Annotated in this window: 110 protein-coding genes and 1 pseudogene (2 of these 111 only partly in view); 39 read left to right on the plus strand and 72 right to left on the minus strand. The window is 67.9% G+C overall.

Annotation, left to right across the window (positions count from 1 at the left end):
• A protein-coding gene (locus ACYVN4_RS09405) for a LysR family transcriptional regulator (RefSeq protein ID WP_460719317.1) crosses the window boundary here: on the minus strand, positions 1-447 show its 5' portion. Its footprint begins 408 nt before the window's first position; the window shows 447 of its 855 coding nt (coding positions 1-447); it begins with the start codon at positions 445-447; the stop codon falls past the left edge of the window.
• A gap of 111 nt (positions 448-558) precedes the next feature.
• Here ACYVN4_RS09405 and ACYVN4_RS09410 point away from each other — a divergent pair, with 111 nt between their 5' ends.
• Positions 559-1,275, plus strand: coding sequence for an SDR family oxidoreductase (locus tag ACYVN4_RS09410; protein WP_460719319.1), 717 nt, complete (start codon positions 559-561; stop codon positions 1,273-1,275).
• Here the strand turns inward: ACYVN4_RS09410 and kstD are convergent.
• The 10 genes from kstD to uvrC form a co-directional block, all read right to left on the minus strand.
• Complete coding sequence (kstD, locus tag ACYVN4_RS09415; RefSeq protein ID WP_460719321.1) at positions 1,272-2,948, minus strand: 3-oxosteroid 1-dehydrogenase; 1,677 nt, start codon at positions 2,946-2,948, stop codon at positions 1,272-1,274. The genes ACYVN4_RS09410 and kstD overlap by 4 nt on opposite strands.
• Before the next feature lie 51 nt (positions 2,949-2,999).
• Complete coding sequence (locus ACYVN4_RS09420) at positions 3,000-3,593, minus strand: TetR/AcrR family transcriptional regulator (protein WP_460719323.1); 594 nt, start codon at positions 3,591-3,593, stop codon at positions 3,000-3,002.
• Positions 3,594-3,729: 136 nt separating this feature from the next.
• On the minus strand, positions 3,730-4,152 hold the full coding sequence (locus tag ACYVN4_RS09425; RefSeq protein WP_460719325.1) for a nitroreductase family deazaflavin-dependent oxidoreductase: 423 nt from the start codon (positions 4,150-4,152) through the stop codon (positions 3,730-3,732).
• Between the two features lie 71 nt (positions 4,153-4,223).
• The gene (gene tpiA, locus ACYVN4_RS09430; protein WP_460719327.1) at positions 4,224-5,009 is read right to left on the minus strand and encodes a triose-phosphate isomerase; all 786 of its coding nucleotides are present in this window, start codon (positions 5,007-5,009) and stop codon (positions 4,224-4,226) included.
• A 3-nt stretch (positions 5,010-5,012) separates the two neighbouring features.
• Positions 5,013-6,224, minus strand: a complete 1,212-nt coding sequence (locus tag ACYVN4_RS09435) for a phosphoglycerate kinase (RefSeq protein WP_460719329.1) — start codon at positions 6,222-6,224, stop codon at positions 5,013-5,015.
• Between the two features lie 6 nt (positions 6,225-6,230).
• Complete coding sequence (gene gap, locus ACYVN4_RS09440; RefSeq protein ID WP_379363400.1) at positions 6,231-7,247, minus strand: type I glyceraldehyde-3-phosphate dehydrogenase; 1,017 nt, start codon at positions 7,245-7,247, stop codon at positions 6,231-6,233.
• A 212-nt stretch (positions 7,248-7,459) separates the two neighbouring features.
• Positions 7,460-8,443, minus strand: coding sequence for a DNA-binding protein WhiA (gene whiA, locus ACYVN4_RS09445; RefSeq protein ID WP_120736392.1), 984 nt, complete (start codon positions 8,441-8,443; stop codon positions 7,460-7,462).
• Positions 8,434-9,492, minus strand: a complete 1,059-nt coding sequence (locus ACYVN4_RS09450) for a gluconeogenesis factor YvcK family protein (protein WP_452399622.1) — start codon at positions 9,490-9,492, stop codon at positions 8,434-8,436. The genes whiA and ACYVN4_RS09450 overlap by 10 nt, the downstream gene beginning before the upstream one ends.
• Positions 9,489-10,469, minus strand: coding sequence for an RNase adapter RapZ (gene rapZ, locus ACYVN4_RS09455; protein ID WP_460719332.1), 981 nt, complete (start codon positions 10,467-10,469; stop codon positions 9,489-9,491). The genes ACYVN4_RS09450 and rapZ overlap by 4 nt, the downstream gene beginning before the upstream one ends.
• Positions 10,470-10,713: 244 nt before the next feature.
• Positions 10,714-12,714, minus strand: a complete 2,001-nt coding sequence (gene uvrC / locus ACYVN4_RS09460) for an excinuclease ABC subunit UvrC (RefSeq protein ID WP_460719334.1) — start codon at positions 12,712-12,714, stop codon at positions 10,714-10,716.
• A 110-nt stretch (positions 12,715-12,824) separates the two neighbouring features.
• Here uvrC and ACYVN4_RS09465 point away from each other — a divergent pair, with 110 nt between their 5' ends.
• Both ACYVN4_RS09465 and ACYVN4_RS09470 read left to right on the plus strand, forming a co-directional pair.
• Complete coding sequence (locus tag ACYVN4_RS09465) at positions 12,825-12,986, plus strand: hypothetical protein (protein WP_460719336.1); 162 nt, start codon at positions 12,825-12,827, stop codon at positions 12,984-12,986.
• A 121-nt stretch (positions 12,987-13,107) separates the two neighbouring features.
• Entirely contained in the window at positions 13,108-13,458 is a 351-nt protein-coding gene (locus tag ACYVN4_RS09470) for a hypothetical protein (protein ID WP_460719338.1), read from the plus strand.
• 16 nt (positions 13,459-13,474) lie between these two features.
• Here the strand turns inward: ACYVN4_RS09470 and ACYVN4_RS09475 are convergent, their stop codons facing one another.
• Positions 13,475-14,686, minus strand: coding sequence for a winged helix-turn-helix domain-containing protein (locus ACYVN4_RS09475; RefSeq protein WP_460720538.1), 1,212 nt, complete (start codon positions 14,684-14,686; stop codon positions 13,475-13,477).
• A 146-nt stretch (positions 14,687-14,832) separates the two neighbouring features.
• Between ACYVN4_RS09475 and ACYVN4_RS09480 the strand changes: the two genes are divergently transcribed.
• Positions 14,833-16,494: an FAD-binding dehydrogenase gene (locus tag ACYVN4_RS09480; protein ID WP_460719340.1), complete on the plus strand. Its 1,662-nt coding sequence runs from the start codon at positions 14,833-14,835 to the stop codon at positions 16,492-16,494.
• A 60-nt stretch (positions 16,495-16,554) separates the two neighbouring features.
• Here ACYVN4_RS09480 and ACYVN4_RS09485 read toward each other — a convergent pair whose 3' ends face one another.
• Entirely contained in the window at positions 16,555-17,049 is a 495-nt protein-coding gene (locus ACYVN4_RS09485) for a hypothetical protein (protein ID WP_460719342.1), read from the minus strand.
• Between the two features lie 240 nt (positions 17,050-17,289).
• On the minus strand, positions 17,290-18,759 hold the full coding sequence (locus ACYVN4_RS09490; RefSeq protein WP_460719344.1) for an amino acid permease: 1,470 nt from the start codon (positions 18,757-18,759) through the stop codon (positions 17,290-17,292).
• A 263-nt stretch (positions 18,760-19,022) separates the two neighbouring features.
• Here ACYVN4_RS09490 and ACYVN4_RS09495 point away from each other — a divergent pair, with 263 nt between their 5' ends.
• Positions 19,023-20,978 (plus strand): gamma-glutamyltransferase family protein, encoded by a 1,956-nt coding sequence (locus ACYVN4_RS09495; RefSeq protein ID WP_460719346.1) that lies wholly within the window; start codon positions 19,023-19,025, stop codon positions 20,976-20,978.
• Here ACYVN4_RS09495 and ACYVN4_RS09500 read toward each other — a convergent pair.
• The gene (locus ACYVN4_RS09500; RefSeq protein WP_460719348.1) at positions 20,975-21,853 is read right to left on the minus strand and encodes an alpha/beta fold hydrolase; all 879 of its coding nucleotides are present in this window, start codon (positions 21,851-21,853) and stop codon (positions 20,975-20,977) included. The genes ACYVN4_RS09495 and ACYVN4_RS09500 overlap by 4 nt on opposite strands.
• A gap of 115 nt (positions 21,854-21,968) precedes the next feature.
• On the opposite strand from ACYVN4_RS09500, the gene ACYVN4_RS09505 reads away from it, so the two are divergent.
• Both ACYVN4_RS09505 and ACYVN4_RS09510 read left to right on the plus strand, forming a co-directional pair.
• Positions 21,969-22,628, plus strand: a complete 660-nt coding sequence (locus ACYVN4_RS09505) for a winged helix-turn-helix transcriptional regulator (protein ID WP_460719350.1) — start codon at positions 21,969-21,971, stop codon at positions 22,626-22,628.
• A 148-nt stretch (positions 22,629-22,776) separates the two neighbouring features.
• Positions 22,777-23,472 (plus strand): hypothetical protein, encoded by a 696-nt coding sequence (locus ACYVN4_RS09510; protein ID WP_460719352.1) that lies wholly within the window; start codon positions 22,777-22,779, stop codon positions 23,470-23,472.
• Here ACYVN4_RS09510 and ACYVN4_RS09515 read toward each other — a convergent pair.
• From ACYVN4_RS09515 to ACYVN4_RS09530, 4 genes are all read right to left on the minus strand, one after another.
• A complete protein-coding gene (locus ACYVN4_RS09515) occupies positions 23,469-23,930 on the minus strand; it encodes a PH domain-containing protein (protein ID WP_460719354.1) in 462 nt (153 codons plus the stop codon). The two genes, ACYVN4_RS09510 and ACYVN4_RS09515, sit on opposite strands and share 4 nt — an antisense overlap.
• Positions 23,931-23,932: 2 nt before the next feature.
• Entirely contained in the window at positions 23,933-24,412 is a 480-nt protein-coding gene (gene ribH / locus ACYVN4_RS09520) for a 6,7-dimethyl-8-ribityllumazine synthase (RefSeq protein ID WP_460719356.1), read from the minus strand.
• A 55-nt stretch (positions 24,413-24,467) separates the two neighbouring features.
• Positions 24,468-25,712, minus strand: a complete 1,245-nt coding sequence (locus ACYVN4_RS09525; protein WP_460719358.1) for a bifunctional 3,4-dihydroxy-2-butanone-4-phosphate synthase/GTP cyclohydrolase II — start codon at positions 25,710-25,712, stop codon at positions 24,468-24,470.
• A gap of 89 nt (positions 25,713-25,801) precedes the next feature.
• Complete coding sequence (locus ACYVN4_RS09530; protein ID WP_460719360.1) at positions 25,802-26,428, minus strand: riboflavin synthase; 627 nt, start codon at positions 26,426-26,428, stop codon at positions 25,802-25,804.
• Between the two features lie 527 nt (positions 26,429-26,955).
• On the opposite strand from ACYVN4_RS09530, the gene ACYVN4_RS09535 reads away from it, so the two are divergent.
• Complete coding sequence (locus tag ACYVN4_RS09535; protein ID WP_460719362.1) at positions 26,956-27,402, plus strand: hypothetical protein; 447 nt, start codon at positions 26,956-26,958, stop codon at positions 27,400-27,402.
• Positions 27,403-27,424: 22 nt separating this feature from the next.
• On the opposite strand, the gene rpe is transcribed toward ACYVN4_RS09535, so the two are convergent.
• Positions 27,425-28,087, minus strand: coding sequence for a ribulose-phosphate 3-epimerase (gene rpe / locus ACYVN4_RS09540; protein WP_460720540.1), 663 nt, complete (start codon positions 28,085-28,087; stop codon positions 27,425-27,427).
• Between the two features lie 106 nt (positions 28,088-28,193).
• Here rpe and ACYVN4_RS09545 point away from each other — a divergent pair, with 106 nt between their 5' ends.
• The 3 genes from ACYVN4_RS09545 to ACYVN4_RS09555 are packed head-to-tail and all read left to right on the plus strand — an operon-like array spanning position 28,194 to position 31,699.
• Positions 28,194-28,616, plus strand: a complete 423-nt coding sequence (locus tag ACYVN4_RS09545; RefSeq protein WP_460719364.1) for an anti-sigma factor — start codon at positions 28,194-28,196, stop codon at positions 28,614-28,616.
• A complete protein-coding gene (locus tag ACYVN4_RS09550; RefSeq protein ID WP_460719366.1) occupies positions 28,616-29,587 on the plus strand; it encodes an RNA polymerase sigma factor SigF in 972 nt (323 codons plus the stop codon). The genes ACYVN4_RS09545 and ACYVN4_RS09550 overlap by 1 nt, the downstream gene beginning before the upstream one ends.
• A gap of 57 nt (positions 29,588-29,644) precedes the next feature.
• Positions 29,645-31,699 carry an NAD(+) synthase gene (locus ACYVN4_RS09555; RefSeq protein WP_460719368.1) on the plus strand — a complete coding sequence of 685 codons (2,055 nt, stop codon included), beginning with the start codon at positions 29,645-29,647 and terminating at the stop codon, positions 31,697-31,699.
• On the opposite strand, the gene ACYVN4_RS09560 is transcribed toward ACYVN4_RS09555, so the two are convergent.
• The 8 genes from ACYVN4_RS09560 to ACYVN4_RS09595 form a co-directional block, all read right to left on the minus strand.
• Positions 31,700-32,092 carry a hypothetical protein gene (locus ACYVN4_RS09560; protein WP_460719370.1) on the minus strand — a complete coding sequence of 131 codons (393 nt, stop codon included), beginning with the start codon at positions 32,090-32,092 and terminating at the stop codon, positions 31,700-31,702.
• A gap of 205 nt (positions 32,093-32,297) precedes the next feature.
• Positions 32,298-33,908, minus strand: coding sequence for an RsmB/NOP family class I SAM-dependent RNA methyltransferase (locus ACYVN4_RS09565; RefSeq protein ID WP_460719372.1), 1,611 nt, complete (start codon positions 33,906-33,908; stop codon positions 32,298-32,300).
• Entirely contained in the window at positions 33,905-34,150 is a 246-nt protein-coding gene (locus ACYVN4_RS09570; protein ID WP_460719374.1) for a hypothetical protein, read from the minus strand. Before ACYVN4_RS09570 ends, ACYVN4_RS09565 begins: the two co-directional genes overlap by 4 nt.
• 189 nt (positions 34,151-34,339) lie before the next feature.
• Complete coding sequence (fmt, locus tag ACYVN4_RS09575; protein WP_460719376.1) at positions 34,340-35,263, minus strand: methionyl-tRNA formyltransferase; 924 nt, start codon at positions 35,261-35,263, stop codon at positions 34,340-34,342.
• A 1-nt stretch (position 35,264) separates the two neighbouring features.
• A complete protein-coding gene (def, locus tag ACYVN4_RS09580; protein ID WP_460719378.1) occupies positions 35,265-35,822 on the minus strand; it encodes a peptide deformylase in 558 nt (185 codons plus the stop codon).
• A 346-nt stretch (positions 35,823-36,168) separates the two neighbouring features.
• Positions 36,169-37,191, minus strand: coding sequence for a lipase family alpha/beta hydrolase (locus tag ACYVN4_RS09585; RefSeq protein ID WP_460719380.1), 1,023 nt, complete (start codon positions 37,189-37,191; stop codon positions 36,169-36,171).
• Between the two features lie 93 nt (positions 37,192-37,284).
• Entirely contained in the window at positions 37,285-37,929 is a 645-nt protein-coding gene (locus tag ACYVN4_RS09590) for a PadR family transcriptional regulator (RefSeq protein ID WP_460720542.1), read from the minus strand.
• Between the two features lie 196 nt (positions 37,930-38,125).
• Positions 38,126-38,815 (minus strand): HAD family hydrolase, encoded by a 690-nt coding sequence (locus tag ACYVN4_RS09595; protein ID WP_460719382.1) that lies wholly within the window; start codon positions 38,813-38,815, stop codon positions 38,126-38,128.
• A gap of 89 nt (positions 38,816-38,904) precedes the next feature.
• Here ACYVN4_RS09595 and ACYVN4_RS09600 point away from each other — a divergent pair, with 89 nt between their 5' ends.
• On the plus strand, positions 38,905-39,702 hold the full coding sequence (locus ACYVN4_RS09600; RefSeq protein WP_460719384.1) for an ABC transporter ATP-binding protein: 798 nt from the start codon (positions 38,905-38,907) through the stop codon (positions 39,700-39,702).
• Between the two features lie 126 nt (positions 39,703-39,828).
• On the opposite strand, the gene ACYVN4_RS09605 is transcribed toward ACYVN4_RS09600, so the two are convergent.
• Positions 39,829-40,422, minus strand: a complete 594-nt coding sequence (locus tag ACYVN4_RS09605) for a TetR/AcrR family transcriptional regulator (RefSeq protein WP_460719387.1) — start codon at positions 40,420-40,422, stop codon at positions 39,829-39,831.
• A 78-nt stretch (positions 40,423-40,500) separates the two neighbouring features.
• On the opposite strand from ACYVN4_RS09605, the gene ACYVN4_RS09610 reads away from it, so the two are divergent.
• From ACYVN4_RS09610 to ACYVN4_RS09620, 3 genes are all read left to right on the plus strand, one after another.
• Positions 40,501-41,346 carry an NAD(P)H-binding protein gene (locus ACYVN4_RS09610; protein WP_460719389.1) on the plus strand — a complete coding sequence of 282 codons (846 nt, stop codon included), beginning with the start codon at positions 40,501-40,503 and terminating at the stop codon, positions 41,344-41,346.
• A gap of 81 nt (positions 41,347-41,427) precedes the next feature.
• On the plus strand, positions 41,428-41,817 hold the full coding sequence (locus ACYVN4_RS09615) for a hypothetical protein (RefSeq protein ID WP_460719391.1): 390 nt from the start codon (positions 41,428-41,430) through the stop codon (positions 41,815-41,817).
• Positions 41,818-41,827: 10 nt separating this feature from the next.
• Complete coding sequence (locus ACYVN4_RS09620) at positions 41,828-42,265, plus strand: MarR family winged helix-turn-helix transcriptional regulator (protein ID WP_460719393.1); 438 nt, start codon at positions 41,828-41,830, stop codon at positions 42,263-42,265.
• Between the two features lie 67 nt (positions 42,266-42,332).
• Here the strand turns inward: ACYVN4_RS09620 and ACYVN4_RS09625 are convergent, their stop codons facing one another.
• The 20 genes from ACYVN4_RS09625 to ACYVN4_RS09720 form a co-directional block, all read right to left on the minus strand.
• Positions 42,333-44,486 (minus strand): primosomal protein N', encoded by a 2,154-nt coding sequence (locus tag ACYVN4_RS09625; RefSeq protein ID WP_460720543.1) that lies wholly within the window; start codon positions 44,484-44,486, stop codon positions 42,333-42,335.
• Positions 44,487-44,573: 87 nt separating this feature from the next.
• A complete protein-coding gene (gene metK, locus ACYVN4_RS09630) occupies positions 44,574-45,788 on the minus strand; it encodes a methionine adenosyltransferase (protein WP_379361655.1) in 1,215 nt (404 codons plus the stop codon).
• A 214-nt stretch (positions 45,789-46,002) separates the two neighbouring features.
• Positions 46,003-47,223, minus strand: coding sequence for a bifunctional phosphopantothenoylcysteine decarboxylase/phosphopantothenate--cysteine ligase CoaBC (gene coaBC / locus ACYVN4_RS09635; protein ID WP_460719395.1), 1,221 nt, complete (start codon positions 47,221-47,223; stop codon positions 46,003-46,005).
• Between the two features lie 7 nt (positions 47,224-47,230).
• Positions 47,231-47,509, minus strand: a complete 279-nt coding sequence (gene rpoZ / locus ACYVN4_RS09640; protein ID WP_033086942.1) for a DNA-directed RNA polymerase subunit omega — start codon at positions 47,507-47,509, stop codon at positions 47,231-47,233.
• A 107-nt stretch (positions 47,510-47,616) separates the two neighbouring features.
• A complete protein-coding gene (gene gmk, locus ACYVN4_RS09645; RefSeq protein WP_460719398.1) occupies positions 47,617-48,201 on the minus strand; it encodes a guanylate kinase in 585 nt (194 codons plus the stop codon).
• A gap of 7 nt (positions 48,202-48,208) precedes the next feature.
• A complete protein-coding gene (gene mihF / locus ACYVN4_RS09650; RefSeq protein WP_213556273.1) occupies positions 48,209-48,532 on the minus strand; it encodes an integration host factor, actinobacterial type in 324 nt (107 codons plus the stop codon).
• A 588-nt stretch (positions 48,533-49,120) separates the two neighbouring features.
• Positions 49,121-49,549, minus strand: coding sequence for a VOC family protein (locus tag ACYVN4_RS09655; RefSeq protein ID WP_460719400.1), 429 nt, complete (start codon positions 49,547-49,549; stop codon positions 49,121-49,123).
• 83 nt (positions 49,550-49,632) lie between these two features.
• The gene (locus ACYVN4_RS09660; protein ID WP_460719402.1) at positions 49,633-50,262 is read right to left on the minus strand and encodes a LysE family translocator; all 630 of its coding nucleotides are present in this window, start codon (positions 50,260-50,262) and stop codon (positions 49,633-49,635) included.
• A 45-nt stretch (positions 50,263-50,307) separates the two neighbouring features.
• The gene (locus tag ACYVN4_RS09665; RefSeq protein ID WP_460719404.1) at positions 50,308-51,156 is read right to left on the minus strand and encodes a patatin-like phospholipase family protein; all 849 of its coding nucleotides are present in this window, start codon (positions 51,154-51,156) and stop codon (positions 50,308-50,310) included.
• 49 nt (positions 51,157-51,205) lie between these two features.
• A complete protein-coding gene (locus ACYVN4_RS09670) occupies positions 51,206-52,051 on the minus strand; it encodes a patatin-like phospholipase family protein (RefSeq protein ID WP_460719406.1) in 846 nt (281 codons plus the stop codon).
• 28 nt (positions 52,052-52,079) lie between these two features.
• The gene (locus tag ACYVN4_RS09675) at positions 52,080-52,622 is read right to left on the minus strand and encodes a nuclear transport factor 2 family protein (RefSeq protein WP_460719408.1); all 543 of its coding nucleotides are present in this window, start codon (positions 52,620-52,622) and stop codon (positions 52,080-52,082) included.
• Positions 52,623-52,793: 171 nt separating this feature from the next.
• Positions 52,794-53,618: an orotidine-5'-phosphate decarboxylase gene (pyrF, locus tag ACYVN4_RS09680; RefSeq protein WP_460720545.1), complete on the minus strand. Its 825-nt coding sequence runs from the start codon at positions 53,616-53,618 to the stop codon at positions 52,794-52,796.
• A gap of 20 nt (positions 53,619-53,638) precedes the next feature.
• Positions 53,639-56,944, minus strand: coding sequence for a carbamoyl-phosphate synthase large subunit (carB, locus tag ACYVN4_RS09685; RefSeq protein ID WP_460719410.1), 3,306 nt, complete (start codon positions 56,942-56,944; stop codon positions 53,639-53,641).
• Positions 56,944-58,062, minus strand: a complete 1,119-nt coding sequence (gene carA, locus ACYVN4_RS09690) for a glutamine-hydrolyzing carbamoyl-phosphate synthase small subunit (RefSeq protein ID WP_379361673.1) — start codon at positions 58,060-58,062, stop codon at positions 56,944-56,946. Before carA ends, carB begins: the two co-directional genes overlap by 1 nt.
• On the minus strand, positions 58,059-58,556 hold the full coding sequence (locus ACYVN4_RS09695; RefSeq protein WP_460719413.1) for a PH-like domain-containing protein: 498 nt from the start codon (positions 58,554-58,556) through the stop codon (positions 58,059-58,061). The genes carA and ACYVN4_RS09695 overlap by 4 nt, the downstream gene beginning before the upstream one ends.
• Before the next feature lie 29 nt (positions 58,557-58,585).
• Positions 58,586-59,878, minus strand: coding sequence for a dihydroorotase (locus tag ACYVN4_RS09700; protein ID WP_460719415.1), 1,293 nt, complete (start codon positions 59,876-59,878; stop codon positions 58,586-58,588).
• Positions 59,875-60,840, minus strand: a complete 966-nt coding sequence (locus ACYVN4_RS09705; protein ID WP_460719417.1) for an aspartate carbamoyltransferase catalytic subunit — start codon at positions 60,838-60,840, stop codon at positions 59,875-59,877. Before ACYVN4_RS09705 ends, ACYVN4_RS09700 begins: the two co-directional genes overlap by 4 nt.
• Complete coding sequence (gene pyrR / locus ACYVN4_RS09710; RefSeq protein ID WP_460719419.1) at positions 60,837-61,475, minus strand: bifunctional pyr operon transcriptional regulator/uracil phosphoribosyltransferase PyrR; 639 nt, start codon at positions 61,473-61,475, stop codon at positions 60,837-60,839. The genes ACYVN4_RS09705 and pyrR overlap by 4 nt, the downstream gene beginning before the upstream one ends.
• Before the next feature lie 235 nt (positions 61,476-61,710).
• Positions 61,711-62,121, minus strand: a complete 411-nt coding sequence (locus ACYVN4_RS09715; protein WP_460719421.1) for a nuclear transport factor 2 family protein — start codon at positions 62,119-62,121, stop codon at positions 61,711-61,713.
• Between the two features lie 89 nt (positions 62,122-62,210).
• Positions 62,211-63,419: an ROK family transcriptional regulator gene (locus ACYVN4_RS09720; RefSeq protein ID WP_460719423.1), complete on the minus strand. Its 1,209-nt coding sequence runs from the start codon at positions 63,417-63,419 to the stop codon at positions 62,211-62,213.
• A 104-nt stretch (positions 63,420-63,523) separates the two neighbouring features.
• On the opposite strand from ACYVN4_RS09720, the gene ACYVN4_RS09725 reads away from it, so the two are divergent.
• The 5 genes from ACYVN4_RS09725 to ACYVN4_RS09745 all read left to right on the plus strand — a co-directional run bounded on the left by ACYVN4_RS09725 (position 63,524) and on the right by ACYVN4_RS09745 (position 68,919).
• A complete protein-coding gene (locus ACYVN4_RS09725; RefSeq protein WP_460719425.1) occupies positions 63,524-64,975 on the plus strand; it encodes an APC family permease in 1,452 nt (483 codons plus the stop codon).
• Between the two features lie 82 nt (positions 64,976-65,057).
• Positions 65,058-65,504, plus strand: coding sequence for a MarR family winged helix-turn-helix transcriptional regulator (locus ACYVN4_RS09730; protein WP_460719427.1), 447 nt, complete (start codon positions 65,058-65,060; stop codon positions 65,502-65,504).
• Positions 65,501-66,889, plus strand: a complete 1,389-nt coding sequence (locus tag ACYVN4_RS09735; RefSeq protein ID WP_460719429.1) for an MFS transporter — start codon at positions 65,501-65,503, stop codon at positions 66,887-66,889. Before ACYVN4_RS09730 ends, ACYVN4_RS09735 begins: the two co-directional genes overlap by 4 nt.
• A 56-nt stretch (positions 66,890-66,945) precedes the next feature.
• The gene (locus tag ACYVN4_RS09740; protein WP_460719431.1) at positions 66,946-68,007 is read left to right on the plus strand and encodes a mechanosensitive ion channel family protein; all 1,062 of its coding nucleotides are present in this window, start codon (positions 66,946-66,948) and stop codon (positions 68,005-68,007) included.
• A 24-nt stretch (positions 68,008-68,031) separates the two neighbouring features.
• The gene (locus ACYVN4_RS09745) at positions 68,032-68,919 is read left to right on the plus strand and encodes an alpha/beta fold hydrolase (RefSeq protein ID WP_460719434.1); all 888 of its coding nucleotides are present in this window, start codon (positions 68,032-68,034) and stop codon (positions 68,917-68,919) included.
• Positions 68,920-68,925: 6 nt separating this feature from the next.
• Here ACYVN4_RS09745 and ACYVN4_RS09750 read toward each other — a convergent pair whose 3' ends face one another.
• Positions 68,926-69,525 carry a TetR/AcrR family transcriptional regulator gene (locus tag ACYVN4_RS09750; protein WP_460719436.1) on the minus strand — a complete coding sequence of 200 codons (600 nt, stop codon included), beginning with the start codon at positions 69,523-69,525 and terminating at the stop codon, positions 68,926-68,928.
• A 91-nt stretch (positions 69,526-69,616) separates the two neighbouring features.
• Here ACYVN4_RS09750 and ACYVN4_RS09755 point away from each other — a divergent pair, with 91 nt between their 5' ends.
• The 3 genes from ACYVN4_RS09755 to ACYVN4_RS09765 all read left to right on the plus strand — a co-directional run bounded on the left by ACYVN4_RS09755 (position 69,617) and on the right by ACYVN4_RS09765 (position 72,158).
• On the plus strand, positions 69,617-70,531 hold the full coding sequence (locus ACYVN4_RS09755) for an alpha/beta fold hydrolase (RefSeq protein ID WP_460719438.1): 915 nt from the start codon (positions 69,617-69,619) through the stop codon (positions 70,529-70,531).
• Positions 70,532-70,570: 39 nt separating this feature from the next.
• A complete protein-coding gene (locus tag ACYVN4_RS09760) occupies positions 70,571-71,455 on the plus strand; it encodes an alpha/beta fold hydrolase (protein ID WP_460719440.1) in 885 nt (294 codons plus the stop codon).
• Between the two features lie 76 nt (positions 71,456-71,531).
• Complete coding sequence (locus ACYVN4_RS09765) at positions 71,532-72,158, plus strand: alpha-ketoglutarate-dependent dioxygenase AlkB (RefSeq protein WP_460719442.1); 627 nt, start codon at positions 71,532-71,534, stop codon at positions 72,156-72,158.
• 107 nt (positions 72,159-72,265) lie between these two features.
• On the opposite strand, the gene ACYVN4_RS09770 is transcribed toward ACYVN4_RS09765, so the two are convergent.
• Together ACYVN4_RS09770 and ACYVN4_RS09775 are read right to left on the minus strand one after the other, a co-directional pair.
• Positions 72,266-73,498, minus strand: coding sequence for an FAD-dependent oxidoreductase (locus ACYVN4_RS09770; protein ID WP_460719444.1), 1,233 nt, complete (start codon positions 73,496-73,498; stop codon positions 72,266-72,268).
• 86 nt (positions 73,499-73,584) lie between these two features.
• Positions 73,585-74,148 (minus strand): DUF4334 domain-containing protein, encoded by a 564-nt coding sequence (locus ACYVN4_RS09775; RefSeq protein ID WP_460720547.1) that lies wholly within the window; start codon positions 74,146-74,148, stop codon positions 73,585-73,587.
• 218 nt (positions 74,149-74,366) lie between these two features.
• Here ACYVN4_RS09775 and ACYVN4_RS09780 point away from each other — a divergent pair, with 218 nt between their 5' ends.
• From ACYVN4_RS09780 to ACYVN4_RS09795, 4 genes are read left to right on the plus strand one after another with little or no spacing between them, the layout of a single operon-like run.
• Positions 74,367-75,386 (plus strand): protein kinase family protein, encoded by a 1,020-nt coding sequence (locus tag ACYVN4_RS09780; protein ID WP_460719446.1) that lies wholly within the window; start codon positions 74,367-74,369, stop codon positions 75,384-75,386.
• Between the two features lie 5 nt (positions 75,387-75,391).
• Positions 75,392-76,372 (plus strand): hypothetical protein, encoded by a 981-nt coding sequence (locus tag ACYVN4_RS09785; RefSeq protein ID WP_460719448.1) that lies wholly within the window; start codon positions 75,392-75,394, stop codon positions 76,370-76,372.
• 28 nt (positions 76,373-76,400) lie between these two features.
• Complete coding sequence (locus ACYVN4_RS09790) at positions 76,401-77,654, plus strand: adenylosuccinate synthetase (protein ID WP_460719450.1); 1,254 nt, start codon at positions 76,401-76,403, stop codon at positions 77,652-77,654.
• Between the two features lie 10 nt (positions 77,655-77,664).
• Positions 77,665-78,285: an NUDIX hydrolase gene (locus ACYVN4_RS09795; protein WP_460719452.1), complete on the plus strand. Its 621-nt coding sequence runs from the start codon at positions 77,665-77,667 to the stop codon at positions 78,283-78,285.
• Positions 78,286-78,292: 7 nt separating this feature from the next.
• Here ACYVN4_RS09795 and ACYVN4_RS09800 read toward each other — a convergent pair whose 3' ends face one another.
• Both ACYVN4_RS09800 and ACYVN4_RS09805 read right to left on the minus strand, forming a co-directional pair.
• Entirely contained in the window at positions 78,293-79,987 is a 1,695-nt protein-coding gene (locus tag ACYVN4_RS09800; RefSeq protein WP_460719454.1) for a hypothetical protein, read from the minus strand.
• Positions 79,988-80,040: 53 nt separating this feature from the next.
• Positions 80,041-80,613, minus strand: coding sequence for a TetR/AcrR family transcriptional regulator (locus ACYVN4_RS09805; protein WP_460719456.1), 573 nt, complete (start codon positions 80,611-80,613; stop codon positions 80,041-80,043).
• Between the two features lie 100 nt (positions 80,614-80,713).
• On the opposite strand from ACYVN4_RS09805, the gene ACYVN4_RS09810 reads away from it, so the two are divergent.
• Positions 80,714-81,673 (plus strand): quinone oxidoreductase family protein, encoded by a 960-nt coding sequence (locus tag ACYVN4_RS09810; RefSeq protein ID WP_460719458.1) that lies wholly within the window; start codon positions 80,714-80,716, stop codon positions 81,671-81,673.
• A 10-nt stretch (positions 81,674-81,683) separates the two neighbouring features.
• Here the strand turns inward: ACYVN4_RS09810 and ACYVN4_RS09815 are convergent, their stop codons facing one another.
• The 4 genes from ACYVN4_RS09815 to ACYVN4_RS09830 are packed head-to-tail and all read right to left on the minus strand — an operon-like array spanning position 81,684 to position 84,246.
• Positions 81,684-81,941 (minus strand): YciI family protein, encoded by a 258-nt coding sequence (locus tag ACYVN4_RS09815; RefSeq protein WP_460719460.1) that lies wholly within the window; start codon positions 81,939-81,941, stop codon positions 81,684-81,686.
• Positions 81,942-81,978: 37 nt separating this feature from the next.
• A complete protein-coding gene (nusB, locus tag ACYVN4_RS09820; protein ID WP_379361733.1) occupies positions 81,979-82,485 on the minus strand; it encodes a transcription antitermination factor NusB in 507 nt (168 codons plus the stop codon).
• Positions 82,486-82,505: 20 nt separating this feature from the next.
• Positions 82,506-83,069, minus strand: coding sequence for an elongation factor P (gene efp / locus ACYVN4_RS09825; protein ID WP_460719461.1), 564 nt, complete (start codon positions 83,067-83,069; stop codon positions 82,506-82,508).
• Between the two features lie 37 nt (positions 83,070-83,106).
• Positions 83,107-84,246 (minus strand): M24 family metallopeptidase, encoded by a 1,140-nt coding sequence (locus ACYVN4_RS09830; protein WP_460719463.1) that lies wholly within the window; start codon positions 84,244-84,246, stop codon positions 83,107-83,109.
• A 149-nt stretch (positions 84,247-84,395) separates the two neighbouring features.
• Between ACYVN4_RS09830 and ACYVN4_RS09835 the strand changes: the two genes are divergently transcribed.
• The 4 genes and pseudogenes from ACYVN4_RS09835 to aroB all read left to right on the plus strand — a co-directional run bounded on the left by ACYVN4_RS09835 (position 84,396) and on the right by aroB (position 88,678).
• Entirely contained in the window at positions 84,396-84,935 is a 540-nt protein-coding gene (locus ACYVN4_RS09835) for a prepilin peptidase (protein ID WP_460719465.1), read from the plus strand.
• A gap of 62 nt (positions 84,936-84,997) precedes the next feature.
• Positions 84,998-86,203: a chorismate synthase gene (aroC, locus tag ACYVN4_RS09840; protein WP_460719468.1), complete on the plus strand. Its 1,206-nt coding sequence runs from the start codon at positions 84,998-85,000 to the stop codon at positions 86,201-86,203.
• Between the two features lie 125 nt (positions 86,204-86,328).
• Positions 86,329-86,820, plus strand: a pseudogene (locus ACYVN4_RS09845) (shikimate kinase); the annotation flags it as partial.
• Positions 86,821-87,559: 739 nt separating this feature from the next.
• Positions 87,560-88,678, plus strand: a complete 1,119-nt coding sequence (gene aroB, locus ACYVN4_RS09850; RefSeq protein ID WP_460719470.1) for a 3-dehydroquinate synthase — start codon at positions 87,560-87,562, stop codon at positions 88,676-88,678.
• On the opposite strand, the gene ACYVN4_RS09855 is transcribed toward aroB, so the two are convergent.
• Together ACYVN4_RS09855 and ACYVN4_RS09860 are read right to left on the minus strand one after the other, a co-directional pair.
• A complete protein-coding gene (locus ACYVN4_RS09855; RefSeq protein ID WP_460719472.1) occupies positions 88,679-90,304 on the minus strand; it encodes a multicopper oxidase family protein in 1,626 nt (541 codons plus the stop codon). It lies immediately after the preceding gene.
• Positions 90,262-90,654, minus strand: coding sequence for a hypothetical protein (locus ACYVN4_RS09860; RefSeq protein ID WP_460719474.1), 393 nt, complete (start codon positions 90,652-90,654; stop codon positions 90,262-90,264). Before ACYVN4_RS09860 ends, ACYVN4_RS09855 begins: the two co-directional genes overlap by 43 nt.
• 74 nt (positions 90,655-90,728) lie before the next feature.
• Between ACYVN4_RS09860 and ACYVN4_RS09865 the strand changes: the two genes are divergently transcribed.
• Positions 90,729-91,238, plus strand: coding sequence for a MarR family winged helix-turn-helix transcriptional regulator (locus tag ACYVN4_RS09865; protein ID WP_460719476.1), 510 nt, complete (start codon positions 90,729-90,731; stop codon positions 91,236-91,238).
• Between the two features lie 68 nt (positions 91,239-91,306).
• Here ACYVN4_RS09865 and ACYVN4_RS09870 read toward each other — a convergent pair whose 3' ends face one another.
• On the minus strand, positions 91,307-91,777 hold the full coding sequence (locus ACYVN4_RS09870; protein ID WP_460719478.1) for a B-4DMT family transporter: 471 nt from the start codon (positions 91,775-91,777) through the stop codon (positions 91,307-91,309).
• Positions 91,778-91,900: 123 nt separating this feature from the next.
• Between ACYVN4_RS09870 and ACYVN4_RS09875 the strand changes: the two genes are divergently transcribed.
• Together ACYVN4_RS09875 and ACYVN4_RS09880 are read left to right on the plus strand one after the other, a co-directional pair.
• Positions 91,901-92,518 (plus strand): helix-turn-helix transcriptional regulator, encoded by a 618-nt coding sequence (locus tag ACYVN4_RS09875; RefSeq protein ID WP_460719480.1) that lies wholly within the window; start codon positions 91,901-91,903, stop codon positions 92,516-92,518.
• A gap of 13 nt (positions 92,519-92,531) precedes the next feature.
• Positions 92,532-92,993, plus strand: a complete 462-nt coding sequence (locus ACYVN4_RS09880; protein ID WP_460719482.1) for a DUF3291 domain-containing protein — start codon at positions 92,532-92,534, stop codon at positions 92,991-92,993.
• On the opposite strand, the gene ACYVN4_RS09885 is transcribed toward ACYVN4_RS09880, so the two are convergent.
• The 4 genes from ACYVN4_RS09885 to alaS form a co-directional block, all read right to left on the minus strand.
• Positions 92,982-93,806, minus strand: a complete 825-nt coding sequence (locus ACYVN4_RS09885) for a shikimate dehydrogenase (protein ID WP_460719484.1) — start codon at positions 93,804-93,806, stop codon at positions 92,982-92,984. The two genes, ACYVN4_RS09880 and ACYVN4_RS09885, sit on opposite strands and share 12 nt — an antisense overlap.
• Complete coding sequence (gene mltG / locus ACYVN4_RS09890; protein ID WP_460719486.1) at positions 93,781-95,271, minus strand: endolytic transglycosylase MltG; 1,491 nt, start codon at positions 95,269-95,271, stop codon at positions 93,781-93,783. The genes ACYVN4_RS09885 and mltG overlap by 26 nt, the downstream gene beginning before the upstream one ends.
• Positions 95,268-95,789, minus strand: a complete 522-nt coding sequence (gene ruvX, locus ACYVN4_RS09895; protein WP_379361761.1) for a Holliday junction resolvase RuvX — start codon at positions 95,787-95,789, stop codon at positions 95,268-95,270. Before ruvX ends, mltG begins: the two co-directional genes overlap by 4 nt.
• A gap of 131 nt (positions 95,790-95,920) precedes the next feature.
• Entirely contained in the window at positions 95,921-98,587 is a 2,667-nt protein-coding gene (alaS, locus tag ACYVN4_RS09900) for an alanine--tRNA ligase (RefSeq protein WP_460719489.1), read from the minus strand.
• A gap of 71 nt (positions 98,588-98,658) precedes the next feature.
• Between alaS and ACYVN4_RS09905 the strand changes: the two genes are divergently transcribed.
• Positions 98,659-99,318, plus strand: a complete 660-nt coding sequence (locus tag ACYVN4_RS09905) for a CatB-related O-acetyltransferase (protein WP_460719491.1) — start codon at positions 98,659-98,661, stop codon at positions 99,316-99,318.
• 102 nt (positions 99,319-99,420) lie between these two features.
• Here ACYVN4_RS09905 and ACYVN4_RS09910 read toward each other — a convergent pair whose 3' ends face one another.
• Both ACYVN4_RS09910 and ACYVN4_RS09915 read right to left on the minus strand, forming a co-directional pair.
• Positions 99,421-100,779 carry a replication-associated recombination protein A gene (locus ACYVN4_RS09910; protein WP_460719493.1) on the minus strand — a complete coding sequence of 453 codons (1,359 nt, stop codon included), beginning with the start codon at positions 100,777-100,779 and terminating at the stop codon, positions 99,421-99,423.
• Between the two features lie 114 nt (positions 100,780-100,893).
• Positions 100,894-102,063, minus strand: coding sequence for a phosphotransferase family protein (locus ACYVN4_RS09915; protein ID WP_460719495.1), 1,170 nt, complete (start codon positions 102,061-102,063; stop codon positions 100,894-100,896).
• Positions 102,064-102,258: 195 nt separating this feature from the next.
• On the opposite strand from ACYVN4_RS09915, the gene ACYVN4_RS09920 reads away from it, so the two are divergent.
• Positions 102,259-103,320, plus strand: coding sequence for a DUF2189 domain-containing protein (locus ACYVN4_RS09920; RefSeq protein WP_460719500.1), 1,062 nt, complete (start codon positions 102,259-102,261; stop codon positions 103,318-103,320).
• An 84-nt stretch (positions 103,321-103,404) separates the two neighbouring features.
• Here the strand turns inward: ACYVN4_RS09920 and aspS are convergent, their stop codons facing one another.
• Complete coding sequence (aspS, locus tag ACYVN4_RS09925; RefSeq protein ID WP_460719502.1) at positions 103,405-105,198, minus strand: aspartate--tRNA ligase; 1,794 nt, start codon at positions 105,196-105,198, stop codon at positions 103,405-103,407.
• 119 nt (positions 105,199-105,317) lie between these two features.
• Here aspS and ypfJ point away from each other — a divergent pair, with 119 nt between their 5' ends.
• Positions 105,318-106,241 carry a KPN_02809 family neutral zinc metallopeptidase gene (gene ypfJ / locus ACYVN4_RS09930; RefSeq protein ID WP_460719504.1) on the plus strand — a complete coding sequence of 308 codons (924 nt, stop codon included), beginning with the start codon at positions 105,318-105,320 and terminating at the stop codon, positions 106,239-106,241.
• Between the two features lie 162 nt (positions 106,242-106,403).
• A complete protein-coding gene (locus ACYVN4_RS09935; RefSeq protein ID WP_460719506.1) occupies positions 106,404-106,940 on the plus strand; it encodes a hypothetical protein in 537 nt (178 codons plus the stop codon).
• Between the two features lie 10 nt (positions 106,941-106,950).
• On the opposite strand, the gene ACYVN4_RS09940 is transcribed toward ACYVN4_RS09935, so the two are convergent.
• The 4 genes from ACYVN4_RS09940 to ACYVN4_RS09955 form a co-directional block, all read right to left on the minus strand.
• Positions 106,951-108,030, minus strand: a complete 1,080-nt coding sequence (locus ACYVN4_RS09940; protein WP_460719508.1) for a 2-oxoacid:ferredoxin oxidoreductase subunit beta — start codon at positions 108,028-108,030, stop codon at positions 106,951-106,953.
• A complete protein-coding gene (locus ACYVN4_RS09945) occupies positions 108,030-110,021 on the minus strand; it encodes a 2-oxoacid:acceptor oxidoreductase subunit alpha (RefSeq protein WP_460719510.1) in 1,992 nt (663 codons plus the stop codon). The genes ACYVN4_RS09940 and ACYVN4_RS09945 overlap by 1 nt, the downstream gene beginning before the upstream one ends.
• Before the next feature lie 106 nt (positions 110,022-110,127).
• Positions 110,128-111,141 (minus strand): Rv2578c family radical SAM protein, encoded by a 1,014-nt coding sequence (locus ACYVN4_RS09950; RefSeq protein WP_460719512.1) that lies wholly within the window; start codon positions 111,139-111,141, stop codon positions 110,128-110,130.
• A 31-nt stretch (positions 111,142-111,172) separates the two neighbouring features.
• On the minus strand, positions 111,173-112,149 hold the 3' portion of the coding sequence (locus tag ACYVN4_RS09955) for an NAD-dependent epimerase/dehydratase family protein (protein WP_460719514.1). It continues 10 nt past the right edge of the window; 977 of the gene's 987 nt are visible here — the last part of the coding sequence; the start codon falls outside the window, past its right edge; its stop codon occupies positions 111,173-111,175.

Here is a 112,149-nt window from a genome sequence, read left to right on the forward strand (position 1 = left end):
GATCGGCAGCCGCACGACACTCACGTCCACGCGACCGTCGTGCACCACCTCGACCTGGTCATACCAGCTGGTGCGCACCAACTCCACGGTCAGGCCGGGATGCCGGTCGGTGAGCGCACGCACGGCCGCGGTCACGATGAGGCCCGGCATGAAACCAACGGTGAACATGTCGACACCCGTCGAGGCCCGAATCACCCTGCGCCGCAAGCCTTCCGCGGCGGCCAGCAGCGGCTTGGCATCGATTAGCAGCTGCTCCCCCGCCGCCGTCAACGCGGTCCCGCGCCGATCCCGCGCGAACAGTTGGGCACCCAGTTCCTCTTCGAGGGCGCGAATCTGCCGCGACAGCACCGGTTGCGCGATGTACAGCTGCTCGGCCGCGCGACCGAAGTGCAGGTGTTCGGCCACCGCCACGAAATAGCGCAGCTTGCGCAGATCCACATCGCTCATGATGCCCTCAGGGTATTACAGGCGGCGCGATAGGTCTTGGACGGGAGACGCCCGCAAACCCGAAGGTAGAGAGGCAAACGCAGACAGCAATTCCCCGAAAGGAACACCCGAATGTCTCTCGACGGACAGCGCATCGTCATCCTCGGCGGCACCTCCGGCATCGGCCACGCCGTCGCCGCCGCGACCGCGAACCAGGGCGCGAAGGTCACCGTCGTCTCGAGTCGGCAGGCCAATGTGGATCGGGCCGTGGCCGATCTGCCCGCCGGCGTCACCGGCGTGGTCGCGGACCTGAACGACACCAACCGGATTCGCTCGATGTTCGACGAACTCGGGGCCATCGACCACCTCGTCTACACCGCGGGCGAGCCACTGCTGCTCTCCCCCGTCGCCGACGTGGACATCGACGCGGCCCGGAAGTTCTTCGAACTGCGCTACTTCAGCGTGCTGGCGGCCGTGCAGGCGGCGGCCCCCCACCTGCGTGCGAACGGATCCATCACGCTGACCACCGGCACCGCCGGTCCGCGACCGGTGCCCGGCTCCTCGGTCACCTCGAGCGTGTGCGGCGCGGTGGAGGCGCTGACCCGGGCACTGGCGGTGGAACTTGCACCGATCCGGGTCAACGCCGTCATGCCCGGCGTGGTGCGCTCGCCGCTGTGGAACTTCCCGGAGGACCTGCGCGAGCAGTTCTACGCCGACACTGCCGCAGCCACTCCCCTGCACCGCATCGCCGAGGTCGACGACATCGCCGCCGCCTTCGTCTTCTTCCTCACCCAGCCGCACGCCACCGGCACCATCCTCCCGCTCGACGGTGGCGGCGTGCTCGCCTAGCGGGCGGCGTGCCGGGCGGCCAGGTAACCGAAGACGATCGCGGGGCCGATCGTCGCGCCGGGACCGGCGTAGGTGTGGCCCATGACGGGGGCGGCGGAATTGCCTGCGGCGTACAGGCCCTCGATCACCGAGCCGTCGGTGCGCAGGACGCGGGCGTCGACGTCGGTGGTCAGACCGCCCTTGGTACCCAGGTCGCCGGGGACCATTTTCGCGGCGTAGAACGGACCCGTCTCGAGTGCACCGAGGTTCGGGTTCGGGTGGTTGCGAGGGTCGCCGTAGTAGTTGTCGTAGGCGCTGTCGCCGCGGCTGAAGTCGGGATCCTTGCCGTCGTGGGCGAATTCGTTGAACCGGGTCACGGTCGCAGTGAGTTTCTCGACTGGGAGGCCGAGCTTCTCGGCAAGTTCGGGGAGCGAGTCTGCTTTGGTCAGCGCGCCGGATTCGAACCACCGGCCCGGTAGCGCCTGGCGTGGTGCGATGCCCGCGAACTGGTAGCGGTTGCGGTAGCGCTGGTCGAAAATCAGCCAGGCGGGCAGGTTTTCGCCGGGGCCCGCGCCCTGGCCGTGCACACCGCCGTACATGCTGTGGACGGCCTCGACGTAGGGCAGGCATTCGTTCATGAAGCGTTCGCCACGATCGTTGACCACCATGCTGCCGGGCAGGTTGCGTTCGGCCAGGCAGAACCAGGATGTGCGGGGTAGCGGGATCGACGGGCCCCACCAGGCGTCGTCCATGAATTCGACCGCGCCACCGGCGGTTCGACCCGCGCGGATGCCGTCACCGGTGTTGGCTCGCGCGCCGACGGTCCATGCGGTGCCGATGGGCTCGCGCTGGTACTGCTTGCGCATCACCTCGTTGTGCTCGAATCCGCCCGCGGCGATCACCACGCCGCGCCGGGCGGCGATCACCTGCTCGCGACCGTCCCGTTGCACCACGACACCCGTCACCCGGCCGTCCTCGGTGCACAGCTCGACCAGCGGAGTCTCCAGCCACAGTGGCACATTCGCCGATTGCAGACCCGCCCGCAGCATGGCGCTGAGCGCTTGACCACGGACGAGCACCCGCCGCCGCAGCACCGTCGCCGCCAGCCACCGCCCGGCGATCCCCAGCGCGGCGAGCGGGCCGCGCACCGTACGCAATCCCAGGTTCAGGTGCCGGAATTCGGCCTGGGTGATCACCACGTTCCTGGGCGCTCTGACGTAATCCGGTTCCAGCGCGGCCAATTCGGCGCCCAGCCCGTTGGCGTTGTAGGGCACGGGTTCGATCGACCGACCGTGCGCACGCCCGCCGGGTGCTTCCGGATAGTAATCGGAATAGCCCGGCACCCACCGCATCCGAAGCGGAGAGTGCTCGGCCAGGAAGTCGAAGACCTCCGGGCCTCGATCGAGATAGGTGTCGATCAGCGCCGAATCCACGCCCGGCCCGATGATGCCCTTCAGATACGTCCGCGCCGCCTCGAGATCATCCGTGGGCGCTTCCCGCCGCAGCACCGAGTTGCCCGGAATCCACACGCCGCCACCGGATCTGGCGGTGGAACCGCCCCAGTGCTGCGCCTTCTCGACGATGACCGCCGACAGTCCGTGGTGAGCGGCCGTCAACGCCGCGGCCATCCCTGCCGCCCCCGACCCGACGACGATCAGATCGAACGTCCCGGCAGTTTCCCTGTCGTCCCGCATGTTTCCTCAATCTCCAGCATTCTGTTGTATCGCCCTGTGCCCGAGTGCCTTTCAGCCCTCGTGCCGCCAGCGTTCGCCGACCACGGCGTCGAGGGCACCCTCCACGCACACCGCCAGCGACATTTCCGGATGCTCGGAATTCCGAAGCCATTGCAGGTAGCCGAATTCCGCCGCCGCGAGCATCAGATGCACGAGCAGTCCGGGCGTACTGTCCGCCCCCGGGTCCCGCCCCATCCGCTCTCCGATCAGCTCGACCAACCGTGCCCGATGCTCGCCACTGATCAGCGCCACCCGCTCCAGCAGATGCGGAGCCGTCGCGAACGCGGCCCGCCACTGTTCGAGCTCGGACGCCGCCAGCGTGGTGGAGCGAGCCAGAATCGCCTGCGCCAGAGCCACATCCGCCGGTTGATCGGCATCCTGCTCCTCGAGCAACGGCGCGATTCCCGCCCCACCTCCGCGCACCGGATCCAGCAGCAGATCTTCCTTGCTGCGCACGTGCCGGAAGTAGGTACTCGCCGAAACCCCGGCCGCCGCGGCGATCTGCTCGGTGGTCACCTCGGCGAAGCCCTTCTCGGCGAACAACACGTAGGCCGCCCGCTGGATCTCGTCCCGGACCTGCCGACGTTGCCGCTCCCGCAATGACATTCGTCCTCCTTCATCCACTGCCAGTGTCTACCGATATGACAGTTACTGTCAAGAAGCGAGGGAATGTCACGATCAAGGGCATGAAAAAGGCGGTCGCGGCCGGAAATCCTCCGGCCACGACCGCCCGTGAGTTGCGCTAGGACCGGCGCAAAGCCAGCACCGGGATGGTCCTGATGCCCGCGGTCTTCTCCGCGTAGCCCGCGAAACCCGGGAACCGGGTGGCCTGGGTGTCGTAGATGCGGTCCCGGTCCGAGCCGGTGACCTCGGAGATGTCGACCGGGAAGGTTTCGGTGCCGACCTCGACGTCGGTCTTTCCGGCGTCGGTGAGGTTGTAGTACCAGGCGGGGTTGTTCGGTGCGCCCGCCGCCGAGGCGAAGATGTAGAGCAGGTTCGGGTCCTTCTCATCGGCCTGATACATCAGGGGCGTCACGCCCTGTTTGCCCGACTTACGGCCGCGGTGGTGGACCAGGATCATGGGAGCTCCCTCGAAAGGTCCGCCGACGCGGCCCTCGTTGGCGCGGAACTCGTTGATGATGTTGGTGTTCCAGTCGTCGCTCATGATCGCCATTCTGCCGAAAAGGGCCGGGCATCCGATGGATGCCCGGCCCTAATTCTTGGCAACGGAGACCGTTACGGCAGCGGACCGCCCGCGGCGATCGCCGAGAGGGTCGCGAACTCGTCGCCCTTGAGCGACGCGCCGCCGACCAGAGCACCGTCGATGTCGGTCTGACCGACCAGCTCGCCGACGTTCTTCGCATTGACCGAACCGCCGTAGAGGACGCGGACACCCGCGGCCACTTCGGGATTCGCCAGCTCCGCGAGTTCCTTGCGGATCGCGCCGCAGACTTCCTGCGCGTCGGCCGGGGTGGCGACCTTGCCGGTGCCGATGGCCCAGACCGGCTCGTAAGCGATGACGACCTTGGAGATCTCCTCGGCGGTCAGGCCCTTGAGCGAGCCGCGCAGCTGCTCGAGGTTGTAGGCCACGTGGGTCTGGGTCTCGCGCACGCCCAGGCCCTCACCGATGCAGACGATCGGCGTGATGCCGTACTTGAGCGCCTGCTTGGTCTTGGCCAGCACGGTCGCGTCGTCCTCGAGATGGTACTGACGCCGCTCGGAGTGGCCGACCACGACGAACGAGCAGCCCAGCTTCGCGAGCATGGAACCGCTGATCTCGCCGGTGTAGGCGCCCTCGTCGTGGGTGGACACGTCCTGCGCACCGTAGGTGAGCAGCAGCCGGTCACCCTCGACCAGCGTCTGCACGCTGCGCAGGTCCACGAACGGCGGGATCACCGTGACGTCGACCTTGTCGAAGTACTTCTCCGGCAACGCGAAGGCGATCTTCTGCACCAGCGAGATGGCCTCGAGGTGGTTGAGATTCATCTTCCAGTTGCCCGCGATCAAAGGCTTACGTGCCATGGTTCAGTCCTCCAGAACCGAAAGGCCCGGAAGTTCCTTGCCCTCCAGGTATTCCAGCGACGCACCGCCGCCGGTGGAGATGTGCGAGAAACCGTCGTCGGGCAGGCCGAGAGTGCGCACGGCCGCGGCCGAGTCACCGCCGCCGACGACCGTGAACGCGCCCTTACCGGTGGCCGTGGCGATCGCCTCGGCGACACCGCGGGTACCGGCCGAGAACGCCTCGAACTCGAACACGCCCATGGGGCCGTTCCAGAACACCGTCTTGGCCTCGGTCAGCAGCGCCGCGAACCGCTTGGTCGACTCCGGACCGATGTCCAGACCCATCCAACCGTCGGGAATCTCGTTGGCCGCCACCGTCTTCGACTCCGCGTCCGCGGCGAACTTGTCCGCGACGATGAAGTCGACCGGCAGGTGGATGACGTCCGCGTACTTGTCCAGCAGGTCCTGGCAGGTCGCGACCATCTCCTCCTGCAGCAGCGAGGTGCCCACCGAAAGGCCCTGTGCGGCAAGGAAGGTGAAGCACATGCCGCCGCCGATGACCAGCGTGTCGACCTTCGGCGCGAGCGCCTCGATGACCGCCAGCTTGTCGGAGACCTTCGAACCGCCCAGCACGACCGCGTACGGCCGCTCGGTGTCGGTGGTGAGCTTGCGCAGCACCTCGGTCTCGGCCGCGACCAGGTTGCCCGCGTAATGCGGCAGCAGCTTGGCCACGTCGTAGACCGACGCCTGCTTGCGGTGCACCACACCGAAGCCGTCGGACACGAAAGCGCCGTCGTCGCCGACGAGTTCGACCAGGGCCTTGGCGAGCTTGGTCCGCTCGGCCTCGTCCTTGCTGGTCTCGCGCGGATCGAAGCGCACGTTCTCGAGCAGCATCACGTCGCCGTCGGTGAGGCCCTCCGAGCGCGAGAGCGCATCGTAGCCCACCACGTCACCGGCCAGCTGGACATTGCGGCCCAGCTCCTCGGCCAGTCGCGCGGCGACGGGAGCCAGCGAGAACTTCGCGTCCGGCTCACCCTTGGGGCGACCCAGATGCGCGGTCACGACGACCTTGGCGCCGGCCTCGGCCAGCGCCTTGATGGTCGGCGCGGACGCGATGATGCGGCCCGGGTCGGTGATGACGCCGTTGTCGAGGGGCACGTTGAGGTCGGAGCGCACGAGTACGCCCCGGCCCTCGACACCCTCGTTCAGCAGATCCTGGAGTGTCTTGATCGTCATCGGCGCTTAGAGGGACTTGCCGACGAGGCCGATGAGGTCGGCGAGGCGGTTGGAGTAGCCCCACTCGTTGTCGTACCAGGAGGCGACCTTGACCTGGTTGTCGATGACCTGGGTCAGCGGCGCGTCGTAGATCGAGGAGTGCGGGTCGGTCACGATGTCGGAGGAGACGATCGGGTCGACGTTGTACTTCAGGATGCCCTTCATCGGGCCCTCGGCGGCGGCCTTCATGGCGGCGTTGACCTCGTCGACGGACGCGGCCTTGCGCAGGTCCACGGTCAGGTCGGTGAGCGAACCCGTCGGGACCGGCACGCGCAGCGCGTAACCGTTGAGCTTGCCGAGCAGCTCGGGCAGCACCAGGCCGATGGCCTTGGCGGCACCGGTGCCGGTGGGCACGATGTTCAGCGCGGCGGCGCGGGCGCGACGCAGATCCTTATGCGGCGCGTCCTGCAGGTTCTGATCCTGGGTGTAGGCGTGGACCGTGGTCATCAGACCACGCTCGATGCCGAAGGAGTCGTTGAGCACCTTGGCAATCGGGCCCAGGCAGTTGGTGGTGCACGAGGCGTTGGAGATGATGTTCTGCGAGCCGTCGTACTTGTCGTCGTTGACGCCCATCACGATGGTGATGTCCTCATCGGAGGCGGGCGCGGAGATGATGACCTTCTTGGCGCCGGCGGCCAGGTGGCCCTTCGCCTTGGCGGCGGCGGTGAAGATACCGGTGGACTCGACGACCACGTCGACACCCAGGTCGCCCCACGGCAGGGCCGACGGGCCTTCCTTGATCTCGAGCGCGCGGATGCGCTGATCGCCGACGACGATGTACTCGCCGTCCAGGGAGACGTCCTGCGGCAGACGGCCGAGGATCGAGTCGTACTTCAGCAGGGTGGCAAGGGTCTTGTTGTCGGTCAGGTCGTTGACCGCCACGATCTCGATGTCTGTGGTGCCGAGGGCCTTCTGCGCCTCGACGGCGCGGAAGAAGTTGCGCCCGATGCGGCCGAAGCCGTTGATCCCTACCCGGACAGTCACGTTTTCGCTCCTCAGCTTTGCGGATCGTTTCCGTTGCGCGTCTAACCCTAGACCTGTAACGGAAACATCACGGACACACCCCCGCCACGGTGAACTACGAAACGTTCACTTTCGTCACACACGACGGAAGCGCCGCAACCACAACGGTTGCGACGCTTCCGAACGGAATAACTCGACGGTTGTGAGCGAGTTTACTCACCCACGAGCGTGATTCACGCCTCTTCGAGCAGCTCTGCGGTGACGGCACTTTCGGTGTCGGGCACGCCGAGTTCCTTGGCACGGCGGTCCGCCATCGACAGCAGCCGCCGAATCCGGCCCGCCACAGCGTCTTTGGTCATCGGCGGATCGGCCAGCTGGCCGAGCTCCTCCAGTGACGCCTGCCGGTGCAGCACGCGCAGCTTGCCCGCGGCCGCCAAGTGGTCGGGTACATCGTCGGACAGTATTTCCAGGGCGCGCTCCACGCGGGCCGCGGCGGCCACGGCCGCGCGGGCCGACCGACGCAGGTTCGCGTCGTCGAAGTTGGCCAGCCGGTTGGCCGTCGCCCGGACCTCGCGGCGCATGCGCCGCTCCTCCCAGGTGAGCCGGGTGTCCTGCGCACCCATGCGGGTGAGCAGCGCCCCGATGGCCTCACCGTCGCGTACCACCACGCGATCGGTGCCGCGCACTTCGCGCGCCTTCGCCGAGATGCCCATGCGCCGGGCGGCACCCACGAGGGCCAGTGCGGCCTCGGGTCCCGGGCAGCTCACCTCGAGCGCGGAGGAACGACCGGGTTCGGTGAGCGAGCCGTGCGCGAGAAACGCTCCGCGCCAAGCGGCTTCGGCATCACCGATGCTGCCGCCGACCACCTGCGCGGGCAGACCCCGCACCGGCCGACCACGCACATCGAGTAAGCCGGTCTGGCGCGCCAGTGCCTCGCCCTCCTTGGAAACCCGCACCACATACCGGGAGGTTTTCCGGAGTCCGCCCGCGCCTAGGACATGCACGTCCGAGCCATAGCCGTACAGCTCGAAGATTTCCCGGCGCAGCCGGCGCGCGATGGAACCCATGTCCACCTCGGCCTCGACGATCACGCGACCGCCGACGATGTGCAATCCACCGGCGAACCGCAGTAGCGCGGACAGTTCCGCCTTGCGCGAACTCACCTGTGATACAGAGAGTCGGCTCAGCTCGTCCTTCACTTCCGCTGTCATCGCCACGAGACGCGCTCCTTTCCACCCAACCCGGACCGCACGCGTTGGCCCATATGCCGTCCTTCGATTCGAAGCCCTGCCAATTCCGGCCGAGGTTGCCGGATCACCTGATCCAGTGCGGCGGCAAGCTTTCCGGGGTGGTGCCGGTCCGTCCCCGCCTCGGCGACATCAGCGAAGGTTACTCGCGCACGCAGCTGTTCGGCAGCTCTTGCCAGATGTTCGCGTTCCCTACCCTCGGGTACGGAACCCGAGTCCACCAAAACATGGTCGACTGTGAAATCCGGTGCGTGCTGGGACAATACATGCAGGTGCCGCTCCGCGGAGAATCCGGCCGTTTCGCCCGGTTCGGCAGCGAGGTTGAGCACCAGCACTTTCCGCGCCCGCGTATGCAACAGCGCTTCGTGCAATTCGGGCACGAGCACATGCGGGATGACACTCGTGAACCAGCTACCTGGGCCCAGCACCACCACATCGGCGTGCTCGATGGCCGAGGTCGCCTCGGGACAGGCGGGCGGATCCGACGGGATCAGCCGCACCCGGCGCACCTTGCCCGGCGTGGTCGCCACCGCAACCTGACCGCGAATGCAGCGGCTCACGCGTGGATCACCTTCCAGGCCGGACACATCCGCCTCGATGGTGAGCGCGATGGGCGACATGGGTAGCACCCGCCCGGTGATCCGCAGAATCTTTCCGGCCTCGTCCAGAGCGGCGACCGGGTCGCCCAACTCCTCGGTGAGACCGGCCAGAATCAGATTGCCGACCGAATGCCCGGCCAGTGCACCGGTGCCGCCGAAGCGATGTTGCAAGGTTCGCGCCCAGATGCCGTCGGCCTCTTCGGCCAAGGCCGCCAAGGCCATTCGCAGATCGCCGGGGGGCAGCATGCCGAGCTCGGAACGTAGCCGCCCCGAGGAGCCGCCGTCATCGGCGACGGTCACCACCGCGGTGATCTTGCGCGTGAGCCGCCGGATGGCGGTCAGCGTCGAGTACAGGCCGTGGCCGCCACCGAGCGCCACGATGGCCGGATTGGTGGTCCGGCCGGAATCGCTCTCACTCATTCCCGCCCCAGATCCCGATGAACCACGCGCACCACGTCACCCGACTCGTTGTCGGCCAGGGCGTCTCCCAGCGCCTCCGAAATCGCCACACTGCGGTGCTTACCGCCGGTGCAGCCCACTGCCACGGTCATGTATCGCTTCCCCTCTTGCCGGTAGCCCTCGGTGGTCAGGTCGACGAGATGCCGCGCGGTGCCCAGATAGTCCTGGGCACCCGGACGCGACAACACATACTCACTGACCGGGGCGTCCTGTCCGGTCTTTTCGCGGAGTTCCGGAATCCAGTGCGGATTCGGCAGGAATCGCAGATCGAACACCATGTCGGCGTCGAGCGGGACCCCGTATTTGAAACCGAACGATTGAACGGTCAGCTGCAGCACGGTGGCGGCGTCGCCGCCGTAGACCTCCTCGAGCTTGCGGTGCAGCTGGTGGATCGACAGCTCGGTGGTATCGATGACCACGTCGGCTGCCGTCTTCACCGGGGATAGTCGCCGCCGTTCGGCGGCGATGCCGGCGGTCAGGGTGCCGTCGGCGCTGTCGCTCTGCAGTGGATGCCGCCGCCGCGCGAAACCGAAGCGTCGGATCAGCACATCGTCGGAGGCTTCCAGGAACAGGATGCGGGTGCGCACACCTGCGTTCCGTAGCTGTTCGCCCACCGCCGCGAGGTTTCCGGTGAAGAAGCGGTTGCGCACGTCCATGACGAGCGCGAGTTTGCGGATGGGCGGTTCGGCGCTGCCGCCGAGTTCGACCATGCGCCCGATCAATTCGGGCGGGAGGTTGTCGGCCACGTAGTAGCCGAGGTCCTCGAGCACCTTGGCGGCGGTGCCGCGACCCGCACCGGACAGGCCGGTCACGATCACGACCTCCACCGGTGTCGAATCGGATGCCGACCGTCCGCGCCGGGCCGTCGGCTGGGTCTCACCTGTCTGGGATGTCTTGCTGTTTTCGGCCGTATTGGTACTGGCTTCGACGCGCGTCATGTCCTACCGGTTCGTGTCTGAGGTTCCCTCGATCATCCTGCACCGATGGCCCGAAACGCGGCAGGCGCACGAAGGGAGCGAGACCTAGCTGTGATTTCTGCTCCCGACCAGCACACGCGGCGTGTCGCAAATTTCCCGATCGGCGTGTCGCACTCTACCCGGTGCGTCACCATTCGACGCGCCACGGCGCGCGGACAGCGCGCCACACCGCATTCGACCTTGGATCGGCTTCCGCAAACGATCTCTATTGGGCCTGTAGCGCGGCCAGGACCGCCTTCGCGGTGGCCACGCCGATGCCCGGGACCTCGGTGATCTGCTCCACCGTAGCCTGCTTGAGCTTGGCGACCGATCCGAAGTGCTGAACCAGTGCGGTCTTTCGGGTCGCGCCCAGACCGGGCACCGAATCCAGCACCGATGCGGTCATCCGACGCGAGCGTTTGGACCGGTGGAAGGTGATGGCGAAGCGGTGCGCCTCGTCGCGAACCCGCTGCAGAAGATAGAGGGCCTCGCTGGTGCGCGGCATGATCACCGGGTCCGGCTCGTTGGGCACCCACACCTCCTCCAGGCGTTTGGCCAGGCCGATGACCGCGACATCGGTGATGCCCAGTTCGTCGAGCACCTCGGCGGCGGCGTTCACCTGGGGTGCGCCGCCGTCGACCACATAGAGGTTGGGCGGGTAGGCGAAGCGGCGCGGCCTGCCGGTCTTCGGGTCGATGCCCGGAGGCAGGTCGGAATCGGTTGCCTCGGAATCGGATTGGAGTTCCGCGGCCTCGGCGGCATCCAGATCGCGGCGGAGTTTCCCGAAGCGCCGCCGGGTCACCTCCGCGATGCTGGCGACATCGTCGGAGCGGCCGTCGCCGGCGGCCTCCTTGATGCCGTAGTGCCGATACTCGGATTTGCGGGCCAGCCCGTCCTCGAAGACGACCAGCGAGGCGACCACATCGGTGCCCTGAACGTGCGAAATGTCCACACATTCGATTCGCAGCGGGGCGCTGTCGAGATCCAGGGCGTCCTGTAGTTCCTGCAGCGCGGCCGAGCGCGCGGTCAGGTCCCCGGCCCGCTTGAGCTTGTGCTGAGCGAGGGCTTCCTGGGCATTGCGCTGCACGGTCTCGGCCAGGGCCTTCTTGTCCCCGCGCTGCGGCACCCGCAACTGCACGGCCGAACCGCGCAGGCCCGAGAGCCAATCCTGTACCTGCTCATGGTCATCGGGCAGGGCCGGGACGAGCACCTCGCGCGGGACCACGGCACCGGGCTGGGACTCGCCGCTCTGCGCGGCGACCGCGGTCTGCTCGCCGTAGAACTGGGTGAGGAACTGCTCGACCAGCACCGGGAGCTCGCCACCGGACCCCACGGCGTCGATGGCGTCACCGGACTTGTCGACCACCCAGCCGCGCTGACCGCGCACCCGACCGTCGCGAACGTGGAAGATCTGCACCGCCGCCTCGAGTTCGTCGAGGGCGAAGTCGATGACATCGGCGTCGGTGCCGGTACCCAGCACCACCGCCTGCTTCTCCAGCGCGCGCTTGAGCGCCTGCACGTCGTCGCGCAGCCGGGCGGCGTTCTCGAAGTCGAGTTCGTCGGCGGCCTCGTGCATGCGCCGCTCGAGCTGCTTGACCAGGCGGTCGGTCTTGCCCGCGAGGAAGTCGCAGAAGTCGTCCACGATGTCCCGGTGCTCGGCCGCGCTCACCCGGCCGATGCAGGGCGCGGAGCACTTGTCGATGTAGCCGAGCAGGCAGGGACGCCCGATCTGACTGTGCCGCTTGAAGACTCCCGCCGAACAGGTTCGCACCGGGAACACGCGCAGCAGCAGATCCAGAGTCTCGCGAATGGCCCAGGCGTGCGCGTAAGGACCGAAGTAGCGCACGCCCTTCTTGCGCGCGCCCCGGTAGACGAACACCCGCGGGTACTCCTCGTCGAGGCTGACCGCCAGCACCGGGTACGACTTGTCGTCGCGGTAGCGCACATTGAAGCGCGGATCGAATTCCTTGATCCAGTTGTATTCCAGCTGCAGCGCTTCCACCTCGGTGGACACCACGGTCCACTCGACGCCGGCCGCCGTGGTCACCATCTGCCGGGTGCGCGGATGCAGCCCGGCGACGTCCGCGAAGTACGAGTTCAGGCGGCTGCGCAGGCTTTTCGCCTTGCCGACATAGATGACCTGCCCGAACTTGTCCCGGAACTTGTAGACGCCGGGTTCGACGGGAATGGTGCCCGGAGCGGGCCGGTAGGTCGCGGGATCTGCCACCCGTCCAGGGTAGTCAGTACCCCCGACAGGCGATGCGGGGCGCCGCCCGGCCATCCGTAGCCCGCGCGGCGACGAAGTATCCCCAAGATCAGTTCAGAGAGGGGAACGTCATGACCGGTCTGCGCACGCGCCGCCGCTCACTCGCCATCGCCGGGGCCCTGTGCCTGGCCGCCGCCGCGCTGGTGGCGGTCTCCATGCCCGCAGACTCGGCGCGCGGGCCGATCTTCCTGCACCGGGACTACTTCCGGCCCGGCGCGAGCGTGCTGCTCTGACGGTGACGCCGCGCCACGCCGGGCATCGATCTTCGCGAGTTTCGACGGTCCGGCCGCACTCGCGGTCAGTATGGTCCGAACTGTTTCGATTGATCTGTCCGTATACGAGGGAGCTTGTTCGATGACTGATCATCACCATCTCCACCCGCGTCGCCGTTCGCTCGCGTTCGGCTCCGCACTCGGCATCGGCGCGGCAGGCCTGATTTCGCTGGCGGGGGCCCCGGCCGCGCACGCCGACAATGTCTGCCGTATCGACCGGACGCTCGACACCGCCACCTTCACCTGCCCCGAGAACGCCTGGTACGCCGCGGTGGTGGAGTGCGTGGGCACCCGCCAGGTCGGCAACGGCTACCAGTCCCCCACCTACATCGTGGGTGATTCGCCGCGGCCGCTGATGCCGATGACCATCGAATGCAACGGCGACGGCAAGAAGGGCATCGTGCTCAACGCCTGGACCGACGGGCCGTTCTGACCCGTCAGATCCGAAACTAGGCGATCTCGCGACGCAATTGCGCTGCGAGGTCGCCTTTTTCGCCGACCTCGACGGTATCCAGCTCGAGCCAGTCGGCCATTTCCCGCAGCGCCACGGCCAGCGCACCCGCCACCCGCTTGTGCTCGTGACCGGGTTCGGCGAAAGCCCCCGGCACCAATAGCCGCCCACTGGCGCGATCGGCCCGCAGATCGACGCGTCCCACCAACTCCCCGTCGAGCAGGAACGGGAAGACGTAATACCCGTGCACGCGTTTGTGTTCCGGCGTGTAGATCTCGATGCGGTAGTGGAAGTCGAAGAGCCGCTCGGTGCGGTCGCGGAAGAAGATCAGCGGATCGAACGGGCACAGCAGCGCGCTGCCGCTGACCCGGCGGGGCGTGCGCGCCTCGGCATGCAGATACGCGGGCTTGTCCCAGCCCTCGACCGTGACCTGTTCCAGCTCACCCGAATCCAGCAGATCCGCGATGGCCGGTTCGGTCTGGATTCGCTTGAGCCGGTAGTAGTCACGCAGATCGGTCTCGGTGCCGATCCCGTGCGCGATGGCGGCCCGCCGGACCAGTTCCAAGACCGCTTCGGGCTCGGTCGGCTCGTGGGCCAGGACCGAGGCCGGGATGACATTCCCGGTGAGGTCGTAATAGCGCTGGAAGCCAACGCGTTTGGGCACCGTCAGCTCGCCCGCGGAGAACAGCGCCTCGCACACGATCTTCGTGTCGCTGTGGTTCCAGCCCCAATTGTCCTTGCTACGAGGCCGATCGAGCTCGAGATGCCGTTCGATCTCCCCCGCGGTACTCGGCCCGAACTCCTTGACCACGCCGAGCACGTCCTCGGCCAGCATCGGATTGCGCTCGAAGACCTCCCGCATGCCGCGCCACCGACCGAGCCGATAGTCGACCATCCGCCACCGCATCAGCGACCAATCCTCGACCGGGATCAGTGCCGCCTCGTGCGCCCAGTACTCGACCAATCGGCGCGGCCGACGAGCCGTATCGGCCCACGCGGCCTCATCGAGGAACTCCCGGTCATAGGCCCCGATCCGGCTGAACACCGGCGCGTAGTGCGCCCGCACCACCGCGGACACCGAATCGAGTTGGAGTAACCGCGTGCTGTCGAGCACCTTCATGACGGTCCGCCGGGTGGGCGTCCCGCTGGGACGCGCGGTCGCGAAACCCTGCGCCGCGAGAGCGGTGCGGCGCGCCGCGGCGAGTGACATCGATCCGGGCAGGGAAGTCGGCACACTCGAACCATGCCACGTGCCACCGACAACCACGCTCGATACAGCGGTGTATCGAGTGCCTGTACAGCTGCAACCTCGTTGGATACATTGGTGTATCGAACTTCTACGGCAAGGAATCAGGCATGATCGAGAACCCGGATGTCATCGTCGTCGGCGCCGGTCTGGCCGGTCTCGTCGCCACCTATGAGCTGGTCAAGGCGGGTCGGCGGGTGCTCGTGCTGGATCAGGAGAACCGCGCCAACCTCGGCGGGCAGGCGTTCTGGTCGCTGGGCGGGCTGTTCTTCGTCGACAGCCCGGAACAGCGGCGGCTCGGGGTGAAGGACAGCCTCGAACTCGCCATGCAGGACTGGTTCGGGTCGGCCGGTTTCGACCGCGAGGACGAGGATCACTGGGCTCGGCAGTGGGCCCGCGCCTACGTGGAATTCGCGGCCGGCGAGAAGCGGCAGTACCTCTACGACCTCGGGCTGCGGGTGACGCCGGTGGTCGGGTGGGCCGAGCGCGGCGGCGTGCACGCCGACGGGCACGGCAATTCGGTGCCGCGCTTCCACCTCACCTGGGGTACCGGCCCCGAGGTGGTGCGGGTGTTCCTCGAGCCGGTGTTGGAGGCGGAGAAGCGCGGGCAGGTCGGCTTCGCGTTCCGCCATCGCGTCGACGAACTGGTGGTCGAGGACGGCACGGTGACCGGGGTGCGCGGCAGCGTGCTCGAACCCTCGAACGAGGACCGTGGCGTCGCGTCGTCACGAAACATCGAGAGCGAGTTCGAACTTCACGCCGCGGCGGTCATCGTGTCGTCGGGCGGTATCGGCCACAATCATGAACTCATCCGCCGCAACTGGCCCACCGATCGACTGGGCCCCTGCCCCGAGCACATGATCTCCGGTGTCCCCGCGCACGTCGACGGGCGCATGCTCGGCATCACCGAGGCCGCGGGCGGGCGCATCGTGAACCGGGATCGCATGTGGCACTACACCGAAGGCATCCACAACTGGGATTCCATCTGGCCCGATCACGCCATTCGCATCATTCCCGGGCCGTCGTCGCTGTGGTTCGACGCCAACGGAAAGCGCATGACCGCACCGGCTTTCCCGGGTTTCGACACCAATGCCACGATGAAGCAGATTCTTTCGACCGGCTACGACTACTCGTGGTTCATCCTCGATCAGACGATCATCGAGAAGGAGTTCGCGCTCTCGGGCTCCGAGCAGAATCCCGATATCACCGGCAAGGACCTGAAATTGGCGCTCAAGAGCCGGGTGGCCAAGGGCGCGCCGGGGCCGGTGGAGGCGTTCAAGCAGCACGGCGTCGACTTCGTGGTCGCCGACACTCTGGCCGAGCTGATCGCCGGGATGAACAAGATCGCGCGCGGCCCGCACCTGGATCTCGCGGATATCGAACGCCAGATCGTGGCCCGGGACCGGGATGTCGCCAACAAGTTCAGCAAGGACGCGCAACTGATGGCGATCAACAATGCGCGGCGCTTCCTGGGCGACAAGGTCCGGGTGGCGAGCCCGCACCGGATCCTGGATCCCGCGCACGGCCCGCTCATCGGTGTACGCCTGAACATCCTGACCCGCAAGACCCTGGGCGGCCTGCAGACCAACCTGGACTCGCAGGTCATCCGCCCGGACGGCACCCCGTTCCCGGGCCTGTACGCCGCAGGTGAGGTCGCCGGCTTCGGTGGCGGCGGCGTCCACGGCTACAACGCCCTGGAGGGCACCTTCCTGGGCGGCTGCATCTTCTCGGGCCGCAATGCCGGCCGCGCACTGGGCCGCAGCCTGAAGTAGCGAAAACTGACGTAGCGAAAGTGATTGCCGCCCACCGGCTCACGGTGGGCGGCTTTCGTATCAGGCCGCCGCGAACCAGCTGTAGCAGTCCTTGCGCAGCAGCAGCGCGAGCACGACGCCGGACACCATCACGCCGAACAGCACGGTGAACGGTCCTACGCCCGTGGGCATTTCGGCCGATACCAGCGTGAAGATGCCCAGAAACACCTGCAGGCTGGCCAATCCGAGCGCGCCGATCCAGATCCAGCGCGAGCGCAGGCCGAAAAGCAGTGCGAGACCGCCGATCACCCAGGCCGCGAAGAAGTGGCCGATGCTGCCGATCACGCAGGACACGCCGCCCATAGTGGAGATCAGGCTGTGCAGCACCGCCAATCCCATGGCGCCCAGGGCGACATACCGCGCTTCACGCACCTTGACGGGCAACGAGAGCCCCGAACCCGCCCGGGTCCCCCGGACCCCCGCGAGCATCCGCTCGAAAATCGTGGCAGGAACGCCATTCTCCGCGACCGCCGGTGTCATAACCACCTCGTCGGCAACTGCCGATTGCGAACTCACAGCACTCCTCATCGAGTAACCCCTGGTCGCGCGCCCCCTGCGAACGCGCTGAACCTGACGCTAACCAAATGTTTCGATGCCGGACAATCTCGTTCACGAAGTTATGACCATGGCCACAGCCGATAGCGAAGGGCCCTACACAGTGATCTCGAACACATAACGGCCGCACGCGAATTCGCGTGCGGCCGTGGAAATCCCAGGTCCGGAGCAGATTTCCCAGTGTACCCCGGAAGCCGGAAACTACTTGTCGTCCATGGGGATCGGCGGAATCACCGGGAATTCACCGGTGTAACCCTCGCGCATCTTGGCGATGGCCAGCACCCGCGGGCTGGCGACCTTCCAGCCGACGGCCAGGGCGGGCACGATGATCAGCAGGCTCGCCACCGTCCACGTACCGACCGGCCGGTCGAATGCCATGAGTACCAGCACCAATCCCAGGAACAGCAGGGTCGCGATGCCGGTGTAGGGCGCGCCGATCATGCGGAACGCGGGCCGCTCGGCCCGGCCGTTCTTCCACCAGTAGTACAGCTTCAACTGGCAGGCCACGATCGTCGCCCAGGACGCCAGAATGCCCAGCGAGGCCACATTCAGCACGATCTCGAACGCCTTGGACGGCACCAGGTAATTCAGCCAGATACCGCACAGCGCAATGGCACTGGTGAGCAGAATGCCGCCGTAGGGCACACCGGCCTTCGACATCCGCGAGGTGAATTTCGGGGCGCTGCCGTTCATCGACATCGACCGCAGAATGCGACCGGTCGAATACAGTCCGGCATTCAAACTCGACAAGGCGGCGGTCAACACCACGAAGTTCATGATCGAGCCCATGTGCGCGACACCGAGTTTGCCGAAGAAGGTGACGAACGGGCTCTCCCCCGCCTTGTAATCGGTGTAGGGCAGCAGCAGCGCCAGCAGGATCACCGAGCCGCAGTAGAACAAGGCGATTCGCATGATCACCGAGTTGATGGCGCGCGGCATGATCTTCGCCGGATTCTCCGTCTCGCCCGCCGCGATGCCGACCATTTCGACTGCGGCGTAGGCGAACACGACACCCGAGGTGACGGTGACCAGCGGCAGCACGCCGGTCGGGAACCAGCCGCCCGCGTCGGAGACCATGCCGAAACCGGTGGTCTGCCCGTCTACCTTGAAGCGCCCGGCGAAGAAGACGGTGCCGACGACCAGGAAGGTGACCAGGGCCAGCACCTTGATCATGGCGGCCCAGAATTCCATCTCGCCGAACCACTTCACCGAGGCGAGGTTGATGCCGAGCACGATCACCAGTGCACCCAGCGCCAGAATCCACTGCGCGACCGGCTGGAAGGGCCCCCAGTAGTGCAGGTAGGTGGCGACCGCGGTGGTGTCGACGATGCCGGTCATGGACCAGTTCAGGAAGTACATCCACCCGGCCACGAATGCGGCCTTCTCGCCGAAGAATTCGCGGGCGTAGGAGACGAACGAGCCCGAGGACGGGCGGTGCAGCACCAGTTCACCCAGTGCGCGCAGGATGAAGAAGACGAAGATGCCACAGATCAGATACACCAGGAACAGCGACGGACCGGCGCTGGCCAGTCGTCCACCCGCTCCGAGGAACAGGCCGGTGCCGATGGCACCACCAATGGCGATCATCTGCAACTGGCGAGGTTTCAGCGCTTTGTGATAGCCGCTGTCCTCGGCGTTGAGGCTGGTGGCAGTTGTCCGGATCTCGGTCATTCGCCGGGTTAACCCTCCGCAATCGTGAAGTGAGGCACGCCGAGGGTACCCCGTCGTTTGCTGTAGGCCACATCGGCGCTCCGAGGGGGTTAAGTTTCCGCGAATTCTGCCGGTCGAGCGACCAATTGGTCCGGTTTATGCGGTTAGCCGCAAAACCGCTGCGAATCTCAGGGTGACCTGCGACGACGGCCGATCCGGACAACCCACCCATGTCGGCCCGTCAAACCCCTGCCCCGGCGCGCACGCGGCGCTAGAGTCCGGTCATGAGGCGCTTGCGACGAACCGGGAGCGGCGCTGCCGCCCTGCTCCTGCTGCTCGGATTGGTCACCGCCTGTTCGTCGTCGACGAACCAGACCGCATCATGCACGGTGTCCCCCAACGGAACTCCCGTCACCTCGGGCGTGCCCGCCGGACCCAGCAGCACCAATCTTTCCCTGAACCCCGAGGTGGCCACCGGTTTTCGCACCGGCATGAAACCGGTGCGCACCGCCGATTTCGCGGTCTCGACCGCCAATCCCGTTGCGACGGAGGCGGCCTGCAAGGTGCTGCGCGACGGCGGCACCGCCGCGGACGCGCTCATCGTGGCGCAGACCGTGCTGAATCTGGTGGAGCCCCAGGCCACCGGCATCGGCGGCGGCGCGTTCCTGATGTACTACGACAACACCGCCAAGACCCTCGACGCCTACGACGGCCGCGAGACCGCACCGGCGGCGGCCACCGAGGACTATCTGCGTTACATCAGCGCCGCCGATCACACTGTGCCGCAACCCAATGCGCGCGCCAGCGGCCGTTCCATCGGCACGCCCGGCGTGCTGCGGCTGCTGGAGCTGGCCCACACCGAGCACGGCAAGCAGCCATGGAAGGATCTGTTCACCCCGGCGATCAATCTCGCCGACGGCGGCTTCAAGATCTCGCCCCGGATGGCGAGTCAGATCTTCGACTCCAAGGCCGACCTGGCCCGCGACGACGCTGCTAAGGCGTATTTCCTGAAGCCCGACGGCAGCGCGAAGCCCTCCGGCACCACGCTCACCAATCCGGCCTTCGCCAAGACGCTCGGGGCCATCGCCACCGACGGCGCGAACGCCTTCTACACCGGCGCGATCGCCGCCGACATCGTCGACACCACCGCCACCACCTCCGGCGGGCGCACCCCGGGCCTGCTCGCGCTCACGGATCTGCAGTCCTACCAGGCCAAGAAGCGCACCGCGGTGTGCTCGCCGTATCGCGATCACGAGATCTGCGGCATGCCCAACCCGTCCTCGGGCGGCATCACGGTGGAGTCGGCGCTGGGCATTCTGTCCAATTTCGATCTGGCGTCGATGAAGCCGACCGACCTGTCCGGTGACAGCGATGTCGCCCGCGACGGCGGCAAGCCCACCGCCGCGGCCGTGCACCTGATCGCCGAGGCCGAGCGGCTGGCCTACGCCGACCGCGACAAATACATCGCCGACTCGGATTTCGTTCCGCTGCCGGGCAATTCACCGCAGAAGCTGCTGGACCCGAACTACCTGAAGCAGCGTGCCGCGCTCATCGACCCGACCAAGAGCCTGGGCACCGCCAAACCCGGTGACTTCGGCCCGGTTCCGCTCAGCGCGGGCCCGCAGCAGCCCGAGCACGGCACCAGCCATATCTCCATCGTCGACAAGTACGGCAATGCCGCGTCCATGACCACCACGGTCGAATCCGCCTTCGGCTCCTTCCATTTCGTCGACGGCTTCATCCTCAACAACCAGCTCACCGACTTCTCGGCCGAACCCGTCGACAAGGACGGCGTCCCCATCGCCAACCGCCTCGACCCGGGCAAGCGCCCGCGTAGCTCCATGGCCCCGACCCTGGTCTTCGACCGCAACCCCGACGGCACCCGCGGCCAGCTACACCTGGTCACCGGCTCCCCCGGTGGCGCGGTCATCATCCAGTTCGTGGTGAAAACTCTGGTCGGCCTGCTGGATTGGGGCATGGACCCGCAGCAGGCGGTCTCGATGATCGACTTCGGTGCGGCCAACGCGCCTACCACCTATGTCGGCGGCGAACACCCCGTGGTGAACGCCACCGACAACGGCGACCACGACCCCCTCGTCCAGCAATTGCGTCAGGACGGCGACCAGGTCTCCGTCGCTCCGCAGTCCAGCGGCCTCTCGGCGCTGCTCCGCGACGGCAACGGCTGGATCGGCGGCGCGGATCCGCGCCGCGAGGGCGCGGTGCTGGGCGGTCCCCGCTAGCTCGGGTTCGGCACCGCGGCGGCGCTCGACTCGAGAGCCGCCGCCGTGTCGTGCAGGAATTCGACGATCCGCGCGGCGAGCGCGTGCGGCTGATCCTCCTGGATGAGCATCTGCGCGTCGTCGATGAGATGCAGAGTGGCATGGGGGATGTCGGTGGCCAGCCGCTGCGCGAAGGCCACCGGAATCATCCGGTCCCGACTGCCCCAGACGATGAGCACGGGGATGGTCAGGGTGTGCAGGAGGCGGGCCGCGTCGAGAGTTCGCTGTGGGCTCGCATCCCGCAGAAAGCGGCGTGCGTCGGCGCGGATGGCGGCGCTGGTCCGACTCGGCGTCAGGTAGCCGTCCATCACGTCGCGGGGAATCGGCCGCTCAGTGATCCGGCCGAAGGTGAACGGCAGCCGATGCAGCGCGCGCACGCGCATGGCCTCGGTGAGCATCCGGGTCGAACCCGGCAGCGCCGCGAACAAGGGGGCCCAGCGCAGGATCGGGGGCGGGAAGTACTCGTAGCAGTCGACTCCCGCGAGGACGGCCCGCGCGACCCGCTCGGGTCGGCGCACCAGCAGCACCTGGGTGATCGCGCCGCCGGAGTCGTTGGCGACCAGGGTCACCTCCCGCAGGTCGAGGCGTTCGAGGAATTCCTCGAGAATCGAGGCCACCCCCGCAACGGTCAGATCCGCGTCGGGCATGGGCAGGGTATGACCGCCGACCGGTAGATCCGGTGCGAGACAACGGTATCCGGCGGCGGCGACGGTCGGGATGACGTGCCGCCAGGTGTTCGAGTTGAGCAGGAATCCGTGCACGAACACGACGACCGGGCCGGTGCCGGTGTCGCGGTAGCGCAGGGTGCCGTGGCTGAGTTCGATGGTCTGACTCATGGCGTTCTCCGATGTTCGGTGACCACTTCACTGTTACATAAGATTTTGAAGTGGACAAGGAAGATTCAGAAGTTGAGAGAGACAATCATGGAGTGACGCGGGTAGGCTGGGCATCGTGACGCGACGTTCATACGACCAGTTCTGCGGCCTGGCAGGCGCTCTCGATCTCGTGGGCGAGCGCTGGACACTGCTGGTCGTCCGGGAATTGATGACCGGACCGAAGCGCTACTCGGACCTGGCCGAGGCGCTGACCGGCATCGGGACCAGCCTGCTGGCGACCCGGCTCAAACAGCTGGAGAGCGACGGAGTGGTCGAACGCAAATATCTCGCGCCGCCCATCGCCTCCACCGTCTACGAACTGACCCCGAGTGGCGAGGAATTGGCGCGCGCGCTGATGCCGTTGGCGCTGTGGGGAGTTCGCCATGCCGTACCCGAACAGCCGGACGACGGTATGCGGGTGAAGGCGGAATGGGCCTTGCTCGCGTTCACGCATCTCGCCGACCCGGCCGCACTGGCGGGACTCGACATCGACATCGCCTTCGAGGTCGACGGAACCCACGCCTACTTGCGGGTGCACGACGGCCAGGCCAAAATTGCCCCCGGCACCGAAACCGTCTCCGCCGCAACAACTGTCCACACCGACGCCGCGACCCTGGCCGCCATCGGCGCGGGCCGCCTGTCCCTACCGGATTCGATTGCCCAGGGCCGCGTGCAGATCGAGGGCGATATCGCCGCACTCACCCCTCTACTGGCGGCGCTCGGCGAGCTGAGCTGACCGAGCCGAGCACACGGGCAGAAGTCTCGCAGCCGGCGACCCGACTTCGAATGCCACCTTCGATACATCCTCGGATGCTTCCTTTGTGGCGTTCTCCGCCCCTATCTCACCTGTTTATGGTGACTTCGCGAAGAAGGAGTAAGCCCTGATGAAGTCACTGCACACCGTCGTCGTTGCCGCCTCACTCGCCGTGGGCATCACCGGCGGCACTGCCTCCGCGGACGCGCCCGCGGCCCCCGACCGCCCGGGCACCACCCTCAGCACCGATGTGCTGCCCGGCATCCACTACACCGCGAGTGTCGTGGACCGATCTGTCGTGCTTCGCACCGATGCGGGTCGAATCACCGTGCGTGGCAGCGAGTTCGAAATCCTCGATGCCGGTGACAATCTCGTCTTCGGCATGCCCTTGACCTATCGGTTGAACGAGCAGGACTGGCCGATCGCCGCACGCATCGATGCCGACGGCCGCACCATCACCCTCAACCCCGGTACGGATCCCGTCCAGGCCGTCCCCGCAACCCCGGCGAACGCCAAGGCGGTCTTCTCCCAGGACGAGCTCAACAACGCCATCGCGATGGCGAGCTCACAGATCGGCCTGGCCACTGCGATCGGCGGAATGGTCGGTGCCGCAATCGGTCTGGTGGGCGGCTGTGTAGCCGGAGTGGCCGTCGGCACCGCACTCATGCCGCCGGCCTTCCTGGTCGGCGCCCCCGGCGGATGCATTGCCGGCGCGGCCGTCGGCGCCGGGCTGGGCGGTGCCATCGGCACGCTCGCCCTCGGCGTCCCGGTCACCGTCATCACCGCGATCGAGGCCTACACCATCCTCGCGAGCGGCCAGAACTAGCTGTGTTGCTCGGCGCTGTACTTCGCGCCGAGTTCGCGGAAGCGGTCCATGGCCGCGGCGGCGCGCATCTTGTCATTGGAGCGGATGGCCATCATCGGCACGTACTCGTCGTGCGCGAGTTCCAGCCGGGCCCAGGACTTCTTGTCCGGGAAGGAGATCCCGCGAATGTCCTTCCACTGGAATTCATTGTCGCCCACGATGTTCCGCACCACGACGCCGCGCTTGCCGACGCGGACGCGAGGCCGGGTCAGCGTCAGGACGCCACCGGCGAGCACCAGGCCGAACAGCATCAACCCGATCTGGTCGGAGACCCGGAAGTTCACGCCGGTGGAACCGTGCCGCAGCACGAAACCGCCGAAGATGAAGATGGCCGCGAGTACCGCGGCCACGATCCGCACGGTGAAGATCGCGTGATGCGGTCGCACCTCGAGATCCCATTCGGTTGTCGACTCGGCCACGGCTAGACCGTCTGGGTGAGTTCGCGCAGGGTCAGTGCGGCGTCGAGGGCGGCGGCCGCGGCCTGTTCGCCCTTGTTCTCGGCCGAGCCCGGCAGGCCCGCACGGTCGAGGGCCTGCTCCTCGGTGTTCACGGTGAGCACCCCATTGGTGACCGGGGTGCTCTCGTCGAGGGACACCCGGGTCAGACCGGCGGTGACCGAATCGCACACGTACTCGAAATGCGGTGTGCCGCCGCGGATCACGACGCCGAGGGCGACCACGGCGTCGTGGGTGCGGGCCAGCGCCTGCGCGACCACCGGCAGCTCCATCGCCCCGGCCACGCGGACCACGGTGATGTCGGAGACGCCCGCGTCACGGGCGGTCTTTTCGGCGTTCGCGACCAGCGCGTCGCAGATGGTGGTGTGCCAGCGCGACGCCACGATCCCCAGCTTGAGGTCCTTGGCATCGGCGAGCTCGAACGTCGGTACGCCCGTACCACTCATCGTTGTTCCGCCCTCTCGGTAGTCAGTTCGCGCAGCAGTTCGGTTGGAGCCGCGATCAGTTCGCGGTCTCGCCGAGATCCAAGTCTTCCAGGCCGACGAGGTCGTGCCCCATCCGGTCCCGCTTGGTGCGTAGATAGCGCAGATTGTGCTTGTTGGCGCGTACCGGCATGGCGACGCGCTCGCTGATGCTCAGGCCGTAGCCCTCGATGCCCGCGCGCTTGTCCGGGTTGTTGGTCAGCAGCCGCATCGAGGTGATGCCGAGATCGGCGAGAATCTGTGCGCCGATGCCGTAGTCGCGGCCGTCGGCGGGCAGACCCAGCTCCAGGTTGGCGTCGACGGTGTCCGCGCCGCCGTCCTGCAACTGGTACGCCTGCAGCTTGTGCAGCAGCCCGATGCCACGGCCCTCGTGGCCGCGCATGTAGAGCAGCACACCGCGCCCCTGCTCGGCGATCATCTCCAGCGCGGCATCCAGCTGCGGGCCGCAGTCGCAGCGCAGCGAACCGAACGCGTCACCGGTGAGGCACTCCGAGTGCACCCGCACCAGCACGTCCGCACCGTCGCCGATGTCACCCATCACCAGGGCGACATGCTCGGCGTCGTCGTATTCGCTCTCGTAGCCGATCGCCCGGAAATCACCGAACTCGGTGGGCAGCTTGGCTTCCGCCACCTGCTTGACGTGCTTCTCATTGCGCCGCCGCCACGCGATCATGTCGGCGATCGAGATCAGCGCCAGGTCGTGTTCGTCGGCGAAGACGCGCAGCTCGTCGGTGCGCGCCATATCGCCCTCGTTCTTCTGCGACACGATCTCGCAGATGACACCGGCGGGGCTGAGCCCGGCCATGCGCGCCAGATCCACGGCGGCCTCGGTGTGGCCGGGGCGGCGCAGCACGCCACCGTCCTTGGCGCGCAACGGAACCACGTGCCCCGGGCGGGTCAGCTCGTCGGACTTGGCATTGCGGTCGGCCAGCACGCGCATGGTGGTGGCGCGGTCCGCGGCCGAGATGCCGGTGCTGATGCCCTCGCGGGCGTCCACGGCCACGGTGTAGGCGGTGCCGTGCTTGTCCTGGTTGACCGCATACATCGGGGGCAGGCCCAGCCGATCGCAGTCGTCCCCGGTGAGCGGCACACAGATGTAACCGGAGGTGTAGCGGATCATGAAGGCTACGAGCTCGGGGGTCGCCTTCTCCGCCGCGAAGATGAGGTCGCCCTCGTTCTCCCGGCCCTCGTCGTCGACGACGACAACGGCCTTACCGGCGGCGATGTCGGCGACTGCGCGCTCGATGGTGTCGAACCTGGTCACGTCTGTTGTGCTCCATCTCGAATTAGGTGCCCACCTACAGTAGGCCAGCGGCCGCGCCCGATTTGCGCCGACTCCCGGCCTCCGGGAGATCAGCCCCGCTGCACGAGGCGCTCCACGTACTTGGCGATGATGTCGACCTCGAGATTCACGACGGTGCCGACCGGGGCGGTGCCGAGGGTGGTGAGCTCGCGGGTGGTGGGGATGAGGGAGACCTCGAGCCAGTCCTTCGCGCCGTCGGCGTAGGCCTCCGCGGCGATCCCGATGCCGGAGACGGTCAGCGAGATGCCGTCGAGGGTGATGGAGCCCTTCTCGACGACGTAGCGAGCCAGGTTGTCGGGCAGGGAGATTCGCACGACCTCCCAGTTCTCGTACGGGGTGCGCGAGACGATGCTGCCGGTGCCGTCGACGTGACCCTGCACGATGTGGCCGCCCAGACGGCTGTTCACGGCGGCGGCGCGCTCGAGGTTGACCCGCGAGCCGACGGCCAGGGCGCCGATACTGGAGCGGTGCAGGGTTTCGGCCATCACGTCGACGGTGAAGGTATCGCCGGTGACCTCGCGGTCCACGACGGTCAGGCAGACGCCGTTCACGGCGATCGAATCACCGTGTCCGGCATCGGAGGTCACCAGGGGGCCGCGAATCGTGAGGCGCGCCGAGTCGTCCACCTGTTCGGTGCCGACGATCTCGCCCAGCTCCTCGACGATGCCTGTGAACATGTCTGTCTCTCCCTACTCGTGTGCGGGCTCCGCTTGCGGCAACAGCCTGCGACACGGGCGGTATTCCCGCGGCGGTCGGCCCTCCCCCTCAGCCTAACGACGCCGGGTCGTAGGCGACATGCGGCCTTGTTCACTGGAGAGTTGGAGACCGATGGACAGACGAAATCGGGCATTAGCCAACTTGCGATCTCGAAATTGTCCGAATTAACCGGGGAAGCCAATTGAAAAGCCCGAATTTCCCGGTTTGACGAATGGCCTGACCTGGGCCAACGGCAGGTAGTACCCAATCCACGACTCGCTTACACCAGAATCTTGCGCGGGAGCGAAAATGGTCGCAAGATTGTTATGCAGCTGATTCCAACAGTTCAACTTCTCCGCGAGCAGTTCAGTGCAGAACGGTCAACGCGTCCCCGGCCACTCCCGGCCGCCGACGGTCATCGCAAGCAATCGAACCGAAGGAAGGTTGGACCCCGCGCGGGTCGGATCCAGGTGGCAGACAACAAATTCGGTACAGACGGGGGTGTGGCGTGACAACGCTTCTCGATTCGACACTCGAAGTTCGCTGCGTGCAGTATCGCCGCGAATATCACCTGCCGGCATCGATCGATCAGACGTCACGACACATCCTGTTGGAGATAGGCCAGCGCTACGGCGCCATCACCATGCCCGCCGAGCTCGGCGAACGCGTCCAGCAGCGGCTCACCCAGGCCGATCTGGCCGGGCCGGTGGTCCATCACCCCCGGGCGCGACGCTGGACCTTCATCACCGGTCCGGCCCGCCCGGACACCCTCAGTAAATCCGTGGCCGCGGCCCTGTTCCGGCTCTACGCCACGGTCGCGTGCTCGGGAGCGCAGGTCGTGCTCCCGTCCGCCGATGACGAGCGGACGGGGTATCGCACCTGGATCCACTCCCCCGATTCCATCGACAGTGTGCCGCCGCTGGAATCGGTGATCGAAGCGCTCTTGAAACGCTGAGCGGGCCCAGGGCTGAGCGCGCCTAAGCGGAGGCGGCCTCGATGGCGATCGCCTTCTGCCGCAATGCTTCTACCGTCGCAGCCGGGTCCGGGGTGCCGTACACCGCGGATCCGGCCACGAAGCAGTCCACTCCGGCTTCGGCGGCCTGCTCGATGGTGTCCATATTGATGCCGCCGTCGATCTCCACCACCAGGCGCAGTTCACCGGCATCGACCAGACGGCGCACCTGCTTGGCCTTGTCCAGGACGCTGGCGATGAAAGACTGTCCGCCGAAACCGGGTTCGACGCTCATCACCAGCAGCGTGTCGAACTCCTTCAGGATTTCCAGGTAGGGCTCGATCGGGGTGTTCGGCTTGACCGAGAGCCCCGCCTTCGCGCCCGCCGCGCGAATGTCGCGGGCCACCGCGATCGGATTGTCGGTCGCCTCGGCGTGGAAGGTGACGTTGTAGGCGCCCGCCTCCGCGTAGCCCGGCGCCCAGCGCTCCGGGTTCGCGATCATCAGATGGCAGTCCATCGGAATGTCGGTGACCTTCAGCAGGCTCTGCACGATCGGCAGTCCCAGCGTCAGATTCGGCACGAAGTGGTTGTCCATCACGTCGACGTGCACCCAGTCGGCGCCCTCGATGGCCTGCAACTCCTCGGCCAGGCGCGCGAAGTCGGCGGACAGGATGGACGGGGCGATCATCGGCGCGGGCCGCTGGAACGGGGAGGATGAGGTGCACACAGCGCGCAGTCTATCGGCCGGGCCGAATGGCTGATTGCCGCGCGCCGGAATGGGTAGCCTTAACAGGGTGATCAACATTTCGGCGGAACCAGGATTGCGCGGCACACCGGTCGAGATCGGCGTCGCCGCCTCCGTCTCCCAGTTGCCCATCGTGCGCGGACTCGCCGAAACCCTGGTGCTACTCAGCGATTTCACCCTCGACGAGGTGGCCGACATCCGACTGGCCGTGGACGAGGCCGCGTCCACCCTCATTGCGCTCGCCGTGCCCGGCTCCACCCTGTCGTGCCGGTTCACCGTCGGCGACACCGATTTGATCGTGCGGGTCAGCGGAATCGCCGCCGCCGAGGGGCTGCCGGATCAGCACAGCTTCGGCTGGCATGTGCTGCGCACCCTCTCCGACGAGATCACCGCCGGCCAGGAACCCTTCGATGCTGCCCGCTCCGGATACCCGACGGCCGTGGAGTTCCGGCGGGTCCGGGGGAAGGCGTAGTGACCGACGGAGCAGACGTGTTCGCCGCTAAACCCGATCCAGACTCGACCCCCGATCCTGAACAGCCCGAATCCGATCCGCGTCCGGACACCGCGCCGGAGGACGGTGGCGGCGCGGTCAACGGTGCCGCCGAGGACTCCGAAGCTGAGGAGACCGCCGAGGAGCAGGTCGACCCCGAAGAGGCCGAAGAGGTCGCCGAGGAGGTCGCGCGCAGTGTCTCCGGCTACGACGATGTCGCCACGCTGTTCGAGGAATTGGCCGCGGCCGCGCCGGGATCCGGGCGGCGTGCCGCGTTGCGCTCCCAGTTGATCAACCGCTGTATTCCCCTGGCCGATCACATCGCCCGCAAATTCAGCGGTCGCGGTGAGCCTTTCGACGATCTCACCCAGGTCGCCCGGGTCGGTCTGGTGCACGCGGTGGACCGCTTCGACATATCGCGCGGCTCCAACTTCCTGTCGTTCGCGGTACCCACCATCATGGGCGAGGTTCGCCGCTATTTCCGTGACAACACCTGGGCGATGCGGGTGCCGCGCCGGGTCAAGGAAACCCATCTGCGCATCGGCTCCGCCATCGACGCGCTGGCGCAGCAGTTGGGCCGCTCCCCCACCGCCAAGGAGATCGCCGCCCATCTCGGCATCGACGCCGACGAGGTCACCCAGGCGGTCATCGCCGGAAACGCCTACCAGCCCAGCAGCATCGACGCCGTCTCGGTGGGCCGCGATACCGAGGCTTCCCTGCTCGACACGCTGGGTGAGGAGGAATCCCAGTTCGACCGCGTCGAGGAGTACGTGGCAATCCGGCCGCTGCTGGCCGGGCTGCCCGAACGCGAACGCCGCATTCTGACCATGCGATTCTTCGAATCCATGACGCAGACCCAGATCGCGCAGCAGATGGGCATCTCGCAGATGCACGTCTCGCGCATCCTGTCGAAAACCCTTGCCCGGCTGCGCGAGCAATCCGCCCGGGAGTGACCCGGTAGATTTGCGGACGGACCATGATCACCTCGGCCGGACGCAAAGGGGTCGGTGTTGTCACAGCAGCTACCGTTCGATTCGCTGTATCGGCACGGATTCGCGCGCGTCGCGGTGGCGGTGCCGCCGGTGCGGGTCGCCGATCCGGGCTTCAATACCGAGCAGACCCTGCTGCTGGCGCGGCGGGCCGCGGCCGAGCACGCGGTGCTGACGGTCTTTCCCGAACTGGGCTTGTCCAGCTATACCGCCGATGACCTGTTCCACCAGGACGCGCTCGACGCGGCCGTAGCGGCGGGCATCGAGCGGATCGTCGCCGAGAGCACGGGCATCGACACGGTGCTGGTGGTCGGTGCGCCGGTGCGGGCGCAGGGACGGCTGTTCAACTGCGGCATCGTGATCCACGACGGACGGGTGCTGGGGGCCGCGCCCAAGAGCTATCTGCCGAACTATCGCGAGTTCTACGAGAAGCGGCAGTTCGCGGCCGCACGGGAAGCCCTCGACGATCACATCGAGATCGCCGGGCAGCGGGTGCCGTTCGGGGCCGATCTACTGTTCACCGCGACCAATGTGGCGGACTTCGTGTTTCATCTCGAGATCTGCGAGGACGGCTGGGTGCCGTTGCCGCCCAGCGGTTTCGCCGCACTGGCCGGGGCGAGCGTGCTGGTGAATCTGTCGGCCAGCAATATCGTCATCGGCAAGGCCGACTATCGGCGTGACCTGTGCACCTCGCATTCGGCGCGGTATGTGGCCGCCTATCTGTATTCGGCTGCCGGGCACGGGGAGTCGACCACCGATCTGGCCTGGGACGGGCAGGCGCTGGTGTGCGAGAACGGCAATGTGCTCGCCGAAGGCGAACGGTTCGCGCCGCATTCGCAGGTGGTGACCGCGGATCTGGATCTGCGGCGGCTGGCCGCCGACCGGCTGCGCATGACCAGTTTCGCCGACACCGTGCACGACCATCGGGAGCGGCTGGAGCGGTTTCGGCGTGTCGAGGTGGAATTGCCGGTGCCCGCGGGGACCGTGACGTTGCACCGGGAAATGCCGCGCTTCCCTTATGTTCCCGCCGATCCGGTGTCGCGCAACGAGCGCTGCGCGGAGGTGCATCGCATCCAGGTGGAGGGGTTGAGCACACGGCTCACGGCCACGGGATCGCAGCGGGTGGTGATCGGGGTTTCCGGCGGGCTCGACTCCACGGTGGCGCTGATCGTGGCCGCCAAGACCATGGACCGGCTCGGGCTGCCGCGCTCGAATGTGCTGGCGTACACCATGCCCGGCTTCGCCACCAGCAGCCGCACCCTCGACGACGCGCGGCGACTGATGCGGGCGGTCGGGGCGAGCGCCCACGAGATCGATATCCGGCCGTCCGCGACGCAGATGCTGCGCGATCTGAATCACCCTGCGGCCGACGGTGTTCCGCAATACGACGTCACCTACGAGAACGTGCAGGCCGGGGAGCGCACCTCACACCTGTTCCGGCTGGCCAATATGCACAACGCCCTGGTCATCGGCACCGGCGACCTGAGCGAACTGGCGCTGGGCTGGTGCACCTTCGGCGTCGGCGACCACATGGCCCACTACAGCGTGAACGCCTCGGTCCCCAAGACCCTGATCAAATACCTGGTCGCCTGGACCATCGACACCGACGGCCTCGGCCCCGAAGCGGGCGAGGTCCTGAAATCCATTCTCACCACCGAGATCTCCCCCGAACTCATCCCCGGCGACGGCGACGCCCCCGCCCAGAGCTCCGAGGCCACCGTCGGCCCCTACGAACTCCAGGACTTCCACCTCTACCACCTGCTGCGCTTCGGCGACCTCCCCAGCCGCATCGCGTATCTCGCCCATCACGCCTGGTCCGACCCCACCCGAGGCCGCTGGCCCGACCTGGTCCCCGCCGACCAACGCCACGACTACGACCTCCCCACCATCAAGCACTGGCTGGCGGAGTTCCTGCGCCGCTTCATCCAGACCAGCCAGTTCAAGCGCTCGACACTGCCCAACGCTCCGAAAGTCGGCTCGGGCGGCTCGCTTTCGCCGCGCGGCGACTGGCGCGCCCCGAGTGACGCGTCAGCCGCCGCTTGGCTCGACGAACTGTCCCGCAATGTCCCCGACTGACTAGGGGCAGGTGAACGGGATGCCCTTACCGCCGGTGGCGGTGCCGGCATCCATGAAGTACGTCAAATTGTCGGTGACATGGTTGATCTCGACGGCCACCGCGTGCGTGCCCGAAGCCATCCCTTCGAGGGAGAAGGCGAAGTCTCCCGTGCCGTCCGCGCCGGTCGTGAACGTGCTCGGCGTCGAAACCGGAGCGCCGCCATCGAGTTTGAAGTAGACGTGGAACTGCTGATTGGGCAGATCGGTCCTGAACAGGTGCCCGCTCACGAACAGGGTTCGGGAATCGTCGCACTGGGTGGTGGCGTAACTGTGGTTGCTATCGACGGTCTGTCCCTGGTGCTGTCCGGTCCAGGCGACGATCGGAGCGATTTCTCCTGCTGTCGGCAGAGCCATATCCGGCCCTCCTTGCCTTGTGAGGACACCGGCCCTCGGCCCGTCGGAGCGGCCGACAGGGTCGGCGAATGAGGGGTGGACAACCATCGGCCACCCGGCTCCATCGTCCCCCTGTTCCACCTTCCGCGTGGGCGGTTCCGAGCGAAATATCTTGTAGCACAAGCGATTATCGAATCAGACCAAACCGCCCACGCGGTACCCGAACCTAGTCCGCGGCGAGCGGCTTTCGCAGTGCGGCCAGGAACATGGCGTCGGTGCCGTGGCGGTGGGGCCACAGTTGCGCGCCGGGGCCGTCGCCGAGTTCCGGGACGCCCGGGAGCAATTCGCGGGTGTCGAGTTGCTCGGCGCCCGTGCGACGGACTACATCGGACACCACCGAGACGGTCTCCGGTAGGTGCGGGGAGCAGGTGGAATAGATCACCACACCACCCGGGCGCACCAGATCCCAGGCGGCCGTGAGCAGTTCGCGCTGCAGGGCGACCAGTTCACGGACGTCGGAGGGCTGGCGGCGCCAGCGGGCCTCCGGGCGGCGGCGCAATGCGCCCAGGCCGGTGCAGGGGGCGTCGACCAGGATGCGGTCGAAACCCGGTTCCAGACCGCTGTCGCGGCCGTCGGCGACGTGGATGTCGACCGGCATGCCGCGGGTGGTCTGGCGGACCAGTTCCGCGCGATGCTCGGCGGGTTCGACGGCGTCGACGCGGAAGCCGTCGATGTCGGCGATCGCGGCCAGCAGCGCGGTCTTTCCGCCCGGACCGGCACACAGATCCAGCCAGCGCCCGTTGTCCGGACCTTGCAGCGGCGCCTTCGTCACGGCAAGCGCCACCAGCTGGCTGCCTTCGTCCTGCACCGCGGCCATGCCCTCGCGGACCGGTTCCAGCTTGCCCGGGTCACCGCCGTCGAGGTACACCGCGTACGGCGACCAGCGGCCTTCCTCGCCACCGGTGATCAGCGCCAGCTCCTCGGCGGTGATCTCACCCGGCCGCGCCACCAGGTGGACGGCGGGCCGCGCGTCGTCGGCCTCGAGCACCTCGCGTAGCTCCCCGGCCCGCGCCCCGAGCGCGTCCGCGAACGCCTGCGCGATCCACACCGGATGCGCGTACTCGAACGCCAAGTGCCCCAGCGGATCCGACGGCGCGAGCCGCTCCACCCACTCTTCGGGCGTGCGCTCGGCGACCCGGCGCAGCACCGCATTCACGAACCCGGCCCGCCCCTGCCCGTACTCCACCCGAGCCAACGCCACCGAGGTATCCACGGCGGCATGCGCCCCGATCCGAGTGCGCAACAGCTGATAGGTGCCCAGCCGCAACGCATCCAGCAACGGCCCGTCGATCTCTTCGACGCTCCGCCCCGCGCAATCCGCGATCACCGCATCCAGCAGACCCAGCGATCGCGAAGCCCCATAAGCCAATTCGGTAGCCAGCGCAGCATCCCGCCCACTGATCTTCCGCTCCCGCAACAACCCCGGCAGCACCAAATTCGCGTAAGCGTCCCGCTCCCGCACGGCCCGCAGCACATCCCGCGCCACAATCCGCACCGGATCGGCCCCGGCCTTCTCCGCCCGCCGCGCCGCCGCAGCCCCGTTGTCCTCCCGCGCCTCCCCCGCCGCCTTCGACCGCGAATCCCCGCGCGCCCCAACCTGATCCGACGAGCGCTTGCCCGCTCCACCGCGATCAGACGAACGATTACCCGCCCCGGTTCGATCGGACGCGCGGTTCCCCGCGCCGCCCCGAGCACCGGCCGAGCGCTGCCCGCCGGAACCAGCATCTCCACGCGAACCCGCCGCACCGCGATCATCGTTGCGGCCGCCGGAACTCACACGCCCCGCCCCCGCATCGCGCCGATCCCGATCGCCGGAGGGTCCGCCACGGCGCTCCGCGCCCCTACCGCGCGTACCCGCGCCTTCACCACGCCGGTCATCGAAGCCACGACCGGCACCCGACCCGCCCCGACCATTGCGGTTGTCCCCGGATCCGCCCGCGCGACCACCCTCGCGGTCGCGTCGATCACCCGACCCCGAGTTACGTTGTCCCGCAGCAGATCCGCCGCGCCCACTGTCATCACGGCGGGTCCAGCTGCCGTTGCGGTCGCCACCGCTGGAGCGATTCGAGCTCGAATTGCGGTCTGTGCCGTTGGAACCGCCGCGTCGGTCGTTGCCCGAGTCGTTCGCCGGAGGAGCCGAGCGGCGGAAGCCGCGGCGTGGGGGTGTGTTGTCGCCGGTGCCCGAGTCGTTCGGGCCTTCGGGGCGGGTCACTCGACCACCGCGCCGGGCTCGAGGCGCGCGCCGCGGGCCCAGTCGAGGGCGGGCATCATGCGCTTGCCCTGCGGCTGCACCTCGGTGAGGCGGACAGCCGTGGTGGCGGTGCCGATGTAGACGCCGGACTTGCGGATGTCGATGGTTCGGGGTGGGAGGTCCTCCTCCACCAGGTCCACACGTCCGAGTTTGAGGCGTTTGCCGTCGATTTCGGTCCAGGCGCCCGGGGCCGGGGTGACCGCGCGGATGCGGCGGCCGATGGCGAGGGCGGGCTGGTCGAAGCGGATGTGTCCGGCGTCGGCATCGATCTTGGGGGCGTAGGAGATGCCGTCGAGGGACTGCGGAACCGCCTGCACGATGCCGTCCTCCACGCCTTCGAGGGTGGATTCCAGCAGGTGCGCACCGGCTTCGGCGAGCCGATCCAGCAGCGTGCCCGCGGTGTCGGTGACGGAGATCTTCTCGGTCATGGTGCCGAACACCGGACCGGTGTCGAGCCCCTTCTCGATCCGGAAGGTCGACGCACCGGTGTATTCGTCCCCGGCCAGCAAGGCCGCCTGTACCGGAGCCGCGCCACGCCAGGCGGGCAGCAGCGAGAAGTGCAGATTGATCCAGCCGTGCACCGGAATCTCGAGCACCGGTTCGGGCAGCAGTGCACCGTAGGCGACCACCGGGCAGCAGTCCGGCGCCAAAGCCGTGAGCTGCTCGATGAATTCGGGTTCCGAGGGCCGCTTGGGCGTGAACACGGGAATCCCGTGCTCATCGGCCAGCCGCCCGATCGGCGAACGGGTGACCTTGCGGCCACGTCCGGCCACCGCGTCCGGCCGGGTCACCACCCCGACCACCTCGTGCCTGGTGGAGGCGAGCAGTCGCCGCAGCGACGGCACCGCCGGTTCGGGTGTTCCCGCGAAGACCAGACGCATATCAGCGGCTCCGTTCCCGGCTGCGTCCGCCACCGATCTCGGCGGCGGGCAGCACTGTGATTCCCTGTGTGAACCAGGATGATTCGCGAATCGTACGCATGGCTTCCTTGCGCGAGGCCGAGTCCAGCCGCTGCAGGAACAACACGCCGTCGAGATGGTCGGTCTCGTGCTGCACGCAGCGCGCCAGCAGCCCCTCGGCCCGGAACTCGACCGGCTTGCCGTCCATGTCGACACCGCGCGCCTGCACGGTCAGCGGCCGGGTGACATCGAAACGCACCCCGGGAATCGACAGGCAGCCCTCGGGCCCGACCTGGTTCTCCTCGCCGATCACCTCGTAGCTGGGGTTGATCAGATGCCCCTGCGCGTCACCGGTGTCGTAGACGAAAACCCGTAGCCCGACCCCGATCTGCGGTGCCGCCATACCGACACCACCGCTCTCGTACATGGTGTCGATGAGGTCGTTCACCAGCTGGCGCACCTCCCGATCGAATGTCTCGATCTCCGCTGCGCGGGCGCGCAGAACGGGATCGCCGAACAGGCGGACAGGCTGGATGGTCACGGGCAGCTCCGATAGCTCACGATTGCGGGTCGTCTCATTTTACGGACGTCCCGGCGTGCTATTGCGCCGATCCCGCACCCGCGCGGAGCGTTGCGCCGATCCTGGTGCCCGGCGCGACTCGAACGCGGCCCGGCGCGATGGGGTGCGCCGGGCCGTAGCTTTCGAGTATTCAGTGTCGAACCGGTCGCTGCCCGGATGGAAATGCCCGGTCAGGTTGACCCGCGACCGATCCCGCAGCACGGGATCGGTCGTGCCCGGTGCGTGCGGCGCGCGATTCCGGAACGGTCGGCCGAGGCCGTCGGCCGGCCACCGATCGTGGTGCAACGCACACCGCGCACGATCCGGTTCAGGAATGGGCCGCGAGCACCACGTCGCTGATGCCGGTGCCCAGCGCGACCGGTACGCAGGCCGGTGTCACGGCGTGCGCGGGATCGAGCAGGTTGACCACCAGCTGTTGCACGTACGGGTCGTAGACCATGTTGAAGTGCCCGGTCATGTCGTCGGCGCACAGGTTCTGCAGCACGATGTTGGTCGCGCCGTCGCCGCGCAGGGCGATATTGGTGTTGGGCTGGATCATCTCGTCGACGCGGCTGCCGACGGTCGTGTACTTCACGCCCGCCACGGTGTCACCGCCCGCATTGAGGTCCTTGATGAAGGGTGCGCCCGCCGCCTGCTGCACCGCCGCGAGCGAGGAACCCATCTCGACGAGTTTGTAGATGCCCGGCACCGCGTCGGCGATCGGCACCAGGCCGTACATGACGCCGCCGTAGCTGGGTGAGGCCAGCCCGATCCACTGCCCGACCTTGGGTGCTCCCCCGAGCTTGTTGATCCAGTAGCGGGTCACGCTCGCGCCCTGGGAGAAACCGACCAGGTCCACCTGGGTGGCCCCGGTGGCGGCGAGCACCTGATCGACGAAAGTGCCGATCTGCGCGGAGCTCTCGTACACATCCTCGGTGCCGTAGGTGTCCTTGCCCGCCGCGCCACCGTAATTCAGCGCGAACACACAGATCCCGGCCTGCGCCAGCAGCGGCCCGATGCCCGACCAGTCGGAGTAGGCCGAGGAGTCGGTGCCGTGCGCCAACACCACCGGGTGCGGATGCTCGGCGGACGGTTTGCAGCCGAAGTCGTTGGCGCCCTGGGGCGCCGAGTCCGGATGCTCCTTGAGATAGCGGGCCGCCGCCAAATGTCCCGTCTGGGGCGGCCCCTGTTGCGTCGGTACCTTCAATACCGAGGTCACGGCCGGTGCGGCCGAGGCGATCGTCCCCGTCGGTGTGGCGGCCGTACCGATCACGGCGGCCGCCAGCGCCATTACCCCCGCCGGTGCGACGCGGCGCATGAATCCGCGCGTCCGGCTCCTCTGTTGTCCCATGTCACAAGAATCCATGGGGCGCTGTTGTCCCATGTCACGATCTTGACTGGTTTCCGGGCGAAAGTCCCAGCGGGGGCCGGTGATTCGGAGCCATTACTTTTCGGGTGTGTCATCCTCGGCGAGGATCCGGTACAAAGACCGGCGGGCCTCGGTGAGCACCTCGGCCGCCTTGGCCGCCTGCTCGGGGTTGCCGACGGCGGCGACCTGTGCGACCGCGCCCATCAGCTGACCGACGAGACCGCGCAGATCGAGCGCCTGATCGCCGACACCATCCTTGACGTCCTGCCACGGATCGCCCAGTTCGGTCTTGTTGGCCTCGACGTACTCGACACCGGATTCGGTGAGCTTGGCCGTCTTTCGCCCCGCCACCTTCTCGATGATGACCAGGCCCTCGTCCTCGAGCTGCGCGAGCGCGGGGTAGATGGAACCCGGGCTGGGCCGCCAGACGTCCTGGCTCTTCTCGCGGATCTGCTGGATCAGCTCGTAGCCGTGCATGGGGCGTTCCTGCAGCAGGAGCAGGACCGCGGCCCGCACGTCACCGCGCCGGCCACGTCCACCCCGACCGCGTCCGCGACCGAAGCCACCGGGGCCGAAACCGCCGGGACCGAAGCCGCCCGGGCCGAAACCGGGACCGAAGTCCGGGCCGAAACCGCCACGGCCGTGACCGTGCCGACGCGGGCCGAAATCGTCGCGCCCGCCGAAGTCACCACGCGGACCGCGAGGTCCACCACGTCGCATCCGCGGATGTTCGGGGCCCTGCTGCTCTTCCGCGCGCAGTCGCCGCCAGGGGCCGCGGCCCCGTTCTGTGTTGTCCATGTGTTCCATGGTCGTGCCTCCTTCAAGGCTCGTCGTTGTTCTTGCTGCTATCAACGATATATCGGCAGTCTATCTACGACAAGGGTGAGGCGGGACACAAACCGATTGGTTTGTACTTTTAGCTGGTCAAGAGCCCGTGCGCGCGCACGGCATCCCACAGCCCGGACGGCCGATCGGCCGTCGGCAGCGGATCCACCAGGGCGAACGCGCAGCCCAGCACCCGCGCGCCGCCGTCGGCCTCGTCGCTGTCGCCGACCATGAGGGCATTGCCGGGAGCCACGCCGAGATGGTCGAGGGCCGACTTGAAGATGCGGATATCGGGCTTGATCGCGCCGACTTCGAACGACAACGCGTAATCGTCGATATATCGATCCCAGCCGCGGTCGACGAAGGCCGGGCGAATGTCGAAGGCGATGTTGCTGACGATGCCCACCCGCAGGCCGCTCTCGCGCAACGCGCGCAGCACATCGCCGGTGTCCGGGTAGGGGGTCCAGCCGTCGGGGTCGAGCAGCAGTTCGTAGACCTGCAGGGCCTGGGCGTGCGGAACTCCGGTCTTCTCCAGCACTTCCAGATAGGCCCGACGATGCAGGGCCGGATCGAGATCCCGGTTCTCCCAGGCGTATTGGCCCTCGGCATCGAACTTCACGGTCTGCTCGACCGGCGCGGTCAGCCGCCGCATGATCTCGGCGATCTCGTGGGTGTCGAGCGGACGGCCGTCGGCGTCGGTGAGCCGCGCGTCATGGAATGCGGCCTCCTCGAACCGGAAGACCGTGCCGGAGAAATCGAACAACACCGCGTCGATCGCCATGCCCGCCACCCTACACAGCGGGTCGCGGCCGGTTTCGTGCAGCGCAGATCACTCCTCAACTTGTCTGAGGACTTTGCTACGGTGGACGGATGATGGATCAGGTGCTGAACGTGGACAATGTGACGGTCGTGCGCAGCGGAAACCCTATCCTGCAAGAGGTTTCGCTGACCGTCCACGCCGGTGAGCATTGGGCGCTGCTCGGGCCGAACGGGGCCGGCAAGACCACGCTGCTGCGCATGCTGGGCGCTTTCGAGCATCCGACCCGGGGTAGCGTCGAGGTGTTGGGCCACCGGCTGGGCCGGGTCGATATGCGGGCCCTGCGCGCCGGCATCGGGCACGTCGACCCGCGGCACTCCCCCAGCGATCCGATGACCGTGCGGCAGGTGGTCCTCACCGGCGCGACCAATACCGCCGCCCTCATCCCCCGCTGGCGGCCCACCCCCGCCCAGCTCGCCGACGCGGATCGCCTCATCGACCTGCTCGGCCTGGCCCACCGCCGCGACGCCGACTGGGCGATCCTGTCCCAGGGTCAGCGCGGCCGCACCCTCATCGCCCGCGCCCTCATGCCCAACCCGCGGCTGCTGCTGCTCGACGAGCCCGCCACCGGCCTGGATCTCGCAGGCCGCGAACAACTCCTGGAACGCGTCGACCTCCTGCAGCGCACCCACCCCGATCTGGCCTCGGTGCTGGTCACCCACCACCTCGAGGACCTTCCACCCGGCACCACCCACGCCATGCTGCTGCGCGAGGCCCGCGCCATCGCCTCCGGCCCCGTCGACGACGTCATCACCACCCCCAACATCAGCACCTGCTTCGACCACCCCGTCCGTATCCTCCGCGACGAGGGCCGCTGGAGCGTCCGCCCCGCCCAACGCCAGCTCACCTAGCCCCGCTCGACGGGCACGCACCGACGCTGACAACTGCCGAGCAACCCTATGCGCCAGCACATTCCACCGCCGCAATGCCCTCGTGCGCGCGACCGGGCGCGCCCGAGGTCGCGACCACTCCGAGGGTCACGTGGCCGGGGTCAGTGAATCGATCCATCGTTCGAGGCGCGCGCCTTCGGCCTCCATCATCGCGGGGTCGCGGAAGGTGTTGGTGAGCAGGGAGATTCCCTGGTAGGCGGCCAGGAGGGCGACCGCCAGTTCACGGGAGTCGCTGCGGCCCATGGCTGCGAATTGTGCGTCGATCCAGTCCAGGAGGCCGCGCATGACGTCGGCGAGTTCACGGTCGAGGCCGTCGGCGCGTTTGTCGAGTTCGGTGGCGAGAGTGCCCGACGGGCAACCGAATTGGGAGGCCAGGTCGCGCTGGTCGACCCAGCCGCGGACGAGCGCCTTCAAACGGGCTGCGGGAGCGTCGAATTGCTCCAGCGCCGCAATGATGTCCTGCGCGGTGCGCGCGTGCGCGCCGATCGCGGCCTGGACCAGCTGATCCTTGGTCTTGAAGTAGTAGTACACATTGCCGACGGGAACCTCGGCCGCGCGCGCGATGTCGGCGATGGTCGTCTTCTCCACGCCCTGTTCGTGGAAGACCTTGGCCGCCGCGTCCGCGAGTCGCTCCCGCTTACCTGCCGCCGGAGCTGCGGTCCGACCCACTGAGTTAGTCATACGACTGACTATAGACAACCGCGTCGGAGTGCTCTACTGTTCGCGTTAGTCAGCCAACTAACTCAGGGAGTGAACGAAATGATCGTGGTAACCGGAGCAACCGGAAACGTCGGCAGTGTCCTGGTCCGTGAGCTCGCCGCGGCGGGCGAGAAGGTGGTCGCGGTGTCGCGCGGCGAGAAGCCGGTGGATCTGCCCGTCGGCGTCGAGCACCGCCGTGCGGACCTCGGCGATCTGGCCGGGCTGGCCGAGGCCGCCGCGGGTGCGGAGGCGTTGTTCCTGCTCATCACCGGGCCGCAATTGGTCGAGGGACCGGCACCCACCGAGGTGCTGGAAACCCTTGCGGCCGCGGGTGTCCGGCGGGTGGTGTTCGTGTCCTCGCAGGGTGCGGTGACCCGCCCCGACAGCGACGGCTATGCCCGAACCTTGGAGTTCGAGCAGGCCCTGCACGCCTCGGACCTGGAGTGGACGGTGCTGCGGCCGGGCGGCTTCTTCAGCAATACCTTCGCCTGGATCGAGCCGGTGAAGACCGGGCGGATGATCCCCGCACCGTTCGCGGATGTGGCGCTGCCGCAGGTGGATCCGGCCGATATCGCGGCTGTGGCCGCGGCGGCGCTCACCGAGGAGGGCCACCACGGGCAGGCGTACACGATCACCGGCCCGGACGCCGTGACGCCTCGGGAGCAGGCGGCCGCCCTCCAGGCGACCCTCGGCGAGCCGATCAGTTTCGTCGAACTCACCCGCGACGAGGCCCGGACCAACATGCTCCGGTTCATGCCGGAGTCGGTCGCGGACCACACCCTCGACATCATCGGTACGCCGACACCGGAAGAGCAGCAGGTCAGCGGCGATGTCGAGCGCGTGCTGGGCCGACCGGCGACCTCGTACGCCGAGTGGACGAAGCATGTCGCGCCGGCCTTCCACTGAAATCAACCATTGAAGTTTTGGTGTGCACACGCATATCGTACGCATATGCACACTAAATCTTTTTCCGAGGGAACCATCCTGATGCCATGGAATCCGGGCCCGAACCACCAACTTTCGGGCCCGGTATTCGTCAGCGTCACCGACTTCCTGGCCCGGTCGCAGGAGGAGTGGGTCGAGATCTACCAAGCCGGAGACGAATTGGCGCAGGCGTGGCCGATCATGCAGGGCGCGGTGGGACTGTGGTTGTGGGGCAGGCCGGGCGAGCTGCGCGGCGGCTCGGTCTCGGTGTGGCAGGCGGAGGCGGATATGCGCCGCTTCGTCCGGTGGCCGAAACACACCGCGATCGTGCGCGCCTGGCGCACCCGGGTCGGCATCGGCGTCGACTCCTGGCAGGCCGAATCCTTCGACGCCGACGCGATTCTGACCCGCGCGGGCGACACGATCGAAAGACCACACCGGCACGCCGCCTAATCTTGTCCGCATGACAGACCGTCCGGACCTGGCAGCAATGATCGTCCCCCTGGGCCGCGCCCTCATGGCGGCGGAGCAACCCGTGCTGGCCGCGCACGGCCTCACCATGTGGGCGTACGTCGTGCTGCTGCGTCTGGACGAGACCACCACGCGTGGTCAGGGCGTGCTGGCCCAGGAGATCGGGGCCGACAAGACCCGCATCATCGCGGTCCTCGACGACCTCCAGGAGCGCGGCCTCATCGAACGCCGCCCCGACCCGGCCGACCGCCGCGCCCGCCTACTCGCCCTCACCCCTGAGGGCCGCGAACTCCGCGACGCGACCCAGACCCAAATCCAGGCCCAAGAGGACCGCCTCCTCGCGAAGCTCCCCGCCGCCGACCGCCGCGGCTTCCTCAACGCCCTCCTCACCCTGGCCGCCCTCCCCCGCGACGAAATCACCGGCGAGTGACCAAGATCAGGGAGTACTCAGCGCGGCGATTCGGACAGATTTCCGCGCTGAGTACTCCCTAGACTTGCTAGCCGATGTCGATCGGGTCGATTTGGACGCGGAGGGGGGCGTCGGAGCGGTGGGTGCTGCGGATGGCTTGGGCGGCGATCAGGGCGCGGGACAGGGCCGCGCCTGCGTTGCGGTCGGCGCGGAGGATCATGCGTTCGACCTCGGCGGGGGAATCGCCGGAGGAGAAGGGCTTTCGCGCGCCGGGTGGGAGCGGGACCGGGCCGAGGACCTCGACGTCGGCGGGAAGTTTTGCCTCGCCGAGCAATTCGGCGATGGATTCCGTGGTGCCGTCGATCGCGGCGAAGCGGACGGCTGGCGGGAAACGCACCTCGCTGCGCTGTTCGAGCTCGAAACCGGCATGCCACACCGGATCCCAGCGGACCAGGGCCTGCACCGTCGGTATTCCAGCATCGGCCATGACGATGACCCGGCCACCCGGGCGCACCAGGGCGGCTGCGGACATCCAGCGGCGCAACGCATCCTCGGCGGCCCGCAGATCCGCACGGCCCAGCAGCGCCCAGCCGTCCAGCAGCATCGCGACGGCGTAGCCACCCGGCACCGGGGGTTCCGCGCCGATGGTCGACACCACGACCTGCGCACCCTCCGGCACCGTGTTCAGAATCGATGCCCCGCCCGAACCACGCACGGGCACACCGGGAAACGCCCGCCCCAACTCCTCGGCGGTCCGCGACGCACCGATGACAACGGCCCGCAGCGCGCGGGATCCACACGCACCGCAGCGAAACGCCGCCTCGGTGATTCCACACCATCGACAGGCCGGGCTCTGCGCTTCCGCGACACCCTCACGCCCACTGCGCAAAGCGCCACGTGACGCGGGAGCGCCGTCCGGCAGTGCCAACGGACCATTGCAGTGTCGGCACCTTGCGGGCGTCCGGCACTTGGCACACGACAGCGCCGGAATGTATCCCCGCCGCGGCACCTGAACCAGCACCGCCCCACCGTCTTTGAGCGCCTTACGAGCCTCCATGAACGCCACGGCCGGAATGCGAATGGCCTGCGCGATCGGATCCCGCTCCAACGCCGCATCGGTATCACCGGGCGCGGTGATGCGCGGCATGACCTGCCGCAGTACCGCCCGATCCGCGAGCAGGTCATGCGCCCAACCGGATTCGACGATCGCCTGCACCTCGGCTGTCCGAGAGAACCCGCCCGCGACAAACGCCGCCCCGGTCTCGTGCGCCCGCAACATGGCCACTTCCCGCGCATGCGGATACGGCGACCGCGGTTCCGCGAACGTATCGTCCCCGTCATCCCAGATAGCGATCAGCCCAAGGTCTTTCACCGGCGAAAACACCGCACTCCGCGTCCCGATCACCACCTTCGCCTGACCCCGCAACACCGACAACCACCGCCGATACCGCGCCGAGGGCCCCAACCCCGCCGCCAACCCCACCGCCGACTCCCCGATCAGCGCAACACATTCCACCAGCACCCGATCCAAATCCCGCTGATCCGGCACCATGATCACCACACCGCGCCCGCTTCGCACAGTCACGGCGGCCAACTCCGCCAGCCGTTTCGCCCACTCCTCCCCCGGCAACGCCTGCCACCCGGCCCGCGGCCCCCGGCCCTCCGCCAGCGCGCCCAGGAAGGAGTGCCCGTGCAGATACCGCCCCCAGCCCGGAAATTCCTCGGGGATCGGCTGCACGACAGGCGGTTCGGGTGTCGCTTCCACCGGGTCGGCCGCGACCGGTACCGGCTCTTCCGGGACGTTCTCGACGACCGGATCGAGCTCCACGATCTGTTCCTCGGCAACCTCCGCCGCCTTGGCCTTCTTCGAAGTGCGCTTGGGCTTTTCGGGCTTCTCGATGCCCTCGGTTTCCACCTTGGCGTGGCGGGGCGGGATGGCCAGGCGCAGGACATCGGCTCGCGTGCCTGCGTAGCGGGAGGCCACCGCGGCGACCAGCTTCAGGATCTCCGGGGTGAGGACTCGTTCGCCGGAGACGACTCGTTCGAGGCGGACGAGTTTGCCGGTGTGGTCGGACCTTTCGAGACGCTCCAACAGGTAGCCGTCGATGAGGCGGCCGGAGAAGCGGACTCGGACTCGGACGCCGGGCTGGGCGAGTTCGTCCAGCTCCGGGGGGACGAGGTAGTCGAAATCGCGGTCCAGGTGGGCGGGTTCGAGGAGTGGGAGGACGCGCGCGATGGGCAGCGCGACGCCAACGACGGCGGGAGCGTCGGGCTCGGAAGGGTTTTCCGTGCCCGACGCTCCCGTCGGAAAGGGTGGGGTGCCGGTCAATTACAGCCCGGCGGCCGCGCGCAGCTTCTCCGCGCGGTCGGTGCGCTCCCACGGCAGATCGACATCCGTGCGGCCGAAGTGGCCGTAGGCGGCGGTCGGCGCGTAGATCGGGCGCAGCAGGTCCAGGTCGCGAATGATCGCGCCGGGCCGCAGGTCGAAGACCTCACCGATGGCGTCGGAGATCTTGATCGGGTCGATCAGCTCGGTGCCGAAGGTCTCCACGAACAGGCCGACCGGGGCGGCCTTGCCGATGGCGTAGGCGACCTGGACCTCGACGCGCTCGGCCAGGCCGGCGGCGACGACGTTCTTGGCGACCCAGCGCATGGCGTAGGCGGCCGAGCGGTCGACCTTCGACGGGTCCTTGCCGGAGAAGGCGCCGCCACCGTGACGGGCCATGCCGCCGTAAGTGTCGACGATGATCTTGCGGCCGGTCAGGCCCGCGTCACCCATCGGGCCACCGAGCACGAACTTGCCGGTCGGGTTGACCAGCAGGCGCACGTTCGAGGTGTCCAGCGGATTCGGCAGCTTCAGCTCGGCGAGCACCGAGTCGACGACCTTCTCGCGGATGTCCGGGGTGAGCAGGTTGTCGAGGTCGATGTCGGCCGCGTGCTGGGTCGAGATGACCACGGTGTCGAGGCGCTTGGGGATCGAGCCGTCGTATTCGATGGTGACCTGGGTCTTGCCGTCGGGACGCAGGTACGGCAGCACGCCGGACTTGCGAACCTCGGTCAGACGCCGGGACAGCTTGTGCGCCAGCGAGATCGGCAGCGGCATCAGCTCGGGGGTCTCGATGGTGGCGTAACCGAACATCAGGCCCTGATCGCCCGCGCCCTGACGCGCGATGTCATCGTCCTCGCCGCCGACGCGGGCCTCGTGCGAGGTGTCCACGCCCTGAGCGATATCCGGCGACTGCGCGCCGATGGCGACGTTCACGCCACAGGAGGCGCCGTCGAAACCCTTTGCCGAGGAGTCGTATCCGATCTCCAGGACCTTCTCGCGAACGATGGTCGGGATATCGGCGTAGGCGGTAGTGGTGACCTCACCGGCCACGTGCACCTGACCGGTGGTCACCAGGGTTTCCACCGCGACCCGGCTGCGCGGATCGGCCGCGAGCAACGCGTCGAGGATGGAATCGCTGATGGCATCACAGATTTTGTCGGGGTGACCTTCGGTGACCGACTCACTGGTGAATAGGCGGCTGCCAGACGTGCGCACAGTTCTTCCCTCTCCCTCAACGGGTTCTCGTATCGGGGTGCGACAGTAGCGTCTCCGCGCCATCGCACAACCCTTTGTCTCAGGTTATTCCAATATGTTCGTCACAGGTGGCGGGCTGCCACCCTGACGAACACATTGTGACTCAGACAGTTGCCGACCCGCGTCTGCCTATAGACGCGGGCGTCAACCGCCTGAACCCTGCGGTGCCGAGGCTTCAGCGGAGCAAGGGGCCGAGTGCATCGAGCACTCGGCTGGCCAATAGCGCCTTGGACCCGTGGTCCAGGGCGATCTCGGTGCCATCGGCACCGAGCAACCAGCCGTCGTTGGTATCGACCTCGAAGGCCTTGCCCTCCCCGACGGCATTCACGACCAGCAGGTCGCAGCCTTTGCGGGCGAGCTTGGCCCGGGCGTGGGTGAGCACGTCGGCGTGCTCATCCCCGGTCTCGGCGGCGAAGCCGACGATCGCGGTGCCCGGAAGGTGCCCGTCACGACGGGCTTGTACCAACCCGGCCAGGATATCCGGTGTCTTGGCGAGTGCGATCGAATCCGGTTCTCCCGCACCCTTTTTGATCTTAGCCGCCGCCACGTTGATGGGGCGGAAGTCGGCCACCGCCGCGGCCATGATGACCGCGTCCGCGCCGAGGGCGTGCTTGTCGACGGCCACCTTCAGCTGTTCGGCGGTGGTCACGTGGACCACCTCGACCGCCGCGGGAGCGTCGAGTCCGATGGTATTGCCCGCGATCAGCGTCACCTGCGCGCCACGCTGGGCGGCCAGCCGGGCGATCGCGTAGCCCTGCTTACCGGAACTCCGATTGCCAAGGAAGCGAACGGGATCCAGCGGTTCGCGGGTGCCGCCGGCCGTGACGATGACGCGGCGACCCTCGAGGTCGCGCGGCAAGGCGTCGGCGCGTTCGAGCAGCAGCCGGGCCAGACCGAAGATCTCCTCCGGCTCGGGCAGGCGGCCCGGGCCGGTATCGGTGCCGGTGAGGCGGCCCGAAGCCGGTTCCATCACGATCGCGCCGTGCGCGCGCAGCGTCGCCACGTTCGCGCGGGTGGCCGGGTGCTCCCACATCTCGGTGTGCATGGCCGGCGCGAACAGGATCGGACACCGCGCGGTCAACAGCGTTGCGGTGAGCAGATCGTCGGCGCGGCCCTGCGCGACGCGGGCCATCAGGTCCGCGGTCGCGGGCGCGATGACAACCAGGTCGGCCTCCTGGCCGAGGCGCACGTGCGGCACCTGCGGCACATCGGCGAAGACACCGGTGTGCACGGGATGGCCGGACAGCGCCTCGAAGGTGGCCGCGCCGACGAAGTTCAACGCCGACTCGGTGGGAATGACACGAACCTCGTGCCCGGTTTCGGTGAACCGGCGCACGAGGTTGCAGCTCTTGTAGGCGGCGATACCGCCGCCGACTCCGACGACGACTCGGGTCACCGCGGTTTTACTCGCCTTCGGAGTGCTCGAGCAGGTCGGCGTGGATCTCGCGCATGGCCACCGACAGCGGCTTCTCCTGCAGACCCGGCTCGACCAGCGGACCGACGTATTCGAGAATGCCGTCGCCGAGCTGGTTGTAGTAATCGTTGATCTGCCGGGCACGCTTGGCCGCGTAGATGACCAGCGCGTACTTGGACGAAGTCCGCTCCAGCAGTTCGTCGATCGGCGGGTTGGTGAGGCCGACCGGAGTGTCGTAGGCGGGAACGGTCTTGATGTCCGTACTCACTAGGAAGGCTCCTGCGGGGTTGTTCGGAAGGGGGCTATCGGCCCGGTCTGCTGTCTGATCGATCGAGACAGAGACCGGCCGATGGTCGGTTTCGTCGGTTTTTCGACCTACGATCCCGAATTTGTGCTAACGAACAACGATACCAACTGCTCACAGGCCGTGGTCACGTGGTCGTTCACGATGACGATGTCGAACTCGTCACACGCCGCCAATTCGGTGCGCGCCGTCTGCAGACGACGCTCGATCACCTCGGGCGATTCCGTCCCGCGTGAAGTCAGGCGGGACACCAGCTCATCCCAGCTGGGCGGGGCCAGGAAGACCAATTTGGCCTCCGGCATGGCTTTGCGGATCGAGCGCGCGCCCTCGAGGTCTACCTCGATCAGGACGTGATGCCCTGTGGCGAGCGCTTCCCGCACGGGTGCGGCCGGGGTGCCCGACCGCTGCAGTCCACCGTGGATATCGGCCCATTCGAGCAGTTCGCCGTCGTCGATCATGACGTCGAACTTTTCGCGGGTGACGAATCGGTAGTCCTGACCGTCGACCTCCCCGGGCCGCGGAGCCCGGGTGGTGGCCGACACACTGAATACCAATTCGGGCAGTCGTTCGCGCACGCAGCGCACGACGGTGGACTTACCGACGGCCGAGGGGCCGACCAGAACTACCAGTCGACCCTTCCGAGTGTGTTCGACCACCCTCGGATTAATCGGCGCTGAAGTCGAACCGGGCCAGCAGCGCCTTACGCTGCCGGTCGCCCAGTCCGCGCAGGCGGCGGGTGGGAGCGATCTCGAGCTCGCTCATGATTTCGGCCGCCTTGACCTTGCCAACCTTCGGCAGAGCCTCGAGCAGCGCCGAAACCTTCATCTTGCCGAGAACTTCGTCCTTCTCGGCATCGGCCAGGACCGTCTTCAGATCGGTACCGCCACGCTTCAGACGCTCCTTGAGCTCCGCCCGAGCGCGGCGAGCGGCAGCCGCCTTCTCCAAAGCAGCGGCGCGCTGCTCGTCAGTCAGCTGGGGAAGGGCCACGGTTCCTCCGTCTCATCGTTCATTGCTTGATCTACCTCCGGTAACCCGGTGGTCTCAGCGACCGTACCCACGACGCTTGCCGATTGCGAACCCACCCCCCAGGTCAGCGCGTGATTCGGCGCGCGACCGGGCCGGATGCACGCTCGCGCGAGCCGTCCGCAACCGGCCGCCGAGCCGGGCTCGCGACGGTCGCGAATATCCTTGCAGCCAGGGCTTTTTCGGAAACTTGACAGGCACCCGAACGGGCCGGACTGGCCCCCGATGAAACCGTGACCGAGCTGTAATCTCGCGACCTGGATTTTTCTTGGATTTCTCGGCGTGTCGTTCGATTCCGTACCGCGTGTCGCGCCTCATGACAGGCAGTCGCTACCGCGATGAAACACACATTTCCGACATGCTTCCGATGCAGGTGGGAGGCGGTGACCGGCTCGGGATCACCGCCAGGACGGCCTGTTTCACCCCCTGAGCCGCCCGCTCACGAGCTAAACCCAGCGCCACGGCCATCCTCACCACCCGCGCGGCCGCGGCCGTGAGACAGGCGATCAGGACAAGCGTTCGATCTGTTCGCGCTGGGCGAACACCCGAGGGTCAGCCTTCGTACTGGCAGAACTCGATGAGGGTGCCTTCGGGGGCGCGCAGGTGCGCGACGCGCATGCCCCAGGCGGGCTGATCGACGGGCTCGGCGACGATGTGCCCGCCGCGCTCGCGCACCACCTCGATCGCCTTGTCGACATCGGCGACCCGCAACACCACGACGACACCGTCGATGCCGTCGCGGGGCCGGTGTTCGGCCCCGATGGCAGCGTCCTGGTAGGCGCGGGTGAACAGCGCGAGGTCGTGGCCGTCGAGGCTGAAGCAGGCGTAGGGGCCGTCGTCGGATTCCGGTACGTCGCCGGGCGTTTCGTGCTTCAGGGCCAGACCGAGCACATCGCGAAAGAAGCGATAGCTGGGGGCGAAATCGTCCACCAGGACGCGAGTCTGGGCGTAGGAGACGAGGCCGAGGGCGGCTTCGGACATGAGAAATCCCACCTTTCTACCGAGCGGTCCGGTTCAGCGTAATGCGCGGCGGAAAGGCGAGTGTCACCTGTTGAGGTGTGGAATCAGTTGCTCTCCATGGCGATTCGCAGCCCGAGGCCGACCATGAAGGTGCCCATGGCGGCATCGAGCGCGCGGCGCACCCGGCGGCGGGTGAACACCTGCCGCAGCGCGCCGACCCCGAAGGCCAGTGTCACGAACCACAGCAGATTGGCGACCGTGCACACCACGGCCAACTCCAGAGTGCCGAGCGCGGAGGGATGCGCGGGCAGGAACTGCGGGACCAAGGCGATGAAGAACACGGCGCACTTGGGGTTCAACAGGTTGGTGAGCAGGCCCTGCCGGAAGGCGACCGGGGTGGCGCGACGATTCGCCGCGGCCTCCGGATCGGGCCGGTAGTCCCCGCGCCGGGCGGCCAACAGGGCGCGAATCCCGATGAACGCCAGGTAGATCGCGCCGATGAGCTTCACCGCCGTGTACGCCTCGGCCGAGGCCGCCAGCAGCCCGGCCACGCCGACCGCGGTCACCAGCGCCCACACGAACACACCGACCGCGATGCCGCCCGCGCTCGCGACGCCGGCGCGGCGGCCCGAGACCACCGAATTGCGCAGCACGATCAGGAAATCCGGTCCGGGTGACATGGAGCCGAGCACGATCACCCCGGCCAGCGTGAGAATCTCGGTGAGCGACAGCACCCGGCCAGCCTACGCGGCGGCCGGACACCGGTTTCGGGGTTCGATTCAGGCGGTGGGCCAGAAGTCCTTCAGCCCCGGGGCGGCTTCCCCGCCCTGCCGCAGACCCGCTTCGTAGGCAGGCTCGAGGGCGGCAGCATTGAACAGATCGGGGCCGTAGGCCGCGATCGCGCTCGCGTCGGGGACGATGAAAGACGTTGCCGCGCCGCCCAGGTCACGATCGGAGGGCACGTGCGGGAACAGGTGCGCGAGGGGCTCGATGATCAGGATGCGTTCGGCGCCCGCGGCCAGGTCGGCGTTGATGGGTGAGCGCATACCGCCGTCGATGTAGAAGTCGCCGTCGATCGGAATGGGCGGGAAGACACCGGGAACCGAGGTGCTCGACGCCAGCGCCTCGGGCAGGGTGGCCTTGCCGTCGGGCGTCCACACCTGAAGATCACCGGTCGTGACGCTGACTGCGGTGATCCGCAGATCGCGGTGCGGCCAGGCCACATTGCCGACGAAGCCGCCGATGCGGGCGATGTGCGCGGCCGGGTCGCCGACGTTCATCTCGAGGGCGCGTGCGCCGACGCGACGCCGGGCTTCGGCCGGATCCAGTCCGGGCGTGGCCAGTAAGCCGAGGATCTCGCCGAAGCTGTTCGGGTCGAACTCGATCGGCTCCAGGTCGGAGTCGGGGCCGGGGCGGCGCAGCAGCAGCGTCAGGTCGACCTCGGCGGCCAGGGCCGCACCGACCACGGCACCGGCGGAGGTGCCGACGATGCGCTGCGCCAGGGCGGTGTCGATGCCCGCCTCGCGCAGGCCGATGACGACGCCCGCCATCCAGCTCAGGCCGACCGCGCCACCCCCTCCGAGCACGAGGGCATGACCAATTCCGTTGAGCGGCACTGCGGCAGACATAGCGCCACTGTATCCGCGCAAACGGCGAAGCGGAGATCTTTCCTCCGACTCAGGCGGTCGGCCAGACGTCGCGCAGGCGGGTGGCGACCTCGGCGGCCTGCCGCCATCCGGCGTCGTAGGCGGGACGCATGGCGGCGAGGTCGAGCGGGTCGGGGCCGAAGGCCGCCTTCGCCTCGTCGTCGGGCACCACGAATATCACGGTGGCATCGCCCAATTCGCTGTCCGACGGCGCGTGCGGGAACAGTCCCGCCAGCGGTTCGACCACGACGATCAGCTCCGCGCCCGCCGCGAGCCCGGCGTTGATCGGCGAGATCAGACCGCCGTCGATGTAGTACCGGCCGTCCACCGGGATGGGTGGGAAGACGCCCGGGACCGCGGTGCTCGAGGCGATGGCCTCGCCGAGGGTGGCCTTGCCGTCGGGGAACCAGGTGTGCAGTCCCCCGGTGGCACTGTCGGTGGCGGTGACGACGAGATCCCGGTCGGGCCAGCCGGTCGAGCCGAGCAGATTCGACATGCGGGCGATGTGCGCGGCGGGCTCGCCGACGTTCCGCTCGAGTGCGAGCTCGCCGATGCGGCGACGACTTTCGCTCGGGCTCAGCCCGAGTGCGCTGACCGTGGTGATGATTTCCATCAATCCGGAGGTATTCATCGCCGGTGCGTCCGGATCCGGCGCGGGCGCGCCCGCGACCAGTTCCACCAGATCGACCCGGTTGGCGAGGTTGGCGGCGACGACCGCACCGGCGGACGTACCCACGAACCGATCGGCCAGCGAGAGGTCGATCCCCAGCTCCTGCAACCCGACCGCCAGACCCGTCATCCAGCGGATACCGACGGCCCCTCCGCCACCGAGTACGAGCGCATTGCGAAATCCATTGGGCGACACCGGGGTAGACATGCCACCACCCTAGCGCCGAAACGCGGGTTCAGACCTGGCACTTGGTGAAAGCGCCCGGCAGCGTGCCATCGCCGTAGATTCCGGCGGTGCGGCTCTCGAAGCGCGGGCCCTTCGGGGTCAAGGCGATGATGTCGTCATAGGCGCCCAGGGCGGAGAACTGGGCGTCGAACTGCTTGGTGGTGTTCACCTGGACCACGCCGACCGGGGTGAAGGCGTGGATCTTGCCGCCCTCCTTGATCATCAGCGTCTTGCCCGGGTAGTGCGCGAACACCTGGCCGGGCTGATGGGCCTTGGCGGCGAAGGCGGCCAGGTCGGTGCGGCCGTGGATGACCTGCCGGTTGCCGTCGGTGCCGGGGAAGCTGAAAACGCCGTCCTCGGTGAACAATCCGGCCCAGGCGTCGGACTGGCCGTAGTCGAAGTAGGGGCCGTAGGCGGAGAAGAGGTTGTCGATCTGGGCGCGGGTCTCGGCGTTCGGGCCGTCGCAGGCGGGGGCGGCGGAGGCGGGCGAGGCGGGGGCAATGCCGAGACAGGCGGCAGCGAGCAGGGTGGCGGCGAAGACGGTGAGGCGCATCGGTTTTCCTTCCGGGGGCGGGGTGGCTCGATCTTTCGAGCGGCCAGAAGGGGCGACCAGCAAGGGTCCCGATGACCCGTCCCCGGTGTCCGATGAACGGGAATCGCCCCGGTCGCAGTGGGGCGACCGAGGCGATTCCGCAGCGCGATGCTTATTGCAGCGCTACTGTATTCAGCTTTGCAGGAAGGCGAATTCCGCGGCCAGTTCGGCCACCTTCTCCTTCAGTGCCGACACCGTCGGGCCTGCCTTGAGGACCTCGCGGGAGACGTTCGGCAGGACTGCGCCGAGGTCGCTCGCCGGGACGAGCTTGCGGATGGAGTCCGCTCCCCCGCCCTGCGCGCCCACACCGGGCATGAGGATGGGGCCGTTGAGCTTGCTCAGGTCCGGGGCCGTGTCCAGGGTCGCGCCGATCACCACACCGACGGAACCGAATTCGGTTCCGGCGTTCGCGGCGGCGGCGTCGTCGACCATGCGCTGGGCGATGGTGCGACCGTCGGGGCCGGTGATGTTCTGCAGTTCCACCGCCTCCGGGTTGGAGGTGGCGGCCAGCACGAACACGCCTCGGCCGTTGGCCTGGGCCAGGTCGAGAGCCGGTGCGAGGGAACCGAATCCGAGGTACGGCGAGATGGTGACCGCGTCGGTGCCGAGCGGGCCGTCGGCGAGCCAGGCGTGGGCGTAGGCGTCCATGGTGGAGCCGATGTCGCCGCGCTTGGCGTCGGCGAGCACCAGGGTGCCCGCCTCGCGCAGTGCGGCAATCGTCTCCTCCAGCACCATGATTCCGGCCGAACCGTAGGTCTCGAAGAACGCGACCTGCGGTTTGACCAGGGCCACCTTGCCGGCGAAGGCGCGCACGCAGGCGTCGGCGAACTTCGCCACGCCCGCGGCGTCCTCGGTCAGGCCCCAGGCCCGCAGCAGCGGCGGATGCGGGTCGATGCCGACGCACAGCGGGCCGTGCTCGCGCATCGATTCCCGCAGCCGCACACCGAAGGTGGTCATCCGCGCACCATCGGAGATGGTCATCCGCGCAGCACCGCGTGCAGTTCCTGCAGGGACCGGACGCCGATGCCGCCGCGAATGGTGGCCTCGATGCCCTGTACGGCCGCGGCCGCACCCTGCACGGTGGTGATGCACGGGATGTTCGCGCCGACGGCGGCGGTGCGGATCTCGTAACCGTCCACGCGCGGACCGTTGTTGCCGTACGGGGTGTTGAAGACGATGTCGACCTCCCCGTCCTTGATCATGTCCACGATGCTGGGCTGATCGGCGGCCTCGTCGGAGTGCTTGCGCACCTGCTCGCACGGAATACCGTTGCGACGCAGCATTTCCGCGGTGCCCTCGGTGGCGAGGATGCGGAAACCGAGGTCGTGCAGGCGCTTGACCGGGAACACCATCGCGCGCTTGTCGCGGTTGGCGATCGAGACGAAGGCGGCGCCCTCGACCGGCAGCGAACCGTAGGAGGCGGTCTGCGACTTGGCGAAGGCGGTGCCGAAGTCGGCGTCGATGCCCATAACCTCACCGGTGGACTTCATCTCCGGGGAGAGCAGCGAGTCGATGCCGCTGCCGTCGGGCCGCTTGAAGCGGTGGAACGGCAGCACCGCTTCCTTGACCGCGACCGGGGCGTCGATCGGCACGGTGCCGCCGTCGCCCTCGGCCGGGAGCAGGCCCTCCTTGCGGAGTTCGGCGATGGTGGCGCCCAACGCGATTCGCGCCGCCGCCTTGGCGAGCGGCACCGCGGTGGCCTTGGAGACGAACGGCACGGTGCGGCTGGCGCGCGGGTTGGCCTCGAGGACGTAGAGCACATCGTCCTTGAGCGCGTACTGCACGTTGAGCAGGCCCTTGACGCCGATGCCCTTGGCGAGCGCGGTCGTCGAGCGGCGCACGGCCTCGATATCGCTGCGGCCCAGGGTGATCGGGGGCAGGGCGCACGCCGAGTCACCGGAGTGGATACCGGCTTCTTCGATGTGCTCCATGACTCCGCCCAGGTAGACCTCTTCGCCGTCGCACAGGGCGTCGACGTCGATCTCGATGGCGTCTTCCAGGAACCGGTCGATGAGCACCGGGCGGTCCGGGCTGATGTCGGTGGCGCGGGAGATGTAGCCCTCGAGGGTCTGCTCGTCGTAGACGATCTCCATGCCGCGTCCGCCCAGCACGTAGGACGGGCGCACCAGCACCGGGTAGCCGATCTCCGCAGCGATCTTCTTGGCCGCGGTGAAGGTGGTGGCGGTGCCGTACTTCGGAGCCGGAAGACCCGCGGCGACAAGGACATCACCGAATTCGGCGCGGTCCTCGGCCAGGTCGATGGCGGCGGCCGAGGTGCCGACCACGGGCACGCCCGCATCGGTCAGCTTCTGCGCCAGGCCCAGCGGGGTCTGACCGCCGAGCTGGCAGATGACGCCGACGACGGTGCCCGACTCGGTCTCCGCGTGGTACACCTCGAGCACGTCCTCGAAGGTGAGCGGCTCGAAGTAGAGGCGATCGGCCGTGTCGTAGTCGGTGGAGACGGTCTCCGGGTTGCAGTTGACCATGACGGTCTCGTAGCCCGCGTCCGAAAGCGTCTGCGCCGCATGCACACACGAGTAGTCGAATTCGATGCCCTGCCCGATGCGGTTGGGGCCCGAACCCAGGATGAGCACCTTCTCGCGCTCACGCTGCGGGGCTACCTCGGATTCGGCGCCGGGATCCAGCTCGTAGGCCGAGTAGTGGTACGGGGTCTTGGCCTCGAACTCGGCGGCACAGGTGTCGACGGTCTTGAACACCGGGCGGATCTGCAGGCGGTGGCGCAGCGCGCGCACCCCGTCCTCGCCCGCGAGTTCCGGTCGCAGCGAAGCGATCTGGCGGTCCGACAGGCCGTAATGCTTGGCGGTGCGCAGCAGCGGCTCGTCCAGCACGGCGGCGTCGAGGATCTCCTGACGCAGCTCGACCAGGGCGGCGACCTCGGCCACGAACCACGGGTCGATGCCGGACGCCTTGGCGGTGTCCTCGATGCTCGCGCCCAGGCGCAGCGCCCGCTCCACCTGGTAGATGCGGCCCTCGGTCGGGGTGCGCAGATCCTCGAGGATCGCCTCGACGTCGGTCCACTCGCCGTCGGGCTGGGTCCAGAAGCCGGTGGCCTTGGTCTCCAGCGAGCGCAGCACCTTGCCGAGTGCCTCGGAGAAGTTGCGGCCCATCGACATTGCCTCGCCCACCGACTTCATGGTCGTGGTCAGCGTCGGGTCGGCGCCCGGGAACTTCTCGAACGCGAACCGCGGGGCCTTGACGACCACGTAGTCCAGGGTCGGCTCGAAGCAGGCCGGGGTTTCCTTGGTGATGTCGTTGACGATCTCGTCCAAGGTGTAGCCGATGGCCAGCTTGGCGGCGATCTTGGCGATCGGGAAACCCGTTGCCTTGGAAGCCAAGGCGGACGAGCGCGAGACGCGCGGGTTCATCTCGATGACGATGAGGCGGCCGTCGGCCGGGTCCACCGCGAACTGGATGTTGCAGCCGCCGGTGTCGACGCCGACCTCGCGCAGGATGGCGATGCCGAGATCGCGCATCTTCTGGTATTCGCGGTCGGTGAGGGTCATGGCCGGGGCGACGGTGACCGAGTCACCGGTGTGCACGCCCATCGGGTCCACGTTCTCGATCGAGCAGACGATGACCACATTGTCGTTGCGGTCGCGCATGAGCTCGAGCTCGAATTCCTTCCAGCCCAGGATGGATTCCTCGATGAGCACGTTCGCGGTCGGCGAGGCGGCCAGGCCGCCACCGGCGATGCGATCGAGGTCCTCGTGGTTGTAGGCCATGCCGGAACCCAGGCCGCCCATGGTGAACGACGGGCGCACGACGACCGGGAATCCCAGTTCCGCAACGGTGTCGCGGACCTCGGCCATGGTGTAGCAGACCTTGGAGCGCGCGGATTCCCCGCCGACCTTGGCGACGATGTCCTTGAACTTCTGACGGTCCTCACCACGCTGGATGGCCTCGAAGTCCGCGCCGATCAGCTCGACGTTGTACTTCTCCAGGATGCCGTTCTCGTGCAGGGCGACAGCGCAATTGAGCGCGGTCTGCCCGCCCAGGGTCGCGAGGATCGCGTCGGGGCGCTCCTTGGCGATGACCTTCTCGACGAATTCCCAGGTGATCGGTTCGACATAGGTCGAGTCGGCGAACTCCGGGTCGGTCATGATGGTCGCCGGGTTGGAGTTGACCAGCGACACGCGCAGGCCCTCGGACCGCAGGACGCGACACGCCTGGGTTCCCGAGTAGTCGAACTCGCAAGCCTGGCCGATGACGATCGGGCCCGAGCCGATCACCAGGATGTGGTTGAGGTCGGTACGGCGTGGCATCAGGCACCTTCCATCAGCATGGCGAAACGGTCGAAGAGGTAGGCGGCGTCGTGGGGACCGGCCGCGGCCTCGGGGTGGTACTGCACGGAGAAGGCGCGGCCGCTCACCAGCTGAACACCTTCGACGACACCGTCGTTGGCGCACACGTGGGAGACCTCGGCCTTGCCGAACGGGGTGTCGAACACCTCGCCGCGCTCGCCTTCCAGGGCGAAGCCGTGGTTCTGCGCGGTGATCGAGATGCGGCCCGAATGATGTTCGATGACCGGCACATTGATGCCGCGGTGGCCGAACTTCATCTTGTAGGTGTTGCGTCCGAAGGCGCGGCCCAGGATCTGGTTGCCGAAGCAGATGCCGAACAGCGGGATGTCCTCGCCCAGCACCTGCTGGGTCAGGGCCACCATGGCGTCCTGGGTGGCCGGGTCACCGGGACCGTTGGAGAGGAACACCCCGTTGGGGTTGAGTTCCTTGATCTGGTCGAAGGTGACATTCGACGGCACCACGTGCACCCGCATGCCGCGCTGGGCGAACATGCGCGGGGTGTTGGACTTGATGCCCAGGTCGACGGCGACCACGGTGAAGCGGTGCTCGCCGACCGGGTCGACGGTGTACATCTCATCGGTGGAGACCTCGGCGGCGAGGTCCGCGCCCAGCATGGAGGCCTGGCCGTTGACCCGCGCCAGCATGTCCTCGTACTCGGTGAGCGACGCACCGGAGAAGATGCCCGCCTTCATCGAACCGCGAGTGCGCAAGTGCCGCACCAGGGCCCGGGTGTCGATGCCCGCGATGCCGACGACGTTCTGGTTCTCCAGCTCGGTCTGCAGGGTGCGGTTGCTGCGCCAGTTGGAGGCGCGGCGCGCGGGGTCGCGCACGGCGTAACCGGCGACCCAGATCTTGCCGGACTCGTCGTCCTCGTCGTTCCAGCCGGTGTTGCCGATCTGGGGCGCGGTGGCCACCACGATCTGGCGGTCGTAGCTGGGGTCGGTCAGGGTCTCCTGGTACCCGGTCATGGCGGTGCAGAACACCGCCTCGCCCAAGGTTTCTCCGACAGCGCCGAAGGTCGATCCGCGGAATACACGGCCGTCCTCGAGCACCATCACTGCGGTATCGCCGCTGCTCATGCCTCGTCTCCCGTCTTCGTTGCTGCGGTCCATGCCGGGTACACCGCCTTGTCATCGCCGCGGAAACCGGTATCCACCTCGGTCCCGGTCGGCAATGTCCAGCGAATCACCAGCACACCGTCTTCGGTCATAACCTTGCCCGCGTGCCCGCGCTCGGCGCGCACCGCGGTAATGGATTCCTGGGGAATCCAGATCGTCGCCGCGCCATCCCTTTCGAGGAGGATGCCGCGCTCGAATCGTGTGAGTTCCGCCGTGGCGCGGAAACCCAGATCGCCCACCGTGATTCGCTGAATCCAGCTGGGGGCCAGGGTGCTGCCGAGGTAGAGGCCGGTGGTCGGCTCCAGCAGCTGCGCACCGCAGTCGCCGGGGATAGGGGGCAGCTCGCCGATCGCACCGGCCTGCTTGCGGGCCCTACTGGTCCAAGCCCAGTACATGAGCCCCAGGCACAGCGCGAACAGCACCAGCAATCCCACCACTTGCAGTGTGCGTTCCATTACGGTCCTCCTCGGTACCCCACCCGCCGCTAACCGGCGACGATCTTGCCGTCCCGGGCGGTGGCCTTGCCGCGCAGGAAGGTGGCGGTCACCTTCGCGGGCAGGGTCATCGACTGGAACGGGGTGTTGCGGGCGATGGAAGCCAATTCCTTGGCTTCGACCGTCCATTCGGCGGCCGGGTCGATCAGCACCACGTTCGCGGGCTCGCCGACCGCAAGGGGTCGGCCCTGATCGTCCAGGCCCACGATCGCGGCCGGATTCTCGCTCATGACCTTGGCGACACCGCGCCAATCGAGCAGGCCCGGCTTGACCATGGTCTCCACGATGATCGACAGCGCGGTCTCCAGGCCGAGCATGCCGGGACGCGCGGCCGCGAATTCGCAGCACTTGTCCTGATCGGCGTGCGGGGCGTGGTCGGTGGCGACACAGTCGATAACTCCGTCGGCCAGCGCCTGACGAAGCGCGGCCACATCGGAGGTCTCACGCAGCGGCGGGTTGACCTTGTTGACCGCGTCGTAGGTCTCCAGGCGCGAGTCGTCCAGCAGCAGGTGGTGCGGGGTGACCTCGGCGGTGATCGAAATGCCTTGCGCCTTGGCCCATTTCAGCAGTTCGACGGTGCCCGCGGTGGAGGCGTGGCAGATGTGCACGCGCGCACCGGCATCGCGGGCCAGCAGCGCGTCACGCGCCACGATGGACTCCTCGGCGGCACGCGGCCATCCGGCCAGGCCCAGGCGGGCGGCGTTCGGACCCTCGTGCGCGACAGCGCCCTTGGTCAGGCGCGGCTCCTCGGCGTGCTGCGCGATGAGCACTCCGAGCGAGTTCGCGTACTCCAGTGCGCGGCGCATGATCAGCGGGTCGTAAACGCACATGCCGTCGTCGGAGAACATGCGCACCTGGCCGAGACCGGCTGCCATGGTGCCCATTTCGGCGAGCTGCTTGCCCTCGAGGCCGACGGTGACCGCACCCACCGGGTACACGTCTACCAGGCCGACCTCCTGGCCGCGCTTCCACACGTGGTCGGTGATGACCGCGTTGTCGGCGACCGGGCTGGTGTTCGCCATCGCGAAGACCGCCGTGTAGCCGCCCAGAGCCGCTGCGGCAGAGCCGGTTTCGATGGTCTCGGTGTCTTCACGACCCGGCTCGCGCAGATGCGTGTGCATATCGATGAAGCCGGGAAGCAGGAACTGCCCCGTGCCGTCGACGATCTCGGCATCGTCGGCCGTCAGGCCCGCGCCGATCTCGCGGATCTCGCCGTCGGCGAGCAGCACGTCGACCGCTTCACCTTCGCCGTACAGACGGACATTCTTGATCAGGACGCTCATGCCACCACCTCGTCGGTTCCGACCAGCAGGCGGAACAGCACCGCCATGCGCATATGGACACCGTTGTTGACCTGTTGCAGCACCGCCGCTTTCGGGGAGTCGGCCACGGTGAAACCGATCTCCATGCCGCGCAGCATCGGACCCGGATGCAGCACGACCGCGTGGTCGTCGAGCATGTTCAAGCGACGCTCGTTGAGCCCGTAGCGGATCGAGTACTCGCGCGCCGACGGGAAGAACCCGCCGTTCATGCGCTCGGCCTGCACGCGCAGCATCATGACCGCGTCCGCGCCCGGCAGCTCGGCGTCCAGGGCGTCGGAGATCCGCACCGGCCAGGCTTCGACACCGATCGGCAGCAGGGTGCGCGGCGCGACCAGCACCACCTCGGCACCGAGGGTGCTGAGCAGGAAGGCATTCGAGCGCGCGACCCGGCTGTGCAGGATGTCGCCGACCAGCACGACCCGCTTGCCCTCGAGGTCGCCGAGGCGCTGACGCAGGGTCAGCGCGTCCAACAGCGCCTGGGTCGGGTGCTCGTGCATGCCGTCACCGGCATTGATGATCGCGGGGCCGGGACCGGCGTAACCGCTTGCGTCCTGGTCCATTTCGGCGAACCAGCGCGCGATCTGATGCGCCGCGCCGGAGGCCGGGTGCCGCACGATGAGCGCGTCCGCGCCCGCCGCGTGCAGGGTCAGCGCGGTGTCGCGCAGCGATTCACCCTTGGCGACAGAGGAACTCGACGCGCTGACATTGATGACGTCGGCGCTCATCCACTTGCCCGCGACCTCGAAGGAGACCCGGGTGCGGGTGGAGTTCTCGAAGAACGCGGTCATGACGGTGCGTCCGCGCAGCGTCGGCAGCTTCTTGACCTCGCGGCCCAGCAATGCCTGCTCGAACCGTTCCGCCTCGTCCAGCAAACCGGTGGCCGCGTCCCGATCCAGGTCGGTGACCGACAGCAGGTGCTTCACTCGTTGCCACCTTCCTGACGCAGGTACACACCGTCGCGCCCGTCGTGCTCGCGCAGCAGCACGGAGATGTCCTCGGTGCGGGCGGTGGGGACGTTCTTGCCGACATAGTCGGCGCGGATGGGGAGTTCGCGATGGCCGCGATCGATGAGTACGGCGAGCTGCACCGCGCGCGGGCGGCCCAGATCGCGCAGGCCGTCCAGCGCGGAGCGGACGGTGCGGCCGGAGAACAGGACATCGTCGACCAGCACCACCAGCGCGTCCTCGATCCCGCCCTCGGGCACCGAGGTGCGCTCGAGCGGACGATGCGGCTTGGAGCGCAGATCATCCCGATAAAGGGTGATATCCAGGGAACCCATCGCGGGACGCACACCGGAGAATTCCTCGATCCGGTTCGCCAGACGATGAGCGAGAGTGGTTCCGCGAGTGGGAATACCGATCAGCACCACGCGGGCAAGCGTCGGGTCGCCGGAGTCCAGAGCCGTCTTCTCGATGATCTGGTGCGCCATGCGCGCGATCGTCCGGCCGACATCCGAATCCGAGAGCAGCTCGCGCCCCGTCTCCACCTTGTCCGGGTCGTGCCGCTGCGAGAACTCGGCAGCGCTCGACTTGGCCGCCCTATCTTCGGGCACAGCCATGCCGACCTCCTTCCCCGCCTCACGGGACGGTCCGTTAAAGGATGTCTTTCGCCGACGAACCCTACCAGCGCCCTTCCGGCCCTTTCACCCCGCACCCCCTCCGCAACCCACCCCGGCGCGCCGCGCCCCCACCGGCTCCGACCTGCCCCAACCCCACACAACCCGTCTCACCAGCAAGTCCGCAGCAATACCAGCGTCGGCGCGTTGTGGCGCGGTTCACGCCGACCGGCCGCGGCTACTCCGCCAGGGCGGCCAGCACGACCGACGTGTCCTGGTAGTAGGGCCGGAATTCGGTGATCAAACCGTCCTCGAAGCTGATCCACTGCAGCAACGAAGTTTCCACCATCCGCCCGCTGGCGCGCGCCCGCAGGCGGCCGCGACTGAAGACCACGACCCGATCCCCATCGGTCAGAAATTGCTGCTCGTCGAACCACAGTCCATCCCAGGCGGCGGCCATCGCCTCCAGGAAGCCACGGAATCCGCAACGGCCGTGCCAGAGTCCGCCGTAGGGCAGACTCTCGGCCTGATGCATCACGACATCCGGTGCGAGGTAGCGGGCCATCTCCTCGAATCCGGCTCCCTCGGTGAGGTAGGCGGCCTCGGCCGCATAGAAGCCCTTCAGTGTTGTCATCGCATCCGTCGTCATGATCACCATCGTCACCACCGCAAACCCGCCACGCTGGCGAGAATCGGCCGCGGAGTTGGCGATCCGCGGCGATGTCGAGTGGCGGACGTTCAGCGGCCGCCGAGGGTGCGGCGGTCGAAGACCTGGGGGCGGGCGGTGCGTAGGGCGGTGGCTATCGCGCCGAGGAGGACGGCGTCGTCGCCGAGTTCGCTGGGGCGGACGGTGGGGCGCAGTGGGGTGGTGCGTTGCAGGGCGGTGCGGACCTGATCGAGGAGGAGGTCGGCGCTGCGGCCGAGGCCGCCGCCGACGACGATGACGTCGGGGTCGAGGACGGCGGTGACGGCCGCAATGACCAAGGCGATGCGCTCACCCTCTTGGCGGACGACATCGGTGGCGAGGGGGTCTCCGGCACGGGCGGCGTCGAAGACACGTTTGGCGGTGAGGCGGCCGGTCATGCCGCGGTCACGGGCCGCGCGCACGACGGCATCGGCGGTTACCGCCTCCTCGAGCGCGCCGCGGCGGGAGGCTCCGGCGGCAGGGTCGCCGAAAGCGGCGGGGAGGAAGCCGACTTCGCCGGCCGCGCCGTGGGCTCCGGTGAAAAGTTCACCGCGGGAGACGATTCCGACGCCGAGACCGGTGCCGATGAGGACGTAGACGAACAGGCGGCTGCCGCGGCCGCCGCCGTGGGCGTATTCGCCGAGGGCGGCGAGGTTGGCGTCGTTGTGGACGGACAGGTCGGTGACGCCGAGGGCGTCGCGGAGTTCGTCGAGCAGGCCCGCGCGGCCCCAGCCGGGGAGGTTGACCGCGTAGTGCATGCGGCCGTCCTGCGGATCGAAGACGCCGGGGCTGCCCAGCACGGTGTGGACCACATCCGCGACGGAAATGCCTGCGTCGGAGAGGGTTTCGCGGACTGCGTCGGCGGCCAGCTGCGAGAGCGCGCTGGCGGTGCGGACCCGGTTGGGAACGTCGGTGCGGGACAGCACTTTTCCGGACAGATCCGCGACAGCGATGCGAAGGAAGGCGCGGCCCACATCCAGACCCAGCACGTAGCCCGCGGTCGGATCCGGTTCGTAGACGACGGCCGTACGACCGCGTTCGGGGGCGAGCGTCCCCATCTCACGGACCAGGCCGTGCTGCTGGAGGGTGGCAAGGGCGCTGGACACGGTCGGCTTGGACAGCCCGGTGTCGCGGGCCAACTGGGCGCGCGAGCTGGGTCCGGCGGTGCGTAGCTGTTCGAGCAGCAGCCATTCGTTGTTGCTGCGCAAACGCTGCCTGTTCCACGGGAGTTCGTCCATCGCACTCCGATCCTGATGCGTCACCGGGCCGACTGTAAACAATCGGCCCGACCCCTTGACTCAGATAGTAAAGGAATTTAACTTTACAAAATCCTTACGCCCTCCCCCAGCGCGCCCCGGAGGCAGCCATGACCGGCCCCCGCACCCTGCCCCGAAGAATCGGCCTGTTCCAGGCCACGACCATCAATATGAGCCAGATGGTCGGCATCGGACCCTTCGTCACCATCCCCCTCATGGTCGCCGCCTTCGGCGGACCGCAGGCCGTCATCGGCTTCGTCGCCGGCGCCGTGCTGGCCCTGGCCGACGGCCTGATCTGGGCCGAACTCGGCGCGGGTATGCCCGGCGCGGGCGGCACCTACGTGTACCTGCGCGAGGCGTTCCAGTACCGCAGCGGACGACTCATGCCGTTCCTGTTCGTCTGGACCGCAATCCTTTTCATTCCGCTGATCATGTCGACGGGCGTGCAGGGACTGGTCCAGTACCTGACCTATCTGTGGCCGTCGATGACCACCGGGCAGGGCGATATCGTCGGCCTCGCCGTGGTGGCGCTGGTGGTCGTCCTGCTGTGGCGGCGGGTCGATTCCATCGGCCGCATCACCGTGGTGATGTGGGGCGTGATGATCGTGTCGGTGGCGGCGGTGATCCTGGCCGCTTTCACGCACTTCCATCCGAGCATGGCCTTCACCTGGCCCGCGCACGCGATCGATTTCGGGCACGGCAGCTTCTGGCTGGGCTTCGCATCCGGGCTGACCATCGGCATCTACGACTACCTGGGCTACAACACCAGCGCGTACATCGGTGCCGAGCTGAAGGATCCGGGCCGGGTGCTGCCGCGCTCGATCATCTACGCCGTGCTCGCGGTCATGGTGATCTACCTGGGCATGCAGATCGGCGTGCTCGGCGTCATCGACTGGCACGACATGCTCGACTCGAACAACGTTGCCTCACAATCGGTCGCATCGGCGGTGCTGGAGAAGACCATGGGCAAGGGCGCGGCGAACGTTGTGACCGTGCTGATCCTGATCACCGCCTTCGCCTCGGTGTTCACCGGCCTGCTCGGTGGCTCCCGCGTGCCCTTCGACGCGGCCCGCGACGGCGTGTTCTTCAAATCCTTCGGCCGCCTGCATCCCCGCCACCAATTCCCGGTGCTCGGCCTGATCGTCATGGGTGTGATCACCGCGGCGGGCTTCGTCTTCGCCCGCCACGTCGGCACCTCGGCCACGCATCCCCCACTGGCGGTACTGATTTCACTGCTGACCACGGTCATGGTGATCGTGCAGGCGTTTGCCCAGATCGCGGCGGTCGTGGTGCTGCGGCGACGCCAGCCGAACCTCTCCCGGCCGTACAAGATGCTGCTGTATCCCCTGCCCATGATCGTGGCGGGCATCGGCTGGGCGGTCATCTACGGCTACGCCGACAAGGCCAACCCCGGGGTGCATCCGATCGAATGGTCCCTGGCCTGGACCGCGCTGGGCCTGGTCGCCTTCCTCGGGTGGTCCCGACTGGAGAAGATCTGGCCGTTCGGTCCCAAGCAGATCCACGAGGAATACCTGGAGACCGAAGCCGCTCCCGCGAGCTGACCGGCCCACGATGAGGGGATAGACAATCCAGATTGTTCAATCACAATTGCGCAATCTGGATTGTCTATCTACCGTGGAGGGCATGCCCGATGCCCCGGCGGTCCTGTCCGACTCCTCGATCCAGGCCGCACGCGAACTCCGCGTGCTGGTCAGCCGCCTGCGACGCCGCTTCCTCGAGGCATCGGACAATCGGGAGCTGACACCCTCGCAGCTCTCGGTGCTGAGCCGGTTGAAACACGGCGACGCCACTGCCAGTGAGATCGCCGCCGCCGAACGCGTCCGCCCGCAAGCCATCGCCACCCACCTGTCGATGCTGACCGAGCAGGGCTATGTGGAACGCCGCCCCGACCCGAAGGACGGTCGGCGGCAACTGGTTTCGCTCACCGCCACCGGGCGCGAACTGATGGCCGGGCGCTCGCAGGCCGGACAGGAATGGCTCACCTCCGCCCTGCAGGACGGCTACACCGAAGCCGAGCGACAGACCCTCCTGGACGCCCTGCGGCTGCTGGAAAGACTCGGGGCGCAATGATTTCCGTGCTCCACCGGCGAGCCCGGGCCCAGCCGCCCGACGGGTTCGACCGGCGACTGCTGCTGCCCATGATCAGCAGTTCGATTCTGAACCCGATCAATTCGTCCATCCTGGCCGTCTCGCTGGTGCCGATCGGCGTGGCCTTCGGCGCACCGGCGGCGCAGACCGCGTGGCTGGTGTCGGCGCTGTATCTGGCCACCGCCATCGGACAGCCGGTGGTCGGGCGGCTCATCGACCTCTACGGGCCGCGGCGGCTGTATCTGACCGGTGCGGCGCTCACCGGTTTCGCGGGCCTGCTGGGCATGCTCGCGCCCAGCCTGTGGGTGCTGGTGCTGGCCCGGGTGATCCTCGGATTCGGTACCTGCGCGGGCTATCCCGCGTCCATGTACCTGATTCGCAGCGAATCCCAGCGCACCGGCAAGGACAGTCCGGCCGGGGTGCTGGCCGTGCTCGCGGTCGCCACCCAGACCATCGCGGTCATCGGACCCACGCTGGGCGGGCTGCTGATTCACCTCGGCGGCTGGCGGACCACCTTCGCGGTGAACCTGCCGCTGGCGCTGTTCTGCGTCGCGATCGGATGGCGGCGGATAACGAAAACCGCCGTGCCACAGCGTGACACGACGGCCACCAAGCCGCGCTGGTGGACGGATATCGACCTGCCGGGCATCGCGTGGTTCACGCTGACGCTGATCAGCATTCTGTTCTTCCTGATGAAACCGCAAGTGGCGCACTGGTATCTACCCGCCCTCGCGGTCGCGGCGGCGATTGCGCTGATCTGGCGCGAAACGCGGGTCGAGCGGCCATTTCTCGATGTCCGGCTGCTCGCGGGCAACCTGCCGCTGCTCGCCACCTACACCCGCACCCTGCTGACCTCACTCGTCGGCTACTGCTTTCTCTACGGCTTCACCCAATGGCTGGAAGAGGGTCGCGGACTCACCGCCGCCGGGGCGGGGCTGATCCTGCTGCCCATGTCGTTGACCGCCATCGGCATCTCCGCAATCACCGGACGCCGCAGCGCGATTCGCGGCAAACTGCTCGTCGGCGGCATCTGCCAGGTGCTCATGACCGTCCTGCTGCTGACGTTGCACGCGGGCGCGGCGCTGTGGTTACTGGTCGCCGCCGCCGTCCTCAACGGCATCCCTCAGGGCCTCAATAATCTGGCTAATCAGAATGCCCTCTACCACCAGGCCGAACCCGAGCGCATCGGTTCCTCGGCCGGGCTGCTGCGCACCTTCGCCTACTTCGGCGCGATCGGGTCTGCGGCGGTCAGCGGCGCGTTCCTCACCCCGGGCTCCGGCGCCGCCGGGCTGCATCATCTGGCGGCGTTCATGCTGGTAGCGGCCGCGCTGTGCCTGTGCCTGTCGGTGTTCGATCGCTCGCTATGATCCGGAGGTTGCGCGCAGCCGTTCCACCCCACCACTGATGCTGGGAGGAATCTCGGATGAACAAGCCGTTGATCTGGACGCTGACCGTCGTCATCGCCCTGCTCGGCCCATTACTCGGGATCCTCGCCCGGCGGGTGGTGGACCGGATCGCCGCCAAGACCTCGGCGCGCGAACTGGCCGTGCACCGCATGGGCTTCGGCCTCGCCCGCGACCTGGCGATGCCGCTGTGTTCGCTGACCGGCCTGCTCATCGCGCTGTCGCTGCCCAACGGTCTGCCGTTCTCACCACAGGCCGTGCACCGGATCCTCGAGGCCGCGTTCATGATCGCGGTTACCTATGCGCTGGCGCGGCTGGCCGCGGAGGTGGTAACCACGGTCGCCCGGCGGATCACCGGCATTTCGGGGTCGGTCAGCCTGTTCTCCACCATCACTCGCGTGATCGTGTTCGTGCTCGGCGTGCTCATCACCCTCGATTCAGTGGGCGTGCAGATCACCCCGCTACTGGGCGCACTGGGTATCGGCGCGCTGGCCATCGCCCTGGCCCTGGAAGGAACCCTCGCCAATCTCTTTGCGGGCGTGCACATCCTGGCCTCCAAGACGGTCCAGCCCGGCGACTTCGTGAAGATCGAGTCCGGCGAGACGGGCTGGGTCAGCGATGTGAACTGGCGAACCACCACCATCCAGGACATCCCCGGCAACTTCATCATCGTGCCCAATCGCAAGTTCGCCGACTGCATCCTCACCAACTTCCACCGCCCCGAACAGGACATGGCGGTCACCGTCGAGGTGTCCACGAGTTACGACAGCGATCTCGACGAGGTCGAGGCGGTGACCCTCGAAGTGGCCCGCGAAGTCATGAAGGGACTCGATGTGGGTTTCGCGGGCGCGGACCCGCGCGTGCGGTTCCACACCTTCGGCGAGTCCGGTGTCGAGTTCCGGGTGGTCCTGCGCACGCGGCACTACGAGGACCAATATCTGCTGGTCAGCGAGTTCATCAAGGCCCTGCACCGCCGCTACCGGGAAGTAGGTATCACCATCCCGTTCCCGATGCGGACACTCACCTTCGCCCCGGAGAACGATCCCCGATCTTTGCTACCGGCCGGTCTTCATACACCGTAAACCGACGTGTGCGATGCTCGGAGGGTGAGCAACGACGCTGAATTCTCCGAACCGGCCCCGGTGAGCTTCCGTGGGCACGGCGGCATCACCCTCGCCGGCGACTCCTGGGGACCCCAGGACGGGCCACTGGTGGTGTTCCTGCACGGCGGCGGCCAGACCCGCGGATCCTGGAAGGACTCCGGGCTGGCGCTGGCCAAGGCCGGCATGCACGCGGTCCTGCTGGACGCGCGCGGCCACGGCGACAGCGACTGGGACCCGGAGGGCAACTACCGCCGCGACGCCATGGTCGAGGACCTGATGGCGGTGCTGCGCGAACTCGGCAAGCCCGCGTTCGTCGTCGGGGCCAGCATGGGCGGACTGACCGGGCTCATCGCCACCACTCACCCTGAGCGCGAACGCATTACGGGCCTGGTACTCGTCGACGTGGTGCCGCGCCCCGAACGCAAGGGCGTCGAGCGGGTGATCAACTTCCTGGGCAGCAACCCGGAAGGCTTCGCGAGCCTCGAGGAGGCTGCCGACGCCGTCGCGGAGTACCTCCCCCACCGTCGCCGCCCGCGCAATCCCGAAGGGCTGCAACGCAATCTGCGTCAGCGCGAGGACGGCCGCTGGTACTGGCACTGGGATCCGGCCATGCTGTCGCCGCGCGGCGACGGGCGCGGCGAAGAGATCGACGTGCAGACCGAACTGCTGGAAAACGCTGCCCGCCAACTCACCATCCCGGTGCTGCTGGTGCGTGGCGCGCTCTCCGACGTGGTCAGCGACGAGGGTGTGGCCGCCTTCCGCGCGCTGGTCCCGCACGCCGACTACGCCGAGATCAACAGCGCCGCGCACACCGCCGCCAGCGACGCCAATGACGAATTCACCGACGCGGTCGTAGATTTCGTGCGCGCCCAGGTCGTCACACAGGAGTAACCAGCCTTATTCGGCCGTGAACACCCGGTCGAGCATGTGGTCGAGCAACTGGACCGCACGCTCCCGGGTGGTCCCGCCCGCCAGGATCGCCTGACTGACACCGGTCACCGCGAGCACGATCAGCTCGGCATCGAGTTCCGTTGTGAGCGCGTCTGATTCATCGGATCGCTCCCGGCGCAACTGCTCGGTGAAACTCGTCATCAGATACCGCGGCGCGCCCATCATCTCCTCCGAGGTCACGGTGTTGCCGGTCAGATTGGCCGCATGGAACGCCGCGAACACCAGATTGTCCTGGAATTTCACCTCGTCCAACGGAATCAGGCCGATCGACACCGCCCGGATCACCTCCCGGGCCGACGCATCCGGCCCGAGCGCTCCGAGTGATTCCGCGAACCCCTTGCCCCAGTCGGCCACCACGGCCTGATGGGTCGCCAGCATCAGATCGCGCTTGGTGCCGAAGTAGTACTGGATCAGCCGCACCGAGATCCCCGCCTCGGCTGCCACCGCCTGGAAGGTGGCAGCATCCAGCCCACCTGCGGCGATGACCTTCCGTGCGGCGGTGGTGATCTCCCGCCGTCGCTGCTCGTGATCGACCAGACGTGGCATGTGAACCGTTCTCCTGTGACTCCTCGGGGATGGGAAGTTTTTGATGGTACGCCCATACCATCTTTATGGTACGGTCATATCATCAACGGAGATGAACAGGGGAGGCGCGATGGCCAAGATCGGGCAATGGAAGAGCGAGGCGGCCAAGGACGCCTACATGCAGGCCTATGCGTCACTGTCGGCGATGTGGACGATTCCGTTCACCGAGCTCGACGTCGAAACTTCTTACGGGACAACACATGTCCGCAAGTGCGGTAGCGGCGAGGGGACGCCGATGGTATTGCTTCCGCCCTTGAACGGCAATGGTGCGGGCTGGCATCCGATCATCGGGCGACTCACCGCCGGACGGACGGTCTACGCGCTCGACACCATCGGCGCGGCGGGGCTCAGCGTGCAGACCGCACCCATCACGGGCAGGACCGACTACCGCACCTGGCTGGACGAAACACTGGCGGCACTCGAGCTGCCGCGCGCCCACATCATGGGCTATTCCGACGGCGCGTGGCGAGCCTTCATGGCGGGTGTCGACGGCTCCGACCGCATCGCGAGCCTGCTGCTCGTCGAACCCGGCGGGTCGGTCGACAAGACGCCGTGGGGCGTGCTGTTCAAGATGATTCGCTATGCCATTCCGCCGTCGGAGAAGAACATGCGCAAGGCGGCCGAGTGGCTGATGCCGGGCAATGTTCCCGTCGCCGAGGAAATGGCCTGTGCGCGAGCCGGACTCGGATACCAGACCCGTTCGCCGTGGCCGCAGCGGCTGACAGACGAAGAGCTGCAGGCGGTTACGGCACCGACGCTGATCATCTACGGGGCCGAGACGGTGCTGTGCGATCCCGAACGTGCCGCCGCGCGCGCCCGGGCACAGATGCCCGACTGCGAGGTGGAGATCTATCCGGGCGCGCATCACGGGCTGCTGATGAAGGAACCCCACCAAACCGCCGTGCTCGATCGGATTCTGAGCTTCGCCAGCCTGCACGATCCGGCAAACACGTCCCCTGCCAACTAGATCCGAACCACAGCTTCGAAGAGGAAGAGGAGGCCCGATATGGCCGACAAGATCGGACGTTTCATCAGCGCGAAGGCCAAGGCGAAGTATCTGAGCGCCTATGACGTCGTCGCCGCGCAATGGCCGGTACCGTCGACCGAACTCGATATCAAGACCTCGTACGGGACCACCCGGGTGCGTGAATCCGGGTCCGGGTACGACATCCCGATCGTGCTGCTGCCGGGCATGCCGGGCAACAGCCTGTTCTGGGAGTCGGTGATCGCGGACCTGTCGCGGGATCGCGTGGTGTACGCGATCGATCCGCTGGGCTGGGCCGGGCGCAGCGAGCAGACCGCTCCCCTGCGCGACGAGGCCGACATCGTCGCCTGGCTGATCGAGGTGCTCGACGGGCTCGGGGCGGATCGTGTGCACCTGGCCGGTTATTCGGTCGGCTCGTGGCTGTCACTGCTGGTCGGCGTGCAGCGCTCGGAACGGCTGGCCAGCCTGACCATGTTCGAGCCGGGCGGGGCCACCTTCGCCAAGCCCAAGTGGAGCGTGCTGTTCAAATTCCTGGTCGGCGGGATCATTCCGACGCGCAAGCGGATGGAAAAGCTCGTCGAGTGGCTGACGCCGGGCCTGCAGCACCGCGAGGAAGCCTGGACCTTGATCCTGAGCGCGATCAAGTTCCGGATCGCCATGCCGTGGGAGCGGCCCCTCACCGACGAGCAGCTGGCGGCCGTCACCGCGCCGACGATGGTGTTGTTCGGAGCCACCACGGTCGCCAACGATCCGGAAGTCGGGGCGCAACGGGCGCGTGAGCACATCGCGGGAGCGGTCGTCGACATCTATCCCGGTGTGGGCCACGAGATGCTGTGGGCCATCCCGGAACAGGTGATTCCCCGGTTCCTGGAGTTCGTGAAGCAGCACGATCAGGTGCGGGCCTGAGCGATCACTGACGCGGCATGCGCGGGATTTCGACAAGATCCGAACATATGTTCGATCTTGTGTTAGGTTCGAACGCATGTCGACGCCATTGCAGGGATCGCTGCTCGATGGATTCGGGGAGGTCGGGGTCGGTGCGCTGGAGGGGGTCCGGCGCACCGAGCTCGGGGACGGCGCGTGGGTGGATGTGCTGCCCGGCTGGTTGAGCGGGGCCGACGAACTGTTCGAACGCCTCGCGGCCGGGGTGCCGTGGCGGGCGGATCGGCGGGCCATGTACGACCGGATGGTGGATGTGCCACGGCTGCTGTGCTTCTACGACGAGGGGCGCGAGCTACCGGACCCGGCGTTGACCGAGGCGCGAGAAGCGTTGAGCGCGTACTACTCCGAGGAGCTCAGGGAGCCGTTCACCACCTCGGGACTGTGCTACTACCGCGATGGGAACGACAGTGTCGCCTGGCACGGGGACACGATCGGGCGCGGGGCCACCGACGACACCATGGTGGCCATCGTCTCCGTCGGTGCGGCGCGCGCCCTGCTGCTGCGGCCGCGCGGCGGCGGTGCGAGCGTGCGGTATCCGCTCGGCCACGGCGATCTCATCGTGATGGGCGGCTCCTGTCAAAGGACCTGGGAGCACGCCATTCCCAAGACGAAACGGCCGGTCGGCCCGCGCATCAGCATTCAGTTCCGCCCCCGCGGCGTCCGGTAGGCGGATGCCGGAGCCCACCCGGCGCGGCGTCCGGTCGTACAGACGAGGGGTCCGGACGCCGCGCACACTCCTCGCGCGGGACGGGATGCGTTCCGCGCGAGGGGTGGTCAGGTGCGGCGGGCGAAATCCGGTACCCGCTCGGCAATGACGCCGCGCGCCACCAGCGTCACCGGCACGCTGCGCAGCACCGGGATGCGCCGGAAAATGCGCAGGGCCGTTGGCGGCTGCGGTGCGTTCGACAGGTTCAACCTTCCGGCGACGGCCGGGCCGATGAGCCTGGCGTGCGCGATGCGCTGCATGCCCTGGATGACGGCGGTGGGCAGGGTGCGCTGACGTTGCACGCGGGCCAGGTCCGCGGTAGTGACGGTGTGCGACACCAGTTTCGGCCCGAGGATGCGTGCCGTGGCCACCGCGTCCTGGACCGCGAGGTTGATGCCGACGCCACCGACCGGGGACATGGCGTGGGCGGCGTCGCCGATGCAGAGCAGGCCGTCGGTATACCAGCGATCGAGCCGATCGAGTTTCACGTCGAGGAGTTTCACCTCGTCCCAGGTCTGTAGCGCACCGGTGCGGTCGGCCAGCCATGGCACCACCGCCGCCACCCCGCTCATGATGACGCCGACCGGTTGCCGCGCACGCAGTTCCGGGTCGCTGCCCTTGGCGATGAGGGCGGCGCACTGGAAGTAGTCGCCGCGGTCGAACATGATGACCATCCGGTCGGCACTGAGCACCGGGATCAGACCGGACGGATCGGTGCCGTGGCGTGGAATCCGGAACCACCAGGAATCGAACGGGGTCGCCCAGCTGCGCACGCCGAGCCCGGCCGCCGCGCGCAGCACCGAGGCGCGGCCATCGCAGGCCACCGTGAGGTCCGCGCGAATCTCGCCGGTCGCACCGTCTTTCGCGCGATAGCGGACCCCGGCGACGGTGCCGCCCTCGTGAACGAGGTCGATCACCTCGGTGTTCATCCGTAGCCGGAATGCCGGTTCGACATCACCGGCGCGCGCCAGCAGGTCCAGCAGATCCCACTGCGGCACCATGGCGATGTACTTGTGCCGGCCCGGGATGTGCGCGAGCGTGGCCAGCGGGACCATGCGGCCACCGATCGGGATCTGGATGTCATTGAGCCGCCGCTGCGGTAGCTTCGCGAAGTCCTCGCGCAGCCCCAGCGCGTCGATCAGTTCCAGCGTGGTGGGGTGCACGGTGTCGCCGCGGAAGTCGCGCAGGAAGTCACCGTGTTTCTCCAGCACCGTGACCTCGACACCGGCGCGCGCCAGCATTAGTCCCAGAAACATTCCCGCCGGTCCCCCACCGGCGATCAGACAGGTCGTGCGTTCCATCGGGGCCTCCCCGGCCGATGACTTACTACCGTCGAATTCGATGGTAGGCCGAATCCGGCTCGGGGACAGGCGCTTCGCGGGAGCCGCTAGCGGTCGCGGTAGAGGACGAAGAAGTACGGTTCGGTCAGCCCGCGCTTGTCCATCACGCCCAGCAGCGTGTCCTCGTCGACGTGCCGGAAGATGTCGATGATCGGCAACTGGTCGTAGATCATTGCGGCGCTGGTCTTTCCCCGGAACTCGAGATTCCGCAGCCGCGCGCGCGGCACCCGGGTGCGCAGCAGCGGCCGCAACACATCGAGTGCGCCCCGCACGGGACGCAGCGCCGTCACCGGCACCTTGCCCGCCAGCGACAGTGGCGCCCGGCCGGGGTCGACGGGGAAGATGTCCCCGCCCGGCCCGGCGAACAGCAACGGCTGCACGCTGTCGGCGCTGTCGAATTGCTTGCCGTACCACCCGCTTGCGACGAGCAGCCCGTCCCACGGATGTCCCGTCGCGACCTCGTCGCCACGCCACCGACCGGTGGTGATCTCCTCGACCCGCACCGCGGGCAGGCTGTCGAACAACTCCCAGGCCTGCGCGGGCGTGGCACCGTGCTCCAGCAGTGCCCGCAGTCGCGCGGGACCGTCCGTCGCCGAGTCGGCGGCAACCATCATGATCTCCTCGATGAGAGTCAACGACACAATTTCTCTCACCCTAGTTCCGGATTCGGTGGACTCGTTAGAGCCAGAGTGACAGTCCGACGGCCGGACTGGCCGAATATGTCGATGCCGTAGATCTCCAACAGCGCCGGTCAGGCTTTTTGTCGAATCCACAAAAAGATGCGCAATTTCCCTGGCGCTCGATGTTTTAGTCGTCTAGCCTAAAACGCATGACGACAGCGCGAGAGACCGCCGAGACCATCCGGGCGGCAGAGCGTCCGGAGGATCTCTTCGGTTCCGCCGCAACCGATTCCACCGCCCGCACCGCCGCCCGGCGGCACTATCACCGGCTGGCCGCACTCGTCCATCCCGACCGCGTCGAAGCCGTGGACGCGAGCATCGCGGGTGCCGCGTTCACTCGGCTGGCCGAGCTATACCGGCAGTGGCTGGAGCTGGACGAGGCGGACTTCGAGGTGACCGGCACGCGCGGCCGCTACCCGGTCGGGGCGCTACACGCCCGCGGATCGATCGCCGATGTGTACCGCAGCGGTTCGGACCGGGTCGTGAAGATCCCGCGCCGCACGGCGGCCAACCGGCTGCTGGCCGGGGAACGAAACGCTTTGCGCGACATCGCGACGGTGACCGAGCGCCACGGGTGGTTGCGGCCGTACTTCCCCGAACTCGTGGACACGGTCGACCATCTCGACTCCGCCACCGGCGAACACCGGACGGTGAACGTGCTCGGCGCCCTGACCGACGAGTTCCTCTCCCTCGAGGACATCCACGCCGCCTACCCTGGCGGGCTCGATCCCCGCGACTACGCGTGGATGCATCGCCGCCTGCTGCGGTGTCTCGCCGGAGCGGAACTGTCGGGTTGGGTGCACACCGCGATCACTCCGGCCAACGTGCTGGTGCATCCGCGGTTGCACGGAATCGTGCTGGTGGGCTGGTCTTTCGCCACCCGGACCGGTCAACCTGCGGCCGCGACCCTCAAATCGTTGGACTACCCGCCCGAGATCCGCGACCGGGTCTCCCCCGCCACCGACGTCTACCTCGCGCATCGCCTGATGCTCACCATGCTCGGCGATCGCGCCCCGGCACCCCTGCGCGCCTACGCCGCGGGCTGCCTGCAAACCGATCCCAGGCTGCGGCCCGACGCCGCGGACCTGCTCGGCGAATTCGACGACCTGCTCGACCGGCTCTACGGGAAGCGCCGCTTCCGGCCCTTCGAGCTCACGAAAGGTAAGTGATAGCAATGGGTTACGGAAGCTGGGACGACCGGGCGTACGACGCGGCGCGGACCTTCCGCGCCGCCAAGGGACTCGACGACTTCGGCTACACCGCGGATATGCGGTCGGTGCCGTGGGACAAGTGGAAGGCGCACCCGACGCTGGATCCGCTGGGTGTGGGCGTGCGAGAGTCGAGAGACTCGGCCGACCACGGGAATTCGCTGCCGATCGCGGTGCTGTTCGACGTCACCGGATCGATGGGCAGCGTGCCGCGCATCATGCAGGAGAAGCTGGCCAAGCTGCACGGACTGTTGCAGCGCAAGGGCTATGCCGATGATCCGCAGATCCTGTTCGGGGCCATCGGCGACGCCGACAGCGACCGGGTGCCGTTGCAGGTCGGGCAGTTCGAATCCGACAATCGGATGGACGAGCAGCTGCGGCTGATCCTGCTGGAGGGCGGTGGGGGCGGGCAGAAGTCCGAAAGCTATGAACTGGCCGCGTATTTCATCGCCCGCCACACCGCCACCGATGCCTGGGAGAAGCGCGGACAGAAGGGCTACCTGTTCATCGTCGGCGACGAGCTGAACAAGAAGCGGTTGACCGCCAAGCACATTCGCGACGTGATCGGTGACGACGTGCCCAGCGATATCGCGGTCGACTCCGTCTATCGGGAGCTGGCCGACCGCTGGCACGTGCACTACATCCTGCCCAATCAGTCCAGCTACTACCGGGATCCGGAGATCGCCGAGCACTGGCAGGGGCTGCTGGGCGAGCGGTTCCTGCGCCTGGATGATCCGGCGGCGGTGTGCGAGCTCATCGCGCTGACCATCGGCATCGGCGAGGACCGGGTCGATCTCGGGGCCGGGCTGGCCGACCTGCGTGATATCGGCTCGACCAGCGAGGCCGACGCGGTCGGCAAGGCACTGGCACCGCTGGGCGGCACCCGGCGCGGCCGCAGCGTCGGCGCGCTGCCCGCCACCGTCGGGGACGACGACGTCGATCTCTGAACATCCACCAGAAGCGAAGGGACAGCTCATGTTCGGCGACCGCCACCTCATCGTGGTAGACCTCGGCTTCGGCGATGCCGGTAAAGGCGCCACCGTCGACTGGCTGTGCTCCGCGGCGGCCGGGCTCGACGTGGCCGCGGTGGTGCGGTTCAACGGCGGGGCGCAGGCCGCCCACAATGTGGTCGCCGACCGCCGCCACCACACCTTCCGCCAGTTCGGGTCCGGCACGCTCTCGGGAGTGCCGACCCTGCTGTCGAAATACATGCTCGTCGAACCGCTGGCGTTGGCGACCGAGGCCAGGCAGCTCGCCGCCCTCGGGGTCGCCGATCCGCTGTCGCTGCTCTACGTGGACGAGCGGGCCCTGCTCACCACGCCGATCCACGGGGCCGCCAACCGTTGCCGGGAGGATACGAGGGGCACTTCCCGCCACGGTTCGTGCGGCATCGGGATCGGCGAGACGGCGAGCTACGCGCTCGAGCACGACGCGCCCCGGGTCGCCGACTGCCTGCGGCCGGAGGTGTTGCGGCGCAAGCTGATCGCGCTGGAAGGGCACTATGCGCCGCTGATCGCGGGCGGCGCGCACCGCTACGACCCGATCGAGGAGCTCGTCGACGCCTACACCGCGTTCGCACGGGCGGTGGCGATCCTGCCCGGCGATCAGCTCGCCGCCTTCGCGAGCACCGGGCGGCTCGTCTTCGAGGGCGCGCAGGGGGTGCTGCTCGACGAATGGCGGGGGCTGCACCCCTACACCACCTGGTCGACCGTCGAACCCCGCCATGCGCGCGGCATGCTCGCGCGCCTCGGGGCTCCCGGCTACGTGCTCGGCGTGACCCGCGCGTACATGACCCGGCACGGCGCGGGACCGTTCCCGACCGAGGATCCGGCGCTGCGGATTCCCGAGCCGCACAACGGCACCGGCGACTACCAGGGCGCGTTCCGGCGCGGGCACCTCGATCCGCTGCTGCTGCGCTACGCCGTCGACGCCTGCGCGGGCATCGACGGTCTGGCCGTCAACCACCTCGACACCCTGGGCGACATTCGCACCGCCACCGGCTATCTCACCCCCGACGGCTGCCTGGACCGGCTCACACCCGGCGTCTGGCAGGACCTCGACCATCAGCGGGCACTGACCGGCCTGCTCGAGGCCGCCACCCCGGCATTGACCGACCTGCCCGCCGACGTCCCCGGCTACCTCGAAACCGCGCTCGGCGCACCGGTCGTGCTCACCGGACACGGCCCGGACCGGGCCGACCGCCGGATCCGGATCGCCGCTGAGGCATGATTGTCGTTTTGTGGAGCAACAATCCGCGGTATCCATCGATGTGATCGCCCTGCGCTACGGCAGCGACGACCCCACCGCCACGCTCGGCGTCGCCGCGCGGCGGTGGGAGCCGTTCGCCGGTGAGCTCGCCCTGCCCGGCGTCCTGCTCGGGCTCGGCGAACGCCTCGCCGAGGCCGCCCACCGCGCGGTCCACACCAAACTCGGTGTCCCCGAAGCGGCCATCCTCGCCGTCGGCCAGATCGCCACCTTCGACGAACCCAATCGCGACCCGCGCGGACCGACCCTCTCGATCGCCATGTGGGCCGTCGTCGGCCCGCACACCGGCGACACCGCCACCTGGTTCCCCTTCGACGAGGTCCCGCCGCTGGCCTTCGACCACAACCAGATCATCGACACCGCGCGCGCCCGCCTGGCCGAGATGCTCTGGAAGGACCTGGCATTCACCCGGGCGCTGACCGGCGACCAGTTCACCGCCACCCGCGCCGTCGGCCTCACCACCGCCCTGCACGGCAGCAAACCCGACCCGGGCAACCTCAACCGCACCCTCGCCGCCATCCCCGGCCTCGACCGCACCGGCGAACGCGTCCGGGTGAAGGCCACCGGACGCCCGGCCGCCATCTGGTCGTTCTAGCGGGCGACTAGATCGGCAGCACACCGCGACGCGGGTAGCGCGGTCGCAGACCGGCCGGCACCGCCAGCACGCCCCCGCCTTGGACGCGGGTGTGCGGGCCGAGAGACTCCAGATCCAGTGACAGCCGCGCGGATACGCCGCGCGCGCCGAAGACCCTGTCCTGCTGGCAGGTCGCGGACTCGAAGTTCCCGTCGTCCTCGTCCTCGTCGGTCAGGTATCGCGCGTCGGGGTACGCGCGCAGGATGCTCAGGTAGGTCGCGATGTCCGGCGGCTCGACCGGCGGCGAATGTGGTTCGCGCCGGGGGTCGTTCGCGGTAAGCCACGCATACAAGCCGTCCAACGGGCCGTCCGGATCGAACCCGTCGGACCGGTAGATCCTGACATCGAACGAGGACACGCAGTGCACACGGACATCGCCGTCCTGCGCGACACACCATTGGCTCCAGCTGCCGTCGTCGTAACCACCGACGAGTTGGTGGAACCAGTGCGCCGTGCCGAACTCGAAACTCAAGCGCTCCAACCGTGGATAGATCCGGTGACGCTCGGGCAGCACGGGCGCGTCCGGGCTCGCGTTCAAAATGTTGTCCTTGTAGAACGCCAGCGTCCAGCCGTCCAACGCCGGGGTCACGAAGACCTCGGGGTAGACGTCGAAGAACTGGTATTGCGACCTGTCGCGGGGATCGATGAGCCCGGAAATGCGCATCGGCTCGGTCCCCTGCCAGGGCGCGAATCCCATCCGCAGGGTCGCGGGAATCGCGTCCCGCAATCCGAGGACGTCCAGCACCGCCGCCTGATCGGTCGTCGGTATCGCGAACCAGCAACCGTGCACCCGGGCGATATCCAGTGGCTGCGGCGTTTCCAGCCGCTGCTTCATCCGGATCAGCCGCTCCAGGACCCGAAGATCGTCCACCGGGAGCCGTTGCCAACCGAATTCGACCAGCAGCGTCAACGCCCGCCGTCGGGCCACACGGTGTGACCGCGGCAGCGCCGCGAGCACACCCGATACATCCGGACCGAACGATGCCAACGCCGAGAACGCCTCCTCCCGAACCTCTTCGAGAGAACTACCGAGCAGTGCCACCGCGATCGGCAGATGCGGGCACCGATCCACCGTGCGCTGTTCGCAATCCCAGGAGAACTGGCAGGTGCCAGCGGTCGTGGGCACCGGTTCGGCCGGAAACGCGGGCACACCGTCGATCCCGCCCGGTAACCCGAGCGTGCACCAAAGCTGCTCGATCAGCGCCGTATTCGTCGAATCGGCAAGCCGCTCGACCAAGAGAGTGAACGGCATCGGATTGCGCAGCACCTCGACACAGTCGGGCCAGGCGTAGGCGAAATCCTCGTCGCCCAGCAGTGCCACAGTCATCTCGACGAACTCTTCCCGCCGATAGCCCGCGAGATTCATTCGCCACACCCGTTGCCGGACAGCGGGATCCGGGTCGGTCAGCAGTCTCCGGAACTGCACGATGTCGAGATGGATGAGCAGCAGATCGAAGAAGTCGTCCCGATTCCCTTCGTCGACAACCCGATCCAGCGCGTCCCAGGTGTCGCGCCGGACACCCGGCTCCGCGTGGCCGATCAGCGCTCGCACCTCATCCAGCAACGCGCCGGACTCGCCCACGGCGAGCTGCCACGGCTCGCCGCGCCCCGCAGACGATTCCGCCAGCAATGCCCGCACCCGGTCCAGGTCGATCCTCAGCACGGGCCCAATCTAGCGACTACCACTGGGCCCCAATGATTCTCGGGGCACGCAACTCACACCGGAGGATCGATCACCGACACGACGAGCTGGCGGACGGCTTCGAGCAGACGGTCACGCTGACCGGCACGGACCATGTACGGGACGAGATCGCCGCCGAGGGGCGCCAGCAGCAGGCCGCCGACCACCTCGGCATCGAGATCGGGGCGAACCTCGTGCAGCAGGGTGGCGATGTGGGTGGCCCAGAAGACGTGGAGTTCCTCGGCGCGCGGATGCGGGGGAATTGCCCGATAGGCGACCGAGATCTCGATGTCGTCGGCGATCAGGCGGGTCATGGCATCGAAGTAGGCGAGCAGGCGCTCCCCGGCCGGGGCACCCGGACCCAACGGCGGGGGGCCCGACCGGACAGCCTCCATCAGTCCGAACGCGCCCTCGGCGATCAGTTCGTGCAAGAGCCCGGCGCGACTGCCGAAGCGGTGGAACAGCGTGCCCTTGGCGACTCCGGCCGCGGCGGCGATCCGTTCCATCGAGGCGGCGTCGGCCCCCTCCTCGGCGAACAGTTTGCGCGCCGCGGTCAGGATTGCCTCCCGGTTGCGGGCGGCGTCGGCGCGTTCCTTGGGCCGGTCCATATCACCACTCTCGTTGACAACTTGACCGACGGTCAATATGTTCGGCAAGGCCAACTTGACCGTCAGTCAACTTATGAGGTTCTCGATGCAAGCAATCCTATTGACCGCAACCGGAGGACCCGAAGTCCTCGTCCCCACCGAGGTCCCCGCGCCGCGACCGCAGGCCGGAGAACTCCTGATCCGGACCGAGGCGATTCCGGTGCTGTTCCCGGAGACCATGCTGCGCTCGGGTGCGTTCCCGCTGCCCGTCCAATTCCCGATCGTGTTCGGCACCCAGGCCGCGGGCGTGGTGACCGAAGCGGGCGCGGGCGCGGACCGCGCGCTGATCGGGCAGCGAGTCATGATCCGCAGCAATGCCTTCGGCACCTACGCCGAGCAGGTCAGCGTTCCCGTCGAGCTGGCGGTCCGGATCCCGGACGGCATCTCCAGCGTGGACGCGGCGGCCGTCAGCATGAGCGCTTCGGTGGCGTTGCCACTGCTAGAGACCGCGAAACTGACCGGCACCGAGACCGTGCTGATCGAGGCGGCCGGGACCGGAGTGGGCGCGTACCTCACCCAGCTGGCCAAGGAATTCGGCGCGGCCCGGGTCATCGCCACCGCGGGCAGCCCGGAAAAGGCCGAGCAGGCACAGGGATTCGGGGCGGATGTGGTGATCGACCACAGCGCGCCCGACTGGACCGACCGGCTGCGCGAAACCCTCGGTGGCGCAACGCTGGACGTGGTGTTCGATTCCATCGGCGGCGAATCCGCGCTGGCGCTATTGGATCTCATGACCCCGCTGCGCGGCCGCATGCTCGGCTACGGGTTCCTGTCCGGCGCGCCCGCACAGGTCAGCACCATGGACCTGATCATGCGGGGACTCACGTTCATCGGCTGCTCGGGACCCGCGTGGCTGGCCGGGGTCGCCGCCGCACGCGCGGAAGCCCTGGAAAGGGCTGCGGCGGGCTCGATCTCACCGCTGGTCGACCGGGTACTGCCCCTGGATCAGGCCGCGCACGCGCATCGACTGCTGGGCGAGCGGGTCGCCAAGGGCACCATCGTGCTCCAGCCCGGAGTCTGAAAGACCCTGATCAGCCGGTGATTTCCCACTCGTGGACGGTGAGTTCCGAAGCGCCCGTGGTGTGAATCGGGTCGGTGTGGATGAGTTCCCGTGCGGCAGCGAGATTCTCGGCGGTGATCACGTACGCGCCGCCGCTGCCGTCGGTGAATTTGCCGGTCTCCACCAGCTGTCCGCGCTCGCGGACCTCCGCCAGCCATTCCTTGTGCGGAACGACGACGGAGTCGGTGAAGCGCGGGGTGCGCATGGCCATCACGAGATACTTGCGCACCCTGCGCTTCTCCTTCGAATTACTTGCTCGGCCGACGCTATTCGGCGTCGGCGGGCGGCACGACCGCGCGGGTCGCCGCCGCGGCGGCCCGGACCTGCGGGGCCACCTGGACCACCTGGCCGAGCACACCGTTGATGAACGACGGCGAGTCGTCGGTGGACAGCTCCTTGGCGAGCTCCACCGCCTCGTCCACGGCCACCACCGGCGGAACGTCGTTGGCGTGGAACAACTCCCACACCGCCACCCGCAGGATGGCGCGGTCCACGGCGGGCAGCCGGGGCAGTGTCCAATCCTGCGAGAGGTACGACTCGATGGTGCCGTCCACCCGGTCCAGGTCGTCGGCGACGCCTTCGACCAGGACGCGGGTGTAGGGGCTCACCGGCGCGACGGACTCCTCACGCACCGACAGTGAGACCCGCTCGGAGAGCAGGTCCGCGGGATCGATATCGCGGGCCTCCGCTTCGAAGAGCAGATCCACCGCACGCCGGCGCGCCTTGTGCCGTGCGCCGAGCTTCTTGAACTTCTTGTCCGATTGATCGGCCACGGAAGACATTATCCGTCGCGTCAGGAGTTGACGCGGCTGATGTAGCTGCCGTCGCGGGTGTCGATGCGCAGCTTGTCACCCTGGTTGATGAACAGCGGCACCTGCACCTCGGCGCCGGTCTCCACGGTGGCGGGCTTGGTGCCGGCCGAGGAGCGGTCGCCCTGCAGGCCCGGCTCGGTGTGGGTGACGATGACGTCGATGGCGACGGGGAGCTCGACGAACAGCGCCTCACCCTCGTGCATCGCGATCTGGACGGCCATGTTCTCCAGCAGGAAGCCGGCGTTGCGGCCGAGCAGCTGCTCGCTCAGGTGCACCTGGTCGAAGGTGTCACCGTCCATGAAGATGTAGTCCTCACCATCGTGGTAGAGGAAGGTCATGTCGCGACGGTCGACGGTCGCGGTCTCGACCTTGACGCCCGCGTTGAAGGTCTTGTCGACGACCTTGCCCGAGACCACGTTCTTCAGCTTGGTGCGCACGAAGGCGGGACCCTTACCCGGCTTCACATGCTGGAACTCGACAATCTGCTGGAGATTGTTGTCGATCTTCAGCACGAGGCCGTTTTTGAAGTCACTGGTGTCCGCCACTGTCCTCGGATCTCCTACTAGTCGTTACAACCGCGCGTCAGTCGACGACGGTCAGGTCTTTGCTGGTGTTGGTGAGCAGTTCCGGGCCCCCCTTGCGAACCACAAGCGTGTCCTCGATCCGGACACCACCGCGGCCGGGGAAGTACACACCTGGCTCGACGGTCACCGCCACGCCATCGAGAAGTGTACCCGTGCCCGTTTTGGCGATTCCGGGCGCTTCGTGGATCTGCAGGCCGACGCCGTGTCCGAGGCCGTGCACGAACAGCTCGCCGTGACCGGCGGCCTCGATCACTGACCGCGATGCCGCGTCGACCGCCTTGGTCGAGACGCCGGGGGCCAGCGCCTCGCGGCCCGCCTGCTGCGCAGCGTTGACCAGGTCGTACACCTCGCGCTGCCAGTCCGACGGCTGCCCCAGCACGAAGGTGCGGGTCATGTCCGAGTGGTAGCCGTCGACCACCGCGCCGAAGTCCAGTTTCACGAAATCGCCGGTGGCCAGCACCGCCTCGGTCGGACGGTGATGCGGGACAGCCGAATTCGCACCGGCGGCGACAATGGTCTCGAAGGCGACGGCGTCGGCGCCGTGCTCGAACATCAGCCACTCCAGCTCGCGGCCCACCTGCCGCTCGGTGCGGCCCGGCCGCAGACCGCCGCGTTCGAGCAGCACCGCCAGTGCCGCGTCCGCGGCATCGCAGGCCGCGCGCAACCGGTCCACCTCGTAAGCGTCCTTGACCATGCGCAACTGTTCGACCAGCCCCGCGACCGGCACCAACTCCAGGCCGGTGGCCAGCGCCGAGAGGCCGCGATGCTGTTCGAAGGTCATGACCTGGCTCTCGAAACCGACCCGGCCGGTCTGCCACTCCCCCGCGATCTCGACCACCCGCCGGGCGCTGGCCCGGTTGATCTCGGCCCGCAGATCCGGCACCTGCACGCCGACCTGGGTGAGGTAGCGGCCGTCGGTGCAGATGATGGTGCGGTCCTCGCTGGAATCCCACGCGTACACCAGCAGCGCGGCGTTCGACCCGGTGAACCCGGTCAGGTAGCGGATATTGATCAGATCCGTCACCAGCAGGGCGTCGACGCGATTCTCCACGAGCAGGTTGCGCAGGTTGGCCCGGCGCAGCGCGTAGTCGGGTCGCTGGGTCGGATCGTGCTGTGCCTTCTCGAGATCAGCAGACATGCGTCAAAGCTACCGCCGACACGCCGCAACACCGACACGCAACACGTGAAAGGGGCAGTTAGGAAACGCCGGTGTTCACAAGCGAAGTAGTTATCCACATTTCGCGATCGAGCGCCCCATGCGGCCGCGAAGCGCGAGAACCTCGAAGCATGGCCCCGATTCCGCTTCTCGCACTGGCACTCTGGTGCGCCGCATTGTGCGTCTGCGATCTGCGCGCCCGCCGCCTGCCCGACACCCTGACTCTGCCGGGCGCGGCACTGGTACTCGCCTACGGATTCGCCGTCGGCTCAGCGATACCCGCACTCCTCGGTGCGACGCTGCTCACCTTCGCCTACCTACTCGTGCACCTCGCCCGCCCCGGCGCACTCGGCGCGGGCGACGTGAAACTCGCCCTGGGACTGGGGGCTGCGACAGCCCTCGGTGGCGCACCGGCCTGGACCTGGGCGGCGCTCGCCGCCCCCATGCTCACCGCCGCCGCGGCCACCGGCACCCTGCTGATATCCACCCACTTCCCGGTCGACACCCCCGGCTACCTCGGAAGCGATGCGGTGTCCCGGAATTGGTCGCGGTCGTGGCGGGCCGGGATGTCGCGGGCGCTTCCGGAGCGTGCCACGGCGGTGGCCGGGACGGTCGCGCACGGGCCCGCCATGTGTGTCGCAAGTGTGATCGCGCTGGCGGCCGGGCGCTGACATCGTGCTATGCGTGGGCCCGTGTGTTCGGGCACCCCTTCTCTCATGGAAAGATGTAGCTCGTGTTGCGCTGGATAACTGCCGGAGAATCCCATGGTCCCGCTCTCGTCACCATCCTCGAGGGGATGGTGGCCGGTGTCGAGGTGACCTCCGCCGAGATCGGCACGCAGCTGGCCCGCCGCCGACTCGGCTACGGGCGCGGCGCGCGAATGAAGTTCGAGGCCGACGTGGTGACCATGGTCGGTGGCGTGCGCCACGGCCGCACCATGGGCGGCCCGGTCGCCATCGAGGTGGCGAACTCGGAGTGGCCCAAGTGGACCCAGGTCATGTCGGCCGATCCGGTGGATCAGGCCGAGCTGGCGGATATGGCGCGCAATGCGCCGTTGACCCGCCCGCGCCCGGGGCATGCCGACTACTCGGGCATGCTCAAGTACGGCTTCGACGATGCCCGTAATGTGCTCGAGCGGGCCAGCGCCCGCGAGACCGCGGCACGCGTCGCGGCGGGCACGGTGGCCCGGAACTTCCTGCGCCAGGCCCTCGGTGTCGAGGTGATCTCACACGTGGTGTCCATCGGCACCGCCGCCGACACCAGCGGTGCGGTCCCGAGCGCCACGGATCTCGCGGCCATCGACGAATCGCCGGTGCGCGCGTTCAGCAAGGACGCCGAGGCGGCGATGATCGCCGAGATCGAGGCGGCCAAGAAGGACGGCGACACGCTCGGTGGCGTGGTCGAGGTCGTGGTCGAGGGGCTGCCGGTCGGCCTGGGCTCGTTCACTTCCGGTGAGGCGCGCCTGGATTCGCGACTCGCGGCCGCGCTCATGGGGATTCAGGCCATCAAGGGTGTCGAGGTCGGTGACGGCTTCGAGACCGCGCGCCGCCGCGGCAGCCAGGCCCACGACGAGATGAAGCCGGGCCCCGACGGGGTGCTGCGCTCCACCAACCGCGCGGGCGGTCTCGAGGGCGGCATGACCAATGGCGAGGCGCTGCGGGTGCGCGCGGCCATGAAGCCCATTTCGACGGTGCCGCGGGCGCTTTCGACAGTCGACATGTCCTCCGGTGACGAGGCCGTGGCCATTCACCAGCGTTCGGACGTGTGCGCGGTCCCCGCGGCCGGTGTGGTCGCCGAGGCCATGGTGGCGCTGGTCGTCGCGCAGGCCGTGCTGGAGAAGTTCGGTGGCGACTCGCTGCCGGAGACCATCGACAACATCCACGGCTACCTGAAGCGGATCAATGCCCGCCCGCACATCCCGGGCAATGCCGGGCAGTGACCACCGACGACAGCGCGGTGCCGGTCACTGACGACAGCACGGTGCCAGTCACTGACAACAGCGTCGTGCCCGGCGAGCACGCACCGATCGCCGCCGAACACCCCGATGAAACCGACCGGGCCGCACTGAGTGTGGTGCTGGTCGGCCCGCCGGGTGCCGGCAAGTCGACGATCGGCCGCAAGCTGGCGCGCGAACTCGGCGTCGAGATGTACGACACCGACGCCGGGATCGAGGAGCGCGCTGGGCGCACGATTCCGGAGATCTTCGCGCAGGACGGCGAGCCGGAGTTCCGCCGCATGGAGGAAGAGGTCGTGCGCGAGGCGGTCCTCGCCGGGCATGGCGTGGTCTCCCTCGGCGGCGGCTCGGTGCTCTCGGCCGCGACCCGCGCCCTGCTGCGCGACCGCACCGTCATCTACCTGGAAATCAGTGTGGGCGAGGGACTCCGCCGCACCGGCGCCAGCACCAACCGCCCCCTGCTCAACGGCGACGACCCGGCCAAGAAATACCGCGAGCTGATGAAGCTCCGCCGCCCCCTCTACCGCGAGGTGGCCTCCGTCCGCGTCCGCACCGACGGCCGCAGCCCCGGCCGCGTGGTCCGCATGATCCTGGCCAAACTCGGCCTGGAACCCACACCGCGCCCGGACGATTCACCCACCGACACCGCCACCGTCGAACCCGGCATCAGCTCCCGCTCCCGAGCCCGCCGCAAACGCCGCCGCGGCTCCCGCGCCCGCGGCGAACAAGCCCCGACCACAGCGACCACGGAAGCCACGGCCGCCGAACCGGATTCGGCCACCCGCAACGGCCAGACCCCGGCCGACGAGTCCGAGGCCCCGAAACGCCGCCGCAACCGTCGTCCCCGCCGTCGCGGTGGCCGCTCCCCCGAATCCGGCTCGCCCGCAACGGTCACCGAGGCCAACGGGCCCCAGACCGCAGCGGCGAGTGAATCCGGCGACGGCCCAGCCTCTTCCGAGTCCACGGCGGGCAGCGCCGGACGCGGGCGACGCCGCCGCGCCTCCCGCGCGGCCGGTGCACCGCTGAATCCCGAAGCCACGAACCAGGACCCGAAGCCCGCACAGCAGAATCCGCGGGACGCGGATTCGACCGGTCCGGCCGGACCGGTCGCCGCACCCGGCAACGGCCGCTCGCGCCGCGCCCGCGCCCGCCGGGCCCGCGCACGCGCCCGCGAACACGAGACTTCGAGCAACGGCACCGCCCCGACGACCGCTCCCTCTGCGACCGAGGGCGATTCGTGAACGGCAACTCTGCCGCAGACCGGCATTTCGACCAGTTCCCCGCCTGCCGGGGATTCGTTTCTTCCCCGCCGTCGGGCGGGATCATTCACGGAGGAGTCCTATGAGCGAGCCGACTCGCATCGAGGTGCGTACCGCCGACCCGTATCCGGTGATCATCGGGCGGGGGCTGCTGGGCGATCTGGTCGAGCAGGTGACCGGGCGGTCGGCGGTGCGGACGGTGGCGATCTTCTATCAGCCGCCGCTGGCCGAGACGGCCGAGGTGGTGCGGAAGGCGCTGGTGGACAAGGGCATCGATGCGCATCGCGTGGAGATCCCGGATGCCGAGGCCGGTAAGGATCTGCAGGTTGCGGGGTTCTGCTGGGAGGTGCTGGGCCGGATCGGGTTGACCCGCAAGGACGTCATCATCAGCCTGGGCGGTGGCGCGGCCACCGACCTGGCCGGTTTCGTGGCCGCCACCTGGATGCGCGGCGTGGACATCGTGCACGTGCCCACCACCCTGCTGGCGATGGTCGATGCCGCGGTCGGCGGCAAGACCGGCATCAATACCGAGGCGGGCAAGAACCTCGTGGGCAGTTTCCACGAGCCCGCCGCGGTCATGGTGGACCTGGCGACGCTGGAGACCGTGCCGCGCAACGAGATCGTGGCGGGCATGGCCGAGATCATCAAGGCCGGTTTCATCGCCGACCCGGTGATCCTGGAGCTGGTGGAGCGCGATCCGCAGGCCGCCCTGGATCCGACCGGGGACGTGCTGCCGGAGCTGATCCGCCGCGCCATCCAGGTCAAGGCCGATGTGGTCGCCGCGGACCTCAAGGAATCGGATCTGCGCGAGATCCTCAACTACGGCCACACCCTCGGCCACGCCATCGAGCGTCGCGAGCGCTACCGCTGGCGGCACGGCGCGGCCGTGTCGGTGGGTCTGGTGTTCGCGGCCGAATTGGGCCGGCTGGCAGGCCGTCTCGACGATGCCACCGCCGAACGCCACCGCAGCATCCTGGCCAGCATCGGCCTGCCCACCACCTACGACGCGGACGCGCTGGGCCAGCTGATGGACGCCATGCAGACCGACAAGAAGACTCGCTCGGGCGTGCTGCGTTTCGTGGTGCTCGACGGTCTGGCCAAGCCGGGCCGACTCGAGGGCCCGGACCCGAGCCTGCTGGCGGCGGCCTATTCGGCCATCGCCCGCGAGGACGGCCCGACCAGCGGCGCCATCCTGCTGTAGTCACGACGCGACATCGGCCACGGTGGTGAAGGTCGCCATCATGGCCATGTCCTCGTGCTCGAGATTGTGGCAGTGCAGCACGAACCGGCCCGCGTGGTCGGTGAACCGCACCGCGATCTCGGCCATGCCGGTGGCGGTGAGGTAGAGGGTGTCCTTCCAGCCGCCGTCGGCGGCCCGCGGCGGTCTGCCGTCGCGCGAGAGCACCTGGAACTGGTTGAGGTGCAGGTGAATCGGATGGTCGAGATCGGTGGACAGCTGCCAGATCTCGACCTCACCGAGTGTGGGCCGGGCGATCGGGGTGACCGGATCGTAGGCGCGGCTGTTGATCACCCAGCCGCGCATGCCACCGGCGTCGCCCTGCCGGAACGCGAAGCGACGGGTGGTGACCGCGCTGCGCCGCTCGAGGGTCTCGAAGTCGGCGAGCCGATCGGGAATGACCGAGGTATCGCCGACCCGGTCGGCGACCTCGAATCTCATGACGCGCGTGGTGGTTCCGGCCCCGAGGTCGTTGTAGACGGTGATCTGCTCGCCGACCGCGCAACCGGAGAAGTCCACGATCACGTCGTACCGTTCCCCGGGCGCGATGGTCAGTTCGGTGAGTTCCTGTGGCCGCGCGAGCAATCCGCCGTCGGAGCCGATCTGCACCATCGGCAGTGACCCGCCACGCCGGTCGAAGCGCAACCGGTACACGCGCGCATTGGAGCCGTTGAGCAACCGCAGCCGGTAGCGCGCGGTCTCGACGCGGTGCGCGGGCCAGGGCACCCCGTTGACGAGCACGACATCGCCGAGTACTCCGCGCCCGAATTTTCCACTGACGCCGGGCGTGTGCAGCGAGGTCGGGTCGAGCGCCGGGTACAGGAAAGCACCGTCCGCACCGAAAGCCCGGTCGGCGAGCATGATCGGGATATCCCTCGCTCCCGAGGGCAGCCCTAGCCGCTGTTCGGCGGCGTCGGTGACGAGGTGGAATCCGGCGAGCCCACGCCACACCGCCGGACCGGTGAAGTCCATCCGATGGTCGTGATACCAGAGGGTGGCGGCGGGCTGCCCCGCCGGATAGGTGTAGTCGCGCTCCCCGATCATGGTGTGCGCGGACGGATCCGGGTGCCCGCCCATATCGTCCATGCTCATCTCGCCCATGCCGCCCGGCCCGCCGTTCACCGGGTACAGCAGGTCGATGGGGTACCCGTCGGATTCCTCCGGGATGTGCCCGCCGTGCAGGTGCACGACCACCGGCACAGGCAGTTCGTTGCGATGCGTGACGACCGTGCGCCGGGCCCGATCCGAGATCACCGTCGGCCCGGGAAAGACCCCGTTGTAACCCCAGACCGGCGTCGAATAGCCGGGCAGCACAGTGGCATTCGCGACCCGCTGGGTGATCCGGTAGTAGTCGGTGGTGACGTCGCGCCCCTCCGGCGCGAGCACGGGCGGCACGGTCAGCGGCAGGGTGAACGGTTCCGGCAGCCGCGCCGCGCTGGTCAGGTGCAGCCGATCGGCGGGCGAATCGACCGACAGTTGCCAGGCTCCCGCCGCCCCGGCCACGCCGAGCGCTGCCGCCGTCCGGAACAGGGCTCGTCGCGAAAGCGTCACCGGCCCGCCGCCGGGATCGCCGCACTCGCAGTACTCCACGCCTGGATGGTCAGGGCCAGCAGCCCTGCCACCAGGGTCACGCCGAGCGGAATGTGCACGGCCAATGCCATGCGATAGCCGAGCATGATCTGAATGCCCGCCGCCAGGGTCAGTGCCAACCCCACCGCCGCCGTCCACCACGGCACGCCCGCGAACCGCCAGGCCGCCGCGAAACACACTGTCATGACCAGGATTCCGCCGAACAGCACCCCCGCGTTGGCGGCGTGAGCGTCCAGCGCGTCGTAGCTGCCCGCCATGAACCGGCCCGCGAACATGGCCTGGGCGAAGGAATCCAGGGTGACCAGGGCGGTGATCGCGCGCAGCACGCGCTGCCAGGTCCGTGCGCTCATGACAACCTCTCAAAGTTCAGATTTCTGAATAGTTCAGAAGTCTGAACTTGTATGCTGGTGCCTGTCAAGAAGCGATGGGAGGCTCTGTGGATCTGGAAGGCCCGGTGGCGCAGGCACATCCGGCGGACACCGACATGCGGGACCGATTGGTCGCCGTGGTACCGCTGATCTCGGCCTATCTGCGCCGCGCCCGAACCGACATGCCGCCGGAGATGCGGCAGGCGTTCGAGGCGGCGGGCCTGGGTGCACGCCACGGCGCGGTGCTCGCCTTCGTCTGGTCGTCCGGACCGGTGAGCGTCAGCGATGCCGCAAGGCAGTTGGGCCTGAGCCTCACCAACACCAGTCAGCTCAGCGGCGAGCTCACCCGCGCGGGTTGGCTACGCCGCGACAGCGATCCGGCCAACCATCGCCGCACGCTGCTGTCGGTGCCGCCCGAGCGGCAGGCCGACTTCGCCGCGTTCATCGATCGACGCAGTGAAGTCTTGTTGCGCGCGATGGCCCGCCTGACCCCCGATCAGCGCGAGGGTTTCGTCGCGGGCCTCAATGCCTGGGCCGAGGAGATCGAGGCGATCACCCCGGGGTGAAGCGGTATCCGGACAACGAAAAACCCCGCGCCACAACACTACTGGCGCGGGGTTTACCGAAGGGAATGTCAGGCGTTCGCGGGCTCGGGGGTCGAGGCGGCCGGGGTGCTCTTCTTGTGCTCGCGACCGGTCAGCCAGCGGCCGACGGTCACGCCCAGCATGCCGGGGATGAAGATGAGCAGCACGATCCAGGCCGCACCGGAGGTGACATTGAACAGCAGGCCCTGATCACCGAGGTCGAACTTGGGGATGAAGTCCAGCAGCCACGCGACCAGGCCCGCACCGACGCCGCCGGCGAGGGCGGCCTTGAGCCAGCGCATGGTCAGATCCGAGCCCTGTTCGGGATCGGGATTGGCCTGCCGGTCGGCGCGGCCGTCCAGCACACCCCAGGTCACGATGGCGACGACCAGCACGATCAGGCACAGGATCCGCATCCACGCACCCGCGGTCGGCCAGCTCATCATGCCGAAACCGAGCAGGGTTTCCAGCACTACGGTCAACCCGCCCAAGCCCACGGCGCGCAACACCCACGCATTCATGTCGATCACCTTAACCTGCGCGGCCGCTCTGGCGAACCGGATGAACTGAAACTTGTTCCAGAACCATAGCGGGAGCGGGGGCGCTGCGGACGGGCGGGCCCGACACGCTGCTAGAAATGCGGTGTGAGCATCGAAGCCGTCGCCCTGCTGCAGGATCCGGTCCGCAAGCGGCTCTACGACTATGTCGCGGGCGCGGATCACGATGTCAGCCGGGACGAGGCGGCCGAGGCGGTCGAGATCAAGCGGCCGCTCGCGGCGTTCCACCTGGACAAACTGGCCGAGGCGGGGCTGCTGGACGCGGTGTTCCGGCGTCCGGAGGGCCGCACCGGGCCCGGGTCGGGGCGGCCCGCCAAGTTCTATCGCCGCACCGACACCGAATTCTCGGTCAACCTCCCGGCGCGCGACTATCGCACGGTGGCAACGGTTCTGGCGGAGGTGGTCGAGCACGAGGGTTTCGAGGACGCCATCGCCCAGGCGGCGGCCGCGCACGCGCCGAACCTGGAGGGCCGCAGCCTGTTCGAGGCGCTGAGCGCGCACGGTTACGAGCCCTATCTCGACGGTGACGTGATTCGCCTGCGCAACTGCCCTTTTCATCGACTGGCCGTGGACTTCCCGCCGCTGGTCTGCGGCATGAACCTGGCCCTGCTCGCCGGTCCCGCGACCGCGGCCGGTTGGACGGCCCGGATGGATCCGGCGCCGGGGCGATGCTGCGTAAGTTTCTCTAAAAACAATGATGATTAGTTATAGTCGGGGCATGCACCTCGCACAGCTCAATATCGGCAGGCTTGTCGCACCCGAAGGCGACCCCCGAGTCGCCGATTTCTATGCCGCCCTCGATGAGATCAACGCCCTCGCCGAGTCCTCCCCCGGTTTCGTCTGGCGCATGGTCGACGGCGACACCAACAACGCCACGAGTTTGCGCCCCTACGACCAGGATCCGGACATGCTCGTGAACATGAGCGTGTGGGAGACGCGAGAGGCGTTGTTCGACTACGTGTATCGCAGCGCGCACATGGAATACGTGCGCCGCCGACGGGAATTCTTCGTCCCGCTGCGCGAGGTGTTCACGGTGCTGTGGTGGGTGCCGGAAGGCAGCGTGCCGGACCTGGGCGACGCCATGCGCCGCCTCGAGCACCTGCGGGAGAACGGTCCCACGGCTTACGCCTTCACCTTCCGGCAGGCGTTCGAACCCGAAGTTCCGGAATCAGTCCTGTAGGGCCGCGGCCATTTCCGCGCGCGGAGCGGGCTTACCGGTGAACTGCTCCACCTGGCCGTAAGCCTGGTTCAGCAGCATTTCCAGCCCACTGACGACGGTATTGCCCGCGCGCGCCACCGCTTCGGCGAGCGGGGTCGGCCACGGGTTGTAGATGGCGTCCAGCACGACAGGGGCCGCCGCGATCGAATCCGCCACGGCCGCGGCGGCCTCGGCCGGCACGGTGCTGACGACGGCGTCCACATCCGAGCAGACGAACAGCAGGCCCTCGGGATCGAAGCCGAGCACCTCGGCCGACATGCCCAGTTGCTCGGCCAATTCGAGGGTGTCCGCAGCGCGCCCGCGATCGCGGGCGACGATGGTGACGGTGTGCGCGCCCAGATCCGCCAGGGCCAGCAGGGCCGGCCGGGCGGTACCGCCCGCGCCCAACACGACCGCGCGGGCAACTTCCTTCACGCCCGCGCCTTCCAGCGCGCCCCGCACCCCGTCCACGTCGGTGCAGTCGGCGCGCCAGCCGGAATCGGTGCGCACCAGCGTGTTCGCCGAACCCACCAGCTCGGCACGTTCGGTGCGCTCATCGGCGTACGCCAGCGCGGCCACCTTGCCCGGCATGGTCACCGACAGCCCGACCCATTCCGGCCCGAGTCCGTCCACCAGCCCGGGCAACTGCTCCCCGGTGCACTCGATGCGCTCGTAGCTCCAGTCCAGGCCGAGCGCCCGGTAGGCCGCCAGATGCAGTTGCGGCGAACGGGAATGCGAGATGGGGCTGCCGAGCACGGCGGCCTTACGCTTACCGTCCACTGTCGAGGATTCCACTCTGCCTGGCCTTTTCGATATTGCGCAGATGCTCCTGGTAGTTGTCGGTGAACAACGTAGTGCCCTGCTTGTCGACGGTCACGAAGTACAGCCACGGCCCCGGCGCGGGATTTTCCATGGCGCGCATGGCATCCAACGACGGCGCGGAGATCGGCGTCGCGGGCAGCCCGGCCATGGCATAGGTGTTCCACGGCGTCTTCTTGTTCCGGTCGGCGTCGGTGGTGGCGACCTCGGTCTGGGTGAGGGTGTAGTTGACGGTCGAGTCGAACTGCAGCGGCTGCTGCGCGCCGAGCCGGTTCACGATGACCCGCGCCACCTTCGACATGTCCTGCGGCAGCGCCTCGCGTTCCACCAGCGACGCCGCGATCAGCGTGTCGTAGGGCGAGAGACCGTTGGCCGCTCCCGATTGCAGCAGACCGCTGGCCTCGTAGGTCTGCGCGCTGTTGGCCACCAGCTGCTTGAGAATGTCCTGCGCGCTGGCGCTGGGATCGAAATCCCAGGTGCCACCGGCGATCAGACCCTCGAGCTGACGGGATCGGTCCGGGGCCGACTTGACCCGGTCCAGCGCCCACGCGGGCACGCCCAGCGCGGTCGGATCGGGATTGGCTCCGGCCTGGTCGAGCTGCTCGTAGGTCACGCACTTGGCCGCGGTGCCGCTGCCGACACAGCTGGCCTCGGCGATCTTGCGGTAGATGCCGTCCTTGCGCGCATTGGTGGTGACGTCACTGGAGTCGTGCAACTGCCGGCCCTCGGAGATGACCACGTTGCCGACCCGCGCGTCCTTGCTGAACAGCGCGGTCACCGCCTCCGAACCCTTGCTGTGGCTGGGGATGGCATAGTAGCCGGGCTGGATGGAGTTCATGTTCGTATTGCGCACGGCCACTTCGTAGAACGCGCCGCTGCTCTGCACGATGCCCTTGTCGGCCATCGTCTGCGCGATCTGCGTGGAGGTGTCGCCGGGCTTGATCTGAATGACCACCAGCGCACCCTGCGGGCCGGAGAAGTCGGCGGGCGGGCTCAGCTTGCCGACGAACTTCCAGGCCGCGAATCCGACTGCGCCGAGGAACAATACGGCGAACACGCCCGCGATGACGAACAGGTTGCGACGGCGGCGCTTGCGTTCGGCCGCCTTGCGCGAGGCCACCCGCGAACGCTTGGGCCGGTTGCCGCCGCGGCCGCCGGAGCGCGACTGGCCGCGCCCGGACCGACTGGCGGCCCGGCCGGTGCGTTCCGCGCGCTGGGGTGCGCTGCGGCGCGGCGGTTCCGGGGCCAGCGGGGGCTCGTCGTCGTAGTCGTCGTCGCCCTCGAAGTGCTCGTCCTCGTAGCGCTCGTCCTCGTAGCGCGGGATGACGGTGGTGTCGTCCTCGTAATCGTCCGCCTCGGACCATTCCAGATCGTCGCGGCGGTAACGCCGTTCGGCATTCTGCCGGTAGCGTTCCTCAGCGCGCGTCCAGCGGTCGGTCATGCGTCATCACCGCGCGGCTTCAAAAGGGCACTCCGTTCGTCCAACCATCCTTGCAGGATCGACACGGCGGCGGCTTGATCGATGACCTGCCGCTGCCCGCGTGCGCGAACTCCACTGTCTCGCAACGCACGTGCAGCAGACACCGTAGTCAAACGTTCGTCGGAAAGTCGCACCGGTACCGGTGTGATCAGACCCCGCAAACGCCCCGCGAAGGTGGCCGCCAGCTTAGCGGAAGACCCGCTCTCCCCGCGCAAGGTGCGCGGCAGGCCGACGATCACTTCGACGGCCTCGTATTCCCGCACAATCTCGGCAATTCTGGATAGATCGGACGCCAGCGTGCCGGGCGCGACCTTCTTCGCGCGCGGCACGGTTTCCACCGGGGTGGCCAGCAGGCCGTCCGGATCGCTGGAGGCGACACCGATGCGGACCGAGCCCACATCGATGCCGATGCGCCGGCCGCGACCGGGATCCCGCTCGGCGGAGGGCCGTTCGGACGCGAAATCACGCCCGGCGGTCACCCCCGACGCCTCGGTGGGCGTACGGGCGAATCCGGAGGTATGCCCCGATTCGGGCCCCGCAGAGCCCGTTTCGAGGGTGAACCCGGCCCCGTGATCGGGGCCGGGTGTGTCGGATGTGTCGGAGTCCGCCATTACCCGGCGAGCTCGGCGACCCGGGCGCGCAGCGCGGCCAGACCCGCCTCGATGCCCGACGGGTCGGAACCCGCACCCTGGGCCATCTCCGGCTTGCCGCCACCACGGCCCGCGATGGACGGACCGAACGCGGCCACCAGATCCCCGGCCTTGACGCCCAGATCCTGGGCGGCCTTGGTGACGGCGGCGACGAACGGCACCTTGCCGTCGGCATTGCCGAGCAGCACCACGATGGCGGGCTCGGAACCCAAGCGGCCCTTGATGTCCTGCACCAGCGTGCGCAGATCGCCCGCCCCGACGCCTTCGGGCGCGGCGGCGGCGACCAGCAGCACCTTGCCGACCCGCTGCGCCTGCTCGGCGAAGGTTCCGGCGCTGGCCAGCACGGCCGCCATCTTGGTGCGCTCGAGTTCCTTCTCGGCGACCTTGAGACGCTCGACGAGCTGCTCGACGCGGCCCGGCACCTCTTCCGAGGGCACCTTCAGCGAGGAGGCGAGACCGGCCAGCAGCGCGCGCTCCTTGGCCAGGTACCGGTAGGAGTCCAGGCCCACAAAGGCTTCCACACGGCGGATGCCCGAACCGACCGACGACTCACCGAGCACGGTGATCGGCCCGATCTGCGCGGAACTCTGCACGTGCGTGCCACCGCAGAGCTCCATGGAGAACGGTCCGCCGATCTCCACGACGCGCACCTCGTCGCCGTAGTTCTCGCCGAACAGCGCCATCGCGCCCATCTTCTTGGCCGACGGCAGATCGGTGACGAAGGTGTTGACCTTGAAGTCGTCGCCGACGGCGTCGTTCGAGACGGCCTCGATATCGGCCTTCTGCTGCTCGGACAGGGCGCCCTGCCAGTTGAAGTCGAAACGCAGGTAGCCCGGCTTGTTGAGCGAACCGGCCTGAACGGCGTTGGGGCCCAGCACCTGTCGCAGCGCGGCATGCACCATGTGGGTGCCGGTGTGGCCCTGGGTCGCACCCTTACGCCAGGCCGGATCGACCTGGGCGAGCACGGTGTCGCCCTCGGTGAGCTGACCGGCCTCGACGGTGGCCTTGTGCACCCACACCTTCTTGGCGATCTTCTGCACGTCGTTGACGGCCACCTTCAGACCGTGCGAGGACACGATCGAACCGCGGTCGGCGATCTGGCCACCGGACTCGGCATACAGCGGGCTGCGGTCGAGAATGATCTCGACGTCCTGCCCGACCTCGGCGACCGGCACCCGGACGCCGTCCTTGATCAGGGCGAGAACCGTGGCCTCGGTGGCCAACTCGTCGAAGCCGGTGAACTCGGTCGCGCCGCGGTCCACGAACTCCTTGTAGATGGTGAGATCCGCGTGCGCGTGCTTACGCGAGAGCGCGTCCTCCTTGGCCCGCTTGCGCTGCTCGGCCATGAGCGCGCGGAAGCCCTCCTCGTCGACCTTCAGCCCGGCCTCGGAAGCCATTTCGAGGGTCAGGTCGATCGGGAAGCCGTAGGTGTCGTGCAGGGTGAACGCGTCGGTGCCGCTGATCTTCTTGCTGCCCTGCGCCTTCACCTCGTCGACGGTCTCGTCGAACAGCTTGGTGCCGGTGTTGAGGGTCTTGAGGAACGCGGCTTCCTCACCGACGGCGACGGTTTCGATGCGCTTGTGATCGGTGGCCAGCTCCGGGTAGGAGGGGGCCATCAGCTCGGAGACCACCTTGATGAACTCACCCATCACCGGCTTCTCGGCGCCCAACAGTCGGGCCGAGCGCACGATGCGGCGCAGCAGGCGGCGCAGCACGTAACCGCGGCCGTCGTTGCCGGGGTTCACGCCGTCGCCGATCAGCATGGCGGCGGTGCGGGCGTGGTCGGCGATGACGCGGAAGCGCACATCGTCGGTGTGCTCGACACCGTAGGAGCGGCCGGTCAGTTCCTCGGCCTTGTTGATGATCGGGCGCAGCAGGTCGGTCTCGTACACGTTGTCGACGCCCTGCAGCAGGAACGCGACACGCTCGATGCCCATGCCGGTGTCGATGTTCTTCTTGGGCAGCGGGCCCAGGATCTCGAAGTCGTCCTTGCCGCGACCCGCGCCACGCTCGTTCTGCATGAACACGAGGTTCCAGATCTCGAGGTAGCGATCCTCGTCGGCCTCCGGGCCGCCCTCCACGCCGTACTCGGGACCGCGGTCGAAGTAGATCTCCGAGCACGGGCCGCACGGACCCGGAATACCCATGGACCAGTAGTTGTCGGCCATGCCGCGACGCTGGATGCGGGCGTCCGGCACCCCGAGCTCACGCCAGATCTGCTCGGCCTCGTCATCGTCGAGATACACGGTGACCCAGAGCTTTTCCGGGTCGAAGCCGTAGCCGCCGTCCTCGACGGACTTGGTCAGCAGCGACCAGGCGAACTGCATAGCCTCGCGCTTGAAGTAGTCGCCGAAGGAGAAGTTGCCGGCCATCTGGAAGAAGGTGTTGTGGCGGGTGGTGACGCCGACGTTCTCGATATCGCCGGTGCGCACGCACTTCTGCACGCTGGTCGCGGTGTGGAAGGGCGGCGTCTGCTGACCGAGGAAATACGGTACGAACTGGACCATGCCTGCGTTGACGAACAACAGGTTGGGGTCGGCCAGGATCAGCGAGGCACTCGGCACCTCGGTATGTCCGGCCTTTACGAAATGCTCCAGGAAGCGCCGTCGAATCTCGTGGGTCTGCACAGGTATCCAGCCTACCGTTCCCGGTCCAGGGAGTTTCCACCCACCACCGGGCGATAGCTACCATCGCCCGGGTGACTGTGATCCCCGACCCATCCCAGCGCTTCCCGCTCCCCCACGCGCACCGCACGGTGTTCCTGAAACCGCACGTCACCTCGCCGAACATCGTGGTCGGCGACTACAGCTACTTCGACGATCCGGACGCCGCCACGGCCTTCGAGACCGAGAACGTGCTCTATGCCTTCGGTCCCGAGAAGCTGATCATCGGCAAATACTGCGCCATCGCCAGCGGCACCCGCTTCATCATGGCCGGGGCCAACCACGCGACCTCGGGCGTGTCGACCTTCCCCTTCACCATCTTCGGCGGCACCTGGGCCGAGGAGACGATGGACATCATCACCTCGATCCCGTCCAAGGGCGACACGGTCGTCGGCAATGACGTGTGGATCGGGTACAACTCGCTGATCATGCCGGGGGTGACGATCGGCGACGGCGCGATCATCGCGACCGGTTCGGTGGTCACTTCCGACGTCCCGCCCTACACGATCGTCGGCGGCAACCCGGCGCAGGTGGTCAAGCAGCGCTTCCCGGACGAGGACGTGCAGCGACTGCTGCGGGCGGCCTGGTGGGACTGGCCGGTCGAACTGGTCACCGAGCACGTGCGCGAGATCATGGGTGGCACACCCGGCGAGATCGAGCGGATCGCGATCCACGAAGGCATGCTCACCGACTGACCTGCGCCGCAGCCGGATTCGCGGTGCGTCGGTCGACCATTGATGGCACCCAGTGCAATTCGGCACCGGGTGCGTACCGGCGCTCCTTGCCCCGGAAGGTCTCTATTTGCCCCGGACGATGCGGCGCAGTTTGGTGACGCGAGGGCCGACTTCGCGTTCGCAGCCGTGGTCCGTGGGCTGGTAGTAGTCCGTGCCGACCAGTTCGTCCGGCGGATATTGCTGGGCGAGAACGCCGTCCGGGTGGTCGTGCGGGTATTTGTAGCCTTGGGCGTTGCCCAGGGCTGCCGCGCCCGCGTAGTGCCCGTCACGCAGATGCGGCGGCACCGCACCCGCCTTGCCTGCCCGGATATCGGCCGTGGCCGCGCCGAGACTCTTGGGCACCGAGCCCGATTTGGGCGCGGTGGCAATGTGAATCGTGGCCTGCGTCAATGCCAGCTGCGCTTCGGGCATGCCGACCAGTTGCACTACTTGGGCGGCGGCGACGGCCGTCTGCAGGGCCATCGGGTCGGCCATGCCGACCTCCTCGCTGGCCTGGATCATCAAGCGGCGAGCAATGAATCGCGGATCCTCGCCCGCGCTGATCATGCGTGCCAGGTAATGCAGCGCGGCGTCGACATCCGAACCACGCAGGGATTTGATGAACGCGCTGATCACGTCGTAGTGCTGATCGCCCGCACGGTCGTAGCGCACCGCGGCCTTGTCGACGCTGGCCTCGACCAGCGTCACGTCCACGGTCCCGTCCAGCGACGATTCCGCCGACGCCTCCAGCGCGGTCAGCGAACGTCGCGCGTCACCGCCGGCGATCCGGACGATGTGATCGAGGGCCTCCTCGGTGACCGTGTACTCCCCCGCCAGCCCGCGCGGATCCTCGATCGCCCGCTTCAACACCGTGCGAATGTCGTCCTCGGACAACGACTGCAGCTGCAACACCAGCGACCGCGACAACAGTGGCGACACCACCGAGAACGACGGATTCTCCGTGGTGGCCGCGACCAGCAGCACGATCCGGTTCTCCACCGCCGCCAGCAACGCGTCCTGCTGAGTCTTCGAAAACCGGTGCACCTCATCGATGAACAGCACGGTCTGCTCACCCGCGGTGAGCCGCCGCCGCGCTAGATCGATGACCGCGCGCACTTCCTTCACTCCGGCCGACAACGCCGAGAGCGCCTCGAACCGACGCCCGGTAGCCCGCGAAAGCAGGGAGGCGAGGGTCGTCTTCCCCGTCCCGGGCGGACCGTACAGCAGCACCGATGCCGCCCCGGACCCCTCGACCAACCGCCGCAACGGCGACCCCGGCCCCAGCAGATGCTGCTGCCCCACCACCTCATCGAGCGTGCGCGGCCGCATCCGCACCGCCAACGGCGCGAACCGGTCGTCCCCACTCGGAATACGCGCGGACGCCGCCTCGAATTCGTCGGCTACGGCCTGCGTGCCCGGCGCATCGAACAGCCCATCACTCACCTCGAAGACCCTACCCAGCCGCCCCGACAGACTTGTCCACCGCTGCGCCGAGGGTCCGAGACAGCAATGTGGGCCGGAATCATCGTGCGATTCCGGCCCACATCTCGCGGAGGATTACTCCTCCCAGTGCTCTTCCAGGGTGGCCGACACGTGTTCGGCGAAGTCGCCGAGGGTGTCGTCGCCGGTGCAGCGGGCGTCCTCGGCGAGGGCGGCCCAGCGGTTGATCAGGGCGGCCGAGCGCGGGATGGACAGGCCGTGCTCGCGGGCGGCGGCAATGCGGGCGTGGTCGGCGGGCAGGAACCAGTAGGTGGACAGCCACACCCAGATCAGGCGCGCCTCGAGGATGCGTTCGGCCAGGACGTCGTCGTCGGCGAGGGCGGGCCACACCGCGACCACTTCCGAACGCCACGCCTCGACCATCTGGCGGGCGCGTTCGCGCGACAGCTCGAAATCGCACAGACAGCCCGGGAACGAGACCAGCGCATAAGCAATGTCGAGGGTGGCGTCACGGAAACCGCCCCACTCGTAGTCGAGGAAACGCGCGCCCTCGTCATTGAGGATCACATTGTCCGGGCACAGGTCCGAGGGGCTGAAGGCGCGGTAGCGGCCAGCCGAGAACAGCCGGTTGCCGCGCACGATGCGCTCGGCGATCTCCCCGGGCACCTCGATGCCCATCTCGCGCTGCAGCATGATCGGCACCTCGGCGACCGCGGATTCGGCCTGCTGCGCAATGCCGTCCACCCGATGCACCACGTCCACCCGGCGCAGCAGCGCGACGAAATCCGCCTCGCGGCCCACGGTCGCGGCGTGCATGCGACCCAGTGCCTGCGCGAACGCCATCAGCGCATTGCGTCCGGCGGGCTCGGCGGCGGCCTGCAGCACCGCGGTCAGCGAGAGGTTCTCGCCGAGGTCGCTGAGGATGAGCAGACGCTCCGGCAGGCTGTAGCCGAGTAGGTAGGCACCGGGGCGGTGGTCGCGGCCCAGCGCGGTGGTGAACTGGTACGACACCGCCTCGCGGAGGAATGCGGAGTCGATGCTGGCGACACCGGGAGCCATACCCCCGGTGCGTCGTTGGTTCGCCGTGCCCGCAACCTGCTTCACAATCAGTGTGCGCGGTAGTGAAAATGCGTTCTCCGCAACACGGACACGGAGAACCGTGGTTCTACCACTGCCGCTGAGTTCCATCGGATCACTCAGCTTTACCGCAGCACCCATTCGCTTTGTGAGCAACTGTTGTGCCGCGGACACGACTTCGGCGGCGCGTTCGGCCAATAGTGCGGTCATCGGAACCCAAGTTACTCCCGTCAGGTCACTTTCAGCGAGCGGTTGCGCAACCTTTCGCGCGTCGGACGGCGTGTCTTTGTGAAGGGTTTGCCCACGCGGCGCTGGTTGCTTGACACAACCAGGAGGGTCTAGTTGTCTCATGGTCACTTGCTGTGCGCCACACCGTAAACCGGGAAATGTGAAAGGCTTGCGACCATGACTGGCACGCCGCCCTCAGCACCGTATGGCCCCTCCGGCGATCGTCCCGGTCCCGGGGGCGGTGAACAGTATCCGCCGCAGACCGGTCAGCACCAAAACCCCGAGCCCGCACCGTATTCCGGTGCCCCCGAACCGGGTCCGGCGCACGGCCGCCACCAGTTGCCCGGTATGGCCGGATATCCGCAGTTCGAGGGACCGGGCTCCGCGCACTACGGCAGCGAGCCCGTCGAACCCCCGCCGCCGCTGCCCCCGCAGTCGGGCGCGCCGCTGCCACCTCCTGGCTACGCCGGCGGCATGCCCCCGCAGCAGCAACCGCCCGGCGGGATGCCGCCGGGCAATCCGCCTCCGCCGGGCGGTTTCTCGCCGGGCGCCATGCCCCCACCCGGTGGTCCGCAGCCGGGCGAGGTCCCGCCCCAGCAGGCCTACGCGCCGCCGCGCGAGACCCTCGACGTGGGCGCGGCCGTGACCTACGGCTGGGATCGCTTCCGGCTCAATCCCGTTCCCTGGGTGGGCATGGTGCTCATCGGCCTGATCGCCTGGCTGGTGGTCACGCTGCTGGTGAGAATGGTTGACGTGCAGTCGCTCTCGGCGGTGATCCTGCTGTTCGCGGTGGTGTCGCTGGTGGTGTGGCTGCTGCAGGCGGCCATGATCCGCGGCGCGCTGTACGAAACCGACGGGACGCCACCGGATTTCCCGGCCTTCTTCGGCTTCGTGAATGCCGGCAATGTGCTCATCACCGCGCTCATCGTGTTCGCGCTGTGCTTCGTGGCCGCCATCGCCTGTTTCGTCCCGGCGGTGATCGTGGGCGTGCTGTGCATGTTCGCACTGCACTTCGTGATCGACCAGGACCAGAATCCCTTCCAGGCCATCGGGTCCAGCGTCCGGCTGGTGATCGCCAATGCGCTGCACGTGTCGCTGTTGGCGCTGGCGGTGCTGATCATCACCGCGGTCGGCGCGCTGCTGTGCGGGCTCGGTCTGGTGGTTGCCGGTCCGGTCTGCGCCATCGCGACCACCTACGCCTACCGGATGCTGACGGGCCGACTGGTCGTTCCGGTCTAGCTCTCTGCACGCCCCAGTTCTACATGACGGTGCCCTCCGATCTCGTCGAGATCGGAGGGCACCGTCAGGTCCGGACCGGATCCGCTACTTCGCGTCTTCCTTGACCGGGTTGCCGTCGGCGTCCAGCTTGGCGTTGAGGCCCGCCTCGCGACGCTGCTGCAGGGTGATCGGGGTCGGCGCGTCGGTCAGCGGGTCGACGCCGCCGCCCGACTTCGGGAACGCGATGACCTCGCGGATGGAGTCCATCCCGGCCAGCAGCGCGGTGATGCGGTCCCAGCCGAAGGCGATGCCGCCCATGGGCGGAGCGCCGAAGGAGAAGGCGTCGAGCAGGAAGCCGAACTTGTCCTGCGCCTCCTCGTCGCCGATGCCCATCACCTTGAACACGCGTTCCTGCACGTCGCGGCGGTGGATACGGATCGAGCCGCCACCGATCTCGTTGCCGTTGCAGACGATGTCGTAGGCGTAGGCCAGCGCCGAACCGGGATCGGTGTCGAAGCTGTCCAGGTGCTCGGGCTTGGGCGAGGTGAACGCGTGGTGCACCGCGGTCCAGGCCGAATGGCCCAGCGCCACATCGCCGCTGGCGGTGGCGTCGGCGGCGGGCTCGAACATGGGCGCGTCCACGATCCAGACGAACGCCCAGTCGTTCTCGTCGATGAGGCCGCACTTGCGGGCGATCTCGCCACGCGCGGCACCCAGCAGCGCCCGGCTGGACTTGGCGTCACCGGCGGCGAAGAACACGCAGTCGCCCGGGTTCGCGCCGACCTGCTTGGCCAGGCCCTCACGCTCGGCGTCGGTCAGGTTCTTGGCGACCGGACCGCCGAGGGTGCCGTCCTCCTGGAAGGTGATGTAGGCCAGGCCCTTCGCGCCACGCTGCTTGGCCCACTCCTGCCAGGCGTCGAACTGGCGACGCGGCTGCGAGGCACCGCCGGGCATGACGACCGCACCGACGTAGGGAGCCTGGAAGACACGGAATTCCGTGTCCTTGAAGTACTCCATCATCTCGGTGATCTCGATGCCGAAGCGCAGGTCGGGCTTGTCGGAGCCGTAGCGACGCATGGCGTCGGCGTAGGTCATGTGCGGGATCGGCGTGGCGATCTCGTAGCCGACCAGCTTCCACAGCGCGGCCAGGATGTCCTCGGCCAGCAGGATGACGTCTTCCTGCTCGACGAAGCTCATCTCGATGTCGAGCTGGGTGAACTCGGGCTGGCGGTCGGCGCGGAAGTCCTCGTCGCGGTAGCAGCGCGCGATCTGGTAGTAGCGCTCGATGCCGCCGACCATGAGCAGCTGCTTGAACAGCTGCGGCGACTGCGGCAGGGCGTAGAACTTGCCGGGCTGCAGGCGGGCCGGAACCAGGAAGTCGCGCGCCCCCTCGGGGGTGGAGCGGGTCATGGTCGGGGTCTCGACCTCGACGAACGCGTGCTTGGCCAGCACCTCGCGGGCGGCCGCATTCACCTTGGAGCGCAGGCGGATCGCGTGGGCCGGACCCTCGCGGCGCAGATCCAGGTAGCGGTACTTGAGGCGGGCTTCCTCGCCCGGCTCGTCGTCGAGCTGGAACGGCAGCGGCGCGGCCTCGTTGAGCACCACGAGTTCGGTCACATTGACCTCGATCGCGCCGGTCGGCAGATTCGGGTTCTCGCTGCCGTCGGGGCGGTTCTCCACCACGCCGGTGACCTTCACGACGAATTCGTTGCGCAGCTTGTGGGCGGCCTCGGCGGGCTCGCCTTCACGGAAGACGGCCTGCGACACACCCGACGCATCACGCAGATCGATGAAGATCACGCCACCGTGGTCTCGACGTCGCGCCACCCATCCGGTGAGGGTGACGGTCTGACCGGCGTGCTCGCTTCGCAGCGAACCAGCCAAGTGGGTGCGCAGCACGGGATTCCTTTCGACGGACTCGAAGCACCGGCAAGGGCCACCAGGTGCAGACCCATCGTAGAGAGACACGTTCAGCGAGTGGAAACCGGAATCGACTCGCCCGTGTCACAGTAATGCCCATGACCTTCAACGAGGGCCTGCAAATCGACCCGAACCGGGCCAGTGGCGGGGGTGGCGGACCCGGCATGGGCGGTGGTCTGGTCCTCGGCGGCGGCGCGCTGGGCATCATCGCGGTGATCGCGGCACTGCTGCTGGGCGGCGACCCGGGCAGCATTCTCGGCCAGTTCACGGGTGCGGACTCCAATGCCAAGTCCGGCGGCACCACACTGCCAACCCATTGCAAGACCGGCGCCGACGCCAACAAGTACGTCGACTGCCGCGTCATCCTCACCGCCCAGAGCCTGGATGCCATCTGGGGTACCGAACTGCCCAAGCAGACGAACCGCAAATACGCGGTCCCGAAGCTCAACCTCTTCTCCGGTGCGGTGAACACCGGCTGCGGCCGCGCCTCCTCGGCGGTCGGCCCGTTCTACTGCCCCGCCGACCAGACCGCCTACTTCGACACCAGCTTCTTCCAGGAACTGGTCGACCGCTTCGGTTCCAGCGGCGGCCCGCTGGCCCAGGAGTACGTGGTCGCCCACGAGTTCGGCCACCACATCCAGAACCTGCTCGGCGACATCAACCGCGCCCAGCGCGACCCCAAGGGCCCCACCTCCGGCGCGGTCCGCACCGAGCTCCAAGCCGACTGCTACGCGGGCGTCTGGGCCTACTACGCCGACAAGCTCCCGGCCCCCGGCTCCAGCACCCCGTTCCTGAAGCCCTTGACCGACAACGACATCCGCGACGCGCTCTCCGCCGCCTCGGCCGTCGGCGACGACCGCATCCAGCAGGCCTCCTCCGGCCGCGTCAACCCCGAAGCCTGGACCCACGGCTCCTCGGAGGAACGCCAGAAGTGGTTCCTGTCCGGCTACAAGTCCGGCCAGGTCAAGTCCTGCGACACCTTCTCCGCCCAGGACCTGGCCAACCCGCCCGGCCTGCGCTGAGCTTCAACACCATCCGCAAACCCCGATGTCCCCGGCTCCCGAAGCCGGGGACATCGTCGTATCGGGGGTCGGCGTGGCGGGGTGGGTGTAGGCGGCGGCGCGCGGCAGAATCGGCGGCGGCGGGCGGGTGCCCGCAAGGGAATTCGGAGGGATGCGATGCGGATGGCCGCGGCGACAGGACTTTTCAGTGGAACCGGGCAGGGCCGGAGGTGGCGCGCCACCACGATGGCCGGGTTGGCGGCGGTAATGGTCACGAGCGCAGGCGGATTCGCCATCGCCGATCCGACGCCCGCGCAGGCGCCCATGCCCGCGGTCGCCCTGTTCACCCTGACCGCGATGCCCGCCGGGTGGCAGACGCGCACCGATCTGCATCCGTCACTGCAGGTTCAGGCCGACGGTCACGCGGTCAAGCGCGCCGACAACAATGCGCAGCCGGTGGAGGGCACGCTGCCCGCCGATGTCATCGGCGCGGCCACCGCCGAGGTGAAGGCACTCGCCGCCGTCGACATGGGCACCCCGGAGAAGGACGACAAGGGCACGTCGATCATCGACTACATGCCCCAATCACCGGACCAGGACGTTCATCTCATCGTCTACGCGCCCGAATCGTCCGACGGGCTCACCGATGACCAGAAGGCGTCCCGCAAGCGCTTCGACGATCTGTTCCAGCGCATGCTGAACGCCTTCGTGGCCTCGTAACGGCGAAAACTCAGCCGACCGTCCAGGTTTCGCGGCCGGTGAGCAGGCTCTGCAGTGAATTCCCGTCCACCGGTTTACGTTCGGCGGCGGTGTCCAGTTGGGCTCGGACGCCGTCGTCGTAGGTGGGTCGGGAGACGCTGCGGAAGATGCCGATCGGGACGTGGTTGAGGTCCTGATCCGACAGGCGTGACAGGGCGTAGGCGTATTCGGGGTGGTCGGTGTAGGCGTCGTGGATGACGATGTCGGACTCGGCGACCGCGTCGGCGCTCGCCACCTTCAGCCCGAAACCGTCACGGACCACCGCGAATTCACGGTCCGCGCCGAAGCGGATGGGTGCGCCGTGCCGCAGCCGGATGAGATGGGATTCGGCGTTCTCGCGGCGCAGCGCGTCGAAGGAGCCGTCGTTGAAGATCGGGCAGTCCTGCAGGATCTCCACGAACGACGTGCCGCGATGCTCGGCGGCGGCCCGCAGCACCTCGGTCAACCCCGCGCGGTCGGAGTCCAAAGCCCTACCGGCGAAGGTGGCTTCGGCCCCCAACGCCACCGACAGCGTGTTGAACGGGTGGTCGACCGAGCCCATCGGGGTGGACTTGGTGACCTTGCCCGGTTCCGAGGTCGGCGAGTACTGGCCCTTGGTGAGACCGTAGATCCGGTTGTTGAACAACAGGATCGTCATGTTCACATTGCGGCGCAGCGCGTGGATCAGGTGATTGCCGCCGATGGAGAGCGCGTCGCCGTCACCGGTCACCACCCACACCGACAGGTCGGGCCGGGTCACCGCCATACCGGTCGCGATGGCCGGGGCCCGGCCGTGGATCGAGTGGATCCCGTACGCCTCCAGGTAGTACGGGAACCGACTCGAGCACCCGATACCGGAGACGAACATCAGATTCTCGCGCTTGAGCCCCAACTCGGCGAGGAATCCGCGCACGGTATTGAGGATGACGTAGTCGCCACAGCCGGGGCACCAGCGCACCTCCTGATCGGAGGCATAGTCCTTGGCCTTCTGCGGTCCGGCGGCGACGGGAATGCCGGACAGCCCGGTGAGCCCGAGATCGGCACCCACGAGCGGGTTTTCGAGAATCGTCATTACTTACCCCCTGTGGTGCGATAGGTCGCCCGCGCGCGAGCGGTGAACGCCTTGGCCTGCTCCATCTCGGCGATGGACCCATCCAGCGCCGCATCGATGACACCGACCAGTTCCTGTGCCTGGAAGGCGGTTCCGGCCACCTTGGTCCAGGGCTGCACGTCGACGAGGTAGCGAGCGCGCAGCAGCATGGCCAGCTGGCCGCCGTTCATCTCCGGGCACACCACCGTGCGATAGCGGCGCAACACCTCACCGAGGTTGGCAGGCAACGGGTTCAGGTGTCGCAAATGCGCCTGCGCCACCGGCACCCCACGCCGCCGCGCCCGGCGGCATGCCTCACCGATCGGCCCGTAGGAGCTACCCCAGCCGATGAGCAGCAGTTCGGCGTGGTCGCCGGGATCGTCCACCTCAAGGTCGGGCACCGCGATGCCGTCGATCTTGGCCTGCCGCAACCGCACCATGAGTTCGTGATTGGCCGGTTCGTAGGAGATATTGCCGCTGCCGTCGGCCTTCTCCAGGCCGCCGATGCGGTGGGCGCGGCCGACGGTGCCGGGGACGGCCAGCGGGCGGGCCAGGGTTTCCGGATCGCGAGCATACGGCTGGAACGAATCCTCGTCGGAGCCATCGGCTTCGAAGCCCGGATCGATCGGAGCGAGCTCGGTCACCTGCGGAATCGCCCACGGTTCCGACCCATTGGCGATCGCGCCGTCCGAGAGCAGCAGCACCGGAGTGCGGTAGGTGAGCGCGATGCGCGCCGCCTCGACCGCGGTATCGAAGCAGTCCGCGGGTGAGCGCGGCGCGAGCACCGCCACCGGCGATTCGCCATTGCGCCCGTAGAGCGCCTGCAGCAGATCGGCCTGCTCGGTCTTCGTGGGCAGACCTGTCGACGGGCCACCACGCTGCACGTCGATGATCAGCAACGGCAACTCCGTCATGACCGCCAAGCCGATGGTCTCACTCTTGAGCGCCAGGCCCGGACCGGACGTACTGGTCACCCCGAGCGACCCGGCCAGCGAAGCGCCCAGCGCCGCGCCGATGCCCGCGATCTCGTCCTCGGCCTGGAAGGTGGTGACGCCGAAGTTCTTGTGCTTGCTCAGTTCGTGCAGGATGTCCGAGGCCGGGGTGATCGGGTAGGTCCCCAGGAACACCGGCAGCCCCGACAGCTGCCCGGCGGTGACGATGCCGTAGGCGAGCGCGGTATTGCCGGTGATCTGCCGGTAGGTACCCGGCGGCAGCGTCGCGGGCGCTACCTCGTAGGTGGTGGCGAACGCCTCGGTGGTTTCGCCGTAATTCCAGCCTGCCCGAAATGCGAGGATATTTGCTTCGGCGATCTCCGGGTGCGCCGTGAATTTCTCCCGCATGAACGCTTCGGTGCCGCCGATGGGCCGCCCGTACATCCACGACAGCAAGCCGAGCGCGAACATATTCTTCGCCCGCTGCCCGTCCTTTTTGCCCACACCGGTCGGTTCGGTTGCGCCCAGTGTCAATGACGTCATGGGCACCCGATGCACGACAAAATCGGTCAGCGTGTCATCGGTGAGTGGATCACCGGCATAACCGACCTTGGCCATATTGCGTTTGGTGAACTCATCAGTATTGACGATCACCATCGCCCCGCGGGCCAAATCCTCCAGATTCGCCTTCAGCGCAGCGGGATTCATGGCTACCAGGACGTCCGGCTGGTCACCGGCGGTGAGGATGTCGTAGTCCGCGATCTGGATCTGGAACGACGACACCCCGGGCAGCGTGCCCTGGGGTGCACGGATCTCGGCCGGGAAGTTCGGTTGGGTGGCAAGGTCATTGCCGAATGCGGCCGCCTCGTGGGTGAAACGATCACCGGTGAGCTGCATACCGTCCCCGGAGTCGCCCGCGAAGCGGATGACGACCCTTTCCAGTTTTTCGACCGCCAATTTCTCTGTGGCGCTGCCGCTTCCGAGCGCAGCGGCTGCATTGCCGCCCGGAGTCGTCACAGAGTCATCATGCTGCGAAACCATGCGCGCGCATCACTTCCTAGTCAGGTGTGAGGTACCAACGCCAAACTACTCCGCAATATTCGCGACACACCCGTGAAAAGCAATGGTTTCGATCAGAGAACCGACGTCAGGCGAACAACGCCAGCTGAGTTTCGGGCGTGTGCGATTCGGCGGCGCGTACCTCGGGTTCGGCCTGCCGTTCGCGGTTCAAGCGGTGTTTCTCCAGCAACGGCTCGATTCGGCCGCGTAGCCACGCAGAATACTCCGGGGTCACCGAAGTACTGCGACCATACAGTTGCCGGTAGCGCCGCAGCAGCGCCGGGTGGGCTTCGGCCAGCCAGTTGAGGAACCAACCGCGGGTGGAACCGCGGAGATGCATGGGAAACGCGGTGACGCCCGCGGCCCCGGCCTCGGCGATCGCGCCGAAAAGCTCGTCGAGGTGAGCGTTGGAGTCGGTGAGATACGGAATGACCGGCGCCACCATGACATTCACCGCGAAACCGGCATCGGCGAGGGCGCGCACCAGTTCCAGCCGCGCGCGTGGCGAGGGCGTCCCGGGCTCGAGGCCCTTGTGCAGTTCCTCGTCGAGGATCGCGATGGACACCGCGAGATGCACTGGCACCTGCCCGGCGGCCTGGGTCAGCAGCGGCAGATCGCGGCGCAGCAGCGTGCCCTTGGTGAGGATGGAGAACCCGGTCCCGGATTCGGTCAGCGCGCCGATGATGCCCGGCATCAGCCGGTAGCGTCCCTCGGCGCGCTGATAGGGATCGGTATTCGTGCCCAGCGCAACGGAATCCCGCCGCCAGGACTTGCGGTGCAGCTCGCGGCGCAGGATGGGGACCACATTGGTCTTGACCACGATCTGCGAGTCGAAATCCGCGCCCGCGTCCAGGTCGAGGTACTCGTGCGTGCCGCGGGCGAAGCAGTAGCGGCACGCGTGCGAGCACCCGCGCATGGGATTGATGGTCCAACTGAAGGGCAAGGTGGATTCGGGCACCCGGTTCAGGGCGCTCTTGCAGAGCACCTCGTGAAACGTGATGCCCTCGAACTCGGGCGTCTGTACGCTGCGCACGAAACCCGCACGTTCGAGCCCGGGCAGCGCGCCGTCGTCAGCGCCTAGGGTTTGCCGTTGCCACCGCACCACCCAAGTCGAACATGTGTTCTAAGGACTGTCAAGCAATCTTCTGCGTGTCGGTCTCGATCGGCTGCCCGTTGTAGAAGGCGACCAGATCCCGGATGGTCTGCTCGGCCGGGCGCGGGCGGTAGCCCAATTCCTCGGTGGCCTTGGCGTGTTCGACGATCGGGGCGCTCAGCAGCGCACCCATGGCCGCGCGCGAGATGCGGTCGCTGCCGAAGGCCTTGGCGACCGGTTCCATCACCGGCATACAGGCATTGATGACCTTGGCCGGAATCGCGAAGGCGGGCTTCATCTTTCCGTTGACCTCGGCCGCGGTGCGGGTGGCCTGGAACATATCGGTGAAGTGTCCGCCGAGCAGATAGTTCTCGCCGGTGCGGCCGCGCTCGCTGGCCAGGATCAGACCCTGGGCCACGTCGCGCACGTCGACCAGGTCGAAGCCGCCGCTGATCATGACCGGCACCCGGCCGCGCGCGGCGTCCCACAGGGTGCAGTTGATGCGCGAGTTGGTGTTGTCGATCGGGCCGTACACACCGGTCGGGTTGCACACCACGGCATCCAGGCCATCGTCGATGACCTTGCGCAGTTCGATCTCGCCCTGCCACTTGGACCGGTCGTAAACCGGCAGGTCCGGATCGACCGACCGCGGCGAGCGCTCGTTGATCCGGCCGCCGCAGGAGTACTGGTTGAACGCGTGAATCGAGCTGGTGTGCACCATGCGCCGCACGCCGACCTCACGCGCGGCATTGGCGACCACGCGCACGCCCTCGGTGTTGACCCGCCAGGCCAGATCGTTCTTGTGCGCGAGGGTGATCAGCGCCACGAGGTGGTAGACCACCTCGGCCCCGTCGAGGGCGGAGCGCATGGACGCCGGGTCCAGGACGTCGCCGTTGACCCAGGTGACGCCGGGCTGCGTGGTACCGGCGACGCGGTCGATGGCAGTCACCTCGTGACCGCGATCCGTAAGCAGGCGAAGCAAATTGGTGCCAAGGAACCCGGCAGCGCCGGTGACTG

Source organism: Nocardia heshunensis (genome assembly GCF_054782115.1).

What these genes read in the sequence shown, in the direction of transcription:
- ACYVN4_RS09410 (WP_460719319.1), top strand. Translation starts at nt 559, where the DNA reads ATGTCTCTCGACGGACAGCGCATCGTCATCCTCGGCGGCACCTCCGGC.
- kstD (WP_460719321.1), bottom strand. Translation starts at nt 2,948, where the DNA reads ATGCGGGACGACAGGGAAACTGCCGGGACGTTCGATCTGATCGTCGTC.
- ACYVN4_RS09420 (WP_460719323.1), bottom strand. Translation starts at nt 3,593, where the DNA reads ATGTCATTGCGGGAGCGGCAACGTCGGCAGGTCCGGGACGAGATCCAG.
- ACYVN4_RS09425 (WP_460719325.1), bottom strand. Translation starts at nt 4,152, where the DNA reads ATGAGCGACGACTGGAACACCAACATCATCAACGAGTTCCGCGCCAAC.
- tpiA (WP_460719327.1), bottom strand. Translation starts at nt 5,009, where the DNA reads ATGGCACGTAAGCCTTTGATCGCGGGCAACTGGAAGATGAATCTCAAC.
- ACYVN4_RS09435 (WP_460719329.1), bottom strand. Translation starts at nt 6,224, where the DNA reads ATGACGATCAAGACACTCCAGGATCTGCTGAACGAGGGTGTCGAGGGC.
- ACYVN4_RS09450 (WP_452399622.1), bottom strand. Translation starts at nt 9,492, where the DNA reads ATGAGTGAGAGCGATTCCGGCCGGACCACCAATCCGGCCATCGTGGCG.
- rapZ (WP_460719332.1), bottom strand. Translation starts at nt 10,469, where the DNA reads ATGACGCGCGTCGAAGCCAGTACCAATACGGCCGAAAACAGCAAGACA.
- ACYVN4_RS09465 (WP_460719336.1), top strand. Translation starts at nt 12,825, where the DNA reads ATGACCGGTCTGCGCACGCGCCGCCGCTCACTCGCCATCGCCGGGGCC.
- ACYVN4_RS09470 (WP_460719338.1), top strand. Translation starts at nt 13,108, where the DNA reads ATGACTGATCATCACCATCTCCACCCGCGTCGCCGTTCGCTCGCGTTC.
- ACYVN4_RS09475 (WP_460720538.1), bottom strand. Translation starts at nt 14,686, where the DNA reads ATGTCACTCGCCGCGGCGCGCCGCACCGCTCTCGCGGCGCAGGGTTTC.
- ACYVN4_RS09480 (WP_460719340.1), top strand. Translation starts at nt 14,833, where the DNA reads ATGATCGAGAACCCGGATGTCATCGTCGTCGGCGCCGGTCTGGCCGGT.
- ACYVN4_RS09490 (WP_460719344.1), bottom strand. Translation starts at nt 18,759, where the DNA reads ATGACCGAGATCCGGACAACTGCCACCAGCCTCAACGCCGAGGACAGC.
- ACYVN4_RS09495 (WP_460719346.1), top strand. Translation starts at nt 19,023, where the DNA reads ATGAGGCGCTTGCGACGAACCGGGAGCGGCGCTGCCGCCCTGCTCCTG.
- ACYVN4_RS09500 (WP_460719348.1), bottom strand. Translation starts at nt 21,853, where the DNA reads ATGAGTCAGACCATCGAACTCAGCCACGGCACCCTGCGCTACCGCGAC.
- ACYVN4_RS09510 (WP_460719352.1), top strand. Translation starts at nt 22,777, where the DNA reads ATGAAGTCACTGCACACCGTCGTCGTTGCCGCCTCACTCGCCGTGGGC.
- ribH (WP_460719356.1), bottom strand. Translation starts at nt 24,412, where the DNA reads ATGAGTGGTACGGGCGTACCGACGTTCGAGCTCGCCGATGCCAAGGAC.
- ACYVN4_RS09530 (WP_460719360.1), bottom strand. Translation starts at nt 26,428, where the DNA reads ATGTTCACAGGCATCGTCGAGGAGCTGGGCGAGATCGTCGGCACCGAA.
- rpe (WP_460720540.1), bottom strand. Translation starts at nt 28,087, where the DNA reads ATGATCGCCCCGTCCATCCTGTCCGCCGACTTCGCGCGCCTGGCCGAG.
- ACYVN4_RS09560 (WP_460719370.1), bottom strand. Translation starts at nt 32,092, where the DNA reads ATGGCTCTGCCGACAGCAGGAGAAATCGCTCCGATCGTCGCCTGGACC.
- ACYVN4_RS09570 (WP_460719374.1), bottom strand. Translation starts at nt 34,150, where the DNA reads ATGACAGTGGGCGCGGCGGATCTGCTGCGGGACAACGTAACTCGGGGT.
- fmt (WP_460719376.1), bottom strand. Translation starts at nt 35,263, where the DNA reads ATGCGTCTGGTCTTCGCGGGAACACCCGAACCGGCGGTGCCGTCGCTG.
- ACYVN4_RS09585 (WP_460719380.1), bottom strand. Translation starts at nt 37,191, where the DNA reads ATGGGACAACAGAGGAGCCGGACGCGCGGATTCATGCGCCGCGTCGCA.
- ACYVN4_RS09590 (WP_460720542.1), bottom strand. Translation starts at nt 37,929, where the DNA reads ATGCGACGTGGTGGACCTCGCGGTCCGCGTGGTGACTTCGGCGGGCGC.
- ACYVN4_RS09595 (WP_460719382.1), bottom strand. Translation starts at nt 38,815, where the DNA reads ATGGCGATCGACGCGGTGTTGTTCGATTTCTCCGGCACGGTCTTCCGG.
- ACYVN4_RS09600 (WP_460719384.1), top strand. Translation starts at nt 38,905, where the DNA reads ATGATGGATCAGGTGCTGAACGTGGACAATGTGACGGTCGTGCGCAGC.
- ACYVN4_RS09605 (WP_460719387.1), bottom strand. Translation starts at nt 40,422, where the DNA reads ATGACTAACTCAGTGGGTCGGACCGCAGCTCCGGCGGCAGGTAAGCGG.
- ACYVN4_RS09610 (WP_460719389.1), top strand. Translation starts at nt 40,501, where the DNA reads ATGATCGTGGTAACCGGAGCAACCGGAAACGTCGGCAGTGTCCTGGTC.
- ACYVN4_RS09615 (WP_460719391.1), top strand. Translation starts at nt 41,428, where the DNA reads ATGCCATGGAATCCGGGCCCGAACCACCAACTTTCGGGCCCGGTATTC.
- ACYVN4_RS09620 (WP_460719393.1), top strand. Translation starts at nt 41,828, where the DNA reads ATGACAGACCGTCCGGACCTGGCAGCAATGATCGTCCCCCTGGGCCGC.
- ACYVN4_RS09655 (WP_460719400.1), bottom strand. Translation starts at nt 49,549, where the DNA reads ATGTCCGAAGCCGCCCTCGGCCTCGTCTCCTACGCCCAGACTCGCGTC.
- ACYVN4_RS09665 (WP_460719404.1), bottom strand. Translation starts at nt 51,156, where the DNA reads ATGTCTGCCGCAGTGCCGCTCAACGGAATTGGTCATGCCCTCGTGCTC.
- ACYVN4_RS09670 (WP_460719406.1), bottom strand. Translation starts at nt 52,051, where the DNA reads ATGTCTACCCCGGTGTCGCCCAATGGATTTCGCAATGCGCTCGTACTC.
- ACYVN4_RS09675 (WP_460719408.1), bottom strand. Translation starts at nt 52,622, where the DNA reads ATGCGCCTCACCGTCTTCGCCGCCACCCTGCTCGCTGCCGCCTGTCTC.
- pyrF (WP_460720545.1), bottom strand. Translation starts at nt 53,618, where the DNA reads ATGACCACCTTCGGTGTGCGGCTGCGGGAATCGATGCGCGAGCACGGC.
- carB (WP_460719410.1), bottom strand. Translation starts at nt 56,944, where the DNA reads ATGCCACGCCGTACCGACCTCAACCACATCCTGGTGATCGGCTCGGGC.
- carA (WP_379361673.1), bottom strand. Translation starts at nt 58,062, where the DNA reads ATGAGCAGCGGCGATACCGCAGTGATGGTGCTCGAGGACGGCCGTGTA.
- ACYVN4_RS09695 (WP_460719413.1), bottom strand. Translation starts at nt 58,556, where the DNA reads ATGGAACGCACACTGCAAGTGGTGGGATTGCTGGTGCTGTTCGCGCTG.
- ACYVN4_RS09700 (WP_460719415.1), bottom strand. Translation starts at nt 59,878, where the DNA reads ATGAGCGTCCTGATCAAGAATGTCCGTCTGTACGGCGAAGGTGAAGCG.
- pyrR (WP_460719419.1), bottom strand. Translation starts at nt 61,475, where the DNA reads ATGGCTGTGCCCGAAGATAGGGCGGCCAAGTCGAGCGCTGCCGAGTTC.
- ACYVN4_RS09715 (WP_460719421.1), bottom strand. Translation starts at nt 62,121, where the DNA reads ATGACGACGGATGCGATGACAACACTGAAGGGCTTCTATGCGGCCGAG.
- ACYVN4_RS09725 (WP_460719425.1), top strand. Translation starts at nt 63,524, where the DNA reads ATGACCGGCCCCCGCACCCTGCCCCGAAGAATCGGCCTGTTCCAGGCC.
- ACYVN4_RS09730 (WP_460719427.1), top strand. Translation starts at nt 65,058, where the DNA reads ATGCCCGATGCCCCGGCGGTCCTGTCCGACTCCTCGATCCAGGCCGCA.
- ACYVN4_RS09735 (WP_460719429.1), top strand. Translation starts at nt 65,501, where the DNA reads ATGATTTCCGTGCTCCACCGGCGAGCCCGGGCCCAGCCGCCCGACGGG.
- ACYVN4_RS09740 (WP_460719431.1), top strand. Translation starts at nt 66,946, where the DNA reads ATGAACAAGCCGTTGATCTGGACGCTGACCGTCGTCATCGCCCTGCTC.
- ACYVN4_RS09750 (WP_460719436.1), bottom strand. Translation starts at nt 69,525, where the DNA reads ATGCCACGTCTGGTCGATCACGAGCAGCGACGGCGGGAGATCACCACC.
- ACYVN4_RS09755 (WP_460719438.1), top strand. Translation starts at nt 69,617, where the DNA reads ATGAACAGGGGAGGCGCGATGGCCAAGATCGGGCAATGGAAGAGCGAG.
- ACYVN4_RS09760 (WP_460719440.1), top strand. Translation starts at nt 70,571, where the DNA reads ATGGCCGACAAGATCGGACGTTTCATCAGCGCGAAGGCCAAGGCGAAG.
- ACYVN4_RS09765 (WP_460719442.1), top strand. Translation starts at nt 71,532, where the DNA reads ATGTCGACGCCATTGCAGGGATCGCTGCTCGATGGATTCGGGGAGGTC.
- ACYVN4_RS09770 (WP_460719444.1), bottom strand. Translation starts at nt 73,498, where the DNA reads ATGGAACGCACGACCTGTCTGATCGCCGGTGGGGGACCGGCGGGAATG.
- ACYVN4_RS09775 (WP_460720547.1), bottom strand. Translation starts at nt 74,148, where the DNA reads ATGGTTGCCGCCGACTCGGCGACGGACGGTCCCGCGCGACTGCGGGCA.
- ACYVN4_RS09780 (WP_460719446.1), top strand. Translation starts at nt 74,367, where the DNA reads ATGACGACAGCGCGAGAGACCGCCGAGACCATCCGGGCGGCAGAGCGT.
- ACYVN4_RS09785 (WP_460719448.1), top strand. Translation starts at nt 75,392, where the DNA reads ATGGGTTACGGAAGCTGGGACGACCGGGCGTACGACGCGGCGCGGACC.
- ACYVN4_RS09790 (WP_460719450.1), top strand. Translation starts at nt 76,401, where the DNA reads ATGTTCGGCGACCGCCACCTCATCGTGGTAGACCTCGGCTTCGGCGAT.
- ACYVN4_RS09805 (WP_460719456.1), bottom strand. Translation starts at nt 80,613, where the DNA reads ATGGACCGGCCCAAGGAACGCGCCGACGCCGCCCGCAACCGGGAGGCA.
- ACYVN4_RS09830 (WP_460719463.1), bottom strand. Translation starts at nt 84,246, where the DNA reads ATGTCTGCTGATCTCGAGAAGGCACAGCACGATCCGACCCAGCGACCC.
- ACYVN4_RS09835 (WP_460719465.1), top strand. Translation starts at nt 84,396, where the DNA reads ATGGCCCCGATTCCGCTTCTCGCACTGGCACTCTGGTGCGCCGCATTG.
- aroB (WP_460719470.1), top strand. Translation starts at nt 87,560, where the DNA reads ATGAGCGAGCCGACTCGCATCGAGGTGCGTACCGCCGACCCGTATCCG.
- ACYVN4_RS09860 (WP_460719474.1), bottom strand. Translation starts at nt 90,654, where the DNA reads ATGAGCGCACGGACCTGGCAGCGCGTGCTGCGCGCGATCACCGCCCTG.
- ACYVN4_RS09865 (WP_460719476.1), top strand. Translation starts at nt 90,729, where the DNA reads ATGGGAGGCTCTGTGGATCTGGAAGGCCCGGTGGCGCAGGCACATCCG.
- ACYVN4_RS09870 (WP_460719478.1), bottom strand. Translation starts at nt 91,777, where the DNA reads ATGAATGCGTGGGTGTTGCGCGCCGTGGGCTTGGGCGGGTTGACCGTA.
- ACYVN4_RS09880 (WP_460719482.1), top strand. Translation starts at nt 92,532, where the DNA reads ATGCACCTCGCACAGCTCAATATCGGCAGGCTTGTCGCACCCGAAGGC.
- mltG (WP_460719486.1), bottom strand. Translation starts at nt 95,271, where the DNA reads ATGACCGACCGCTGGACGCGCGCTGAGGAACGCTACCGGCAGAATGCC.
- ACYVN4_RS09915 (WP_460719495.1), bottom strand. Translation starts at nt 102,063, where the DNA reads ATGACCGCACTATTGGCCGAACGCGCCGCCGAAGTCGTGTCCGCGGCA.
- ACYVN4_RS09920 (WP_460719500.1), top strand. Translation starts at nt 102,259, where the DNA reads ATGACTGGCACGCCGCCCTCAGCACCGTATGGCCCCTCCGGCGATCGT.
- ypfJ (WP_460719504.1), top strand. Translation starts at nt 105,318, where the DNA reads ATGACCTTCAACGAGGGCCTGCAAATCGACCCGAACCGGGCCAGTGGC.
- ACYVN4_RS09935 (WP_460719506.1), top strand. Translation starts at nt 106,404, where the DNA reads ATGGCCGCGGCGACAGGACTTTTCAGTGGAACCGGGCAGGGCCGGAGG.
- ACYVN4_RS09940 (WP_460719508.1), bottom strand. Translation starts at nt 108,030, where the DNA reads ATGACGATTCTCGAAAACCCGCTCGTGGGTGCCGATCTCGGGCTCACC.
- ACYVN4_RS09945 (WP_460719510.1), bottom strand. Translation starts at nt 110,021, where the DNA reads ATGGTTTCGCAGCATGATGACTCTGTGACGACTCCGGGCGGCAATGCA.